The 113,196-nt window shown below is 60.5% G+C and carries 104 protein-coding genes and 4 tRNA genes (2 of these 108 running past the window's edge); 54 read left to right on the forward strand and 54 right to left on the reverse strand.

The window, feature by feature from the left end:
- The 4 genes from LCH64_RS20145 to LCH64_RS20160 form a co-directional block, all read right to left on the reverse strand.
- A protein-coding gene (locus tag LCH64_RS20145) for a shikimate dehydrogenase (protein ID WP_226501083.1) crosses the window boundary here: on the reverse strand, positions 1-196 show its 5' portion. Its footprint begins 659 nt before the window's first position; 196 of the gene's 855 nt are visible here — the first part of the coding sequence; its start codon is at positions 194-196; the stop codon falls past the left edge of the window.
- Positions 193-642: a type II 3-dehydroquinate dehydratase gene (gene aroQ, locus LCH64_RS20150; RefSeq protein ID WP_003228440.1), complete on the reverse strand. Its 450-nt coding sequence runs from the start codon at positions 640-642 to the stop codon at positions 193-195. Before aroQ ends, LCH64_RS20145 begins: the two co-directional genes overlap by 4 nt.
- A gap of 196 nt (positions 643-838) precedes the next feature.
- A complete protein-coding gene (gene trmA / locus LCH64_RS20155; RefSeq protein WP_226501084.1) occupies positions 839-1,918 on the reverse strand; it encodes a tRNA (uridine(54)-C5)-methyltransferase TrmA in 1,080 nt (359 codons plus the stop codon).
- Positions 1,915-3,210, reverse strand: a complete 1,296-nt coding sequence (locus tag LCH64_RS20160) for an NCS2 family permease (protein ID WP_003228434.1) — start codon at positions 3,208-3,210, stop codon at positions 1,915-1,917. The genes trmA and LCH64_RS20160 overlap by 4 nt, the downstream gene beginning before the upstream one ends.
- Before the next feature lie 223 nt (positions 3,211-3,433).
- Here LCH64_RS20160 and LCH64_RS20165 point away from each other — a divergent pair, with 223 nt between their 5' ends.
- The gene (locus tag LCH64_RS20165; protein ID WP_226501085.1) at positions 3,434-3,883 is read left to right on the forward strand and encodes a DUF4879 domain-containing protein; all 450 of its coding nucleotides are present in this window, start codon (positions 3,434-3,436) and stop codon (positions 3,881-3,883) included.
- A 67-nt stretch (positions 3,884-3,950) separates the two neighbouring features.
- Complete coding sequence (locus LCH64_RS20170) at positions 3,951-4,502, forward strand: DJ-1 family glyoxalase III (RefSeq protein WP_226501086.1); 552 nt, start codon at positions 3,951-3,953, stop codon at positions 4,500-4,502.
- Between the two features lie 6 nt (positions 4,503-4,508).
- Here LCH64_RS20170 and LCH64_RS20175 read toward each other — a convergent pair whose 3' ends face one another.
- A complete protein-coding gene (locus LCH64_RS20175) occupies positions 4,509-5,747 on the reverse strand; it encodes an MFS transporter (RefSeq protein WP_103521680.1) in 1,239 nt (412 codons plus the stop codon).
- A gap of 538 nt (positions 5,748-6,285) precedes the next feature.
- On the opposite strand from LCH64_RS20175, the gene LCH64_RS20180 reads away from it, so the two are divergent.
- The 3 genes from LCH64_RS20180 (at position 6,286) to LCH64_RS20190 (ending at position 8,991) form a co-directional block, all read left to right on the forward strand.
- Complete coding sequence (locus LCH64_RS20180) at positions 6,286-7,728, forward strand: cytochrome ubiquinol oxidase subunit I (protein WP_003228422.1); 1,443 nt, start codon at positions 6,286-6,288, stop codon at positions 7,726-7,728.
- Between the two features lie 3 nt (positions 7,729-7,731).
- On the forward strand, positions 7,732-8,739 hold the full coding sequence (gene cydB, locus LCH64_RS20185) for a cytochrome d ubiquinol oxidase subunit II (protein WP_007963753.1): 1,008 nt from the start codon (positions 7,732-7,734) through the stop codon (positions 8,737-8,739).
- Between the two features lie 84 nt (positions 8,740-8,823).
- A complete protein-coding gene (locus LCH64_RS20190) occupies positions 8,824-8,991 on the forward strand; it encodes a DUF2474 domain-containing protein (RefSeq protein WP_080963309.1) in 168 nt (55 codons plus the stop codon).
- Between the two features lie 73 nt (positions 8,992-9,064).
- Here LCH64_RS20190 and LCH64_RS20195 read toward each other — a convergent pair whose 3' ends face one another.
- Together LCH64_RS20195 and LCH64_RS20200 are read right to left on the reverse strand one after the other, a co-directional pair.
- Entirely contained in the window at positions 9,065-10,189 is a 1,125-nt protein-coding gene (locus LCH64_RS20195) for a class I SAM-dependent methyltransferase (RefSeq protein WP_226501087.1), read from the reverse strand.
- Between the two features lie 157 nt (positions 10,190-10,346).
- The gene (locus tag LCH64_RS20200) at positions 10,347-11,069 is read right to left on the reverse strand and encodes an autoinducer binding domain-containing protein (protein ID WP_226501088.1); all 723 of its coding nucleotides are present in this window, start codon (positions 11,067-11,069) and stop codon (positions 10,347-10,349) included.
- A 320-nt stretch (positions 11,070-11,389) separates the two neighbouring features.
- On the opposite strand from LCH64_RS20200, the gene LCH64_RS20205 reads away from it, so the two are divergent.
- A complete protein-coding gene (locus LCH64_RS20205; RefSeq protein ID WP_226501089.1) occupies positions 11,390-12,166 on the forward strand; it encodes a ferredoxin--NADP reductase in 777 nt (258 codons plus the stop codon).
- A gap of 41 nt (positions 12,167-12,207) precedes the next feature.
- On the opposite strand, the gene mscL is transcribed toward LCH64_RS20205, so the two are convergent.
- Positions 12,208-12,621, reverse strand: a complete 414-nt coding sequence (gene mscL, locus LCH64_RS20210) for a large-conductance mechanosensitive channel protein MscL (RefSeq protein ID WP_003228412.1) — start codon at positions 12,619-12,621, stop codon at positions 12,208-12,210.
- Between the two features lie 286 nt (positions 12,622-12,907).
- Between mscL and katB the strand changes: the two genes are divergently transcribed.
- From katB to radA, 3 genes are read left to right on the forward strand one after another with little or no spacing between them, the layout of a single operon-like run.
- Entirely contained in the window at positions 12,908-14,449 is a 1,542-nt protein-coding gene (gene katB, locus LCH64_RS20215; RefSeq protein WP_103521676.1) for a catalase KatB, read from the forward strand.
- Between the two features lie 59 nt (positions 14,450-14,508).
- A complete protein-coding gene (locus LCH64_RS20220) occupies positions 14,509-15,045 on the forward strand; it encodes an ankyrin repeat domain-containing protein (protein WP_226501090.1) in 537 nt (178 codons plus the stop codon).
- Between the two features lie 43 nt (positions 15,046-15,088).
- Positions 15,089-16,456, forward strand: coding sequence for a DNA repair protein RadA (gene radA / locus LCH64_RS20225; RefSeq protein ID WP_003228407.1), 1,368 nt, complete (start codon positions 15,089-15,091; stop codon positions 16,454-16,456).
- 187 nt (positions 16,457-16,643) lie between these two features.
- Here the strand turns inward: radA and LCH64_RS20230 are convergent, their stop codons facing one another.
- Positions 16,644-17,012 carry a PilZ domain-containing protein gene (locus tag LCH64_RS20230; protein ID WP_226501091.1) on the reverse strand — a complete coding sequence of 123 codons (369 nt, stop codon included), beginning with the start codon at positions 17,010-17,012 and terminating at the stop codon, positions 16,644-16,646.
- 159 nt (positions 17,013-17,171) lie between these two features.
- Between LCH64_RS20230 and LCH64_RS20235 the strand changes: the two genes are divergently transcribed.
- The 3 genes from LCH64_RS20235 (at position 17,172) to yjiA (ending at position 20,576) form a co-directional block, all read left to right on the forward strand.
- Positions 17,172-19,238 (forward strand): carbon starvation CstA family protein, encoded by a 2,067-nt coding sequence (locus tag LCH64_RS20235; RefSeq protein ID WP_003228403.1) that lies wholly within the window; start codon positions 17,172-17,174, stop codon positions 19,236-19,238.
- A gap of 15 nt (positions 19,239-19,253) precedes the next feature.
- Positions 19,254-19,451, forward strand: coding sequence for a YbdD/YjiX family protein (locus tag LCH64_RS20240; RefSeq protein WP_003228401.1), 198 nt, complete (start codon positions 19,254-19,256; stop codon positions 19,449-19,451).
- A 153-nt stretch (positions 19,452-19,604) separates the two neighbouring features.
- Complete coding sequence (gene yjiA, locus LCH64_RS20245) at positions 19,605-20,576, forward strand: GTPase (protein ID WP_226501092.1); 972 nt, start codon at positions 19,605-19,607, stop codon at positions 20,574-20,576.
- 116 nt (positions 20,577-20,692) lie between these two features.
- On the opposite strand, the gene LCH64_RS20250 is transcribed toward yjiA, so the two are convergent.
- The 5 genes from LCH64_RS20250 to morA all read right to left on the reverse strand — a co-directional run bounded on the left by LCH64_RS20250 (position 20,693) and on the right by morA (position 29,199).
- Positions 20,693-21,403, reverse strand: coding sequence for a GntR family transcriptional regulator (locus tag LCH64_RS20250; protein ID WP_226501093.1), 711 nt, complete (start codon positions 21,401-21,403; stop codon positions 20,693-20,695).
- A 24-nt stretch (positions 21,404-21,427) separates the two neighbouring features.
- On the reverse strand, positions 21,428-22,132 hold the full coding sequence (locus LCH64_RS20255; RefSeq protein WP_045122643.1) for a FadR/GntR family transcriptional regulator: 705 nt from the start codon (positions 22,130-22,132) through the stop codon (positions 21,428-21,430).
- Between the two features lie 84 nt (positions 22,133-22,216).
- Entirely contained in the window at positions 22,217-23,530 is a 1,314-nt protein-coding gene (locus LCH64_RS20260; protein ID WP_003228396.1) for a C4-dicarboxylate transporter DctA, read from the reverse strand.
- 325 nt (positions 23,531-23,855) lie between these two features.
- Positions 23,856-25,109 carry a serine hydroxymethyltransferase gene (gene glyA, locus LCH64_RS20265; protein WP_226501094.1) on the reverse strand — a complete coding sequence of 418 codons (1,254 nt, stop codon included), beginning with the start codon at positions 25,107-25,109 and terminating at the stop codon, positions 23,856-23,858.
- A 241-nt stretch (positions 25,110-25,350) separates the two neighbouring features.
- Positions 25,351-29,199: a cyclic di-GMP receptor MorA gene (gene morA, locus LCH64_RS20270; protein ID WP_103485420.1), complete on the reverse strand. Its 3,849-nt coding sequence runs from the start codon at positions 29,197-29,199 to the stop codon at positions 25,351-25,353.
- Between the two features lie 426 nt (positions 29,200-29,625).
- Between morA and ettA the strand changes: the two genes are divergently transcribed.
- Together ettA and gdhA are read left to right on the forward strand one after the other, a co-directional pair.
- Positions 29,626-31,290 (forward strand): energy-dependent translational throttle protein EttA, encoded by a 1,665-nt coding sequence (ettA, locus tag LCH64_RS20275; RefSeq protein WP_226501095.1) that lies wholly within the window; start codon positions 29,626-29,628, stop codon positions 31,288-31,290.
- Positions 31,291-31,642: 352 nt separating this feature from the next.
- Positions 31,643-32,980 carry an NADP-specific glutamate dehydrogenase gene (gene gdhA, locus LCH64_RS20280; RefSeq protein ID WP_226501096.1) on the forward strand — a complete coding sequence of 446 codons (1,338 nt, stop codon included), beginning with the start codon at positions 31,643-31,645 and terminating at the stop codon, positions 32,978-32,980.
- Here the strand turns inward: gdhA and LCH64_RS20285 are convergent.
- The 4 genes from LCH64_RS20285 to LCH64_RS20300 form a co-directional block, all read right to left on the reverse strand.
- Positions 32,977-33,471 (reverse strand): GreA/GreB family elongation factor, encoded by a 495-nt coding sequence (locus tag LCH64_RS20285; protein ID WP_226501097.1) that lies wholly within the window; start codon positions 33,469-33,471, stop codon positions 32,977-32,979. The genes gdhA and LCH64_RS20285 overlap by 4 nt on opposite strands.
- Positions 33,472-33,541: 70 nt before the next feature.
- Positions 33,542-33,898, reverse strand: a complete 357-nt coding sequence (locus LCH64_RS20290; RefSeq protein ID WP_007963787.1) for a hypothetical protein — start codon at positions 33,896-33,898, stop codon at positions 33,542-33,544.
- Positions 33,899-34,116: 218 nt separating this feature from the next.
- Positions 34,117-35,970, reverse strand: a complete 1,854-nt coding sequence (locus LCH64_RS20295) for a DUF4105 domain-containing protein (RefSeq protein ID WP_226501098.1) — start codon at positions 35,968-35,970, stop codon at positions 34,117-34,119.
- Positions 35,971-36,239: 269 nt separating this feature from the next.
- A complete protein-coding gene (locus tag LCH64_RS20300) occupies positions 36,240-36,728 on the reverse strand; it encodes a DUF3015 domain-containing protein (protein ID WP_003228382.1) in 489 nt (162 codons plus the stop codon).
- 300 nt (positions 36,729-37,028) lie between these two features.
- Between LCH64_RS20300 and LCH64_RS20305 the strand changes: the two genes are divergently transcribed.
- Together LCH64_RS20305 and LCH64_RS20310 are read left to right on the forward strand one after the other, a co-directional pair.
- The gene (locus LCH64_RS20305; RefSeq protein ID WP_003228380.1) at positions 37,029-39,467 is read left to right on the forward strand and encodes an ATP-binding protein; all 2,439 of its coding nucleotides are present in this window, start codon (positions 37,029-37,031) and stop codon (positions 39,465-39,467) included.
- Between the two features lie 324 nt (positions 39,468-39,791).
- Positions 39,792-40,121, forward strand: coding sequence for a hypothetical protein (locus LCH64_RS20310; protein WP_003228378.1), 330 nt, complete (start codon positions 39,792-39,794; stop codon positions 40,119-40,121).
- 6 nt (positions 40,122-40,127) lie between these two features.
- Here the strand turns inward: LCH64_RS20310 and LCH64_RS20315 are convergent, their stop codons facing one another.
- A complete protein-coding gene (locus tag LCH64_RS20315; protein WP_226501099.1) occupies positions 40,128-41,960 on the reverse strand; it encodes a hypothetical protein in 1,833 nt (610 codons plus the stop codon).
- Between the two features lie 177 nt (positions 41,961-42,137).
- Between LCH64_RS20315 and LCH64_RS20320 the strand changes: the two genes are divergently transcribed.
- From LCH64_RS20320 to LCH64_RS20330, 3 genes are all read left to right on the forward strand, one after another.
- On the forward strand, positions 42,138-42,626 hold the full coding sequence (locus tag LCH64_RS20320) for a TIGR00645 family protein (protein ID WP_003228371.1): 489 nt from the start codon (positions 42,138-42,140) through the stop codon (positions 42,624-42,626).
- Between the two features lie 135 nt (positions 42,627-42,761).
- Positions 42,762-43,067: a DUF6482 family protein gene (locus tag LCH64_RS20325; RefSeq protein WP_201136552.1), complete on the forward strand. Its 306-nt coding sequence runs from the start codon at positions 42,762-42,764 to the stop codon at positions 43,065-43,067.
- A 121-nt stretch (positions 43,068-43,188) separates the two neighbouring features.
- Complete coding sequence (locus LCH64_RS20330) at positions 43,189-43,806, forward strand: FKBP-type peptidyl-prolyl cis-trans isomerase (RefSeq protein ID WP_003228367.1); 618 nt, start codon at positions 43,189-43,191, stop codon at positions 43,804-43,806.
- Positions 43,807-43,937: 131 nt separating this feature from the next.
- Here LCH64_RS20330 and LCH64_RS20335 read toward each other — a convergent pair whose 3' ends face one another.
- From LCH64_RS20335 to LCH64_RS20345, 3 genes are all read right to left on the reverse strand, one after another.
- Positions 43,938-44,195 carry a hypothetical protein gene (locus tag LCH64_RS20335; RefSeq protein WP_003228365.1) on the reverse strand — a complete coding sequence of 86 codons (258 nt, stop codon included), beginning with the start codon at positions 44,193-44,195 and terminating at the stop codon, positions 43,938-43,940.
- Positions 44,196-44,402: 207 nt separating this feature from the next.
- Positions 44,403-44,744 carry a zinc ribbon domain-containing protein YjdM gene (locus tag LCH64_RS20340; RefSeq protein ID WP_003228364.1) on the reverse strand — a complete coding sequence of 114 codons (342 nt, stop codon included), beginning with the start codon at positions 44,742-44,744 and terminating at the stop codon, positions 44,403-44,405.
- Positions 44,745-44,924: 180 nt separating this feature from the next.
- On the reverse strand, positions 44,925-45,893 hold the full coding sequence (locus LCH64_RS20345; RefSeq protein ID WP_150367945.1) for a polyprenyl synthetase family protein: 969 nt from the start codon (positions 45,891-45,893) through the stop codon (positions 44,925-44,927).
- Positions 45,894-46,134: 241 nt separating this feature from the next.
- Here LCH64_RS20345 and rplU point away from each other — a divergent pair, with 241 nt between their 5' ends.
- The 5 genes from rplU (at position 46,135) to LCH64_RS20370 (ending at position 49,892) form a co-directional block, all read left to right on the forward strand.
- Positions 46,135-46,446 (forward strand): 50S ribosomal protein L21, encoded by a 312-nt coding sequence (rplU, locus tag LCH64_RS20350; protein WP_003228361.1) that lies wholly within the window; start codon positions 46,135-46,137, stop codon positions 46,444-46,446.
- A gap of 35 nt (positions 46,447-46,481) precedes the next feature.
- Positions 46,482-46,739, forward strand: coding sequence for a 50S ribosomal protein L27 (gene rpmA / locus LCH64_RS20355; RefSeq protein WP_003228360.1), 258 nt, complete (start codon positions 46,482-46,484; stop codon positions 46,737-46,739).
- A 194-nt stretch (positions 46,740-46,933) separates the two neighbouring features.
- Positions 46,934-48,157: an Obg family GTPase CgtA gene (cgtA, locus tag LCH64_RS20360; protein ID WP_226501100.1), complete on the forward strand. Its 1,224-nt coding sequence runs from the start codon at positions 46,934-46,936 to the stop codon at positions 48,155-48,157.
- A gap of 137 nt (positions 48,158-48,294) precedes the next feature.
- Positions 48,295-49,413, forward strand: a complete 1,119-nt coding sequence (proB, locus tag LCH64_RS20365) for a glutamate 5-kinase (protein ID WP_103521657.1) — start codon at positions 48,295-48,297, stop codon at positions 49,411-49,413.
- 11 nt (positions 49,414-49,424) lie between these two features.
- Complete coding sequence (locus LCH64_RS20370) at positions 49,425-49,892, forward strand: CreA family protein (RefSeq protein ID WP_003228353.1); 468 nt, start codon at positions 49,425-49,427, stop codon at positions 49,890-49,892.
- Between the two features lie 183 nt (positions 49,893-50,075).
- On the opposite strand, the gene rpsT is transcribed toward LCH64_RS20370, so the two are convergent.
- Positions 50,076-50,348, reverse strand: coding sequence for a 30S ribosomal protein S20 (gene rpsT / locus LCH64_RS20375; RefSeq protein WP_003228351.1), 273 nt, complete (start codon positions 50,346-50,348; stop codon positions 50,076-50,078).
- Between the two features lie 252 nt (positions 50,349-50,600).
- On the opposite strand from rpsT, the gene murJ reads away from it, so the two are divergent.
- The 6 genes from murJ (at position 50,601) to ispH (ending at position 58,135) form a co-directional block, all read left to right on the forward strand.
- Positions 50,601-52,139, forward strand: coding sequence for a murein biosynthesis integral membrane protein MurJ (gene murJ / locus LCH64_RS20380; RefSeq protein ID WP_003228348.1), 1,539 nt, complete (start codon positions 50,601-50,603; stop codon positions 52,137-52,139).
- Between the two features lie 129 nt (positions 52,140-52,268).
- Entirely contained in the window at positions 52,269-53,207 is a 939-nt protein-coding gene (gene ribF, locus LCH64_RS20385; protein WP_003228347.1) for a bifunctional riboflavin kinase/FAD synthetase, read from the forward strand.
- Positions 53,208-53,220: 13 nt separating this feature from the next.
- Positions 53,221-56,052, forward strand: coding sequence for an isoleucine--tRNA ligase (ileS, locus tag LCH64_RS20390; protein ID WP_226501101.1), 2,832 nt, complete (start codon positions 53,221-53,223; stop codon positions 56,050-56,052).
- Positions 56,045-56,557 carry a signal peptidase II gene (gene lspA / locus LCH64_RS20395; RefSeq protein WP_003228341.1) on the forward strand — a complete coding sequence of 171 codons (513 nt, stop codon included), beginning with the start codon at positions 56,045-56,047 and terminating at the stop codon, positions 56,555-56,557. The genes ileS and lspA overlap by 8 nt, the downstream gene beginning before the upstream one ends.
- Before the next feature lie 7 nt (positions 56,558-56,564).
- A complete protein-coding gene (gene fkpB / locus LCH64_RS20400) occupies positions 56,565-57,002 on the forward strand; it encodes an FKBP-type peptidyl-prolyl cis-trans isomerase (protein WP_198286829.1) in 438 nt (145 codons plus the stop codon).
- A 188-nt stretch (positions 57,003-57,190) separates the two neighbouring features.
- The gene (gene ispH, locus LCH64_RS20405) at positions 57,191-58,135 is read left to right on the forward strand and encodes a 4-hydroxy-3-methylbut-2-enyl diphosphate reductase (RefSeq protein WP_003228337.1); all 945 of its coding nucleotides are present in this window, start codon (positions 57,191-57,193) and stop codon (positions 58,133-58,135) included.
- Here ispH and LCH64_RS20410 read toward each other — a convergent pair.
- Positions 58,092-58,661, reverse strand: a complete 570-nt coding sequence (locus tag LCH64_RS20410; protein ID WP_226501102.1) for a GspH/FimT family protein — start codon at positions 58,659-58,661, stop codon at positions 58,092-58,094. The genes ispH and LCH64_RS20410 overlap by 44 nt on opposite strands.
- Positions 58,662-58,792: 131 nt before the next feature.
- On the opposite strand from LCH64_RS20410, the gene LCH64_RS20415 reads away from it, so the two are divergent.
- From LCH64_RS20415 to thiO, 7 genes are read left to right on the forward strand one after another with little or no spacing between them, the layout of a single operon-like run.
- A complete protein-coding gene (locus LCH64_RS20415; RefSeq protein ID WP_103485409.1) occupies positions 58,793-59,266 on the forward strand; it encodes a GspH/FimT family pseudopilin in 474 nt (157 codons plus the stop codon).
- The gene (gene pilV / locus LCH64_RS20420) at positions 59,263-59,712 is read left to right on the forward strand and encodes a type IV pilus modification protein PilV (protein ID WP_003228332.1); all 450 of its coding nucleotides are present in this window, start codon (positions 59,263-59,265) and stop codon (positions 59,710-59,712) included. The genes LCH64_RS20415 and pilV overlap by 4 nt, the downstream gene beginning before the upstream one ends.
- A complete protein-coding gene (locus LCH64_RS20425; protein ID WP_226501103.1) occupies positions 59,709-60,422 on the forward strand; it encodes a prepilin-type N-terminal cleavage/methylation domain-containing protein in 714 nt (237 codons plus the stop codon). The genes pilV and LCH64_RS20425 overlap by 4 nt, the downstream gene beginning before the upstream one ends.
- A gap of 10 nt (positions 60,423-60,432) precedes the next feature.
- The gene (locus tag LCH64_RS20430) at positions 60,433-60,912 is read left to right on the forward strand and encodes a PilX N-terminal domain-containing pilus assembly protein (RefSeq protein ID WP_226501130.1); all 480 of its coding nucleotides are present in this window, start codon (positions 60,433-60,435) and stop codon (positions 60,910-60,912) included.
- On the forward strand, positions 60,899-63,982 hold the full coding sequence (locus LCH64_RS20435) for a PilC/PilY family type IV pilus protein (protein ID WP_226501104.1): 3,084 nt from the start codon (positions 60,899-60,901) through the stop codon (positions 63,980-63,982). The genes LCH64_RS20430 and LCH64_RS20435 overlap by 14 nt, the downstream gene beginning before the upstream one ends.
- Positions 63,983-63,997: 15 nt before the next feature.
- A complete protein-coding gene (locus tag LCH64_RS20440; protein ID WP_041065326.1) occupies positions 63,998-64,399 on the forward strand; it encodes a type IV pilin protein in 402 nt (133 codons plus the stop codon).
- A 58-nt stretch (positions 64,400-64,457) separates the two neighbouring features.
- Positions 64,458-65,558 (forward strand): glycine oxidase ThiO, encoded by a 1,101-nt coding sequence (gene thiO, locus LCH64_RS20445; protein ID WP_226501105.1) that lies wholly within the window; start codon positions 64,458-64,460, stop codon positions 65,556-65,558.
- Positions 65,559-65,671: 113 nt separating this feature from the next.
- Here the strand turns inward: thiO and LCH64_RS20450 are convergent, their stop codons facing one another.
- From LCH64_RS20450 to LCH64_RS20465, 4 genes are all read right to left on the reverse strand, one after another.
- Positions 65,672-67,018, reverse strand: coding sequence for a sigma-54 dependent transcriptional regulator (locus tag LCH64_RS20450; protein WP_226501106.1), 1,347 nt, complete (start codon positions 67,016-67,018; stop codon positions 65,672-65,674).
- Positions 67,015-68,604 carry an ATP-binding protein gene (locus LCH64_RS20455; protein ID WP_226501131.1) on the reverse strand — a complete coding sequence of 530 codons (1,590 nt, stop codon included), beginning with the start codon at positions 68,602-68,604 and terminating at the stop codon, positions 67,015-67,017. Before LCH64_RS20455 ends, LCH64_RS20450 begins: the two co-directional genes overlap by 4 nt.
- Positions 68,594-68,827 (reverse strand): PP0621 family protein, encoded by a 234-nt coding sequence (locus LCH64_RS20460; RefSeq protein ID WP_045122641.1) that lies wholly within the window; start codon positions 68,825-68,827, stop codon positions 68,594-68,596. Before LCH64_RS20460 ends, LCH64_RS20455 begins: the two co-directional genes overlap by 11 nt.
- Before the next feature lie 126 nt (positions 68,828-68,953).
- Positions 68,954-69,973 carry an outer membrane protein assembly factor BamD gene (locus LCH64_RS20465; RefSeq protein WP_003228317.1) on the reverse strand — a complete coding sequence of 340 codons (1,020 nt, stop codon included), beginning with the start codon at positions 69,971-69,973 and terminating at the stop codon, positions 68,954-68,956.
- A 151-nt stretch (positions 69,974-70,124) separates the two neighbouring features.
- Here LCH64_RS20465 and rluD point away from each other — a divergent pair, with 151 nt between their 5' ends.
- From rluD to LCH64_RS20505, 8 genes are all read left to right on the forward strand, one after another.
- Entirely contained in the window at positions 70,125-71,087 is a 963-nt protein-coding gene (gene rluD / locus LCH64_RS20470) for a 23S rRNA pseudouridine(1911/1915/1917) synthase RluD (protein ID WP_226501107.1), read from the forward strand.
- On the forward strand, positions 71,084-71,806 hold the full coding sequence (gene pgeF, locus LCH64_RS20475) for a peptidoglycan editing factor PgeF (protein ID WP_226501108.1): 723 nt from the start codon (positions 71,084-71,086) through the stop codon (positions 71,804-71,806). The genes rluD and pgeF overlap by 4 nt, the downstream gene beginning before the upstream one ends.
- A gap of 130 nt (positions 71,807-71,936) precedes the next feature.
- The gene (clpB, locus tag LCH64_RS20480) at positions 71,937-74,501 is read left to right on the forward strand and encodes an ATP-dependent chaperone ClpB (RefSeq protein ID WP_027612807.1); all 2,565 of its coding nucleotides are present in this window, start codon (positions 71,937-71,939) and stop codon (positions 74,499-74,501) included.
- A 295-nt stretch (positions 74,502-74,796) separates the two neighbouring features.
- Positions 74,797-74,872 (forward strand) — tRNA-Asn (locus LCH64_RS20485).
- Between the two features lie 9 nt (positions 74,873-74,881).
- Positions 74,882-74,958, forward strand: a tRNA-Pro gene (locus tag LCH64_RS20490).
- Between the two features lie 5 nt (positions 74,959-74,963).
- Positions 74,964-75,039 (forward strand) — tRNA-Lys (locus tag LCH64_RS20495).
- A 97-nt stretch (positions 75,040-75,136) separates the two neighbouring features.
- A tRNA-Pro gene (locus LCH64_RS20500) sits at positions 75,137-75,213 on the forward strand.
- Between the two features lie 162 nt (positions 75,214-75,375).
- Positions 75,376-77,001, forward strand: a complete 1,626-nt coding sequence (locus LCH64_RS20505) for a methyl-accepting chemotaxis protein (protein ID WP_103484971.1) — start codon at positions 75,376-75,378, stop codon at positions 76,999-77,001.
- A 152-nt stretch (positions 77,002-77,153) separates the two neighbouring features.
- On the opposite strand, the gene LCH64_RS20510 is transcribed toward LCH64_RS20505, so the two are convergent.
- From LCH64_RS20510 to LCH64_RS20525, 4 genes are all read right to left on the reverse strand, one after another.
- Positions 77,154-78,452, reverse strand: a complete 1,299-nt coding sequence (locus tag LCH64_RS20510; RefSeq protein ID WP_003228306.1) for an NAD(P)/FAD-dependent oxidoreductase — start codon at positions 78,450-78,452, stop codon at positions 77,154-77,156.
- 63 nt (positions 78,453-78,515) lie between these two features.
- Positions 78,516-78,689, reverse strand: a complete 174-nt coding sequence (locus tag LCH64_RS20515) for a DUF3094 family protein (RefSeq protein WP_003228304.1) — start codon at positions 78,687-78,689, stop codon at positions 78,516-78,518.
- Between the two features lie 51 nt (positions 78,690-78,740).
- Entirely contained in the window at positions 78,741-79,268 is a 528-nt protein-coding gene (locus LCH64_RS20520; RefSeq protein WP_003228303.1) for an MOSC domain-containing protein, read from the reverse strand.
- A complete protein-coding gene (locus LCH64_RS20525) occupies positions 79,265-79,891 on the reverse strand; it encodes a DUF1780 domain-containing protein (protein WP_003228301.1) in 627 nt (208 codons plus the stop codon). The genes LCH64_RS20520 and LCH64_RS20525 overlap by 4 nt, the downstream gene beginning before the upstream one ends.
- A 118-nt stretch (positions 79,892-80,009) precedes the next feature.
- On the opposite strand from LCH64_RS20525, the gene LCH64_RS20530 reads away from it, so the two are divergent.
- Together LCH64_RS20530 and LCH64_RS20535 are read left to right on the forward strand one after the other, a co-directional pair.
- Positions 80,010-80,699 carry an energy-coupling factor ABC transporter permease gene (locus tag LCH64_RS20530; protein ID WP_103484970.1) on the forward strand — a complete coding sequence of 230 codons (690 nt, stop codon included), beginning with the start codon at positions 80,010-80,012 and terminating at the stop codon, positions 80,697-80,699.
- A 65-nt stretch (positions 80,700-80,764) separates the two neighbouring features.
- The gene (locus LCH64_RS20535; protein ID WP_226501109.1) at positions 80,765-80,980 is read left to right on the forward strand and encodes a hypothetical protein; all 216 of its coding nucleotides are present in this window, start codon (positions 80,765-80,767) and stop codon (positions 80,978-80,980) included.
- Positions 80,981-80,982: 2 nt separating this feature from the next.
- Here LCH64_RS20535 and yacG read toward each other — a convergent pair whose 3' ends face one another.
- From yacG to pilB, 5 genes are read right to left on the reverse strand one after another with little or no spacing between them, the layout of a single operon-like run.
- Positions 80,983-81,180: a DNA gyrase inhibitor YacG gene (yacG, locus tag LCH64_RS20540; protein WP_003228296.1), complete on the reverse strand. Its 198-nt coding sequence runs from the start codon at positions 81,178-81,180 to the stop codon at positions 80,983-80,985.
- On the reverse strand, positions 81,177-81,800 hold the full coding sequence (coaE, locus tag LCH64_RS20545; RefSeq protein WP_226501110.1) for a dephospho-CoA kinase: 624 nt from the start codon (positions 81,798-81,800) through the stop codon (positions 81,177-81,179). The genes yacG and coaE overlap by 4 nt, the downstream gene beginning before the upstream one ends.
- Positions 81,797-82,669: an A24 family peptidase gene (locus tag LCH64_RS20550; RefSeq protein WP_226501111.1), complete on the reverse strand. Its 873-nt coding sequence runs from the start codon at positions 82,667-82,669 to the stop codon at positions 81,797-81,799. Before LCH64_RS20550 ends, coaE begins: the two co-directional genes overlap by 4 nt.
- Position 82,670: 1 nt before the next feature.
- Positions 82,671-83,888: a type II secretion system F family protein gene (locus tag LCH64_RS20555; protein WP_003228289.1), complete on the reverse strand. Its 1,218-nt coding sequence runs from the start codon at positions 83,886-83,888 to the stop codon at positions 82,671-82,673.
- 2 nt (positions 83,889-83,890) lie between these two features.
- The gene (gene pilB / locus LCH64_RS20560; protein WP_103484969.1) at positions 83,891-85,591 is read right to left on the reverse strand and encodes a type IV-A pilus assembly ATPase PilB; all 1,701 of its coding nucleotides are present in this window, start codon (positions 85,589-85,591) and stop codon (positions 83,891-83,893) included.
- Positions 85,592-85,819: 228 nt separating this feature from the next.
- On the opposite strand from pilB, the gene LCH64_RS20565 reads away from it, so the two are divergent.
- Entirely contained in the window at positions 85,820-86,257 is a 438-nt protein-coding gene (locus tag LCH64_RS20565) for a pilin (RefSeq protein WP_097089220.1), read from the forward strand.
- Positions 86,258-86,554: 297 nt separating this feature from the next.
- Positions 86,555-86,911 carry a BON domain-containing protein gene (locus LCH64_RS20570; protein ID WP_003228284.1) on the forward strand — a complete coding sequence of 119 codons (357 nt, stop codon included), beginning with the start codon at positions 86,555-86,557 and terminating at the stop codon, positions 86,909-86,911.
- A 269-nt stretch (positions 86,912-87,180) separates the two neighbouring features.
- On the opposite strand, the gene LCH64_RS20575 is transcribed toward LCH64_RS20570, so the two are convergent.
- The 16 genes from LCH64_RS20575 to dksA all read right to left on the reverse strand — a co-directional run bounded on the left by LCH64_RS20575 (position 87,181) and on the right by dksA (position 108,233).
- Positions 87,181-87,477: a DUF2845 domain-containing protein gene (locus LCH64_RS20575; protein ID WP_226501112.1), complete on the reverse strand. Its 297-nt coding sequence runs from the start codon at positions 87,475-87,477 to the stop codon at positions 87,181-87,183.
- Entirely contained in the window at positions 87,477-90,425 is a 2,949-nt protein-coding gene (locus tag LCH64_RS20580) for a DUF748 domain-containing protein (protein ID WP_226501113.1), read from the reverse strand. Before LCH64_RS20580 ends, LCH64_RS20575 begins: the two co-directional genes overlap by 1 nt.
- A gap of 143 nt (positions 90,426-90,568) precedes the next feature.
- Complete coding sequence (locus LCH64_RS20585) at positions 90,569-91,585, reverse strand: class I SAM-dependent methyltransferase (RefSeq protein WP_226501114.1); 1,017 nt, start codon at positions 91,583-91,585, stop codon at positions 90,569-90,571.
- Positions 91,586-91,736: 151 nt separating this feature from the next.
- On the reverse strand, positions 91,737-92,609 hold the full coding sequence (locus tag LCH64_RS20590) for an oxygenase MpaB family protein (protein ID WP_226501115.1): 873 nt from the start codon (positions 92,607-92,609) through the stop codon (positions 91,737-91,739).
- 51 nt (positions 92,610-92,660) lie between these two features.
- Positions 92,661-94,598, reverse strand: a complete 1,938-nt coding sequence (gene acs / locus LCH64_RS20595) for an acetate--CoA ligase (protein WP_226501116.1) — start codon at positions 94,596-94,598, stop codon at positions 92,661-92,663.
- 264 nt (positions 94,599-94,862) lie between these two features.
- Entirely contained in the window at positions 94,863-96,527 is a 1,665-nt protein-coding gene (gene pgi / locus LCH64_RS20600; RefSeq protein WP_201136565.1) for a glucose-6-phosphate isomerase, read from the reverse strand.
- 230 nt (positions 96,528-96,757) lie between these two features.
- Positions 96,758-97,138 (reverse strand): aspartate 1-decarboxylase, encoded by a 381-nt coding sequence (gene panD, locus LCH64_RS20605; protein WP_003228271.1) that lies wholly within the window; start codon positions 97,136-97,138, stop codon positions 96,758-96,760.
- Between the two features lie 211 nt (positions 97,139-97,349).
- Positions 97,350-98,210: a pantoate--beta-alanine ligase gene (gene panC, locus LCH64_RS20610; protein ID WP_226501117.1), complete on the reverse strand. Its 861-nt coding sequence runs from the start codon at positions 98,208-98,210 to the stop codon at positions 97,350-97,352.
- Positions 98,207-99,007: a 3-methyl-2-oxobutanoate hydroxymethyltransferase gene (gene panB, locus LCH64_RS20615; protein ID WP_003228263.1), complete on the reverse strand. Its 801-nt coding sequence runs from the start codon at positions 99,005-99,007 to the stop codon at positions 98,207-98,209. Before panB ends, panC begins: the two co-directional genes overlap by 4 nt.
- Before the next feature lie 399 nt (positions 99,008-99,406).
- Positions 99,407-99,892 carry a 2-amino-4-hydroxy-6-hydroxymethyldihydropteridine diphosphokinase gene (gene folK / locus LCH64_RS20620; RefSeq protein WP_226501118.1) on the reverse strand — a complete coding sequence of 162 codons (486 nt, stop codon included), beginning with the start codon at positions 99,890-99,892 and terminating at the stop codon, positions 99,407-99,409.
- Positions 99,893-99,895: 3 nt separating this feature from the next.
- Complete coding sequence (locus tag LCH64_RS20625) at positions 99,896-101,296, reverse strand: polynucleotide adenylyltransferase PcnB (RefSeq protein ID WP_003228258.1); 1,401 nt, start codon at positions 101,294-101,296, stop codon at positions 99,896-99,898.
- A gap of 735 nt (positions 101,297-102,031) precedes the next feature.
- Positions 102,032-103,468, reverse strand: a complete 1,437-nt coding sequence (locus tag LCH64_RS20630; protein ID WP_103484960.1) for a sigma-54 dependent transcriptional regulator — start codon at positions 103,466-103,468, stop codon at positions 102,032-102,034.
- Positions 103,469-103,490: 22 nt separating this feature from the next.
- On the reverse strand, positions 103,491-106,445 hold the full coding sequence (locus tag LCH64_RS20635; RefSeq protein ID WP_003228254.1) for a sensor histidine kinase: 2,955 nt from the start codon (positions 106,443-106,445) through the stop codon (positions 103,491-103,493).
- Positions 106,429-106,605: a hypothetical protein gene (locus tag LCH64_RS20640; RefSeq protein WP_003176118.1), complete on the reverse strand. Its 177-nt coding sequence runs from the start codon at positions 106,603-106,605 to the stop codon at positions 106,429-106,431. Before LCH64_RS20640 ends, LCH64_RS20635 begins: the two co-directional genes overlap by 17 nt.
- A 77-nt stretch (positions 106,606-106,682) precedes the next feature.
- Entirely contained in the window at positions 106,683-107,579 is an 897-nt protein-coding gene (gene gluQRS / locus LCH64_RS20645; RefSeq protein WP_226501119.1) for a tRNA glutamyl-Q(34) synthetase GluQRS, read from the reverse strand.
- 210 nt (positions 107,580-107,789) lie between these two features.
- A complete protein-coding gene (gene dksA, locus LCH64_RS20650; protein WP_003228250.1) occupies positions 107,790-108,233 on the reverse strand; it encodes an RNA polymerase-binding protein DksA in 444 nt (147 codons plus the stop codon).
- Between the two features lie 334 nt (positions 108,234-108,567).
- Between dksA and LCH64_RS20655 the strand changes: the two genes are divergently transcribed.
- Positions 108,568-109,740 carry a pyridoxal phosphate-dependent aminotransferase gene (locus LCH64_RS20655; RefSeq protein ID WP_003228248.1) on the forward strand — a complete coding sequence of 391 codons (1,173 nt, stop codon included), beginning with the start codon at positions 108,568-108,570 and terminating at the stop codon, positions 109,738-109,740.
- Positions 109,740-110,453 carry a DNA/RNA nuclease SfsA gene (gene sfsA, locus LCH64_RS20660; protein WP_226501120.1) on the forward strand — a complete coding sequence of 238 codons (714 nt, stop codon included), beginning with the start codon at positions 109,740-109,742 and terminating at the stop codon, positions 110,451-110,453. Before LCH64_RS20655 ends, sfsA begins: the two co-directional genes overlap by 1 nt.
- Here sfsA and LCH64_RS20665 read toward each other — a convergent pair.
- Positions 110,450-110,767 (reverse strand): Rieske (2Fe-2S) protein, encoded by a 318-nt coding sequence (locus LCH64_RS20665; protein ID WP_027614091.1) that lies wholly within the window; start codon positions 110,765-110,767, stop codon positions 110,450-110,452. The two genes, sfsA and LCH64_RS20665, sit on opposite strands and share 4 nt — an antisense overlap.
- Positions 110,768-110,929: 162 nt before the next feature.
- Between LCH64_RS20665 and LCH64_RS20670 the strand changes: the two genes are divergently transcribed.
- The 3 genes in view from LCH64_RS20670 to LCH64_RS20680 are tightly spaced (at most 50 nt apart) and all read left to right on the forward strand, a layout consistent with a single transcriptional unit that may run on beyond the window.
- Positions 110,930-111,802, forward strand: a complete 873-nt coding sequence (locus LCH64_RS20670; RefSeq protein ID WP_226501121.1) for an ABC transporter substrate-binding protein — start codon at positions 110,930-110,932, stop codon at positions 111,800-111,802.
- A gap of 50 nt (positions 111,803-111,852) precedes the next feature.
- Positions 111,853-112,836, forward strand: coding sequence for an iron ABC transporter permease (locus LCH64_RS20675; protein WP_226501132.1), 984 nt, complete (start codon positions 111,853-111,855; stop codon positions 112,834-112,836).
- Positions 112,836-113,196, forward strand: partial view of a heme ABC transporter ATP-binding protein gene (locus LCH64_RS20680; protein ID WP_003228237.1) — the beginning only. 407 nt of this gene lie beyond the right edge of the window; 361 of the gene's 768 nt are visible here — the first part of the coding sequence; the start codon lies at positions 112,836-112,838; its stop codon lies beyond the right edge, outside the window. The genes LCH64_RS20675 and LCH64_RS20680 overlap by 1 nt, the downstream gene beginning before the upstream one ends.

Here is a 113,196-nt window from a genome sequence, read left to right on the forward strand (position 1 = left end):
TGTAGTGCATGCGCTCGGCGGCCAGCAGCAGGTCGGGCAGCGCGTTGCTGTCGAGTTGCAACTGATCGAGGTCGATCAGTCGATACAGGTAGCGCAGGCCTTGGGCATCGCCCTCGTGTTCATGCAGTGCTGGCGTGCGCGAGGCCTGAATGCCCGCGCCAATCAGCCCGGCGAGTATTACGTTCTTGCGGATCATGCTGCGCGTCCTTTCAGCCGTTGACTGAAATGCTCCAGGGCCAGGCGATAGCCATGGCTGCCGAAGCCGCACATCACCGCCGTGGCGATGGCCGAGACGAACGAGTGGTGGCGGAACGGCTCACGCGCATGCACGTTGGACAGGTGCACTTCGATCACCGGCAACTCACTGGCCACCAGCGCGTCGCGGATCGCCACCGAAGTGTGCGTCCAGGCCGCCGGGTTGATCACGATCCCGGCGCAACGCCCGCGTGCCGCGTGAATCCAGTCGAGCAATTCGCCTTCGTGATTGGTCTGGCGAAACTCCACGGTCAGGCCGAACTCTTCAGCGGCGCGCCCGCACAGTGCAGAAATATCGGCCAGGGTTTCGTGGCCGTAGGTCGCCGGTTCACGGGTGCCGAGCAGGTTCAGGTTCGGGCCGTTGAGCACCAGAACGATAGGGGGCATGGGGGCAAACTCCACTTATTGTTTTTGGCTTGGGCCGAGGGTCTCAGCCTGTGGAGGTAAAATGTACCAGATGGTTACCATGGTCAATTGAGCAACGTTGCGCTTGGCGCTTAGTGTTCGTTAATCGCACAAAACAAAACATCACCCACAAAAAAGCCGTCAATCACGACGGCTTTCTCGTATCTGGCATTCGCTATCAACGCCGGGTCAGCAGCACCCCGGACTCCATGTGGTGCGTCCACGGGAACTGGTCGAACATCGCGCAGCGGGTGATGCGGTGCGTGTCGTGCAGTTGGGCGATGTTGGCCGCCAGGGTTTCCGGGTTGCAGGAGATGTACAGGATGTTGTCGAAGCGCCGGGTCAGCTCGCAGGTGTCCGGGTCCATGCCGGCGCGCGGCGGGTCGACGAACACGCTGCCGAACTCGTAGCTTTTCAGGTCGATGCCTTGCAGGCGACGGAACGGACGCACTTCGTTCAGCGCTTCGGTCAGCTCTTCGGCGGACAGACGCACCAGCGTGACGTTATCCACAGCGTTTTCGCTGAGGTTGCTCAGTGCGGCGTTGACCGAGGTCTTGCTGATCTCGGTGGCCAGCACGTTGCGCACGCGGGTGGCGAGCGGCAGGGTGAAGTTGCCGTTGCCGCAGTACAGCTCCAGCAGATCGTCGGGACGATCGCCCAATGCTTCGTACGCCCAGTTGAGCATCTTCTGGTTCACCGTGCCGTTGGGCTGGGTGAATGCGCCTTCCGGCTGACGGTAACTGAAGGTGCGACCGCCGACTTCCAGCTTCTCGACCACGTAATCGTGGCCGATCACTTCGCGCTTGCCCTTGGAGCGGCCGATGACGCTGACGTTGAGATCAGCCGCCAACTTCGACGCGGCCGCATGCCAGTGCTCGTCCAGCGGACGGTGATAACACAGGGTGATCATCGCATCGCCGGCCAACGTGGTCAGGAACTCCACCTGGAACAGCTTGTGGCTCAGCGCCGAGCTGGCCTGCCACGCCGCCTTGAGCTGCGGCATCAACTGGTTGATGCGCAGGCTGGCAATCGGGAATTCTTCGATCAGGATCGGCGTGCGTTTGTCGTCCTGGGAGAACATCGCGTAGTGCCGCTCACCGCCCTCGCGCCACAGGCGAAATTCCGCGCGCAGGCGGAAGTTCTGCAGCGGCGAGTCGAACACGGTCGGCTCTGGCGCATCGAACGGGGCCAGCAGGTCACGCAAACGCGTGACCTTTTCTTCGAGCTGAGTGGCGTAGGCCTGGGAATCGAAAGTCATGCGTTGAACCAACCCAACTTGATCACGAACAGAATCGACAGGATCACCAGCGCCGGGTTCAGCTCACGGGCGCGGCCCGACAGCAACTTGATCACGGTCCAGGAGATGAAGCCGAAGGCGATGCCGTTGGCGATCGAGTAAGTGAATGGCATCGCCAGCGCGGTAACCACCACCGGTGCGGCCACGGTGATGTCTTCCCAGTCTATTTCCGCCAGGCCCGACGTCATCAGCACGGCGACGAACAGCAGCGCCGGTGCGGTGGCGAAGGCTGGAACGCTGGCCGCCAGTGGCGAGAAGAACAGCGCCAGCAGGAACAGGATCGCCACGACGACCGCCGTCAGGCCGGTACGCCCGCCAGCGCTTACGCCGGCAGCGGATTCGATGTAGCTGGTGGTGGTCGAAGTCCCCAGCAGCGAGCCGGCCATCGCCGCGGTGCTGTCGGCGATCAGTGCACGACCCATTTTCGGCATGTGGCCGTCCTTGCCCATCAGGCCGGCGCGCTTGGCGACGCCGATCAGGGTGCCGGAGTTGTCGAACAGGTCGACGAACAGGAAGGCGAAAATCACGCTGACCAGACCGATGTCCAAGGCGCCCTTGATGTCCAGTTGCATGAAGGTCGGGGCCAGCGAAGGTGGCATCGAGGTCACGCCGCCAAACGGAGTGAAGCCCATGGCGATGGAAATGATGGTCACCGCCAGAATGCCGATCAGTACTGCGCCGCGCACTTTCAGCGCTTCGAGGGCGACGATCAGCGCGAAGCCGAGGGTGGCGAGGATCGGCGCCGGGGCTTTCAGGTCACCGAGGCCGACCATGGTCGCCGGGTTGCTGACTACGATGCCGGCGTTATGCAGGGCAATCAGCGCCAGGAACAGGCCGATACCGGCGGCAATCGCCGAGCGCAGGGGCAGCGGGATGCTGTTGATGATCCATTCGCGGATGCGGAAGATCGACAGCAGGAAGAAGCACACTGCCGAGATGAACACCGCGCCCAGCGCCACTTGCCAGGTGTGGCCCATGTGCAGGACCACGGTGTAAGTGAAGAAGGCGTTCAGGCCCATGCCAGGCGCGAGGGCGATCGGGTAGTTGGCGATCAGGCCCATGATGGTCGAGCCGATGGCGGCTGCCAGACAGGTGGCGACGAACACCGCGCCCTTGTCCATGCCGGTCTCGCCGAGGATGCTCGGGTTGACGAACAGAATGTAGGCCATGGCCAGGAAGGTCGTGACGCCCGCCAGAATCTCGGTACGCACGTTGGTGTTGTGTGCCTTGAGTTGAAACAGCCTTTCCAGCATGTCTGCTCCCCGTGGCGCGCGCGGCGCCGTGAATGTATCGACCTCAACAGCAAAGCACAGACCGTCGCAAGCGCCTGGGAATTTGTGGTGGGCCGGAAAAAGCCGCGCATCATACCAGCAGCGTGAGGAATATGGCGGTTGTTGGTGCCGAACGTCGTCGAAGTTTTGCCGGAGGGTTATCTGCGCCATACTGCGCGCTGAATTTTTGGGGAAATACGATCACATGGGCAAGCGCTGGATAAAGGCTTTGGGGGTAATGGCCGGGTTGATGGTCGGGTCGACGGCGGCGCTGGCAGCCTCGGCGCCACCGTTGACTGAAGTGAAGGTGATCAAGGTTCAGTCGCCGGCTTGCGGCCTCGAAGACATCGGCGATAACCAGCCGCAAACCCAGTGCAATCACAGCGGCCCGAGCATCAAGGTGTATGTGCTGGAAGTCGGCTATGGCCAGAACCAGCCGCGCGCCACGCTGGACGGTTTTGAAGTCAACGGCACCCGGGCTCCAGTGTGCGCTTTTGATAACGGTAATCTGACCGAGTGCACCCCTGGCAGCAAAACTGTCGGCTCGCTGTATACCTTCGATCTGGCGGGCAAGCAGGAAGGCACCTTCAGCTTCAGCAACACCTCGCTCAACGCGCCGCGCAACACCCTGTCGACCCAGCTTTACATCAAGTAACGGCTATCACCGGACGGGGCAGGACAAAGCTGACTACGCTTGGAAGATCACCCAGCGGATGGCGCCCATGACCTTTAGAGCCCTGATTACCCTCGCCGAGGGCATCGATGATCTGCAAAGCGTGACCCTGATCGACGTGCTGCGCCGCGCCGGTATCGAAGTGGTAGCGGCCAGCATCGAAGGCCGGCGCATGCTGACCTGCGCGCGCGGTACGCGCCTGACGGCGGATGGCATGCTGGTCGATGTGCTGGCGCAGACCTTCGACCTGATCGTCCTGCCCGGCGGGGTGGTCGGTTCACAACATCTGGCAGCACATCAACCGCTGCAGCAATTGCTCAAGGATCAGGCCAGCGCCGGACGCCTGTTCGCCGCCATAGGCGAAGCCCCGGCCATCGCCCTGCAAGCCTTCGGCGTCCTGCGTCAGCGCCGCATGACCTGCCTGCCGGCTACCAGCCATCAACTGTCAGGCTGTACGTTTGTTGATCAACCGGTGGTGATCGACGGCAATTGCATCACCGCCCAAGGCTCTGGTGGCGCACTGGCGTTTGCCCTGACGCTTGTCGAGCAGCTTGGCGGCAAGGCGTTGCGGGCGAAAGTGGCGGGGGAGATGTTGGTTTGACGAGAGTCAGACCTTCGCCTCTTCCACCGGCACATGCATCCGGTCGCGTCTGGCCAGGGTCGGGAACAGTTTGATCCAGGTCCCGGTCACCACCAGCGTGCCAATCCCGCCCATCACCACGGCCGGTACGGTGCCGAACCAGTGCGCGGTGAGGCCGGATTCGAATTCGCCCAACTGGTTCGAGGCGCCGATGAACAGGCCGTTCACCGCGCTGACTCGGCCGCGCATTTCGTCCGGGGTTTCCAGTTGCACGAAGGAGGCGCGGATCACCATGCTGATCATGTCCGCCGCGCCGAGCACCACCAGCACCGCCAGCGAGAACCAGAATGAGGTCGACAGACCGAAGGCGATGGTTGCCACGCCGAACACGCCGACCGCGGTGAACATCACCCGGCCAACGTTGCGTTCGACGGAAAACCGGGCGAGGAACAGCGACATCCCCAGCGCGCCAACCGCCGGCGCCGAACGCAGCAGGCCCAGGCCCCATGGGCCGGTGAGCAGGATGTCTTTGGCGAACACCGGCAGCAACGCGGTGGCGCCACCGAGCAGCACGGCGAACAGATCCAGCGAGATCGCCCCGAGAATGTCCGGGCGGCTGCGGATGAAGCGAATCCCGGCCAGCAGCGAGTCCAGCGTGGCTTTGCCTTTGTTCAGCGGCGTCTGCCGCGCGGGCAGATTGAGCATCAAGGTGCAGGCGATAACGTAGAGCAACACCGTCGGGCCGTAGACCCAGACACTGCCAAACGCGTAGAGCAGGCCACCCATCGCCGGGGCGACGATGGTGGCCGACTGCTGTGCCGACTGCGCTGCGGCGACCGCCCGTGGAAACAGGGCGCTGGGCACGATGCTCGGCAGCAGTGCCTGGGTGGTCGGCAGCTCGAAGGAGCGTGCGCCGCCGAGCAGGAAGGCGAGGATGAAGATCATTTCCCGGGTGATGTGATCGGTGGCGCTGCCGATGGCCAGTGCCAGGGCGATCATCGCCTGCAACGACTGACAGATCGCCGCGACCCGGCGTCGGTCATAGCGGTCGGCGACGTGACCGGTGTGCAGCATGAACAACACCCGTGGCGCGAACTCGACCAGCCCGACCAGACCCAGGTCGAGCACGTTGCCGGTCAGTTGATACAGATTCCAGCCGATCGCCACCGTGAGCATCTGAAAACCGCTGGCGGTGAAGATCCGGGCGAACCAGAACGCGAGAAATGGACGATGGTGACGTAACAGCAGGGGCTCTTGGCTGGGCATCTGAAGGCAGGTCTGGCTCGGGGGGGAACCGCGAGGTTATCACCAGTCTGTAACAGGAAGTTGCTATGACAAAAAATTTAGTTAGCCAGACATCTATCGTCCAAAACTCTCAGTTCTTTGTGGCGAGGGAGCTTGCTCCCGCTGGAGGGCGAAGCACTCCCGAGCATTTGTCTGGATAGGTCAAGGTGGCAGGTTTTACGACTGCTGCGCAGCCGAGCGGGAGCAAGCTCCCTCGCCACAAGGGATTTCGCCGCTCCGGGAATGTCTTTCAGAACGTTGCTCAGGCAATGAGGCAACTTGTCACGCGGCAAACGACCACGCCGTTCTTCGTCGGAAATGGGACTACTCTTTCAACATTGCTTGATCCAGATCAAGACCCTCCCGGGCCATGGTCTGGTGGCCCGATGGCCAGACTCCCTGCGTTGCGATGGTTATTAAAAAAGAACGAATCAGAATTCGCCGCACTCGATATTCGTGGGGGCAGTAGGTGCAGGGGCCGCAAGCCCAATCGCCGGTATTACCTGACAGAGGAAGACGTATGTTCGGTTTAGAGGCGCTCGATCTCGCCCGAATTCAGTTCGCATTCACCATCTCGTTCCACATCCTGTTCCCGGCCATCACCATTGGTCTGGCGAGCTACCTGGCGGTGCTCGAAGGCTTGTGGTTGAAAACCCATAACGACACCTACCGTGACCTCTACCACTTCTGGTCGAAAATCTTTGCCGTCAACTTCGGCATGGGTGTGGTCTCCGGTCTGGTCATGGCCTACCAGTTCGGCACCAACTGGAGCCGTTTCTCGGACTTCGCCGGTTCCGTCACCGGACCGTTGCTGACCTACGAGGTGCTCACGGCATTCTTCCTCGAGGCCGGTTTCCTCGGGGTGATGCTGTTCGGCTGGAACAAGGTCGGGCGAAAACTGCACTTCTTCGCCACGGTGATGGTGGCCATCGGTACGCTGATCTCGACGTTCTGGATCCTCGCTTCCAACAGCTGGATGCAGACGCCGCAAGGCTTCGAGATCGTCAACGGTCAGGTGATCCCGACCGACTGGCTGGCGATCATCTTCAATCCGTCGTTCCCGTATCGCCTGATGCACATGGCGACCGCTGCGTTCGTGGCCACGGCGTTCTTCGTCGGCTCGTCGGCGGCCTGGCACCTGCTGCGCGGCAAGGACAACCCGGCGATCCGCACCATGCTGTCGATGGCGATGTGGATGGCGCTGATTGTCGCGCCGATCCAGGCGGTCATCGGTGACTTCCACGGCCTCAACACCCTTGAGCATCAGCCGGCAAAAATCGCCGCGATCGAAGGCCACTGGGAAAACAAAGGCAACGAAGCGACGCCGTTGATCCTGTTCGGCTGGCCGGACATGAAGGAAGAGAAAACCAAATTCGCCGTGGAGATTCCGTATCTCGGCAGCCTGATCCTGACCCACTCGCTGGACAAGCAAGTACCGGCGCTCAAGGAGTTCCCGCCTGAAGACCGGCCGAACTCGACCATCGTGTTCTGGTCGTTCCGGGTCATGGTCGGTCTCGGCTTCCTGATGATCTTCACTGGTCTGTGGAGCCTGTGGCTGCGCAAGCGCGACACCCTCTACACCTCGCGCCCGTTCCTGTATCTGGCGTTGTGGATGGGACCGTCCGGCCTGATCGCGATCCTTGCCGGCTGGTTCACCACCGAGATCGGGCGTCAGCCGTGGGTGGTCTACGGGCTGATGCGCACGGCGGATGCGTCTTCCAACCACAGCTTCATGCAGATGAGCATCACCCTGATCATGTTCGTCGTGGTGTATTTCGCGCTGTTCGGTGCCGGGCTCGGCTACATGATGCGTCTGGTGCGCAAAGGGCCGAAAACCGATGAGGGCAAGGAAACCAACGACGGTGGTCCTGGCCAGAAACGCACACCGGCGCGGCCGTTGTCCGCCGCCGATGACGAAGGCACCGACGCTGACTCGCAGCGCAGCCTGGAAAAGGAGATTTGACTCATGGGTATTGATCTTCCGCTGATCTGGGCCGTGATCATCATCTTCGGCATCATGATGTACGTGGTCATGGACGGTTTCGACCTGGGGATCGGGATTCTCTTCCCGTTCATCCCGGGCAAGACCGACCGTGACGTGATGATGAACACCGTGGCCCCGGTGTGGGACGGCAACGAAACCTGGCTGGTACTGGGCGGCGCGGCGTTGTTTGGCGCGTTCCCGCTGGCCTATTCGGTGGTGCTGTCGGCGCTGTACCTGCCGCTGATCTTCATGCTGATCGGCCTGATTTTTCGCGGTGTGGCGTTCGAGTTCCGCTTCAAGGCCAAGGACGACAAGCGCCACCTGTGGGACAAGGCGTTCATCGGCGGTTCGGTGGCGGCGACGTTCTTTCAGGGCGTGGCACTCGGGGCATTCATCGACGGCTTGCCAGTGGTCAATCGGCAATACGCCGGCGGTTCACTGGACTGGCTGACGCCATTCACCCTGTTCTGCGGCGCTGCGCTGGTGGTGGCCTATGCCTTGCTCGGTTGCACCTGGCTGATCATGAAGACCGAAGGCAAGTTGCAGGAACAGATGCACAACCTCGCGCGGCCGCTGGCGTTCGTGCTGCTGGCGGTGATCGGCATCGTCAGTCTGTGGACGCCGCTGGCTCACCCGGAAATCGCGACACGCTGGTTCAGCATGCCGAACCTGTTCTGGTTCATGCCGGTGCCGATTCTGGTGCTGGTGACGCTGTACGGCTTGATCCGCGCGGTGGCGCGCAACGCCAACTACATGCCGTTCCTGCTGACCCTGGTGCTGATTTTTCTCGGCTACAGCGGTCTGGGCATCAGCCTGTGGCCGAATATCGTGCCGCCGTCGATCTCGATCTGGGACGCCGCTGCACCGCCGCAAAGCCAGGGCTTCATGCTGGTCGGTACGCTATTCATCATCCCGTTCATCCTGGGTTACACCTTCTGGAGCTACTACGTGTTCCGCGGCAAGGTCACCCATGAAGACGGTTACCACTAGCCTGCGCTCCGCTCACCCAGTGGGAGCGAGCCTGCTCGCGATGGTGTCGTCAGTGACGCCATCGCCTGACGGAGGAACGATGCAATGAACGGCAAACATTCCCTGCACGAGATTGAAGAGGCCGAAAAAAAGCCGCTGTGGCAGCGGCTCGGCTGGTTGGCCCTGATCTGGATCGGTAGCGTCGGCGCGCTGTTCATTGCGGCCAGCCTGATGCGCCTGTTCATGAGCGCGGCGGGCCTGACCACTCACTGAACATCCCGTTCCGTTGCCTCTGGGCACGGTTTACCACCCTCCGTACCACGGAGGGTTTTTTTTGCCTGAGGTTTTACTTGCGGGCTTTGAGAATCACGAATTTCGGTGTGGCCGCTACTTGCTCGACGCCACGGAACAGCCGCGCCAGTTTGCTGTGATAACCCAGATGACGGTTGCCGACAATGTATAACGCACCGCCGACCACCAGCGCCTCGCGGGCCTGCTGGAACATGCGCCAGGCGAGGAAGTCGCCGACCACTTGCTGTTGATGGAACGGCGGATTGCACAGCACCACGTCCAGAGATTGCGGCGCTTGTCCGGCCAGACCATCGCCGGCCCGCACGATCACTTCTCGTTCGCCCAGTGCCGCCCGCCAGTTCTCGCCGGCCGATTGCACCGCCATGAACGATTCGTCGACCAGCGTGTAATGCGCGTCAGGGTTGTGCAGGGCGCTGGCGATCGCCAATACGCCGTTGCCGCAGCCCAGGTCGGCGACCCGGGCCGAACCAAGGTTTTTCGGCAAGTGCGGGAGGAACGCGCGGGTGCCGATGTCCAGCCCTTCGCGGCAGAACACGTTGGCGTGGTTGAGCAACTCGATGGCCGGATCGTCGAGCAGGTAACGTGTCGGGTAGGGCGAGACCGTCGGGGCTTTCGCTTCGGGCGTGGCGATCAGCAAGCGCGCCTTCTTCACCGCCAGCGACGCCTGTACCGGACCGATGTAGCGCTCCAGCAGGTCGCCAGCCGCCCGCGGCAAATGCTTGACCATCGCCGCAGCCACCACTTGCGCGCCCGGAGCCAGTTGACCTTGCAGGCGAATCAATTGCTCTTCAAGCAACGCCAGGGTTTTCGGCACACGGATCAGCACCCGGTCGTAGGGGCCGATCAACGGCTCGCTGGCCGGTGTGCCGCGCACGGCATCAAAGGCCAGGCCATTGCGCACCAGGTTCTTCTCAAGGCCCTGAAAAGCCAGGAACGAGTCACCACTGCTGCTGACCTGAACCTTGCCCGCCAGGCTGGCCGCGAGGGCGCCGAAGCTGTCGTTGAGCACCAGTACCCGGGTATTCGCTGCCGGTTGCTCGGCGGCCAGATGATTGAGCAGGTATTCGTCGGCCGCATCGAAGGCTTGCAGCGGTTCATTCTGCTGTTCAGGCTGGCGGATCAGATCGAGTTGGGCGAAGGGCGTATCGAGCAAGGGCATGGGACGGGGACTCTGGGTAATCAACGGGTGGCCCGCGGCCCGGTGAGCGTGCTGCGGAACCGTCCGAGTGGACCACGACGCCAAAGTTGCCGTCATCACTCAGGAAGGTCGCAAATGGTACTTTTTTTTGCGCTCGAATACTCGCAGGTTTTAGCGCTTACGGCGTATCCAGCAGGCCGATGCGCGTGGCAGCAATGACTGCGGAAATCTTGTTGCACACATTCAACTTCGAAATCACGTTCTGCACGTGATAGTTCACGGTCCGTTCGCTGAGGCAAAGGATCCGCGAAATTTCATAAGCGGTCTTGCCGACGGCCGAAAGCTTCAGCACTTCCAGTTCCCGGGGTGAAAGCTTCGGTCGGGTGACAGGGTCGCTGTGCCTGGGCAAGGTTCTGGCGAACAACTCGCTCAGATGGCTGGTTACGTAGAACATGTAACCGAAATGCTCGTACAGCTCGAGCGGGCTCAAAGGACCCTTTTTTCTGGCGAGACTCAGCGTGGTGCAGAGCCCGGATGCTTCATGATGGAACGACTGTGACCAGCCGTGGCGCAAGCCATGTTCTTGCAAGGCCTGCCAGAGTTCTGGCGTTTGCGAGTACAGGTTTTCGCTCCACATCACCGGCAACATACAGCGATTGCAGTGTGCTATTACCGGATCAATCTTGCCGTAGCGTTCAAGTTCATACAGTTCGTTCCACTCTTGAGGGTAATTGTTGATTTGCAAGGGATTTAAGTTGTCGTTCCGATTATTCGAAGTCAGCGAGATCGCGCAGAAATTAAAACCGATGTTCTCAGCGAATCTCAGCAGGATCGGATAGGCAGTCTCTATCTCCTTTGCGAAAGTCAGTTGCTTCAGTTGCGACTCCTTCCACATTTCCATTACAAACTCCGTGAGGCTTTTCCTGGGAGTGCGGTTTGGATCCAAAAGATCCGGCACGAATCCGAGTGTAGGATGTTTCTTACGTTGTGTTCTGATCTTTTCGCTCTTGGCTGCTTTGAAAATTAAATAAAGGGTTATTAGTGGGGTTATTTATAAAATGTCATTCTTAATTCAAAAGCTGAGCTGTTCCAGTTAGTTAACATTCACAATGTGAAAATAAATTCAATTCTGAAATGCCGAGCGTACAACAGCACAAACTGTCGGTGTTTAAGTTGTTGATTTTGCGCGACACTGGGGGCATTCGTTGAATGGAGTGCCCCATGACCGCCAGCGCAGATAAGTTCACGGCCCAGACGTTGCTCGACGTGCAGCGCTTGACCCCCAGCCTGTTCACCCTGCGTACCACACGCGACGCCGGGTTTCGATTCCGCGCCGGACAATTCGCCCGTCTCGGCGTGACCAAGGCCGACGGCAGTACCGTGTGGCGCGCCTACTCGATGGTCTCGTCGCCATTCGACGAGTTTCTCGAGTTCTTTTCCATCGTGGTGCCGGGGGGCGAGTTCACCAGCGAGCTGAGCCGCTTGCAGGTGGGGGATACCTTGCTGGTGGAGCGCCAGGCCTTTGGCTACCTGACACTGGACCGGTTTGTCGATGGTCGGGATCTGTGGCTGTTATCCACAGGCACCGGGGTCGCGCCGTTTCTGTCGATCCTGCAGGACTTCGAGGTCTGGGAGCGATTCGAGCGGATCATCCTGGTGTACAGCGTGCGTGAGGCACGGGAGCTGGCCTATCAGCCTTTGATTGTGGGGTTGGCCGAGCGTGATTACCTGGCAGAACATGCCCATAAACTGCGATTCATTCCCACGGTTACCCGCGAACAAGTGCCTGGCGCCTTGCACGGTCGCATTACCAGCCTGATTGAAAACGGCGAGCTGGAACGGGCAGCCGGTGTTGAACTGACCCCTGAGCACTCGCGCGTCATGCTCTGCGGCAATCCACAGATGATCGATGACACCCGGGCATTGCTGAAAAAACGCCACATGAGCCTGAGCCTGTCGCGGCGGCCGGGGCAGGTGGCGGTGGAAAACTACTGGTAGAAAAACGGCGCCATCAGGCGCCGTTTTCATTCATGAAGCGGTCAAGGCCGGTTGTTCTGGGCCTTGAGCAGATCGCGAATCTCGCCGAGCAACTCTTCTTCCTTGGTCGGAACCGGAGGCAGGGAAGGGGCCACGGCTTCTTCGCGTTTCAGGCGGTTGATGGCTTTGACGCCCATGAAAATCGCGAAGGCGACGATCACGAAGTCCAGAATGCTCTGGATGAATTTACCGTAGGCCAATACCACGGCCGGGGCGCTGCCCTCGGCGGCTTTTAGCGTAACGGCCAGATCACTGAAGTCCACCCCACCGATCAGCAGGCCGATTGGCGGCATGATCACGTCGCCGACAAACGACGAAACGATTTTGCCGAAGGCGGCACCGATGATGATACCGACGGCCATGTCGACCACATTGCCTTTGACCGCGAAGGCCTTGAACTCACTTAGCACGCCCATAGGTTATTTCCTTGTTACAGATGAGGTTGGTGTACGCAGTGTAAATCAGCAAAACGCGTCCTGCGCGAAACACCTTCTTACAATGCCCGTTTTTATCGACACATGAATCCACGATTAGTTTGCAAAGTGCCACTAATCACGCGCGAAATACGCCGTAAACCGCTGATCAGGAAGCCATTTTTTTCAATCGTCGAGTTGCGAACTTTCTATTTATGTTCACCGGCATAGCCCTCTAGCCTCTGGTTGGCGCACCTGGATGCGCCCAAAAAAACCAGAGGAACCTGATATGAATTCCACTCTTGGACTGGGGGCTTTTCCCCATCGCCGTACGCTCGGCGTACTGACCGCCAGCCTGCTGACTTTTTCCGTGAACGCCGCACCCCTGACCCGAGATAACGGCGCAGCGGTTGGCGACAATCAGAACTCGCAGACCGCCGGCGCCAACGGCCCGGTGTTGCTGCAGGATGTGCAACTGATCCAGAAGCTCCAGCGTTTCGACCGCGAGCGCATTCCCGAGCGCGTGGTGCATGCCCGCGGTACTGGTGCCCATGGCACCTTCACGGTGACCAATGATCTCAGCGACCTGAGCAAGGCCAAGGTGTTCGCTGCCGGCCAGGTCACTCCGGTATTTGTGCGTTTCTCTGCGGTGGTGCACGGCAACCATTCCCCGGAAACCCTGCGCGATCCACGGGGTTTTGCCACCAAGTTCTACACCGCCGATGGCAACTGGGATCTGGTGGGCAACAACTTTCCGACCTTCTTCATCCGCGACGCAATCAAGTTTCCGGACATGGTTCACGCGTTCAAACCCGATCCGCGTACCAACCTGGACGATGACTCGCGTCGTTTCGACTTCTTCTCCCACGTACCGGAAGCCACGCGCACGCTGACCGAGTTGTATTCCAATTCTGGAACTCCAGCCAGTTATCGGGAAATGGACGGTAATGGTGTGCATGCCTACAAGTTGGTCAATGCCAAGGGCGAAGTGCACTACGTGAAGTTTCACTGGAAAAGTTTGCAAGGCATAAAAAATCTGACGCCCGAGCAAGTTACAAAAGTTCAGGGGAAAGATTACAGTCATATGACTAATGATCTGGTCAGTCATATCAACAAGGGTGATTTCCCGAAGTGGGACTTGTACATCCAAGTGCTAAATCCGCAAGATTTGTCCAAGTTTGATTTCGATCCATTGGACGCTACCAAGATCTGGCCGAATGTTCCTGAGCGAAAAGTTGGACAAATGGTGTTGAACCGTAACCCAGCCAATGTGTTCCAGGAAACCGAACAAGTTGCGATGGCCCCGGCCAATGTTGTTCCGGGTATCGAACCTTCCGAAGATCGTCTGCTGCAAGGCCGAGTGTTCTCTTATGCCGATACGCAGATGTATCGTCTGGGTGCCAATGCCCTGCAGTTGCCGATCAACGCGCCCAAAGTTGCCGTCAACAACGGCAATCAGGACGGTGCGATGAACTTCGCTGCCACGCAGTCCGGGGTGAATTATCAGCCGAGCCGTCTGCAACCGCGTGATGAGCCACAAAATGCGCGCTACAGCCAAATGGCGCTGTCGGGCAGCACCCAGCAGGCGAAGATTCAGCGTGAACAGAACTTCAAGCAGGCCGGTGATCTGTATCGCTCGTTCAGCCAGCAGGAGCGTCAGGACCTGATCGCCAGCTTCGGCGGCTCGCTGGCCACCACCGATGACGAGAGCAAGCACATCATTCTGTCCTTCCTTTATAAGGCCGATCCGGAATACGGCAGCGGTGTGACCAAAGTCGCCAACGGTGACCTGAGCCGGGTCAAGGCGCTGGCGGCGAAACTGGTCGACTGATCTCGACGCCATGTCATGCGGGGCCTGACTCAGGCCCCGTTCTGCTCAAGGAGACGGCTATGCGATTTTGTCTGTTATTGCTGCTCGGTTGCCTGTCATTTACAGCGCTGGCCGAACAAAACCCCGAGGCGATCAAGGCCCAGTTGCAGGATTACTATTTCGATGCCGCCCGGCGTGGTGATGTGCCGATGCTCGAAACCTTTATCGAGTCCGGCTATTCCCTCGATACCCGCGACAGCAAGGGGTACACCGCTTTGATTCTGGCGGCTTATCACGGCCAGAGCGCGGCGGTGGAGCGTTTGCTGGCGGCGGGCGCTGATGCCTGCGCGCAGGATCAACGTGGCAACACGGCGCTGATGGGCGCGATTTTCAAGGGCGAGATGCAGATTGCCCGACGGTTGATGGCCACTGATTGCAGCCCCGATCAGCGCAATGGCGCCGGACAAACCGCTGCGATGTACGCCGGGTTGTTCAAGCGTGTCGAACTGCTCGACGCACTCAAGGCCAAGGGTGCCGACCTCAATGCCGAAGACCCGCTGGGCAACAGTGCCGCGCGTCTGGCCAACGGCGAAATCCGCACCGCCGCGCCGCGCTGAGCGGTGGCTGCGTTATCATCGCGGTTTTTGCCGGGGGATCCAGATGGCCAAGGCCAAGCGCATGTACGGCTGCACCGAGTGCGGCGCAACCTTTCCCAAGTGGGCGGGCCAGTGCGGCGAGTGCGGCGCCTGGAACACCCTGACCGAAACCATGATCGAAAGCGGCGGGGCCACGGCGCCCACCGGGCGTACCGGTTGGGCCGGGCAGCAGGCGCAGATCAAGACCCTGGCCGAAGTCAGCATCGAGGAGATTCCGCGCTTCTCCACCGCGTCCGGAGAGCTGGATAGGGTCTTGGGTGGCGGTCTGGTCGACGGTTCAGTGGTGCTGATCGGTGGTGATCCGGGCATCGGCAAGTCGACGATTCTGTTGCAGACCCTGTGCAACCTCGCCAAGAGCATGCCGGCGCTGTACGTCACCGGCGAAGAGTCCCAGCAGCAAGTGGCCATGCGCGCGCGACGTTTAGGGCTGCCTCAGGATCAATTGCGGGTGATGACCGAAACCTGCATCGAAACCATCATCGCCACGGCCCGCCAGGAAAAACCCAAGGTGATGGTGATCGACTCGATCCAGACCATTTTCACCGAACAGCTGCAATCGGCGCCGGGTGGTGTATCACAAGTGCGCGAGAGTGCGGCGCTGCTGGTGCGTTATGCCAAGCAAAGCGGTACGGCGATTTTCCTCGTCGGTCACGTCACCAAGGAAGGCGCATTGGCAGGCCCAAGGGTTCTCGAACACATGGTCGACACCGTGCTGTATTTCGAAGGCGAATCCGATGGGCGTTTGCGTCTGCTGCGGGCGGTGAAGAACCGTTTCGGTGCGGTCAACGAACTCGGCGTGTTCGGCATGACCGACAAGGGCCTGAAAGAAGTCTCCAACCCTTCGGCGATTTTTCTGACCCGTGCCCAGGAAGAAGTCCCGGGCAGTGTGGTCATGGCCACGTGGGAAGGCACCCGGCCGATGCTGGTGGAAGTGCAGGCACTGGTCGATGACAGCCATCTGGCGAACCCACGGCGGGTAACTCTGGGGCTGGATCAGAATCGTCTGGCGATGTTGCTCGCCGTACTGCACCGCCACGGCGGCATTCCGACTCACGATCAGGACGTGTTCCTCAACGTGGTCGGCGGGGTAAAGGTGCTGGAAACCGCGTCCGACCTGGCGTTGATGGCGGCGGTGATGTCGAGCCTGCGCAACCGGCCGTTGCCGCATGATCTGCTGGTGTTTGGCGAAGTCGGTTTGTCCGGTGAAGTGCGTCCGGTGCCGAGCGGTCAGGAGCGCTTGAAGGAAGCGGCCAAGCATGGCTTCAAACGCGCGATCGTGCCCAAGGGCAACGCGCCGAAGGAAGCGCCGGCGGGGTTGCAGATCATTGCCGTGACCCGGTTGGAGCAGGCGCTCGACGCATTGTTCGAGTAACCGCTTACGCTCTCTCCAGCCGCAATTTCTGCCCATTCCGCGAAAATAATCTGTGGCGAGGGAGCTTGCTCCCGCTGGACTGCGCAGCAGTCCCTTGCTTTTTTAGTGAAGAGCAGGGGCCGCTTCGCGACCCAGCGGGAGCAAGCTCCCTCGCCACGGTGGCAGCGTCCACCTGAGCAGCATTATTTTATATTTCGATCAAGGCACCCAATTCGCGCTCAAGCTCGGTTTCATCCGCCAGATTCAGCTCGATCAACCGCCGCAAGCGCTGGATCGATTCCAGGCTGATATGCCGGCATTCAAACCCCAGTTGCCCGTGATCCTCGTGGGCCAGATGCACATCCATCTGAATATTCACGTCATCGCTCAGATGAATGTCGACGAAGAAATCCTGCTCCTTGTCCCCCAGCCACGGCTGCGGCTTCTCGATCAGCAAGCCCTTGAGCGACAGGTCGATCAACTTCACCGGCCAGATGAAGTGGTCCTGACTCAGCTCGGTTCTGGCATCGAACGCAATACGTTTGAAGCGACGGCGATTGGCTGGGTGTTCGCTCATGGCGCAATCCTCGGAAGAGTTCGCTGACTATAGACCCGACCGGCGGGTGGCGGCCAATCGACAAGGCGTCTAGACCAACGTCGGGGTATGGCCTTTGGCGCCAGTAGCGCTAAACTCGGGGTGGCTGTCTTTCTTGTCCACCCTGGCTGGAATAATAAAATGAAAAATAATAATAGCCTGCTACGCCACTTACCCTGGCTAGTGCTGGCAATCGTAGGAGCGTGCGCCCTGGGCGTAGTGGCATTGCGCCGAGGAGAGGCGATCAACGCCTTGTGGATCGTGGTCGCGGCAGTGGCCATTTATCTGGTTGCGTACCGTTACTACAGCCTGTTCATCGCAAACAATGTGATGCAACTCGATCCGCGTCGGGCCACCCCCGCCGTGCTCAATAACGATGGTCTGGACTACGTGCCGACCAACAAACACATTCTGTTCGGTCACCACTTCGCGGCCATTGCCGGCGCAGGCCCGCTGGTCGGCCCGGTATTGGCGGCGCAGATGGGCTACCTGCCCGGCACGCTGTGGCTGATTGCCGGGGTGGTGCTGGCGGGCGCGGTGCAGGACTTCATGGTTCTGTTCATGTCGACCCGGCGCAACGGCCGTTCCCTGGGCGACATGGTGCGTGAAGAAATGGGCCGCATCCCCGGCACCATCGCCCTGTTCGGCTGCTTCCTGATCATGATCATCATCCTCGCGGTGCTGGCGCTGATCGTGGTCAAGGCACTGGCGGAGAGCCCATGGGGCATCTTCACCGTGATGGCGACCATCCCGATCGCGATGTTCATGGGCATTTACATGCGCTACATCCGTCCGGGGCGCATCGGCGAGATCTCGGTCATCGGTGTGTTGCTGCTGCTCGGTTCGATCTGGCTCGGTGGGCAGATTGCCGCTGATCCGGTGTGGGCCAAGGCCTTCAGCTTCACCGGTGTGCAAATCACCTGGATGCTGATCGGTTACGGCTTCGTTGCCGCCGTGCTGCCGGTGTGGCTGATTCTGGCGCCACGTGACTACCTGTCGACGTTCCTCAAGATCGGTACCATCATCGCCCTGGCGATCGGCATTCTGGTAACCATGCCCGAGCTGAAAATGCCGGCGCTGACCCAGTTCGTCGACGGCACCGGGCCGGTGTGGAAGGGCGGTCTGTTCCCGTTTCTGTTCATCACCATCGCCTGCGGTGCGGTGTCCGGTTTCCACGCGTTGATCGCGTCGGGTACCACGCCGAAGCTGCTGGATAACGAAACCAACGCGCGTTACATCGGTTACGGCGGCATGCTCATGGAGTCGTTCGTCGCGATCATGGCGATGGTTGCCGCTTCGGTGATCGAGCCGGGCGTGTACTTCGCCATGAACAGCCCGGCCGCCGTGGTCGGTGGTGACGTGGCTTCGGTGGCGCAAATGGTCAGCAGCTGGGGCTTCGCGATCACGCCGGAGGCGCTGCAAGCGGTGGCGCATGACATCGGTGAAACCACCATTCTCGCCCGTGCCGGCGGCGCGCCGACCCTTGCGGTCGGCATCGCGCAGATCCTGCACAGTGTCCTGCCGGGTGAAAACACCATGGCGTTCTGGTACCACTTTGCGATCCTGTTCGAAGCGCTGTTCATCCTGACCGCTGTGGACGCCGGCACCCGTGCTGGGCGTTTCATGCTGCAGGATCTGCTCGGCTCCTTCGTGCCGGCGCTGAAACGTACCGAATCGTGGACCGCCAACCTGATCGCCACCGCCGGTTGTGTGGCGATGTGGGGCTGGTTGCTGTATCAGGGCGTGATCGACCCGTTGGGCGGCATCAATACCCTGTGGCCGCTGTTCGGTATCTCCAACCAGATGCTGGCCGGTATCGCGCTGATGCTCGGCACCGTGGTCCTGATCAAAATGAAGCGTCAGCGCTACATCTGGGTGACCCTGCTGCCAGCCGCCTGGCTGCTGATCTGCACCACCACTGCAGGCTTCATCAAGCTGTTCGACGCCAACCCGGCGATCGGCTTCCTGTCGCTGGCCAAGAAGTACAGCGATGCCCTCGCCGCCGGACAAATCATCGCGCCGGCCAAGAGCATCGATCAGATGCAGCACGTGATCTTCAACGCCTACACCAACGCAACGCTGACGGCGCTGTTCCTGTTCGTGGTGTTCAGCATCCTGTTCTATGCGCTCAAGGTCGGCATCGCCGCCTGGGGCAAAAAAGAGCGTACGGATAAAGAATCGCCATTCCAGGCCCTGCCGGACGCGTAACCAGAGGATTGCACCATGTTCAATGACCTGAGTCGCCTCGGTAAATACCTCGGTCAGGCCGCACGCCTGATGGTCGGCATGCCCGACTACGACACCTACGTCGAGCATATGCAAACCAAACACCCGGACAAACCGGTGATGAGCTACGAGATGTTCTTCCGCGAACGTCAGGAAGCGCGTTACGGTGGCAAGGGTGGGCCGAAGTGCTGTTGAGCTGACAGCCTGCGGTTGATGCAGTCCCCCCTGTGGGAGCGAGCCTGCCCGCGAATACGGAGTGTCAGTTGATGAATGATTTGACTGACACACCGCTTTCGCGAGCAAGCCCGCTCCCACATTTGTTTTGTGTTTCTTTCAGGAGATCGTGTTTTGTCTTCTCCCATACCTGTCACGGTACTCAGCGGTTTCCTCGGTGCCGGCAAGACCACCTTGCTGCGCCATCTGCTTAAAGCCGAGCACGGCCTGAAAATCGCCGTGATCGAAAACGAATTCAGCGACGCCGGCATCGACACCCAGTTGCTTGGCGACGAACCGGTGCAAGTCATGACGTTGGCCAACGGCTGCGTCTGCTGCACCATCCACACCGACCTGACCAAGGCCCTGTACCTGTTGCTCGAACGCCTGGACGCAGGTGAAATTGCCTTCGACCGGCTGGTGATCGAGTGCACCGGTCTGGCCGACCCGGCCCCTGTGGCGCAGACCTTTTTTATCGACGAAGAACTGCGCGAACGCTATCTGCTCGACGGCATCATCACCCTGGTGGATGCGGCTCACGCCGACCAGCACCTGACCCAGACCATCGCCCAGGCGCAGATCGGTTTCGCCGACCGCCTGCTGGTGAGCAAGACCGATCTGGTGGATGAGGCCACGTTCACCGCGTTGAGCGAACGCCTGACGCGGATCAATCGTCGCGCGCCGATCCGCGTGGTCGAGCATGGCAACATCGATCTGGCCGAACTGCTCGACGTGCGGGGCTTCAATCTCAATGCCGACCTCGGCGGCGGGGTGAGCCTGCGTCCGGTGAGCAAGGCGCCTTCCATCGACCGCATCTCCAGTCTGGTGCTGCGCACTGACCAGCCACTGGATATCGATCAGCTCAGCGAATTCATGAATGAGCTGCTGGAAGAACACGGCAAGCAGTTGTTGCGCTACAAGGGCGTGCTGAACATCGCTGGCGAGGATCGGCGGCTGGTGTTTCAGGGCGTACTGAAACTTTACGGTTTCGACTGGGACACCGAGTGGGCCGAGGGTGAGGCGCGGGAAAGTGTGCTTGTGTTTATTGCTGATGATTTGCCGGAAGAGAAGATTCGGGCGGGGTTTGCCAAAGTGACTTCTGCCTGATGGGTCTTCGGCGCCAGGGCTGACGCCTTCGCGAGCAAGCCCGCTCCCACAGTAGGCCGCATTCTGTCAGGAGGAATGCAATTCACTGTGGGAGCGGGCTTGCTCGCGAAGGCGATCTAACCGGCGACACGATGCTCAAGGGCTGTACCCAGCAAAGTCTGCTCAAGATGATCCAGGTGTTGATTCATCAGTCGCTCAGCCATGGACACATCCCCAGAGGCGACCGCCTCGACAATCGCCAGATGCTCCTGCCACGCGCAGCAACCCGGCGTCGATCCATCACACCGCGCAATCGCCAGCGACGTCAACGGCACCAGGCTGCCAAGGAAATGCGCCAACGGTGCATTGCCCGCCATTTGCGCCAACTGCAGATGAAACTCCCCGGACAATCGGATTGCCGCCGCACGCCGTTCCTGAACCACGGCCAGGCGTTCGCGTTCGACCAGCGTGCGTAAGCGTTTCAAACCCTCGGGTGATGCATTCTGACAAGCCAGGCGCACCAGTGTCGCTTCGGTCAGGCGCCGCGCATGCAGGGTCTGTCGGGTCTGCTCGGCATCCGGTGCGGCCACCCGTGGCCGATGATTGGCGCGCAGCACAATCACCTGCTCGTGGGACAACTGCGTCAGTACCCGGCGCACATCGGCGCGGCTGACCCCGAACATCTGCTTGAGACTGTCTTCGGTGAAGCGGCTGGCCGGATCGATTCTCTGGTCCAGAATCGCGTCGAACAGCCGCGGGTACAGATCATCTGCCGGCGTCCGCAGGCGGGAGAAGGGCAGGGGCGCCGACATCTGACGAGTGTGCGGCGACGTGGCAAGGCTGTTCATGGCCGGTCTCCAGTGTGAAGAAAGTCAGTTGCTGAGGTGGTCATCCGGAATGTTCAACTCAATGCCCATGCGCTGACCTTCGCGCAGAATGTGCCGGCGCATTTCGGCGCTGGCCTGGGCGCTGTTCTTGCTGCGGATCGCGCGCACCACCGCTTCGTTTTCTTCCAGGCGCTCGGCCAGATGCTCAGGTGAATTGCGCAGCACTTCGGCGCTTTGCTTGAGCGCGTTGCTGGTCTGCTGCACCACGCTCTGAAAGATCGGGTTCGAGGTCAGGGTGAACAGCTCTTCGTGGAAGGCGATGTAGGCGCTGACCCCGGCTTCGCTGTCGCCCGCTTCAAGGGCTTCGCGCATGTCCATCAAAGTCAGGCGCAATTGCCCGACTTCCTTGCTGCTGATCGACTGCGCAACCAGCCCGACGATGAACGGCTCAAGGGTGTAACGCAGTTGCAGCACGTCTTCGAGGCTGGCGCCGGCCACCGCGCTGTCGTGGCTCTGGCTGTCGCTGAGTTGGGCGTCGAGCACCACCACGCCTTTGCCCGGCATCGAGCGCACCAGACCAAGGGTTTCCAGAACGATCACCGCTTCGCGCAGGCTCGGACGGCTGATGCCCAGTTGTTCGGCCAGTTCACGCTGACCCGGCAGCATGTCGCCGGAGCGCCACTGACCGCGGGCGAGGGCGGCGCGCAGTTTTTCTACGACTGAGTTGACGACGGTTGATGTGGTTATCACTTGTCTAGCTCCGTAAGCCCATAGGGGATGCCGCAAACAAGATCAAAAGATCGCAGCCTGCGGCAGCTCCTACAGGGTTGAAAATCAGAACTCTTGCTGGTGCGCCGGAGTTCCGGTTTTACGCGGTTGAAAGGTGTAGCCCTGCTGACCGCTGAGTACTTTGTTTGCGCGTTGCACATCGATGTCCTTTTCCCAGCGGGCGATGGCCACGGTGGCGACGCAGTTGCCGATCAGGTTGGTCAGCGCCCGGCCAATGCCCATGAACCAGTCCACCGCCAGCACCAGCACCAGCCCGACCACCGGAATCGCCGGGATCGCCGTCAGCGTCGCCGCGAGAATCACCAGCGCCGAGCCGGGAATACCGTGGGCGCCTTTCGAAGTGATCAGCGACACCAGCAGAATCGTCAGCAGGTCGGTCATCGCCAACGGCGTACCGGTGGCATTGGCGATGAACACGATGGCCAGGGTCAGGTAGATCGAAAAGCCGTCGAGGTTGAACGAGTAACCGGTGGGAATCACCAGCCCGACGGTCGAGCTGCCGATGCCCAGGTGTTCCAGTTTGCGCATGATCTGTGGCAGCACGGCGTCGGAAGAAGCGGTGCCCATGACGATCAGCAATTCTTCACGCAGGTACTTGAGCAGTGGCCACAGACGCAGGCCGGACGCACGCATCACCAGCCCTAGAATCACGCTGACGAATGCCATGCAGGTCAGGTAGAACAAGCCCACCAGACTGCCCAGGTGTTGCAGTGAATCGAGGCCGTATTTGCTGGTGGTGAAGGCGATGGCGCCGAAAACGCCGATCGGTGCCAGACGCACGATCATGCCCATGATCCGGAAGATCACATGGCTCAGTTCGTTGATCAGCCGCGAGATCCCGGAAGCCGCTTCGCCCACCAGATTCAGCGCACTGCCGAACAGCACCGAGAACAGCAGCACCTGGAGGATGTTGTTGTCGGCGAAGGCACCGATCACCGAGGTCGGGATCAGGTCCATCAGGAACTGGGTGGTGGTGTGCATGTGCTGGCCGCGTTCGGCGATATCGCCCATGTCGGCGGCGGACAACTGCTCCAGATGGATATTCGCGCCGCTGCCGATCCCGGTGCTGAAAGCGAACACCAGACCGATCACCAGCGCGATGGTGGTCAGCACTTCAAAGTAGATCACCGACTTGAGGCCGATGCGCCCGACCTTCTTCAGATCGCCCGCGCCGCTGATGCCGCTGACCACCACGCAGAACACAATCAGGCCGATGAGCATCTTGATCAGTTTGATGAAGCCGTCGCCCAACGGTTTGAGCTGAGCGGAATATTCGGGAAGAGTCAGCCCGCAGATGATGCCGAGCACCAGTCCGAGAACCACTTGGAGGAAGATTGAACGCGAGCACCATCTGAGCATGGGAGGAATCCTGGTCGGTGTCCTGGCTGCCGTGTGCGGGGCACATCAGATTCAGGACTTAATTATTGTGGTCTTACCGGTATGTCCAGTGCAGGCGCAGTCTACGCTCGGTTTTTTCGGGATGACAAGTGAAAATCGCTAAATTGGCATGACCGGTCTGACCAGTGGCCAGAGATCAAAAGATCGCAGCCTTCGGCAGCTCCTACAGGTGAGCGCATTCCAAATGTAGGAGCTGCCGAAGGCTGCGATCTTTTGATCTTTCCGACGGGCGAAAAAAAACCGGCCATCGCTGGCCGGTTTTTCATGCTGCGGATTTAACGTCGCATTAAGCGCCGTACACCGGCAGTTTCTTGCAGATGGCTTTGACTTTCTCACGAACGGCGTCGATCACCGCTTCGTTGTTCAGGTCAGCCAGGATGTCGCAGATCCAGCCGGCCAGTTCTTTGCACTCGGCTTCCTTGAAGCCGCGAGTGGTCACAGCCGGTGTGCCGAAGCGCAGGCCGGAAGTGACGAACGGCGAGCGTGGGTCGTTAGGCACGGAGTTCTTGTTCACGGTGATGAACGCTTTGCCCAGAGCGGCGTCGGCGTCTTTACCGGAGATGTCCTGCTTGATCAGCGACAGCAGGAACAGGTGGTTCTTGGTGCCACCGGAAACTACGTCGAAACCGCGCTCGATGAACACTTCGGCCATGGCCTGGGCGTTCTTCACCACTTGTTCCTGGTAAGCCTTGAACTCAGGCTGCAGCGCTTCCTTGAAGCAGATCGCTTTAGCGGCGATCACGTGCTCCAGCGGGCCACCCTGGGCGCCCGGGAATACTGCGGAGTTCAGCTTCTTCTCGATCTCGGCGTTGGCGCGCGCCAGGATCAGACCGCCACGAGGACCGCGCAGGGTCTTGTGCGTGGTGGTGGTGACCACGTCAGCGAATGGCACCGGGTTCGGGTAGACGCCAGCGGCGACCAGACCGGCCACGTGCGCCATGTCGACGAACAGGTAGGCTCCGACTTTGTCAGCGATGGCGCGGAAGCGCAGGAAGTCGAGAATCTGCGAGTAGGCAGAGAAACCGGCCACGATCATTTTCGGCTTGTGCTCAACCGCCAGGCGCTCGACTTCGTCGTAGTCGATCAGGCCGTTGGCGTCGATGCCGTACTGCACGGCGTTGTACAGCTTGCCGGAGGAGGAAACGCTGGCACCGTGAGTCAGGTGACCACCGTGGGCCAGGCTCATGCCCAGAATGGTGTCGCCACCTTGCAGCAGGGCCAGGTAGACAGCGGCGTTGGCTTGCGAACCGGCGTGCGGCTGAACGTTGGCGTAATCGGCGCCGAACAGCTCTTTGGCGCGGTCGATGGCCAGTTGTTCAACAACGTCGACGTACTCGCAACCACCGTAGTAGCGCTTGCCCGGGTAGCCTTCGGCGTACTTGTTGGTCAGTACCGAGCCTTGAGCTTCCATCACCGCAGGGCTGGTGTAGTTTTCCGAAGCGATCAGCTCAATGTGCTCTTCCTGGCGCTGAGCTTCTTGCTCCATGGCGGCAAAGAGATCGGCGTCGTACTTGGCAATAGTCAAATCACGGCTGAACATGGCGGTCCTCAAGGATCGGGGGCAGAAAAGGGGGGCATTCTAACCCAATGGGTTTTGGATGGCATATGAAACGACATCATGTCGCAGACAAGTGGCGTTCATGCGCAGATCAGTGGTGTTTCTGCCGGCCGCTATCGCGAGCAGGCTCACTCCTACAGTATCCGAGGTGAGCTTAAAACTTGTGATCGACATCAATTCCTTGTAGGAGTGAGCCTGCTCGCGATAGCGGCACCGCAAAAATTCAGTCGAACATGAAGAGGGCATCATTGCTGAACTGCGCCTCGAAGCGGCTCGCCGGCATCGGTCGTCCGAACAGGTAGCCCTGCACTTCATCGCAGCCGTGCTCGCGCAGGAAGTCCAGTTGCTCATGGGTTTCCACGCCTTCGGCGATCACCGCCAGATTGAGGCTGTGGGCCATGGCGATGATCGCGCGGGCGATCTGTGCATCCTGCTCGCCGGACGGCAGGCCGTCGACGAAGGTGCGGTCGATCTTCAGCACGTCGATCGGGAATTGCTTGAGGTAGTTCAGCGATGAATAACCGGTGCCGAAGTCATCGACCGCGATGCTCAGGCCAAGGTTTTTCAGCCCGGCGAGGATCTGCATCGCCTCGCTGACTTCGCGCATCAGGATACTTTCGGTCAGTTCCAGCTCCAGGCACGCCGGTGGCAGCCCGGTTTCGCGCAGGATGGTGGCGATGCGCGTACCGAGCTGGCCGTCGGAGAACTGCCGCGCCGAGATGTTCACCGAGACCTTCGGCACGCGCACGCGGTTCTGGTGCCAGGTCTTGAGCTGACGGCAGGCTTCGCTGATCACCCAGTCGCCAACGTCCACCACCAGACCCAGCTCTTCCAGCACCGGAATGAAATCCCCCGGCGGCACCAGTCCACGACGCGGATGACGCCAGCGCAGCAGCGCTTCGGCGCCGGTCAGGCGTTTGCCGTCGCCGCTGAATTGCGGCTGGTAATACAGGACGAATTCGTTCTGCTCCAGCGCATGACGCAGGTCGCTTTCCAGCTCCAGACGTTCCAGCGCACTGGCGTTCATGTCGGCCTGATAGAACTGGAAGTTGTTCTTGCCGCGTTCCTTGGCGTGGTACATCGCGGTGTCGGCGTTCTTCATCAACTGGCTGAGTTCGTTACCGTCCTGCGGACTCAGGGCGATACCGATACTGGCGGTGACGAAGAACTCGCGGCCTTCCAGCACAAACGGTCGAACCAGACTGGCGAGGATCTGCTCGGCCACGTGAATCGCCCGATTCAGCGCCATTTCGCGGCTGGAGCGGTGTTGCAGGAGCAAGGTGAACTCGTCGCCGCCCATGCGCGCCACGGTGTCGTCATCGTCGACGCAGGCCAGCAGCCGCGTGGCCATGTCTTTCAACATGCGGTCGCCAGCCGCGTGGCCGAGGGAGTCGTTGATCGGCTTGAAGCGGTCGAGGTCGAGGAACATCAGCACCACCCACGACTTCTGCCGCTCGGCCGATTGCAGCGCAGTGTGCAGGCGATCCTGGAACAGTGTGCGGTTCGGCAGGTGGGTCAGGGCGTCGTAGTAGGCGAGGCGGTGGATGCGTTGCTCGCTGGCCTTGCGCTCGCTGATGTCGCTGAAGAAGCACACGTAGCTGGCGAGGTCGCCTTCATCGTCGAGTACCGCCGTGATGCCGACCCATGCCGGGTAATGCTCGCCGTTGCGGCGCTTGAGCCAGACTTCACCTTCCCAGGTGCTGTGCTGGTGCAATTGCTTGAGCACATAGCGCAGGTGCGCGTCCTGTTGCTCGTCGACGGTGAGCATGTTCGGTAATTGGTCGAGGACTTCGGAGACCGCGTAACCGCTGACCCGGCTGAACGCTTCGTTGGCCTGCACGATGTAACCGGCGGGGTCGGTGATCAGGATCGCCGAAGTCGAGTGCTCGAATACCGTGGCCGCCATGCGCAGGTCTTTCTCGGCGCGGCGTTGCTGGCTGATGTCGCGGCCGACACCGAGCACGCCTTCGAACGCGCCGTGTTCGTCCCACACCAGCACCAGACGCAGCTCGATCGGGATCTTGCGGCCGTCGGCGCGCAGGCAGTCGAACAGGAACATCTGGGTCTGCACCTGGTTGCGCAACACTGCCAGTTGTTCAGGTTTGTCGAGCGCTTTGCTGACTCGATCCATCAAGGAGTAGATGCCGCTCAGTTGCTGCGGGTTGGCGATGGTCGATTGCCAGCCGTTCTGGAAAATCCACTCGGCGTCGTAACCCAGTACCGCTTGCACTGACGGGCTGACGTAGTTCAGCGACAGCTTGCTGTCGGTGGAGAAGATCACGTCGCTGATGCTTTCGGCGAGCATGCGGTAGCGTTGTTCGCTGTCGCGCAGGGATTCACTGGCCTCGATCTGCTCGGTGATGTCCTTGGCCACGCCGATGATCCGCGTGACCTGATCGTGCTTGTCGCGGGCCAGCGCCTGTTCGCGGATGTCGAAGCGCCGCCACTCGCCATCGCGATGTCGGAAACGCAGTTGGCATTGCAACAACTGGCTGTAACCGGCGTGACGCTGCATCTGCCGCGAGCGATGGTAGTAGTCGGCGTCCTCCGGGTGCAGGAGGATTTCCCAGAAATACTCGCCCATCTGGTGCAGTTCGGTGCGGTTGTACCCGAGGGTCTGGCCGAGGTGGTGGTTGCTGAAAATCATCCGCTGGCTGATCACGTCCTGCACATACAGATGATCCGGCACGGTGCGCACCACGTCCGACCAGAAGCCTTCGCGTTCCAGCAGCGACAGTTCGATCAGCTTGCGGCTGGTGATGTCGTTGATGCTCAGGATCACCGCTTTATAGTCGTGCTGTTCTTCAGGCAGGCGCAGGACCATCCACAGGTGCTGATCGCGACCATTGATGTCCGGCAATTTGATTTCCAGTTCCAGCTGTTTTTGTTGCTGCAGAACGGCGTCGAGCACCTGGTTGCCGATGGCGCACTGGCTGTGCGGATGACCGTCGATCAGCAACTGCCAGGCGTGCTCGCAGGAATTGACATTGAGCAGTTGCAGCGCCACCTGATTGACCTCGGTGACGCGCAGCTCTTGCAGCAGTTGCTGGCGCTGGGCCGGTTGGTCGAGCCAGGCCTTGAGCTGGTCGCTGGTCTGGATCTGCGCCTTGTCGAACACCTGCTTGAGGCCGGACAGGTCGAGCACGCACAACGCCACGCCAGTGCCTTCGAAAATGTCCTGATAGCGCCGGCGACCTTCATGCAACTGGCGCTGACGGCGACGCATGTTCAGCAGCGCGATCACCGGCAGCATCGAGAACGCCAGACCCAGCAGGCATTTGCCGATGAACGCCGGCAGCAGTTCTTCGAGCACGCGCTGGCGATCGAACAGCCCGCGCAACTGCCAATCGCTGCTGCTCAGCGGCACGGTCAGCACGGTGTTGGCCATGTCGTCCGGACTCAGCACGCCGGGCCGGGCTGAGGACAGCGCTTCGTCGCGGCTGATGATCTGATGATTGAGACGGTTTTCCACCAGCCACAACGGGCGGATGCCGGTTTCGCCCTGCTTGGTCAGCGAGTCGAAGAAGGTCGGGGTCAGGCGCAAAACCCAGTAGCCGCGGGTGCTGCCGCTGGCCTGATGCAATAACAGATGCACCACCGAACCGTCGTCGGCGTTGCTGAAGTAATGCGCCTGGGCGCGGCTGCGGCGCACCAGTTCACCGAGGTAATCGGCGTCGTGGCTGTCGCTGGCGCTGTCGTTGATGATTTTCCCGGACGGGCTGAGCAGGGCCAGGCTGCGCAGGTCGGGCAGCGATTGCTGGAGCTTGCGCAGCAGTGCCTGCTGTTCGTCGGACGACTGCGGTTGTTCGACGATCGGTAACAGGTTGAGGGCGATCTGCGCATTCAGCGACATGTTCAGACTGACCTGCGAGGCGAGGTCGGCGGTGTAGTCGATGGTGTACTGGCGCTGGTTTTTCTGGGTCTCGCGCAGTTGATCGAGCAGCTGCCAGAACAGCAATGCCAGCAGCAAAAGTACCAGCGTCGCCAACGCACCCTTCAGTGTTCCGCGCAGGGGCGAGCCGGTCCCCGGATTGGACGCGCTCACAGAAGCTGGCGGGGTAACGTTGGACAAGCTGTAATCCTGCGGTTTGGCTGGACTGGCGCGACGTGCACTATAAGCCGGATGCCCGAAGGGCGGCTAGCATGCCTTGAGTTGTGGCGAAGTGCCAGCCCCACTCGGCTGGACTGCCTTCCGTCATTAAGGTAGCTTTGCCGGTTACGCGGGAGCCCAGACACTGTTAAAACTACTGCGCTCGGAAATACTGCGTTGAAAACAGGCTCGGACTGCTCATTTACAACCCGTAAACTCCGCGTCCTCGCCTGTTTCCGCCTTGTCTTTCCTTCGCTCGTTACGTTTTAACAGCGTCTGGCCCAGCTCCTAGACTCAGACTTTTTCAGCGCGCACGCATTGATGACCATCAAGTGAACGACGCGCATCGGTCTGGCCGGGCATCGCCTGCGCTCCAATCATTCATCTGTCACTGACCCAAGGTTCTCCATGGCTCAATACGTCTTCACCATGCATCGGCTGGGCAAAGTTGTTCCGCCGAAGCGGGAAATCCTGAAAAACATTTCGCTGTCGTTCTTCCCCGGCGCCAAGATCGGCGTACTCGGCCTCAACGGTTCGGGTAAGTCCACGCTGCTGAAAATCATGGCCGGCGTCGACACCGAGTTCGAGGGCGAAGCCCGTCCGATGCCGGACCTGAACATCGGTTATCTGCCGCAAGAGCCACAACTTGATCCGACCAAGACTGTGCGTGAAGTGGTCGAGGAAGCGGTCAGCGTGATCAAGGACGCGCAAGCGCGTCTGGACGAGGTCTACGCCGCTTACGCCGACCCGGATGCCGACTTTGACAAGCTGGCTGCCGAACAGGCCAAGCTCGAAGCGATCCTGCAGGCCAGCGATGGTCACAACCTGGAGCGTCAACTGGAAGTCGCGGCCGACGCCCTGCGTCTGCCGGCCTGGGACGCCAAGGTCGAACACCTGTCTGGTGGTGAGAAGCGTCGTGTGGCCCTGTGCCGTCTGCTGCTGTCCGCCCCGGACATGCTGCTGCTCGACGAACCGACCAACCACTTGGACGCTGATTCGGTGGCGTGGCTGGAGCACTTCCTGCACGACTTCCCGGGCACCGTGGTCGCGATCACGCACGACCGGTACTTCCTCGACAACGTCGCTGGCTGGATTCTGGAACTCGACCGCGGCGCGGGCATTCCGTACGAAGGCAACTATTCGGGTTGGCTCGAAGCCAAGTCCGATCGTCTGGCGGCCGAATCCAAGCAGCAGTCGGCTCACGAAAAAGCCATGAAGGAAGAACTGGAGTGGGTGCGCAAAGGCGCCAAGGCCCGCCAGTCGAAATCCAAGGCTCGTCTGCAACGCTTCGAAGAAATGCAGTCACAGGAATTCCAGAAGCGTTCGGAAACCAACGAGATCTACATCCCGGCCGGTCCGCGTCTGGGCGACAAGGTCATCGAGTTCAAGAACGTCACCAAGGGCTACGGCGATCGCGTGCTGATCGACAACCTGTCGTTCTCCATGCCGAAGGGCGCGATTGTCGGCGTGATCGGCGGTAACGGTGCCGGTAAATCGACCCTGTTCCGCATGCTGATGGGCAAGGAAACTCCGGATTCCGGCACCATCGAAATCGGCGAAACCGTGCAACTGGCCTGCGTTGACCAGAGCCGCGAAGACCTCGACGGCAGCAAGACCGTGTTCCAGCAGATCTCCGACGGTTCCGATCAGATCCGCATCGGCAACTACGAGATCCCGTCGCGCACTTACGTCGGTCGCTTCAACTTCAAGGGCGGCGACCAGCAGAAGTTCGTCAAGGACCTGTCCGGTGGTGAGCGCGGTCGTCTGCACCTGGCGCTGACCCTGAAGGAGGGCGGCAACGTCCTGCTGCTCGACGAACCGTCCAACGACCTCGACGTTGAAACCCTGCGTTCCCTGGAAGAAGCCCTGCTGGACTTCCCGGGCGCCGCCATTGTGATCTCTCACGATCGCTGGTTCCTGGACCGTGTCGCGACGCACATCCTGGCGTACGAAGACGACTCGCAAGCAGTGTTCTTCGAAGGTAACTACACCGAGTACGAAGCCGACCGCAAAAAGCGCCTCGGCGAAGCGGCCGCCCAGCCACATCGGGTACGCCACAAGAAACTGGCCTGATATCAGGTTGGTTGCATGAAAAAGAGCGGAGCCTTCGGGCTCCGTTTTTTTTGCCTGGGTTTTTTCAGCAATACCGCAGCGCGACCATCGCGAGCAGGCTCACTCCTACAATTGAAATGCGTACCCTTGTAGGAGTGAGCCTGCTCGCGATAGCGGTGTAACTGTTGGTGCATCACTTCAATTTGATCTCCCTATTCCGGTGCAAAACCAGCCCAAAAAACCACCTGATTTATATCCTGTGCACCATTTAATTTCATAACTGCGACATTTTGCGCTGTTGCTGTGCGCAAATCGTTTGCTACAGTCCGGCTCAATCGCTTCCAACGACAATAAATTTGCCGAGACTTTTCCCATGATCGAATCCGTCGAATCCTTCCTTGCCCGACTGAAAAAACGCGACCCGGATCAACCCGAATTCCACCAGGCTGTCGAAGAAGTCCTGCGCAGTCTGTGGCCGTTTCTCGAAGCCAATCCGCGTTACCTGACCTCAGGCATTCTGGAGCGCATCTGCGAGCCGGAGCGGGCGGTGGTGTTCCGCGTGTCGTGGGTCGACGATCAGGGCAAGGTTCAGGTCAATCGCGGTTTCCGCATCCAGATGAACAGCGCCATCGGCCCGTACAAGGGCGGCTTGCGCTTCCATCCTTCGGTGAACCTGGGCGTGCTGAAGTTTCTGGCCTTCGAACAGACCTTCAAGAATTCCCTGACTTCGTTGCCCATGGGCGGCGGCAAGGGCGGTTCGGACTTCGATCCGAAGGGTAAGAGCGACGCCGAAGTCATGCGCTTCTGCCAGGCGTTCATGAGCGAGTTGTACCGCCACATCGGCGCCGACGTTGACGTACCGGCCGGTGACATCGGTGTCGGGGCGCGGGAGATCGGTTTCCTGTTCGGCCAGTACAAACGCTTGAGCAACCAGTTCACCAGCGTGTTGACCGGCAAAGGCATGACCTACGGCGGTAGCCTGATTCGCCCGGAAGCCACCGGTTTCGGTTGCGTGTACTTCGCCGAGGAAATGCTCAAGCGCCGCGGGCAGACTGTCGAAGGCAAGCGTGTGGCGATCTCCGGTTCCGGCAACGTCGCCCAGTACGCGGCGCGCAAGGTCATGGACCTCGGCGGCAAGGTGATTTCGCTGTCCGACTCCGAAGGCACGCTGTACTGCGAATCGGGACTGAGCGAAGAACAGTGGCAGGCACTGCTGGAACTGAAAAACGTCAAACGCGGACGCATCAGCGAACTGGCCACGACGTTCGGTCTGGAGTTCCGCGTCGGGCAGTTGCCGTGGTCGCTGCCGTGCGACATCGCGCTGCCCTGTGCCACGCAGAACGAGCTCGATGCCGAGGCTGCGCGTACGCTGCTGCGCAACGGCTGCGTGTGTGTGGCCGAGGGCGCAAACATGCCGACCACCCTGGAGGCTGTGGATATCTTCATCGAGGCCGGCATTCTGTTCGCCCCGGGCAAGGCGTCGAACGCTGGCGGCGTGGCGGTCAGCGGGCTGGAGATGTCGCAGAACGCCATGCGCCTGCTGTGGACGGCGGGTGAGGTGGACAGCAAGCTGCACGCGATCATGCAGTCGATCCACCACGCCTGCGTGCATTACGGCGAAGAGAACGGGCGGATCAACTACGTCAAAGGCGCGAACATCGCCGGCTTCGTCAAAGTCGCGGATGCGATGCTCGCGCAGGGTGTGGTTTAAGCCGGTTCGATGCGAATCACTTCAATCACCTGATCGCCGGCGGGGCGCTGCCACAGCACTTCGTCATTGAGCCGGGCACCAAGCAATGCCCGGCCCAACGGCGAGGCCCAGTTGATCAAACCCTGACTGGCGTCGGCCTGATCTTCGCCGACCAATTGCACCCGACTTTCGGTGTTGTGTTCGTCGGCGTAGGTCACCCAGCTGCCGATCTGCACCTTGTCGGTGGAGGTCGCGGGGGCGGCGACCTGTGCGCTGGCGAGGCGTTGATTGAAGTAGCGCAGATCCCGTTCCAGATCGGCCAGCCGCTGCTTGTCGGCCTGTTCGCCTTGGGCCGATTGCTCGGCGTGCAGGCTTTGCAGCTCGGCGACTTTGGCCTGCAACTGTGCCAATCCCTGCGGTGTGACGTAGTTGGGCTGCGCACTGACCTGCCGTTCGACGGGTTGATCGGCTTGCGCGGCGGCGTTGTCCTCGTTGACGAAAGCGCGGCTCATGGTGTCCTCCTGTTATAGGAATTGGGCCATGGTCGCCGGCATTTGGTTTCACTGGATGTCTGGAAACGACCTATTGCGAGCGATAAGCCCGCCCGGCGTCCTGATCTTTCTGCTGCTGCCAGGCGCGCTCACGTTCGTCCCAGTGCTCGTTGCGATACTCTTCGCGATCCTTGTTTTCCAGCATCGCCTGACATTGGCGAAAGCCGTCGGTCCAGCCTTCGGCGTATTGCTTGTCCTTGAGATAGCGCGGCACGTTCTTGCGAAACTCGCCACTGATCGAACCGGCGGCTTGCCGGCCACTGACGCAGCCATCATCGAATCCGTCGGCGAAGGCCGGTGGATAACCTTTGGCGATCAAATCTTCGTGGGTGGTCTGGCAACCCCCGAGCAACAGCAAAACCCCCAACAGCCCCGCACACCGCCACATCGCACTCTCCCGCGCCGATTTTCGGCTTATGGGGAAAGTCTAGAAGCGGATTCGTCGGACGTAGGTGAAAGGCATGTGAGTAATTCGTTAAACACCGGAGGGCCCTGTGGGAGCGGGCTTGCTCGCGAAAGCGCTGGGTCAGTCGAGATTTGAATCGCCTGACACGACGCCTTCGCGAGCAAGCCCGCTCCCACAGGGGTTATGGATTAGGCTTTAGATCAGTAGTGATACCACTTCACCTCAAGCATGACTTCGGTCTCCGGTGTGGCAACGTGGCTGAACTCACGCTGTGCCGTCAGGCGCAAACCGAGGTTGCGCGACAGTTCCCACTGCTGGTTCAGGCTCAGGCTGCGGCGTACCTCGCCGTTGGTGAAGTAATCGCCCTTGGCCTCGACGCTCAGATTGCCCAACGGGTTTTTCCACAGCACGCCGCTGTTGAAGCCAGCGGCCGGCGTGACGAACCCGGCGAAGTCATTGTTGTGTTCGATCCGCACCGTACCGAGGGCAAAGCCGAGCGTGTCTTCGCCCAGTTGCCAGGTGCCGCCACCCCCGCCGTTGACGTGGCTGACCAGGTTTTCGTCATCATGCTTGCCGGGTACGCGCTCGAGGCCGCCGGTCACCTGCCACGACAATGGTTGCAGCAACTCATTGCGCGGGGTCAGCGAGCGGATGGTTGCGAGATCCAGTTGCTGGAACTGCCACTGATTACCTTCGTACTGGCGTAATTTCATCTGCAGGATTTCGATCTGCGCGCCGAGGGGGAAGCTTTCGGCGTTGTCGTTGAGATCGTGATAGGCCATGCGCAAGCCGTACTCGCCGAAGGCACGATCGCCCCGGGTGCCGATGCCGGCCTGCCAGGTGCGCGATTCATGGCCGTCTTCGGGCAGGCCCGGTTGTGGAATCTGCAAGTCCGGCGCCGGGTTCTTGTTGATCGCCCGCAGCAGTTCGAAGCTGCGCTGCGCCCGTTGCGGATCACGTTCCTGACCGTTGGCGCGGTAGCGTTCCAGACGATACGCGGCGTCGATGATCAGCGCCTGGCGATCCCGAGGCAGGGCCTTGAAGGTCGGCTCCTGCAACACCTGTTGATCGGCGCTGACCTTCAGCACCCATTGCTGTTCTTCCTTGTTCAACGGTTCAGCACGGCTGAGCAGTTCACGCTCGCGTGACGGGCGATATTCGATACTTTCCACCAGCCCGGCCTCCTTCACCGCTTTGACCGTGTCGGTAGGGATGGCGGTCAGCGGGAATTGCTCGGTCAGGCGCAGGCTTGGGCGCGCCACCTGCAGCAGTTCGAGCAGGCGATAGGAGCAGTTTTCGTCGAAGAAGAAATAGTCGAACTGGATCTGCTTCAGCTCCCACACGTGCTCGACCATGCGTGCGGTTTCTTCTTGTGTCAGGTTCAGCCGGTATTCCCACAGGTCGCGGTTTTCCAGGCTGCGGTACTCGGAGAGTTTTTCCTGATACGGCACCAGCGCGAACAGCCCCGGGTAGCCACCCATCAAGCCTTTCCAGGCGTAGAGGATGCTGTTGTCCGAGCCTTCGATGTAGGCGCCGAAGTTGATCGCGTAACTCAGCAGTGAAGTCTTGTCAGCCTGCACGTCGGCCTGGTCGATGCGCAACAGGGTATGGCCGAACATCGACGACGGGCTGTTGAGGTAGGCCGCTGGAAAAATCATCACCGCGCTGTGCGGCGAGACGTCCTTGAACCACTTCTTGAATTCGGCGCAATCGGGGGCGGGCAGGTCGGTCAGATTGAGTTGTGCTTTCAGCCAGCGCGTACGCGCCGGGTAGACGCATTGGGCATGTTGCTCGCCGAGACTGGCCGGGGCGTATAGCGCTTGCACGGTAGCGGCCAGTTCATGGTCGGGGTGTTCGTTGCCATCGGGCGCGAGAAAGAACTTCTTGTCGCTGACATAGCTGCGCCAGCCGCCGAGCTTGGCGGTTTCGTAGTGACCGAGGGAAATCCAGAAGCGGTCGTTGGCCAGTTGCTGCAAACGTTGAGGGTCGACGTGAGGCGCGGCGGACAGCGGGGCGCAGACACAGAGCGCCAGCCAGGCAAGGCGTTTGAGCATAGGTGGCAACTTAAGTCGAAAGAAAAACAAAGACCCCGGGCGTTAATACAGACAGTTGAAACTGCACCAAACCTGTGGCGAGGGAGCTTGCTCCCGCTGGAGTGCGCAGCGCTCCCTCTTCTTGAAGATTGGGGCCGCTTCGCGCCCCAGCGGGAGCAAGCTCCCTCGCCACAGGGTTCAGCGCATGTCACAACTGACCCGCATCGCTCAAAAAGGGCGGGCCATAAAAAACAAAACCCGCTTCCCGAAAGAAGCGGGTGGGGTCGAGCTTAAGCTTGAGTCGCGTACTTGGCCAGACGAGGGTCGTTTTTCAGTACGGCCAGAGTGTTGGTATGCACGTCTTCTGCGGTCACGTCAGCTTTGCTGAAGATCTGCTGGAAGTGCTCGTGAGTGACAGCCGCGAAGTGCGCACGGTCTTCCGGCGCCACGCCCAGTACCACGGCGTAGGTCGTCAGCGCTTCGCCGTTGCCCTTGGCCATGTCTTCGGACAGCTCGTTCATCATGCCATTCATGGCGAACCAGGATTTACCGCCGTAGGTCAGCGACGCGTTGGTCGAGCAACCGTTGGTGCCGGACGTCATACCGAACGTAGCGTTACCGGAGGTGCCGTTGGTGGTGGATGCCAGGAAGTGTGCCGGGGTGCCACGCTGACCTTCGAACAGCATGTTGCCCCAACCGCAATCCGGACCGCCTGGCGCCTGAGCCATGGCGTTGAGGGAAACAACGGTGAAGAGAGTACCGAGAAGAATCCGTTTCATAGCTTTGTTCTCTTTGTGTGCATACCAATGGACAGGGTTCTGGCCCCCCAAGCGCTGTCTAGACAGACTCTTTTGAAGCCAGTGGGCCGGTTATTGTTCCAGCCGCGCAGTTTGGAGTTTAGGCACGTTCCTGTGGTTCCGTGATTTTTTGCTGATTATTCGTTGATGTCCCCGGTTTCACGGGGCCGCCTGCGGAGCAGGGCGCTTGTCTATGCTTTGTCGTGTGGCGCGCCTTGCCAGTGGGGTACGGGCAGCGCCAGAATGCCGCTATCTGCCCCGCCTGATTGTTAAGGAAGCCCGATGCCTGATCCTGTTGCTGCCAGCTTGCGTCTAGCGCCCGAAGCGCTGACCCGTCCGTTTTCCGCTGAACAGTTCAGCTTCACTACCACCAATGATCTGGAGCCCTTTCGCGGTGTGCTTGGCCAGGAACGTGCGGTCGAAGCCTTGCAGTTCGGTGTGGCCATGCCACGCCCCGGTTACAACGTCTTTGTCATGGGCGAACCCGGCACCGGCCGTTTCTCGTTCGTCAAACGCTACCTGAAGGCCGAAGGCAAACGCCTGCAGACCCCGGCGGACTGGGTCTACGTCAACAATTTCGATGAACCGCGTGAACCTCGCGCACTGGAATTGCCTTCGGGCACCGCCAGCGCATTCATCGGCGACATCAACGGTCTGATCGACAACCTGCTGGCGACTTTCCCGGCGGTGTTCGAACACCCGTCCTACCAGCAAAAGAAAAGCGCCATCGACCGCGCCTTCAACCAGCGCTATGACAAGGCATTGGACGTCATCGAGCGTCTGGCCCTGGAAAAAGACGTCGCCCTGTATCGCGACAGCAGCAACATCGCATTCACCCCGATGCTTGAAGGCAAGGCGCTGGACGAGGCCGAGTTTTCGCAACTGCCGGAAGCCGAGCGCGAGCGCTTTCACGAGGACATTTCCGGTCTCGAAGAACGCCTGAACGAAGAACTCGCGAGCCTGCCGCAATGGAAGCGCGAGTCGAACAATCAGCTGCGTCAGCTCAATGAAGAAACCATCACCCTGGCCTTGCAGCCGTTGCTCTCGCCGTTGTCCGAGAAGTACGCGGAGAACGCCGCGGTCTGCGGTTACCTGCAAGCGATGCAGGTGTATCTGTTGAAAACCGTGGTCGAGCAACTGGTCGACGACAGCAAGACCGACGCGGTGGCGCGCAAGCTGCTGGAGGAGCAGTACGCGCCGAGCCTGGTGGTGGGCCATCCGCACAGTGGCGGTGCGCCGGTGGTGTTCGAGCCGCACCCGACCTACGAAAACCTGTTCGGCCGTATCGAATACACCACCGATCAGGGCGCGCTTTACACCACTTATCGTCAGTTACGCCCGGGTGCGCTGCATCGCGCCAACGGCGGCTTCCTGATCCTGGAAGCGGAAAAAATGCTCAGCGAGCCGTTCGTGTGGGATGCGCTGAAACGCGCCCTGCAATCGCGCAAGTTGAAAATGGAATCGCCGCTGGGCGAGATGGGCCGTTTCGCCACTGTGACCCTCAATCCGCAGCACATTCCGTTGCAGGTCAAAGTGGTGATCATCGGTGCGCGCCAGTTGTATTACACGCTGCAGGATCTGGATCCGGACTTCCAGGAGATGTTCCGCGTGCTGGTCGACTTCGACGAAGACATCCCGATGGTCGACGAAAGCCTGGAGCAATTCGCCCAGTTGCTGAAAACCCGTACTTCGGAAGAAGGCATGGCGCCGCTGACTGCCGATGCGGTCGCGCGTCTGGCGACCTATAGCGCACGGCTGGCCGAGCATCAGGGGCGGTTGTCGGCACGGATCGGCGACCTGTTCCAGTTGGTCAGCGAAGCGGACTTCATCCGCCATCTGGCGGGCGATGAAATGACCGACGCCGGGCACATCGAGCGTGCGCTGAAAGCCAAGGCAACCCGCACCGGTCGGGTCTCGGCGCGGATTCTCGACGACATGCTCGCCGGAATCATCCTGATTGACACCGATGGTGCGGCGGTCGGCAAGTGCAACGGGCTGACCGTGCTGGAAGTCGGTGATTCGGCGTTCGGTGTGCCAGCGCGGATTTCCGCCACGGTGTATCCGGGCGGCAGCGGCATCGTCGACATCGAGCGTGAGGTCAATCTCGGCCAGCCGATTCACTCCAAGGGCGTGATGATCCTCACCGGGTATCTGGGCAGTCGTTACGCCCAGGAATTCCCGTTGGCGATTTCCGCAAGCATCGCGCTGGAACAATCCTACGGTTACGTCGACGGCGACAGCGCGTCGCTGGGCGAGGCTTGCACGCTGATTTCAGCGTTGTCGAAAACTCCGCTCAAGCAGTGTTTTGCGATCACCGGTTCGATCAACCAGTTCGGCGAAGTGCAGGCGGTCGGCGGGGTCAACGAGAAGATCGAAGGCTTCTTCCGTCTCTGCGAAGCACGCGGGCTGACCGGCGAGCAGGGCGCGATCATTCCGCAGGCCAACGTCGCCACCCTGATGCTCGACGAGAAGGTGCTGGCGGCGGTGCGCGCCGGGCAGTTCCACGTGTACGCGGTGCGTCAGGCCGACGAGGCGTTGAGCCTGTTGGTCGGCGAGCCGGCCGGTGAGCCGGATGCCGAAGGCCAGTTCCCGGAGGGCAGCGTCAACGCCCGCGTGGTCGAGCGTCTGCGGGTGATTGCCGAGATGATCAGCGAAGATGACCTGAAAGAGGCCGAGAAGGAACTGGCGCAGGAGGCGTTGGCAGAGGCCAAACCAGCCTGAACGCTGACCTGGTAAACATTGTGGGAGGGGGCTTGCTCCCGAAGGCGGTGTATCAATCAACTAATGTGTCGATTGATACACCGCCTTCGGGAGCAAGCCCCCTCCCACAGTTGTTTTCAAATTGGATTTTGCGGTGATCATCGGGAAAAGTGCCACTACTCTGACGTCAGAATTCACACAATGACCATTCGGCGCCTTCTGGTTCTATCCGGCTTGCTGGGCGGACTTTTCTTCTATTCTCAGCTCAAGGACATCGACAGTATCACTGGATCGAAACAGCCTTCGCGTGAAGGCTGAATACAGGCTTTACCGAGGGTCGCCGCCATGTCGCGCAACCTCTGCCTCACCCGTCAATGCCTGGGTCTTGTGACCCGCATCGAATGCGTCATCAAGCCGTTGGCCGGCGATACCGGCATGTGGACGCTGCTCTTCGCTGCCGGCATGGCCGGCGAACAACCTTCCGCCATCAAGGCCCAAGGTCCGTTTCACGGGCCGGTCGCCGCCGAGTCGATTCTCGACACCATTGTTGAAAGCCTGACTATGCACGGCTACGAACTGGCCGACGATCCGCAGATCTGGAGCCTGCACCTGCAAGCACAGCTGCGCCAGATCAACGGTGGGCGTGGGCGTACGGTCGGGGTGTTCGACCATTAGGCGCCATCATGGCGCAGTGTCGGGCAACTGCGCCTTGTCGAGCTTGACCTCAAAGCCGTATTGCACGGTATTGAGTTCGGTTCGCTGGTAGGTCTCCACGTGCGTTGGACGGCCATAGAAGTAATGCACGCCGAACAGCGCCGGACCTTGTGCGCTCGCGTCGTGACTGACCGACAGAATCTGTTTCAGGTAGTTGCCACTGTCATCTTTGACGAAGAATCGCCAGGCGTTGGCCGGGAACAGTTTCAGGTCTACCACCAGCATGTTGTTCTTGATCTCCAGGCCTTTGGGCAAGGACTTGGCGTCGTAGGTTTTTTTGTCCACGCTGGCGAGAAACAATGGCATCGAGCCCACGGCAATCGCCGGGGTTTCCGGAAACAGATTCAAATCGTAAGTGATGGTCGCTTGCAGCGGATCGACCTGGTACGCCTCGGGCGGCAGTTCGATCGGTTCATCGAGTTTGCCGCTGCGTTTCTCGGTGAAGAACGTCACGGGGCTGTCGCCCGGGCTGAAGTCATCGCCGAGCAATTCATCGTTGAAGGTGCGTCGGTGGGAGAACTCGATGCGTGCAGCGCTCGGGTCTTCCGTGGACTGATGGATGCGGATGCCGGCCTTCAGCGCTTCCTCGGTGAGGCTCGCGCCCTTGAGCCAGTTCGGCGCCAGATCGTCATACACCACCACCCCTGGGTCCAGCGGCTGGATGGCCTTTTCCGTGGTGTGCTGACTGAAGGTGCGCACCGGTAGATCCAGGGCTTTGCGAGTCACGGTCGCCGATGAGAAATCGAGCACGCTGATTTCCAGAGTGTCGATAGGGCCGTTGAAGTAGATCTTGTTGTAACGCCGTGGGTGTTGCTGCTCGAAGGCATGCTGTTCGTTCTCGAGCTGTTTTTCCAGACCTTCGCTCCAGGTTTTCTGTTGTTGCAGGTACGCCAGTTGTTTTTCGTAGAAGGCTACCTGTGCCGGACTTTCATTGATTGAGCCGGCGCGCTCCAGGTATTGCCCGCTGGTGTCGCGAGCCTGAACGATCACTGGATTGAGCTGTGCCCCCTCAACCTCGGGAGCCAGTGGCAGGCTGTTGCTGACTTCGATTTCGGCGTAGTTCTTTTCCAGCTTCAGCAGGGTGACGCTGAGGTTGTCGTCGGTGCGGGTCTGGCCGACATCCTTCTGGTTCAGGTTGAAGCTGAACAAGCGTCGCGGCGCAATCACTTCCACTTTGCCTTGCAGGCTCACCGGCTGCGGCTGGCTCTTCCTGTCCACGTCCAGACCCTCGATGAACGGGTAGGTCACGGTCAGGTCTTCGGGGTTGGTGACGTTGGAGCTGGACGGGCTCAGCTGAATGCCGGGATCGGTTTCCGACCACTCCTGCTGATAGGCAATCACGCGTTTGTTGCTCAGCGTGACTGACTGCCATTCCACACCATGCGGGAACAGGAAGCCGCCGGGAATGTTCAGGTTGAAGGGGAACACCGGTTGCAGGTCGGTGAGGTAGTCGGAGCTGGCATCCTTGTGCAGCACGAACAGGCCATTGATGAAGGTATCGACCAGCGCCTGCGGTGAAGGGTAATGCTTGAGGACGCCGAGAATGTCTTCGCCGTAGACGGTTTTCAGCGGTGCGCCGTCAAGTTTGAGCTGCGCGCGTTCGAGCAACAGCAACGATCCGCCGAGCTCGGTCACGGCCTCCTTGAGCTTCGGGTCGGCGATGGCGTCCAGTGAATGTTCGAACGTTGCCGTCTTTGCTTCGAGGCTGACCGATGGTTTTTTCTCATCACCCGGAGAGCAGCCTCCCAGCAGCAGAGCGAGGCAAATCCCGGCAGTCTTAAACGGCAATCGCACATCCATTTCCAGTCGTCCTGTCCACTTTTGCTAGGTGTTCAATGGTTTGGACAGTAGCAGAAAAAAAATCACATACACACGCAGGTGGCGGTGATTGGAGGTGCGAGCCGGGCGGTTTCTGGCTGTCACAGGGGGCTGGTATACTCGCCTCCGATTACAACCCCCCCCCTTGTGTGAGATTCAATGGAACGCTTTTTCGAAAACGCAATGTACGCCTCGCGCTGGCTGCTGGCGCCGATCTATTTCGGCCTGTCCCTCGGGCTGCTGGCGCTGGCACTGAAATTTTTCCAGGAAGTCTTCCACGTCATCCCCAACGTGTTCTCGATGGCCGAATCGGATCTGATCCTGGTGCTGCTGTCGCTGATCGACATGGCGCTGGTTGGCGGCCTGCTGGTGATGGTGATGATTTCCGGCTATGAAAACTTCGTCTCGCAGCTGGACATCGACGACAACAAGGAAAAGCTCAACTGGCTGGGCACCATGGACTCTTCGTCGCTGAAGATGAAAGTGGCGGCATCGATCGTGGCGATTTCTTCGATCCATCTGCTGCGCATCTTCATGGACGCCAAGAACGTCGATCCCGAGCATCTGATGTGGTACGTGATCATCCACATGACCTTCGTGATCTCGGCGTTCGCCATGGGTTACCTGGACAAGGTCACCAAGCACTGATCATTGGTTGATCGCTGCAAAAACACCGCCCGTCTGTTGCGAAACAGACGGGCGGTGTCGTTTGTGGCTTGTGCTTTGGTGCGTCCGGGCATATCCCTGTAGAGGTCTTGGCTCGCCACCGTGTGAGGTGCGTTCATGAACCTGCAAGAGTTGAATGCGTTTGCCATCGCCAGGAAGGTCGATGAGCTGAACCTGATCTCCATGGAGGGCGGGCTTTATCTGCTCGAGGCGCGGATGCATGGGGCGGCGTATCCGCTGAGTGATCCCAAGGGCAACATGCTGATGCTGCGTTCGGTGGAGCATGCGCGGGATGTGTTGCATAACTTTCCGGTGCTGCCGTTCAACCTCGTACACACCTCGGTGCACGATGAAATGTGCGGACTGGTCGCCAGTGCCGATGAAAGCCTGAAAGTACCGCTGGCCTGGCGCTCGGCCCTGTAGGCCTTGCGCGCCATCGCTGGGCATCTGTGCTAGTCTGCTCGCCCTTTTGGTTCCGGGCGCGCCGGGACGCGCTGTGCACGCACGGCAAGTCTGATGGCCGTCCGCACAGCGGAGCAGTGTCATGTCCGAAGTAAATCTGTCCACCGACGAAACTCGCGTCAGCTACGGCATCGGCCGTCAACTGGGTGACCAGCTGCGCGACAACCCGCCACCGGGTGTCAGCCTGGACGCCATCCTGGCCGGTCTGACCGACGCATTCGCCGGCAAGCCAAGCCGTGTCGATCAGGAAGCCATGTCCGCCAGCTTCAAGGTGATCCGCGAGATCATGCAAGCCGAAGCCGCCGCCAAAGCTGAAGCCGCTGCCGGCGAAGGGCGTGCTTTCCTGGCTGAAAACGCCAAGAAAGAAGGCATCACCACGCTGGCTTCCGGTCTGCAATTCGAAGTGCTGACCCAAGGTGAAGGCGCCAAGCCATCCCGTGAAGACACCGTGCGTACTCACTACCACGGCATGCTGATCGACGGCACCGTGTTCGACAGCTCCTACGATCGTGGTCAGCCAGCAGAATTCCCGGTTGGCGGCGTGATCGCTGGCTGGACCGAAGCTCTGCAACTGATGAATGCCGGCAGCAAATGGCGCCTGTACGTGCCGAGCGAACTGGCTTACGGCGCTCAAGGCGTTGGCAGCATCCCGCCGCACAGCGTTCTGGTATTCGACGTCGAGCTGCTGGACGTTCTGTAAGACCTGGCCTGCCTACAAGGCGGGCTAATGTAGGAGTGAGCCTGCTCGCGATGGCGTCTGTTCAGTCGACTACTCAGTTGCCTGATATCCCGCTATCGCGAGCAGGCTCACTCCTACAGTTTTTTGGGGCTTCATATTTCGATCTTGTGATGCAGCTCATTGGTCGGGCGCAACGCCCGGGCATAGCAGAACAGGAACAGATTGCGCACCAGCTCCTTGAGCACCAACGGTTCGCTGGAATTCAGGCTGCTGACGTCCAGATCACCCTGATCCTGCAGCTCATGCAGGGCTTCTTCTTCCAGTACCGCACAGACTTCTCCGGTTTCCCGATGCAGGATCCTGAGGTATGGGTGTGGGCGATCCAGCCAGGCGTCGATCAAATAAGTCATGGGTCTCATCTCCTTGAAAGGCTTCAATGAGAATAATTCTTATTCGTCAAATAGCAAGTGCCTATTGGCGGAATGCGATTTTTTCCGGGTAAAGATTGCGTAAGGTCAAAACGGCTGGCGTCTGGCTATCACGCGAGAATGCATGAGGGGAAAGCGGGGAGGGCGATTCACCATCCCGCGGCGGGCGCGGGATGGCTGACAGAAGGATCAGACCTTTCTGACGAACTCGGACTTGAGCTTCATCGGGCCGATGCCGTCGATCTTGCAGTCGATGTCATGGTCGCCATCGCACAGGCGGATGTTCTTGACCTTGGTGCCGACCTTGACCACCAGCGAAGTGCCCTTGACCTTGAGGTCCTTGATCACGGTGATGGTGTCGCCGTCCTGCAGCACGTTGCCCACCGAATCTTTCTTCACGGCATCATCGGACGCCACTTCGGCTTCGCCATTGGCCGACCACTCGTGGGCGCACTCGGGGCAGATCAGTTGGGCACCGTCTTCGTAGGTGTATTCGGAATTGCATTTCGGGCAGGGTGGCAACGTGCTCACTAAGGCTCCTTGATAGGGGATCGCTAAAAGTCGCACATTGTATAGGGTTTTACGCGCAGGAGGGCATAGCGCAGAAACAACTGTGGGAGCGGGCTTGCTCGCGAATGCGGTGTGTCATTAAACATGAATGTTGAATGACAGGTTGCTTTCGCGAGCGAGCCCGCTCCCACAGAAGGCAGATCAGTGCGTGCGGGCGACCGCAAACTCGCTCAGCTCTACCAGTGCATCGCGGTATTCGCTGGCTGGCAGCGCGTCGAGGCATTTGATCGCACGGGCCACGTAGTCGCGGGCCAGTTGCGCGGTGTATTCCAGCGAACCCGAGGCTTCCACGGCGATGCGGATGCTTTCGAGGTCTTCGATCCCGCCTTTCTGGATTGCCTGGCGGACCAGTGCAGCCTGCTCAGGTGTGCCTTCACGCATGGTGTAGATCAGCGGCAGGGTCGGCTTGCCTTCGGCCAGATCGTCACCGACGTTCTTGCCCAGGGTCTCGGCGTCGCCCTTGTAGTCCAGCAGGTCGTCGACCAGTTGGAACGCCACGCCCAGGTGATCACCGAAGGTGCGCAGGGCTTCGCTCTGCTCGGTGGTGGCACCGGCCAGTGCGGCAGCGCTGTGGGTCGAGGCTTCGAAGAGCATCGCGGTCTTGCCGCGGATGACTTCCATGTAGGTTTCTTCGGTGGTGCTGGCGTCGCGTACCTTGGACAGCTGCAACACTTCGCCTTCGGCGATGATGCGCGTGGCCTGGGACAGGATCTTCATCACCGGCATCGAACCCAGCTCGACCATCATTTCGAACGAGCGCGAGTACAGGAAGTCGCCGACCAGCACGCTCGGGGCGTTGCCCCACATGGCGTTGGCGGTGGAGCGGCCACGGCGCATGCCGGACATGTCGACCACGTCGTCATGCAGCAGGGTCGCGGTGTGCAGAAATTCGATGGTGGCGGCCAGCAGACGCATGTCGTCGCCTTCGCGACCCAGGGCCTTGCCACACAGCAGCACCAATAAAGGACGCAGGCGTTTGCCGCCGGCCGAGGTGATGTAATCGCCGATTTTCGATACCAGCGGCACTCGGGAAGTCAGCTGCTTCTTGATGATGCCGTCGACGGCGTTAAAATCGTCCGCCACCGCGCGGTAGAAAGCTTGGGGTTGCATCAGCGACAGTTGCTCCAGAAGGGTTGCGCGGCATGCTAGGACCCACACCGGGGCCTGTCAAGGCGCGATGGACGGCCACTTGCGTGACTCTCGCGGCTTGCGTACAATCGCGCACCCTGAACTTCCTGGGCAGCACCTGCCTTACGCAATTGCACTTGGGCCGTTCCAGCCCCATGCAGCCATGCCAGCCAATACCTCTTCTTATAAAGAGCTGGGTGAGCAGGATTATCGGAGAAATACCATGTACGCAGTAATCGTTACCGGCGGTAAGCAATACAAGGTCGCTGAAGGTGAATACCTGAAGATCGAAAAACTGGAAGTCGCTACTGGCGAATCCGTGACTTTTGACCGCGTTCTGCTGGTCGCCAATGGCGACGACGTGAACATCGGCGCACCTGTTGTTGCTGGCGCAACCGTCAAGGCTGAAGTGATCTCCCAAGGTCGTCACGATAAAGTCCGTATCATCAAGTTCCGTCGCCGTAAGCACCACATGAAGCGTATGGGCCACCGCCAGTGGTTCACCGAGATCAAAATCACCGGTATTCAGGCTTAATTACAGCCTAATTCCTCACTAGGAGAATTGAACTCATGGCACACAAAAAAGCTGGTGGTAGTACCCGTAACGGTCGCGACTCAGAAGCCAAACGCCTTGGCGTGAAGATGTATGGCGGCCAGGTCATCAAGGCCGGCAACATCATCGTGCGTCAGCGCGGCACCCAATTCCACGCTGGCTACGGCGTTGGCATGGGTAAAGATCACACTCTCTTCGCGAAAATCGAAGGCGTGATCAAGTTTGAAGTAAAAGGCGCCTTCGGTCGTCGTTACGTGAGCGTTGTCGCGGCTTAATCGCGAGATCGCTGGAAGAGCCCTGTCTTGCGACGGGGCTTTTTCGTTTGTGGGGTGAGTCTCTTGCAAAACTGTTTGTATGGGCTGTCGGCGTGCGATGCAGGTCGTGGTTTGGGGTCGCTGCGCTCATTTTTGCAAGAGTCTTATGTCTTGATTGTTTTTCGGCTCGTCCGTATGGCGAGAGGCGTTGAGTTATGAAGTTTGTAGACGAAGTATCGATCCGCGTAAAAGCTGGTGACGGCGGCAATGGCTGCATGAGTTTCCGTCGGGAAAAATTCATTGAAAACGGCGGCCCGAACGGCGGTGATGGCGGTGACGGCGGTTCCATCTACATGATGGCCGACGAAAACCTCAACACCCTGGTCGACTACCGTTACACCCGGCACTTCGATGCCGAGCGTGGCTCCAACGGCGGCAGTACCGATTGCACTGGCAAGAAAGGTGAAGACCTGATCCTGCGCGTGCCGGTCGGTACTACCGTGATCGACTCGGCCACCCAGGAAGTGATTGGCGACCTGACCAAGGCCGGCCAGAAACTGATGGTGGTGCAGGGTGGTTGGCACGGTCTGGGCAACACCCGTTTCAAATCCAGTACCAACCGTGCGCCGCGCCAGACCACTCCGGGTAAGCCGGGTGAGCAGCGCGACCTGAAACTGGAAATGAAAGTGCTGGCTGACGTCGGTCTGCTGGGCTTGCCGAACGCCGGTAAAAGTACCTTTATCCGTTCGGTGTCGGCGGCCAAGCCGAAAGTCGCCGACTACCCGTTCACCACGCTGGTGCCGAACCTGGGTGTGGTCAGCGTTGATCGCTGGAAAAGCTTCGTCATCGCCGACATTCCGGGGCTGATCGAAGGTGCTTCCGACGGTGCCGGTCTGGGCATTCGCTTCCTCAAGCACTTGGCGCGTACGCGTCTGTTGCTGCACCTCGTCGACATGGCGCCGCTGGATGACACCAGTGCACCGGATGCGGCTGAAGTGATCGTCAACGAGCTGGTCAAATTCAGTCCGTCGCTGGCCGAGCGTGATCGCTGGCTGGTGCTGAACAAGTGTGACCAGATCCTCGAGGAAGAGCACGAAGAGCGCGTCAAGGAAATCGTTGATCGCCTGCAGTGGGAAGGTCCGGTCTACGTGATCTCGGCCATCGCCAAAGAAGGCACCGAGCGCCTGACGCGCGACATCATGCGTTATCTGGAAGATCGTGCCGATCGTTTGGCCAGCGACCCGGCGTACAAGGAAGAGCTGGCTGATCTCGATCAGCGCATCGAAGACGAAGCCCGTGCGCAGTTGCAGGCGCTGGATGACAAGCGTGCCCTGCGTCGCAGCGGCGTGAAGTCGGTCCATGACATCGGTGACGATGACTGGGACGAAGAAGATGTGGATGATGAAGACGGTCCGGAAATCATTTACGTGCGCGACTGATTCGTTGCAGTAAACTTAAGCGCCGCTCAATCGAGCGGCGTTTTAGTATCCGGAAATCGATCGTTGGTCACCAATAGCCACGATTAACGTCACGGGCAGCGCTGGGTCGCGCGGCCCTCAAGCTAAGGTTGAAGATGATGCGGAGCAAAGTGACAGGTGCGCAGCGTTGGGTCGTGAAGATCGGCAGCGCTTTGCTGACGGCGGACGGCAAGGGGCTGGATCGCAAGGCAATGGGTGTCTGGGTCGAGCAGATGGTCGCCCTGCATGAGGCGGGTGTCGAGCTGGTGCTGGTGTCCTCCGGCGCAGTGGCTGCCGGCATGAGCCGCCTGGGCTGGACCTCGCGACCCAGTGCGATGCACGAGCTCCAGGCCGCTGCTGCAATCGGCCAGATGGGCTTGGTGCAGGCCTGGGAGTCGAGCTTTGCCGAGCATGGCCGGCACACCGCGCAGATTCTCCTGACTCACGACGACCTGTCCGACCGCAAGCGCTACCTGAACGCCCGCAGCACCTTGCGCGCACTGGTCGAGCTGAAAGTCATCCCGGTGATCAACGAAAACGACACGGTGGTCACCGACGAAATCCGCTTCGGCGACAACGATACGCTGGCGGCGCTGGTGGCCAATCTGGTCGAGGCCGATCTGCTGGTGATCCTCACCGATCGCGATGGCATGTTCGACGCCGATCCGCGCAACAACCCCGATGCGCAACTGATTTACGAAGCGCGCGCCGATGATCCGACGCTTGATGCGGTGGCGGGCGGTACCGGCGGCGCGCTGGGGCGTGGCGGCATGCAGACCAAGCTGCGTGCGGCACGGCTGGCGGCGCGCTCCGGAGCGCATACGATCATCGTCGGTGGGCGTCTGGAGCGAGTGCTCGATCGCCTGAAGGCTGGCGAGCGCATCGGTACGCTGCTGTCGCCTGAGCGTGGCATGCTGGCGGCGCGCAAGCAGTGGCTGGCCGGGCATTTGCAGACTCGCGGCACGCTGGTGCTCGACGAAGGTGCGGTGTCGGCCTTGTCGCAGGGCAACAAGAGTCTGCTGCCGGTCGGCGTGAAACTGGTTCAGGGCAGTTTCCGTCGCGGCGAGATGGTGGTTTGCGTGGCGCCGGACGGTCGTGAAATTGCCCGTGGTTTGGCCAACTATAGTGCTCTAGAGGCGCAAAAAATCATTGGTCAGTCGTCGGACGCGATTGTCGGCGTGCTGGGCTACATGGCTGAGCCGGAACTGGTTCACCGTGACAACCTGATTCTGGTCTGAGGAAAAGCGCGATGCGTATGGCAAAAGGATTGTTGGGTCTGCTGATGGCGTTGCCGCTGCTGGCCTCGGCCGAGGAAATCGGTCAGGTGTCGACGGTATTCAAGTTTGTCGGTCCGAATGACCGGATTGTGGTCGAGGCTTTCGATGATCCGAAAGTCGATGGCGTGACCTGCTACCTGTCCCGCGCCAAGACGGGTGGGGTAAAGGGTGGTTTGGGCCTGGCCGAGGATCGTGCCGAGGCGTCGATTGCCTGTCGTCAGGTTGGCCCGATCAAGTTCAAGGGTGAGTTGAAGGATGGCGACGAGGTGTTCAAGGAGCGCACGTCGCTGGTATTCAAAACCATGCAGGTGGTGCGTTTCCTCGACAAGAAGCGCAATACGCTGGTGTACCTGGTCTACAGCGATCGCGTGATCGAAGGTAGTCCGCAAAATGCGGTGACGGCGATTCCGATCGTGCCGTGGGTTCCTGTTCAGCAATAACACCGCAAATCCACAATGTGGGAGCGGGCTTGCTCGCGAAGAGGTCGTGTCAGTCGCTAGAGAGGTCGGCTGACAGATTGCATTCGTGAGCAAGCCCGCTCCCACTTTTTTATGTGCGGGATTCACCAAATCGCAGGCAATAAAAAACCGACCCTAAGGTCGGTTTTTTAATGACTACGTCGATTAAGCAGCTTCTTTCAGTGCCTTGACGTGGCCATTCAGACGGCTCTTATGACGAGCAGCCTTGTTCTTGTGGATGATGCCTTTATCGGCCATACGGTCGATAACTGGCACAGCCAGAACGTATGCAGCTTGAGCTTTTTCAGCGTCTTTTGCGTCGATGGCTTTAACTACATTCTTGATGTAGGTACGAACCATGGAACGCAGGCTGGCGTTGTGGCTGCGACGCTTCTCAGCCTGTTTTGCACGTTTTTTGGCGGAAGGTGAGTTGGCCACCGTCGAGCTCCTCGAAAGACTTTTTAGGAAATAGCAAACAAAATAGGCCGCGAATCATGCCGATGAGTTGAAGTCTTGTCAAGGGCGCTTGAAACGTTCCGCTAAGTGGTAGGTGTAAAGAGGCGGGATATTTATTTCCGGCGCTTGACCTGTAAACTCGCGAGCTTTGGCTCTGTGCTGTTGCGGCGCGGAGTATCGCACAAGTGGGCGCATTGTTCGCCTGCTGTTTATCGACAGGCACTAATTCCCTCAATGAATCTGCTCAAATCGTTGGCCGCTGTCAGCTCTATCACGATGCTTTCCCGGATTCTGGGGTTCGTCCGTGACACGCTCATCGCTCGCACATTCGGCGCCGGAATGGCGACGGACGCCTTCTTCATCGCCTTCAAATTGCCCAACCTGCTGCGGCGAATCTTCGCCGAGGGGGCGTTCTCGCAGGCTTTCGTGCCGATTCTGGCGGAATACAAGAGTCAGAAAGGCGAAGAGGCGACCCGCACCTTCATTGCTTATGTCTCGGGCCTGCTGACCCTGGTGCTGGCGCTGGTCACAGCGCTGGGCATGATTGCCGCGCCGTGGGTGATCTGGGCCACCGCGCCAGGGTTTGCCGATACGCCAGAAAAATTCCAGCTCACCTCCGATCTGCTGCGGGTGACGTTCCCTTATATATTGCTGATCTCCCTGTCCTCGCTGGCCGGGGCAATCCTCAATACCTGGAACCGCTTTTCGGTGCCGGCCTTCGTGCCGACCCTGCTCAACGTCAGCATGATCGTGTTTTCGCTGTTCCTGACGCCGTATTTCGATCCGCCGGTCATGGCTCTGGGCTGGGCGGTGCTGGTCGGTGGTCTCGCGCAGTTGCTCTATCAACTGCCGCACCTGAAGAAGATCGGCATGCTGGTGCTGCCGCGCCTGAATCTGCGTGATACCGGCGTCTGGCGGGTGATGAAGCAGATGCTGCCGGCGATCATCGGTGTCTCGGTCAGCCAGATTTCGCTGATCATCAACACCATTTTCGCCTCGTTCCTGGTGGCCGGTTCGGTGTCGTGGATGTACTACGCCGACCGTTTGATGGAATTGCCGTCCGGCGTGCTCGGCGTGGCATTGGGCACCATTCTGTTGCCGACGCTGGCCAAGACCTATGCGAGTAAGGATCGCCACGAGTACTCGCGGATCCTCGATTGGGGCCTGCGCCTGTGCTTTGTGCTGGTGCTGCCGTGTGCGCTGGCGCTGGGGATTCTTGCCGAGCCACTGACCGTGTCGCTGTTCCAGTACGGCCAGTTCAGTGCGTTTGATGCGTCCATGACCCAGCGTGCGCTGATTGCCTATTCTGTCGGCCTGCTCGGGATTATCGTGATCAAAGTGCTGGCGCCGGGCTTTTACGCGCAACAGAACATCCGCACGCCGGTAAAAATCGCAATCTTCACCCTGATCGTCACTCAACTGTTCAACCTGGTGTTGATCGGCCCGCTGGCTCACGCCGGTCTGGCGCTGGCGATCAGTGCCGGTGCCTGCCTCAATGCCGGGCTGCTGTTCTATCAACTGCGCAAGCAAAAGATGTATCAACCGCAACCGGGCTGGTACCTGTTCGGCTTCAAACTGGTGGTGGCGGTGGCGGTGATGTCGGCGGTGCTGCTACTGGGCATGCATTTCATGCCGGCCTGGGATCAGGGGCACATGCTGGAGCGCTTCCTGCGACTGGGTGCGCTGGTGATTGCCGGTGTGGTGGCGTATTTCGGTATGTTGCTGCTGCTCGGTTTCCGCCTGCGTGACTTCAATCGCAAGGCTTTGAGCTGAGGTTTTAGCCTTTATAAACGGGCGCGGGCCGGCAGTTTTGTCGGCTCGATCACTTTGCGTTACGGTGTTGCCTGTCGTCGACCGTCGGGTGTGGTTATAATCGACCACTTTATGAGCAAGAAGCGCGTTATGCAGCTGGTTCGAGGCCTCCACAACTTGCGCCCCCAGCATCGGGGCTGCGTCGCCACTATTGGCAACTTTGACGGTGTTCACCGTGGTCACCAGGCTATCCTGGCCCGTCTGCGTGAGCGTGCGCTGGAGTTGGGCGTACCCAGCTGCGTGGTGATTTTCGAGCCGCAGCCACGGGAATTCTTTGCCCCGGAGACCGCGCCGGCCCGTCTGGCCCGCTTGCGTGACAAGCTGCAACTGCTGGCCGCCGAAGGCGTCGACCGGGTGCTGTGTCTGGCGTTCAACCAGCGCCTGAGCAAGCTCAGCGCCAGTGAATTCGTCGATACCATCCTGGTGGACGGTCTCGGCGTGCAGCATCTGGAGGTCGGTGACGATTTCCGCTTCGGCTGCGACCGCCTCGGCGATTTTGATTTCCTGCTGCAGGCCGGGCAGGTTCACGGTTTTACCGTGGAAGCCGCGCAGACCGTCGAGCTGGACGGCATTCGCGTCAGCAGCACCCAGGTGCGCAACGCGTTGGCCGCCGCCGATTTTGCCTTGGCCGAACGCCTGCTTGGCCGCCCGTACCGGATCGCCGGTCGCGTGCTGCACGGTCAGAAACTGGCCCGGCAACTGGGTACGCCCACTGCCAATATTCAACTCAAGCGTCGTCGCGTGCCATTCACCGGGGTTTATCTGGTGGATGTGGATATCGACGGCAAGACCTGGCCCGGCGTCGCCAATATCGGCGTGCGGCCTACGGTCCAAGGTGATGGCAAAGCCCACCTTGAAGTTCATCTACTGGATTTTGCCGGCGATCTGTATGACCGGCGTCTGACGGTGGTTTTCCACCAAAAGCTGCGTGAAGAGCAGCGTTTTGCCTCTCTGGAGGCACTGAAAACGGCGATCAACGCGGATGTCGCCGCCGCCCGTGCACTAGCCGCACCTAGCGCCCATCGCTAATGAAGAGCCTTAAATGACCGACTATAAAGCCACGCTAAACCTTCCGGACACCGCCTTCCCAATGAAGGCCGGCCTGCCACAGCGCGAACCGCAGATCCTGCAGCGCTGGGACAGTATTGGCCTGTACGGAAAGTTGCGCGAGATTGGCAAGGATCGTCCGAAGTTCGTCCTGCACGACGGCCCTCCGTACGCCAACGGCACGATCCACATCGGTCATGCGCTGAACAAGATTCTCAAGGACATGATCATCCGCTCGAAAACCCTGTCGGGCTTCGACGCGCCGTATGTTCCGGGTTGGGACTGCCACGGCCTGCCGATCGAGCACAAGGTTGAAGTGACCCACGGCAAGAACCTGGGCGCGGACAAGACCCGCGAGCTGTGCCGTGCCTACGCCACCGAGCAGATCGAAGGGCAGAAGACCGAGTTCATCCGCCTCGGCGTGCTGGGCGACTTCGCCAACCCGTACAAGACCATGGACTTCAAGAACGAGGCCGGTGAAATCCGCGCCCTCGCCGAAATCGTCAAGGGCGGTTTCGTGTTCAAGGGCCTCAAGCCGGTGAACTGGTGCTTCGATTGCGGTTCGGCGCTGGCCGAAGCGGAAGTCGAGTACGAGAACAAGAAGTCCTCGACCATCGACGTGGCCTTCCCGATCGCCGACGAAGCCAAACTGGCTGCCGCGTTCGGTCTGCCGTCGCTGAGCAAGCCTGCCTCGATCGTGATCTGGACCACCACCCCGTGGACCATCCCGGCCAACCAGGCACTGAACGTGCACCCGGAATTCAACTACGCCCTGGTCGATATCGGCGACAAGCTGCTGGTCCTGGCTGAAGAGCTGGTTGAATCCTGCCTGTCGCGTTACGGCGTTGAAGGCACCGTACTGGCCACCGCGCCGGGTTCGGCGCTGGAACTGATCAACTTCCGTCACCCGTTTTACGACCGTCTGTCGCCGGTGTACCTGGCCGACTACGTTGAACTGGGCGCCGGCACCGGTGTGGTTCACTCCGCCCCGGCCTACGGCGTGGACGACTTCGTGACCTGCAAGAAATACGGCATGGTCAACGACGAGATCCTCAACCCGGTGCAAAGCAACGGCGTGTACGTGCCGTCGCTGGAGTTCTTTGGCGGCCAGTTCATCTGGAAGGCCAACCCGGCCATCGTCGAAAAACTGACCGAAGTCGGTGCGCTGATGCACACCACCGTCATCGAACACAGCTACATGCACTGCTGGCGCCACAAGACCCCGCTGATCTACCGCGCCACCGCGCAGTGGTTCATCGGCATGGACAAAGAGCCGGTCAGCGGCGACACCCTGCGCGTGCGCTCGCTCAAAGCCATTGAAGAGACCAAGTTCGTTCCTGCCTGGGGCCAGGCGCGCCTGCACTCGATGATCGCCAACCGTCCGGACTGGTGCATCTCCCGTCAGCGTAACTGGGGCGTGCCGATCCCGTTCTTCCTCAACAAGGAAAGCGGCGAGCTGCACCCACGCACCGTCGAACTGATGGAAGAAGTCGCCAAGCGCGTTGAAGTCGAAGGCATCGAAGCCTGGTTCAAACTCGACGCCGCCGAACTGCTGGGCGATGAAGCGCCGCTGTACGACAAGATCAGCGACACCCTCGACGTCTGGTTCGACTCGGGCACCACCCACTGGCACGTATTGCGTGGTTCGCACCCGATGGGCCACGAGACCGGTCCACGCGCCGACCTGTACCTGGAAGGTTCCGACCAGCACCGCGGCTGGTTCCATTCGTCGCTGTTGACCGGTTGCGCCATCGACAACCACGCGCCGTACCGCGAACTGCTGACCCACGGCTTCACCGTCGACGAGTCCGGCCGCAAGATGTCCAAGTCGCTGGGCAACGTGATCGCGCCGCAGAAAGTCAACGACACCCTGGGCGCCGACATCATGCGTCTGTGGGTCGCGTCGACCGACTACTCCGGCGAAATGGCCGTGTCCGAGCAGATCCTGCAACGCAGCGCGGACGCCTATCGTCGCATCCGTAACACCGCGCGTTTCCTGCTTTCCAACCTGACCGGTTTCAACCCGGCCACCGACCTGCTACCGGCTGAAGACATGCTCGCACTGGATCGCTGGGCGGTGGACCGTACTTTGCTGCTGCAACGCGAACTGCAAGAGCACTACGGCGAATACCGTTTCTGGAACGTTTACTCGAAGATCCACAACTTCTGCGTGCAGGAGCTGGGTGGTTTCTACCTCGACATCATCAAGGACCGCCAGTACACCACCGGCGCCGACAGCAAGGCACGTCGCTCGTGCCAGACCGCGCTGTTCCACATCTCCGAAGCGCTGGTGCGCTGGATCGCACCGATCCTCGCGTTCACCGCCGACGAGCTGTGGCAGTACCTGCCGGGCGAGCGCAACGAATCGGTGATGCTCAACACCTGGTACGAAGGTCTGACCGAGCTGCCGGAAGGCTTCGAGCTGGGTCGCGCCTACTGGGATCGCATCATGGAAGTGAAGGTGGCGGTCAACAAAGAGATGGAAATCCAGCGCGCGGCCAAAGCCGTCGGTGGCAACCTGCAAGCCGAAGTGACGCTGTTCGCCGAAGACGCGCTGAGCGCCGACCTGGCCAAGCTGAGCAACGAGCTGCGCTTTGTCCTGATCACCTCGACTGCCAGCGTGGCGCCTTTCGTTCAGGCACCTGCGGACGCGGTAGCCACCGAAGTCAGCGGCCTGAAACTGAAGATCGTCAAATCGGCCTTCCCGAAGTGCGCCCGTTGCTGGCACTGCCGTGAAGACGTCGGCGTGAACCCGGAGCATCCGGAAATCTGCGGTCGTTGCGTCGACAACATCAGCGGCGCCGGCGAGGTTCGTCACTATGCCTAATGCCGTTGGCCGTTTCGGACGGTTGAGCTGGCTCTGGTTGAGTTTGCTGGTTCTGGTCATCGACCAGGCCAGCAAGTTCTACTTCGAAAACAAGCTCGAAATGTTCCAGCAGATCGTGATCATTCCCGATTACTTCAGCTGGACGCTGGCCTACAACACCGGCGCTGCCTTCAGCTTCCTGGCTGACAGCTCCGGCTGGCAGCGCTGGCTGTTCGCCCTGATCGCGATTGTGGTCAGTGCGGTGCTGGTGGTCTGGCTCAAACGCCTGGGCCGCAACGAAACCTGGCTGGCCGTCGCTTTGGCGCTGGTGCTGGGCGGCGCGCTGGGCAATCTGTATGACCGCATCGCCCTGGGCCATGTGATCGACTTCATTCTGGTGCACTGGCAGAACCGCTGGTACTTCCCGGCGTTCAACTTCGCCGACAGCGCCATCACCGTCGGTGCGGTGATGCTGGCACTGGACATGTTCAAAAGTAAGAAAACCGGAGAAGCCGTTCATGACTGAACAGGTATTGGCTGAGCAACGCATCGGCCAGAACACGGAAGTCACTTTGCACTTTGCATTGCGCCTGGAGAACGGCGATACGGTCGACAGCACGTTCGACAAGGCCCCGGCGACCTTCAAGGTCGGCGACGGCAACCTGCTGCCGGGTTTCGAAGCGGCATTGTTCGGCTTCAAGGCCGGCGACAAGCGTACGCTGACCGTCGAGCCGGAAAACGCTTTCGGCCAGCCGAACCCGCAAAACGTACAGATCATCCCGCGCTCGCAGTTTGCCGACATGGAACTGTCACCGGGTCTGCTGGTGATCTTCAACGATGCGGCCAATACTGAGCTGCCGGGTGTGGTGAAAGAATTCGACGACGCGCAAGTGACCGTCGACTTCAACCACCCGCTGGCGGGCAAAACGCTGACCTTTGACGTAGAGATCATCTCCGTCAAAGCGATCTGAGTTACACCTCAGAACATTGTGGGAGCGGGCTTGCTCGCGAATGCTGACTGACATTCAACATAGAAGTTGTCTGACACACTGCTTTCGCGAGCAAGCCCGCTCCCACATTGGATTTTTGCTGGATTTGAGCAATTGTGCTCGATCAGCAGGACGTAAATTTATTTCGCGCGCAAGACACGAGGCACAGCATGCAAATCAAACTCGCCAACCCCCGTGGCTTCTGCGCCGGCGTGGACCGGGCGATCGAAATCGTCAACCGCGCCCTGGAAGTCTTCGGGCCGCCGATCTACGTGCGTCATGAAGTGGTGCACAACAAGTTCGTGGTCGAAGACCTGCGCAGTCGTGGCGCGATCTTCGTCGAGGAGCTGGATCAGGTGCCGGACGACGTCATCGTGATCTTCAGTGCTCACGGGGTTTCTCAAGCCGTACGCAGCGAAGCCGCCGGTCGTGGCCTGAAAGTATTCGACGCCACCTGTCCGCTGGTTACCAAGGTACACATCGAAGTCGCCAAATACAGCCGCGACGGCCGTGAGTGCATCCTGATCGGCCACGCCGGTCACCCTGAAGTCGAAGGCACCATGGGCCAGTACGACGGCAGCAATGGCGGCGCGATCTACCTCGTCGAAGACGAAAAAGACGTGGCCGAGCTGCAGGTGCGTAATCCGGAAAAACTGGCGTTCGTGACCCAGACCACCCTGTCGATGGACGATACCAGCCGCGTGATCGATGCCCTGCGCACACGTTTCCCGGCCATCGGTGGCCCGCGCAAGGACGACATCTGCTACGCCACGCAAAACCGTCAGGATGCGGTCAAGCAACTGGCCGACGAGTGCGACGTAGTGTTGGTGGTGGGCAGCCCGAACAGCTCCAACTCCAACCGCCTGCGTGAACTGGCCGAACGCATGGCCACGCCGGCCTACCTGATCGACGGCGCCGAAGACCTGCAGAAGAGCTGGTTCGAGGGTGTCGAGCGCATCGGCATCACCGCTGGTGCCTCCGCACCGGAAGTGCTGGTTCGCGGCGTCATCCAGCAGTTGCAAGCCTGGGGCGCGACCGGTGCCGATGAACTGGCCGGTCGCGAAGAGAACATCACCTTCTCGATGCCGAAAGAGCTGCGCGTCCGTTCGATCTGACGCTCTTCGCCTTCAGGCACAGCGCCTGCTCAGCCTTTGCGCTGGTCAGGCGCACCCGACCGGTTGCCGCCAGCACCACCTGGAGCTGGCTGACCGGCTCCTGTGCCGAGCAGAGATGTAACGTCCCTGCCTGAAATGCCCGCGCGGGCATCAGCGGTTGTCCCAGACTGCTGAAGCGCACATAACGACTGACCAGCCAATTGCCGACGATCGGTATTCGCCCGTCACTCGCGTGCTCCAGCAGCAGTGGATTGCTGCTGTCCAGCGGCCCCTTGCCGCTGATATCCAGAATGATCCGCCAGCCCTGACTCCAGTCGCCATTGATGCCATGGATCACTACGCTCTGATTGCGGGTGATGGCCTGTGTGCGTGCGTTGCGAATGCCCTCGAGCAGCGACCGGGCCGCCAGGTCGCGATGAGTCGATTCAGTGAAGGCCGCGAAAGCCGGACTGACCAGCGACAGAACAATTGCGCCAATCGCCAGTCCCATAAGCAATTCAATCAGACTGAAACCCTGTTGCGGCATGACGACTCCCTCCGTGGAGCATGAAGCCCGACGTGATCCATTTCGCCGGGCAGGGCAAATCAACCGACGCGGGCCGGTTGAATGTTCTAGCTTGTAGAAGCAGGTATAGCCGACGGCAACGGAGGGCATCGATGGATCATCGTACAAAAGGTTTCACGCTGCCCGAACTGTTGGCCGCGGTCGCCGTGCTGGTGATCCTCATCACCCTGGCGGTGCCAGGCTTCACTCGCTCGATCCAGAGCAGCAAGGCCGACACCGAAATGGGTGACCTGCAGCGCGCCATCAACTACGCGCGGCTGGAGGCGATTGATCGCGGCGTGACCACACGCTTGCGCCCGAGCGCCGGCGGCAGCGTGTGGACCGGCGAATTGTCGGTCTACGACAGTACTGGCACTCCGGCCAATGTATTACGGGTTGTTCCAGCGATGAGCAGCGGCGCGACTCTGACGCTACCCTCAGGAGTGACCGCACTGGATTTCAATAATCTGGGCGGCCTGGCGGCGCCGTCGACGGCGGTGGCCATCAGTTATGTGCTGGGAACACAAAGCAGGACGCTGAACGTGTGTCTGAACGGACGAATTCAACTGGGTGGAAGTTGCGGATGAGGGCAGGGAGCACACAGGCACAGGAGGGCATGTCGCTGATCGAGGTACTGGTCGCGTTGCTGATTCTGACCGTCGGCATATTGGGCGCGGCCGCCGTTCAAGTGAATGCGCTGAAGTACACCGACAGTTCCCGGATGACCAGTCAGGCGAGCTTCATCGCCTACGACATGATGGACCGCATCCGCGCCAATTCCGCTGCCGATTACACGGTCACGCCGCCGACCGCAGGCAACCTCAGTGTCGCCCGCGATCAGGATCTCTACGATTTCACCACCAACATCGTCAATTTCGGCGGGCCGACCGCCACCGGTACGATCACCCTCAATCAGCGGGTGTACACCATCACCATCAACTGGAATGACTCACGGGCGGCGAATGCCACCGGTACCACCCGCAGCTTCGTCCTGACCAGCCGTGCCACCGTCGATCCGGTGGCCGGCCCATGAAGCACGCCAACCGGGGGTTCGGCCTGATCGAAATGCTCATCGCCCTGGCGCTCGGGCTGATCATCGTGCTGGGCGTGGTGCAGACGTTTCTCGCGGCCAAGAACACTTACGTCAGCCAGAACACCGCTGCCGCCATGCAGGAAGACGCACGTTTTGTATTGAGCAAGATGATTCAGGAACTGCGCATGGTCGGCATGTTCGGCTGCCTGGGCACGATTACTGACGCGAGCTCGGCGGGGGACTTCAACGCGGCGCAGATCACCCCGATCAGTTGGGACAACAGCAACCTCAAGCTGACCCTGGTCACTGCCGATGTCGGTGGCAATGGTGGTACGCCAACCTGGACGGTGGTCTCCGATTGCCGCAACAGCGCCACGGCCTATACCGGGTTGCGGGCGGCAGCGAGCGGGCAGATCGCCTTTCCGATCCGCCGCTTGATCTACAGCTTCAGCAACAACCAGATTCTCATGGGCACCGGCAGCGGCACTCCGACCCAGCAGGTGCTGGTGAACAATGTCAGTGCGTTCAGCGTCATGTTCGGTCTGGCGACGTCCGCCACCGATGTCGCGGCGTCCTCCTACAGCGCCAACCCCAGTGACCCGGCGCGCATCCGCAGTGTGCGCCTGAGCCTGACCCTCACCGACCCGAACAACCGGGTGGCCAATCAAACCTTCAATGTGGTTGCCGCTTTGCGCAACCGCTTGCAGTGAGGCCGGAATGATGAGGATCACGTTCAACCAGAGGCAAACCCAGCGCGGCATGGTGTTGCTGGTCAGTCTGGTGTTTCTGTTGCTGCTGACCTTGATCGGGCTGTCCTCGATGCAGAGCGCCAACCTGCAGGAGAAAATGGCCGGCAGTGTCAGCCTGCGCAATCAGTCGTTCCAGACCGCCGAGGCGGCGTTGCGCATCGGCGAGAGTGCGGTGCAACTCGACAGTTATTCGTTGGCGGTGTGCGCGAGCACCACCCAGTGCGCGCCGCCGGCGGAGTCTTCGGTGGTCAGCGCGGCGGGGCTCAACTCGACCTCGGGGGTGACGTGGATCGCCGCCGGCAACGGTTTTTATGGGGTGCAGAACATCGGCACCACCCTGACCGCAGTCAACGTGCCGAGCAACACGTCGGCGACCCTGTATCGAGTGACCGCAGTCGGCATCGCCGGCACTTCGCGCAGTGTGGTGGAGAGTGTCTATGCGAAGTATTGAGCGCTGCCGGACGTTGTTGGCCGGCATGCTGCTGAGCTTTTATCTGGCAGCGCCGGCTTATGCGTTCACGCCATCCGACTCGCCGCTGCTGAGTGCCGCTGCGGTACCGCCCAACGTGATGTTGCTGATCGACGATTCCGGCAGCATGAACAGCATCATTTACGCGGCGGGATTCGATCCGACCGTCACGCGTACACCGGCGCGGCAATGTAATGCGTTGCTCGGGCTGTGCCTGAGTTCAACGGCGATCACTGGCGATCCGGTGTTTCTCTCGAACCTGCCGACCTCCGGTTGCTCCGGCGGCGCCTTCGCCTTCTACAACAACAGCGTCGCGCCGTTGTGCCTGAAACTGCCTGATCCGGTGGGCGGCGGCAATACTCGCTACACGGGGGACTACATCGCCTATGTGGTCGGGCTGGCGATCAACAACGGCACGCGCGACTTCACCACCGGGGCGATTCCCAACGACTATCGGATCAACGTCGCGCGCAACGTGTCCACCGCACTGGTCACCAGCAACCGTAACTTGCGCATGGGCCTGTCGACCTTCAACCCGGTGACCAGCAACAACCCCGGGAACGGTGGATACATCGCTCGTTCCATCAGTGATCTGTCGCCGGTCTCCGGCAGCGTGACCCAGGCGCAGGCCGACGCCAACTACAATGCGTTGATTTCGGCGATCGGTGGTTTGGGGGCCGTGGCCAACACGCCATTGGCGGAAACCTATTACGAAATCACCCGGTACATGCGCGGCATGACGCCGTACTACAACAGCACACCCACCACTTACACCAGTCCGATCCAGTACCGCTGCCAGAAGAACTATGGCGTGGTGATCACCGACGGTTTGCCGACCTACGACCGCACCTTTCCGAGCAACGATCCGTTGGGTGGCAGTCGTCTGCCGAACTGGGACGGCATCAACAATGACGGCAACAACCTCAATGGCGACAATGAAGGCGACACGCTGTATCTGGATGACATCGCCAAGTTCGCCTACGACATCGACATGCGTTCGACCGGCGTCGATGCGGCGGGCAAGAGCTGGAGTTCGGCGGATTTTCCCAAGCAGAACATGAACACCTACACCGTCGGCTTTACCGCCGACAACGACATGCTTTCCGACGCCGCTGCCTATGGGCAGGGCAAGTATTACCAGGCGAGCGACAGCACCGGTCTCAACAGTGCGCTGTCCTCGGCGTTGAGCGACATCACTTCCAAGGCCGGCTCCGGCGGCAGCGGTGTCACCAGCGGCACCACGCTGGCCAGTGGCACCAGTTATTTCCAGACCAGTTACGACCCCAAGGACTGGCGCGGCACGATCAAATCCTTTGGCTTCACTTCGGCTGGCGCGGTGAACACCTCGGCAGCGTTGTGGACCACCGATACCACCATCGTGCCGGGCGCGACCGCACCGACCTATCAATCGTGGAACACCAGCAGCAATGCCGCCGTGACTCTGGCCTATGGCAACTTTTCCGCGACCCAACAGACGACGCTCAGCCAGAGCCTGCCCACCGGCATCAGCGGCAGTGATCTGGTGGAGTGGAGCAAGGGCACCAACAAGAGCGGGCTCAAGGTGCGCAGCGTGTTGCTTGGCGACATCATCAACTCGCCGCTGGTGCTGGCCTCGCCCAGCGACAAAACCGCCTCCGACCTGTCGGGCGACACCACCTACACCACTTACCTGACCACCAAAGCGGCGAACATGAATGCCAATCTGGTGGTGAACGCCAATGACGGTTTCGTCAACGTGATCAACTCGGCCAACGGCACTCGACGCTATGCCTACATGCCGTCCAGCGTGTTGCCGTCGCTGCGGCTGATTGCCGATCCGGCGTACATCAATGGCGTCAGCCACAAGTTTCTGGTGGACGGTCAGGTCGGGGTCTACGATCTTCAGTTCAACAGTGCCTGGAAAACCGTGGCCATCGGCGGCACCGGTGCCGGCGGCAAGACTTTCTATGCACTGCAGTTGTTCGACGCGTCCGCTGGCAATGTGCTCAATGCCCTGTGGGAAGTCAGTGCACCTGCCACGGTGAACACTGCCAACGTATTCAATGATCTGGGTTATGCCTATGCCCGGCCGGAAGTGGCACGCTTGGCCGATGGTCGCTGGGCGGCGTTCATTGCCAATGGTTATGGCAGCAACTCCGGAGTGGCGGCTTTGTATGTGCTGGATGTGCGTGACGGTTCGTTGATCAAGAAGATCGTGATCGACAGCACTGAAACCACCAATGGTTTGTCGTCGGTGAAGCTCAAGGTCAATTCGTCGAACGTGGTGCAGGCCGCTTATGGCGGTGATCTGAAAGGGCGTCTGTGGAAATTCGATCTGAGCGCGACGTCGACCGACAGTTGGGGCGTGGCGTTTTCCGGCAAACCGCTGTTCACCACGGCGGGCGGGGCGACTCAGCCGATCACCGCGCAGCCGCTGCTGGCGGACAATTCGCTGGGGGGCAAACAGATCTTCGTCGGCACCGGCAAATTCAACGAGACCGCCGACAAGACCAACAAGGATTTGCAGGCGTTCTACTCGGTGTGGGACGCCGATGGTGGTTCCGGTCAGTTGACCGTCAGCAGTTTGCAGGCGCAAGCAGTGACGGGGGTGTTCTCCGGCAGCGCCGGACAGTTCATCACCACCAGCCAGAACGACACGACCTATCCGGCGGAGAAGGGCTGGTATCTGCCGCTGGTGTACAACAACGTGCTGACCGGCGAGCGGGTGATCAATCAGGCCAGTCTGGTGCTCGGACGCATCGTGTTTACCACCGCCAGTGTCGATACCACTGACCCGTGTGCCAGTTTCGGCACCGGCAAACTGGTCGAACTGGATGCGTTCAGCGGTAAGATGCTCAACTACGCGGTGCTCGACACCAACGCCGATGGCGTGGTCGACAGCAACGACACGATTTCCAGCGGTGTGGTGTTCACCGGCGGAATTCCGACCCTGAACGCCATCGTCAACGGCGCGACGCGCAAGATCGTCAACGATTCCAGTGGCACCGTCACCACTCTGGTGGAAAAATCCGGCGGCGGCAGCCGTCGTATCATGTGGCGACAAATACAGTAAGTGAGAGTTTGAGGCATGCGCAGATTCAACCGGGGCTTCACCCTGATCGAAATCATGATCGTGATTGCGATCATCGGGATCATCATCACCATCGCCGCACCGAGCTACACCGAATACCTGAAAAAAGGCCGCCGCGCCGAAGTGGTGTCGCTGCTCTCGGAACAGGCGCAGATCCTCGAGCGCTTCTACACCAAGAACAATGTTTATACCGGCATCACCGGTCTGAGCACGGGCAATGATTTCTACACCATCACCCCGACCATCGCTGATCAGACCTTCCTGCTGACGGCCACCCGCAAGGCCGGCACGACCATGGCCACCGACAAGTGCGGGGATTTCACCCTGACCAACACCGGCGTCAGAAGTATGAACAACGCAACCACCGGGCTGACCACCAAGGATTGCTGGGGCCGCTGAGGTACCTTCTCAAGGGCGCCTTTTTGCGCCCACTGTCTTTTTTACGGTTGGATCAAACATGACCAGGCAACAGCAAGTGGTGATTGTCGGTGGCGGGGTGATTGGCCTGCTGACCGCCTACAACCTCGCCTCAGAAGTGCGCAGCGTGGTGCTGCTGGATCGTTCGAATGTCGGTCAGGAGTCGTCCTGGGCCGGCGGCGGTATCGTTTCGCCGCTGTACCCGTGGCGCTATAGCCCGGCAGTCACCGCGCTGGCGCATTGGTCGCAGGATTTTTATCCACAGCTGGGCGAGCGGCTGTTTGCCGATACCGGGGTTGATCCCGAAGTGCACACCACCGGCCTGTACTGGCTGGATCTGGATGATGAAGCCGAGGCACTGGCCTGGGCCGAGCGGGAAAACCGTCCGCTGCGGGCTGTGGATATTTCGGCGGCGCACGACGCGGTGCCGGTGCTGGGTGGCGGATTCTCCCGGGCGATCTACATGGCCGATGTGGCCAATGTGCGTAACCCGCGTCTGGTCAAATCGTTGAAAGCCGCTTTGCTGGCGCTGCCGAACGTGACCATCCACGAGCAATGCGAAGTCAGCGGGTTTGTTCGCGAAGGGGAGCGAGTGGTAGGCGTCGAGACGTCCAAAGGCCTGATCCGCGGTGAGCAGATCGTGCTGACGGCCGGAGCATGGAGCGGTGATCTGCTCAAAACATTGGATCTGACGCTGCCGGTCGAGCCGGTCAAGGGCCAGATGATTCTCTACAAGTGTGCAGCGGATTTCCTGCCGAGCATGGTGCTGGCCAAGGGGCGTTATGCGATTCCGCGTCGCGACGGGCACATTCTGATCGGCAGTACGCTGGAGCACGAAGGCTACGACAAGACGCCGACCGATGTCGCGCTGGAGAGCCTCAAGGCTTCGGCGGTCGAGCTGCTGCCGGCGCTGGCGGAGGCCGAAGTGGTGGGACATTGGGCGGGTTTGCGTCCGGGCTCGCCTGAGGGGATTCCGTATATTGGCCGGGTGCCGGGGTTTGAGGGTTTGTGGCTGAACTGCGGGCATTACCGCAACGGGCTGGTGCTGGCGCCGGCGTCATGTCAGTTGTTTGCCGATGTGATGCTGGGGCGTGCGCCGATTATTGATCCGGCGCCGTATGCGCCTGAAGGTCGCATTTAGTCTGATATTTTCTGTAGCCTGGCAGATCGCTTTCGCGAGCAGGCTCGCTCCCACAGTTGATTTTTGTCGTTCACAAAACCCAATGTGGGAGCGGGCTTGCTCGCGAAGGGGCCTCAATCCAGACCGAGTTTCTTCAGCCTGTAGCGCATCGAGCGAAACGACAGACTTAACCGCTGCGCCGCCGCCGTACGATTCCAGCGCGTTTCCTCCAGCGCCTGCAGGATCAGCTTGCGCTCGACGTTCTCCAGATAATCCTCAAGGTTATCGATCTGCGTCAGGTCGGCAATACCGCCCTCGACCGTGCAATTACCTTCGCTGAGACGCAGATCTGCGGCCTCGATCAACTGGTTTTCACACAGCGTGTGCGCCCGTTCAAGGACGTTTTCCAGCTCCCGCACATTCCCCGGAAAGCGGTAACTCTTCAGCGCCTCAAGCGCCTGCGGGTGCAAACGAGCCGCCGCGCGGCCGCTGCCTGCCGCCAGACGCTGGAGCATGTGCGCCGCCAGCACTTCGATGTCATCGCGCCGTTCGCGCAGGGATGGCACGCGCAGTTCGATCACGTTCAAGCGGTAATACAGGTCCTGGCGAAAGCGCCCGGCGGCGACCTCGGCGTCGAGATCCTTGTGGGTGGCGCAAAGAATGCGCACATCGACCACCGTTTCCTGCTGGCCGCCGACGCTGCGCACGGCTTTCTCCTGAATCGCCCGCAGCAATTTCACCTGCATCGACAGCGGCAGGTCCGCCACTTCGTCGAGAAACAGGGTGCCGCCGTGTGCGGCCTGGAACAGCCCAGGTTTGTCCTCCACTGCGCCGGTGAAGCTGCCTTTGCGATGGCCGAAAAATTCGCTTTCCATCAATTCGGACGGAATCGCCCCGCAGTTGACCGGCACAAACGGCTTGCTGGCGCGTGGTCCCTGTTCGTGGATCAGCCGCGCGACCAGTTCTTTGCCGCTGCCCGATTCTCCACTGATGTAGACCGGTGCCTGACTGCGCGCCAGTTTGTCGATCTGTTTGCGCAGATTGCGCATCGGTGGTGAGTCACCGAGCAGGCGCCGGTCGATCGAGGTGACGCTGCCTCCGGCTGCCGGCATGCGCAACGCAGTGCTGACCAGTTCGCGCAGGCGCGTCAGATCAACCGGCTTGGTCAGGAAGTCGAAGGCCCCGGCCTTCAAGGCGTTGATCGCTGTTTCCAGACTGCCGTACGCGGTGATCATCGCCACCGGCAGTTGGGGATAACGTTGCTGGATGTGCTGCACCAGGTCCAGCCCCGTGCCGTCGGGCAGGCGCATGTCGGTCAGGCACAGGTCGAAGGTGTTGTTGTGCAACAGCGCCTGGGCTTCGCCGAGGTTGCGTGCGCTTAGAGTGTCGAGTTTCATCCGACCCAGGGTGATTTCCAGGAGTTCGCGGATATCCGGCTCGTCATCGACGATAAGGATTTTTTGCCGTGGGCTCGTGTTCAACTTTGTTTCCGTCCGTGAGCAAAGGTGATGCGAAAGCAGCCGCCGCCTTGGCGTGGTTTGAAGTCTAGGCGCGCCTGGTTGCTTTCGCACAGCTCACGGGACAGATAAAGCCCAAGGCCGGTGCCCTGGCTACTGGTGGTGAAGAACGGCTCGAACAGATCGGCCTGCTGATCGGGTGGTACACCGGGGCCGTTGTCCTGCACTTCGAGCACCGCCAGTTGGCTGTCGGGGTCGATGAACAGTGCCAGCCAGACCTCGGCCTGCTCGTGCAGCAGGGCGCTGTGCCGCCAGCCGTTGCGTAACAGATTGTCGAGAATTTGCGTGAGCTGGTCGGGGTCCATCAATGTGATGAAGTCCCCGGAGTTGATCCGCAAATGAATCGACTGGCGCTCAGTCGCCTGTTCGCGGCTCTCGCAGACGAAGCGTTCCAGCCACGGTTTGAGATCCAGGCGTTGCGGAGCGCTCTGCTGGCGGCGCGACAGTTGCAGGACGTTTTCGATGACTCGGTTCATGCGCTGGGAGTGGTCTTGAATGATCTGCGTCAGACGCCGATCCGCGCTATCGAGTTCCTCTGACTCACCCAATAGCTGCGCGGCGTGACTGATGGCGCCCAGCGGGTTACGGATTTCATGGGCGATGCCGGCGGTCAGGCGCCCGAGCGCGGCGAGCTTGAGTTGCTGGGCTTGCTGGGCGACTTGTGCAAGGTCTTCGAGAAACACCAGGGTTTGCTGGTTCGGACTCTGTGCGAGGGCGATGAAGTTCGGTTGCAGTTCCAGGCCGTTGCCGGGAATCTTCAGGCTCTGCGGGCGCAGGGTCGGGTTGCTCAGCCACAGTTGCAGACGCTCGACCAATGCCGGCGAGTAGTCATCGATCAAATGCCCCTCAAGGTGCGACTGCGCCAGCAGGCTTTTCGCGCTGTGATTGGCCAGTTGCACCCGGCGCTGGTCATCGAGCACCAGGATGCCGGTGCGCATGCGCTGCAGAATCAGGGCGTTGAGGGCTTCGAGGCCGACCACTTCGCTGGCGCGCTGTTCGGCGAGGTTTTCGCTGACTTCCAGGCGCCGGACCAGACCCTGTACCAGCAGTGAAGCGGCAAAACACAAGGCGCCCAGGGTTCCGGCTTGCAGGTAATTGTTGGCGCTCAGGGGGTGGTTGAAACTCAGCAGGAAACTTGAACCAATGATACCGAGAGCGCTGATGGCGGCTATCAGCAAGCCGATGCGTCGGCGCAGCAGCGTGTTGGCGATCGCCACCGAGACAATCAGCAAGTTACCGATGGCGCTGGCCACGCCACCCGCCGCGTAGAACAGGCCGCACAGCAAGAGCACATCGACCAGCGCCAGGGTGAACAGCTGCGCCGGGCGGCGGGTGTTCTCCAGGAACACCACCAGCAGAATGTTCAGCACCAGATACAACCAGCTGCCGCTGCGCAGCAGTTCGTCGTCGGCCGACGTCAGCAGGCGGTTGTCCATGTTGCTGGAGATCAGCAGCACCAGGGTGATGCCGACGCTTAAACGGTAGAGATGATAGAGACGCAGCAGGCGCTGCGCCTGTTTACTGTCGGCGTTGGCGGCCTCAGCGATCACTGGTGCCTGGGCCTTGCTCAAGGTGAGCCTGGCTGCAATACCACTGTTGCTGAAGGTTCAGCGCGCGATCGCGCGGCAGGTGTACGCCGCAATGAGCGCAACGCACCATCGGCGCGGCGTCTTGCTCGCGGGGCGATTGGGCAGATGCGGAGGGCGCCTTGAATTTTCGCCACAGCCATACCGCAGCGAAAATCAGGACAATCCAGAACAGTAAACGAAGCATGATGGGCGGCTTTTCGGCTAATGATTCGGCAGTTTAGCCAAGGAGTCGCCAGGCGCACAGACTATTAACGCCCGGCAATGAAAAAGGGAGATCCGCAGATCTCCCTTTTTTGTGTACCCGGTGTGATCAGTCGAAGATGCCGAAAGTCATGTAGCTGAACCACGAGCGGTCGTCGTTGTTGCCGGCGGCTTCGTGAGTTTCTTCGATCACTTCGCCGTTTTCGTCTTTTGGCTTGAGCTCGTTCGGGATCGCGTCTTTTGCATCCTGGAACTGCTTCTGCACGTCCTGGTTGGCGCGGGTTTCTCCCGGCGGCAGCGGCGGACGTGACTCGATCAGGCCCAAAGTCGCCTTGCTCAGGAACGAACGGTTGTCGGCTTCGGCGACCGATGGCACGAACTGACCGTCCTTCAGGCTCGGGTGGTTCGGGTAGTTGAGCTTCAGGGTTTCCAGACTGGTGGCGGCCAGCTCGTCCAGGTGCAGACGCTGGTAAGCCTCGGTCATCACCGCCAGGCCGTCGCCGACCGATGGGGTTTCCTGGAAGTTTTCCACTACATAGCGGCCACGGTTGGCGGCGGCGACGTAGGCCTGACGGGTCAGGTAGTAGTCGGCTACGTGGATTTCGTAGGCCGCCAGCAGGTTGCGCAGGTAGATCATGCGCTGCTTGGCGTCCGGCGCGTAGCGGCTGTTCGGGTAGCGGCTGGTCAGCTGGGCGAACTCGTTGTACGAGTCGCGGGCAGCGCCCGGGTCACGCTTGGTCATGTCCAGCGGCAGGAAGCGCGCCAGCAGGCCGACGTCCTGGTCGAAAGAGGTCAGACCCTTGAGGTAATACGCGTAATCCACGTTCGGATGCTGCGGATGCAAACGAATGAAACGCTCGGCGGCGGACTTTGCAGCTTCCGGCTCGGCGTTCTTGTAGTTGGCGTAGATGAGCTCCAGTTGCGCCTGATCGGCGTAGCGACCGAACGGATAACGCGACTCCAGGGCCTTCAGCTTGGCTGTGGCGCTGGTGTAGCTGTTGTTGTCCAGGTCGGTCTGAGCCTGCTGGTACAGCTCGGCTTCGCTCAGGTTTTCGTCTACGACTTCCTTCGATGAGCAAGCAGCGGTCAATGCGAGGATGGCGATCAGCAGCAGGTGTTTCACTTGCATGGCGGCTTGCGTCCCTATGACGGCCGCTGTCTTGGGCGGGGCCGTCCTGTTATGATGAGCGCCCCGTTGAAAAGCCTCGGGGCAAAAGACGCCGTATTTAACCACAAGCGCGCAGCCGAAACCAAAGGCTGTGCCGACGCCCAGTCAGAGCATGTCCGATAAAATTGAACTTCGCGCAGAGGTGCCGTCCGATTTGGGCGGCCAACGCCTCGATCAAGTCGCCGCCCAACTCTTCGCTGAGCACTCACGCTCGCGCCTTTCCGCCTGGATCAAAGAAGGTCGCCTGACTGTGGACGGGGCGGTCATCCGCCCGCGCGACATCGTTCATGGCGGTGCCATCCTTGAGCTGACTGCCGAGCAGGAAGCCCAGGGCGAGTGGATCGCCCAGGACATCGAACTCGACATCGTCTATGAAGACGACGACATCCTGGTGATCAACAAGCCTGCGGGCCTGGTGGTGCACCCGGCTGCCGGCCACACCGATGGCACCTTGCTCAACGCCTTGCTGCACCACGTGCCGGACATCATCAATGTCCCGCGCGCCGGTATCGTGCATCGCCTGGACAAGGACACCACCGGTCTGATGGTAGTGGCCAAGACCATTCAGGCGCAGACCAAGCTCGTTGCCCAGCTGCAAAGCCGCAGCGTCAGCCGGATCTACGAGTGCATCGTGATCGGTGTCGTGACCGCCGGGGGCAAGATCAACGCCCCGATCGGCCGTCACGGCCAGCAGCGCCAACGCATGGCAGTGATGGAAGGCGGCAAGCCGGCCGTCAGTCACTACCGCGTGCTGGAGCGTTTCCGTTCGCACACGCACGTGCGGGTCAAGCTGGAAACCGGCCGGACTCACCAGATCCGTGTGCACATGTCGCACATCAACTTCCCGTTGGTCGGCGACCCGGCGTACGGCGGGCGTTTCCGTATTCCGCCTGCCGCGAACCCGACCATGGTCGAATCGCTCAAGCACTTCCCGCGTCAGGCATTGCACGCGCGCTTCCTTGAACTGGATCATCCGACCAGCGGTGAGCGCATGAGCTGGGAATCGCCGCTGCCGGAAGATTTCGTCTGGCTGCTGACCCTGCTCAAGCAGGATCGCGAGGCATTCGTCGGATGAACTGGCTGACGCCGGACTGGCCTGCGCCGGCCAGCGTCAGGGCCTGTGTCACCACCCGCGAGGGGGGTGTCAGCGAGGCACCGTTCGACAGCCTCAATCTGGGCGATCACGTCGATGATCGCCCGGAAGCAGTGGCCGAGAATCGTCGGCGTCTGACCGAACACTTCACGATCAAGCCTGCCTGGTTGCAGCAAGTGCACGGAATTGACGTGGCTCATGCTGATCCGGGCGTGGTTGCCACCGCCGACGCCAGTTGGACGGCAACTCCCGGGGTTGCCTGCACGGCGATGACCGCGGATTGCCTGCCAGCATTGTTCTGTGATCGTGCCGGCACGCGTGTGGCGGCGGCTCATGCCGGTTGGCGCGGGTTGGCGGCGGGTGTGCTTGAAGCTACCCTCGATCATCTCGACACCGCTCCGGCGGACGTGCTGGTCTGGCTCGGCCCGGCCATCGGGCCGAAAGCCTTCGAAGTCGGCCCGGAAGTACGCGAAGTCTTCGTCAGTCAATTGCCGGAAGCGGCAGCCGCCTTCGTGCCCAGCCACAATGCTGGCAAGTTCATGGCTGACATTTATCTGCTGGCGCGCCTGCGTCTGGCTGAACGCGGTGTCACCGCGGTTTATGGCGGCGGTTTCTGCACCGTGACCGACCCGCGCTTCTTTTCTTACCGCCGTGCGTCGCGCACAGGTCGGTTCGCCTCCTTAATCTGGCTCACCCGCTAGACTGACTGATCTGCATCAACTGTCCGCCGCTTGAATCTCCCAGAATCGACCACATCTACAGTGGTATCTGGCAGGTTTCTTTATTCAGGATGGTTTTTAGGTCCGGCCTGCTCAAAAGGAAGGTGACCCCATGCGTATAGACCGTTTAACCAGCAAATTACAGTTGGCGTTGTCCGACGCCCAATCCCTGGCCGTTGGCCACGATCATCCGGCCATCGAGCCGGCGCATTTGATGCAAGCCATGCTTGAACAGCAGGGTGGTTCGATCAAACCCCTGTTGATGCAAGTCGGCTTCGACGTCAACAGCCTGCGCAAAGAGCTGACCAAAGAGCTCGATCAATTACCGAAAATCCAGAACCCGACCGGCGACGTCAACATGTCGCAGGATCTGGCGCGTCTGCTCAATCAGGCTGATCGCCTGGCTCAGCAGAAGGGCGACCAGTTCATTTCCAGCGAGCTGGTGCTGCTCGCCGCGATGGACGAGAACAGCAAGCTCGGCAAACTGCTGCTCGGCCAGGGCGTGAGCAAGAAAGCCCTGGAAAACGCGATCAACAACCTGCGCGGTGGTGAGGCGGTAAATGACGCCAACCACGAAGAGTCGCGTCAGGCGCTGGATAAATACACCGTCGACCTGACCAAGCGTGCCGAAGAAGGCAAGCTCGATCCGGTGATCGGCCGTGACGACGAAATTCGCCGCACCATTCAGGTTCTGCAGCGCCGCACCAAGAACAACCCGGTGCTGATTGGCGAGCCTGGCGTGGGTAAAACCGCGATTGCCGAAGGTCTGGCCCAGCGCATCATCAACGGCGAAGTGCCGGACGGCCTCAAGGGCAAACGTCTACTGTCGCTGGACATGGGCGCGCTGATTGCCGGTGCCAAGTATCGCGGTGAGTTCGAAGAACGCCTGAAAGCCCTGCTCAATGAGCTGTCGAAGCAGGAAGGGCAGATCATTCTGTTCATCGACGAATTGCACACCATGGTCGGCGCCGGTAAGGGTGAAGGCTCGATGGATGCCGGCAACATGCTCAAACCGGCATTGGCGCGCGGTGAGCTGCACTGCGTCGGCGCAACCACGCTCAACGAGTACCGCCAATATATAGAGAAGGATGCGGCGCTTGAGCGGCGTTTCCAGAAAGTGCTGGTGGACGAGCCGAGCGAAGAAGACACCATCGCCATCCTGCGTGGCCTCAAGGAGCGTTATGAGGTTCACCATAAAGTGGCGATCACCGACGGCGCGATTATCGCCGCGGCCAAGCTCAGCCATCGTTACATCACTGACCGGCAACTGCCGGACAAGGCCATCGACCTGATCGACGAGGCCGCCAGCCGTATCCGCATGGAGATCGACTCCAAGCCGGAAGTGCTCGATCGTCTGGAGCGTCGCTTGATTCAGTTGAAGGTTGAGTCTCAGGCACTGAAGAAAGAAAGCGATGAAGCGGCGATGAAACGCCTGGAAAAACTCCAGGAAGAAATCGTCCGCCTCGAGCGTGAGTACTCGGATCTGGAAGAAATCTGGAACTCGGAAAAAGCCGAGGTACAGGGTTCGGCGCAGATTCAGCAAAAGATCGAGCAGTCGCGTCAGGAGCTGGAAGCGGCGCGCCGCAAAGGCGACCTCAACCGCATGGCCGAATTGCAGTACGGGGTGATCCCGGATCTGGAACGCAGCCTGCAAATGGTCGACCAGCACGGCAAGAGCGAAAACCAGTTGCTGCGCAGCAAGGTGACCGAAGAGGAAATCGCCGAAGTCGTTTCGAAGTGGACCGGTATTCCGGTGTCGAAAATGCTCGAAGGCGAGCGCGACAAGCTGATGAAGATGGAAAGCCTGTTGCACCAGCGTGTGATCGGTCAAGACGAAGCGGTGGTTGCGGTCGCCAACGCGGTACGCCGTTCGCGTGCCGGGCTGGCGGATCCGAATCGTCCAAGCGGCTCGTTCATGTTCCTCGGCCCGACCGGTGTCGGTAAAACCGAGCTGTGCAAGGCGCTGGCCGAATTCCTCTTTGATACTGAAGAGGCGATGGTGCGGATCGATATGTCCGAGTTCATGGAGAAACATTCCGTGGCACGGCTGATCGGCGCACCACCAGGCTATGTTGGCTACGAGGAGGGTGGTTACCTGACCGAAGCGGTGCGTCGCAAGCCTTACTCGGTGATCCTGCTGGATGAGGTCGAGAAGGCGCACCCGGATGTGTTCAACATCCTGCTGCAAGTGCTGGAGGACGGCCGTCTGACCGACAGTCACGGGCGCACGGTGGATTTCCGCAATACCGTGATCGTCATGACGTCGAACCTCGGTTCGTCGCAGATTCAGGAACTGGTCGGTGACCGTGAGGCCCAGCGTGCAGCGGTGATGGACGCGCTGACGTCGCACTTCCGTCCCGAGTTCATCAACCGGGTCGACGAAGTGGTGATTTTCGAACCGCTGGCGCGGGATCAGATCGCGGGCATTACCGAGATCCAGCTGGGCCGTCTGCGCAGTCGTCTGGCCGAGCGCGAGCTGAAGCTGGAACTGAGTCCGGAAGCGATGGACAAGTTGATTGCCGTGGGTTACGACCCGGTGTATGGCGCACGTCCGCTCAAACGTGCGATCCAGCGCTGGATCGAAAACCCGTTGGCGCAGTTGATCCTGTCAGGGCATTTCCTGCCGGGCGATACGGCGACCGGCAAGGTCGTGAACGACGAAATCGTTTTCGACTGAGCGGCAAAGCCAATGAAATAAGGAAGGCCTCGCTTTGCGAGGCCTTTTTTTCGTTAGGCTGTTGAACTCTAAGGAAAAGGCTTGTAAAGTGCGCCCCGCAGTCAGTCACCCGCAGCATCTCAGCTCACTGAGCTGAAATCTGAAATAAGTTGCAAATCATTAACTTGAAAGCGATTTAGGGGGTTGACAGAGGTGTTCTAGGTTGTAGAATAGCGCGCCTCAGACACACGAACGCAGCGATGCGAACGACGTCTAAGAGCTGTAAGATTCACCGTTGTAAATTGAAATATGTAGTTCCGTGATAGCTCAGTCGGTAGAGCAAATGACTGTTAATCATTGGGTCCCAGGTTCGAGTCCTGGTCACGGAGCCAATTTCAAACCGGGGTATAGCGCAGTCCGGTAGCGCGCCTGCTTTGGGAGCAGGATGTCAGGAGTTCGAATCCCCTTACCCCGACCATTTTTGGGTCGTTAGCTCAGTTGGTAGAGCAGTTGGCTTTTAACCAATTGGTCGTAGGTTCGAATCCCACACGACCCACCATTTTTGAAACCAGGTAACACTGGGATCGAATCTTAAGATCAGAGGCCAAAAGCGCTGATCGAAGAAGGCGATCTTTGAAAGGTCGCCTTTTTTTTACCGGGGTATAGCGCAGTCCGGTAGCGCGCCTGCTTTGGGAGCAGGATGTCAGGAGTTCGAATCCCCTTACCCCGACCATATTGAAAATCCTCGTATCGAAAGATACGGGGATTTTTTTTGTCCTCACGAAAGACAATTCCCTTCAAGTCATCGTACAACTTGCCGATAGCCCGCTAACGAGAGGGGACTGCCGCTGTTCGCCCCTTCAATCTGGCCAATACAAGAATAAGGGCGTTCCTCATGTTGCTTCGTCAATTGAATATTGCTCCACGTGCCGCACTGGGTTTTGCCCTGATCGCGGTACTGGTGGCGTTGCTTGGTGTCTTTGCCTTGGGGCAGATGTCGAGCATCCGTGACAGTGAGGTCGCAGTAGAGAGCCAGTGGCTGCCGAGCATTCGCGGCGGCGACGAGATTCGTGAGTTGATGCTGCGGATTCGCACGATTTCCCTGCGCATGGCACTTGATCAGGATCCGAAGAACATCGCGACTTACCGCAGCCAGATGGACACCCGCGACAAAGAGCTGAGCGAGAAGATCGCCGCCTACGACAAACTGGTCACCACGCCGGAAGGCCAGCAGCTCTATGACCAGTTCAAAAAAACCTTTGCCGCGTATCGCACCGGTATCGCGCAATCCTTCACCCTGGCCGATCAAGGCCAGCGTGACGCACTGACCAAACTGCTGCTGATTGATATGAAAACCGTGGTCGACGGCTCCGGCAAGCAGCTCAATGACCTGGCGGATCTGTTCGCCAGACAGGTGGCCGCTGAAAGCCAGAAATCCGCTGACCACTATCAGACCTCGCGCACCATCGTCAGTCTGTTCATCGCGCTGGCGGCGCTGGCCACGGTGGCCCTGGCCATGTTGCTCACCCGCAGCATCGTCCGTCCGCTGAGCAGCGCTGTCAGCGCTGCCGAAAGCGTGGCCCGTGGCGATCTGACCCGACCGATCGAAACCCACGGCAACGATGAGGTCAGCCGTTTGCTCAAGGCGCTGGCGACCATGCAGCAGAACCTGCGGGAAACGCTGCAAGGCATCAGCGGTTCGGCCACGCAACTGGCGACCGCTGCCGATGAACTCAACGCCGTGACGCTCGATAGCACACAAGGCCTGCAACAGCAGAACAACGAAATCGAACAGGCCGCCACGGCGGTCAATGAAATGACCACGGCCGTTGAAGAAGTCGCGCGCAATGCCGTGTCGACGTCCGATGCCACCCGTCAATCCAGTGAGTCGGCGCAACTGGGACAGGCGCGGGTCAGCGACACCGCGTCGGCCATCAATGCGCTGGCCAGCGACGTGCAGCACACCGGCGAGTTGGTGCAATCGCTGGCCAACCAGTCACAGGACATCGGCAAAGTGCTGGATGTGATCCGTGCCATTGCCGAGCAGACCAACCTGCTTGCGCTCAACGCCGCCATCGAGGCGGCCCGCGCAGGGGAGAGCGGACGAGGTTTTGCGGTGGTCGCCGATGAAGTGCGGGCGCTGGCCTATCGCACCCAGCAATCGACGCAGGAGATCGAGCAGATGGTGCAGGGCATGCGCAGTGGTTCAAGCCTGGCGCTGGATTCGATGCAGGCCAGCGCTGCACGGGCCACGACCACGCTGGCGTTGGCCGAGCGTGCCGGGGAGGCGCTGGAAACCATCACCGCGTCAGTGCATGAGATTCATGAGCGCAATCTGGTGATCGCCAGTGCCGCCGAAGAGCAGGCGCAAGTTGCGCGGGAAGTGGATCGTAACCTGGTGAACATTCGCGACCTGTCGGTCCGTTCGGCAGCAGGCGCCGATCAGACCAGCGCGTCGAGTCACGAACTGTCGCAACTGGCCAACGCGCTGCAAGGCATGGTGCGGCGCTTCCAGCTCTGATGAACAGAGATCGATTGTAGGAGTGAGCTGGATTTGTGAGCTGCGCAAAACAATGTGGGAGCGGGCTTGCTCGCGAAAGCGGTGTATCAGTCGACATGAATGTTGAATGACACGACCTCTTCGCGAGCAAGCCCGCTCCCACCGTTTTTAAATCAATGCAGCTTCAGGCGTGGCTCGGTGCCGCGACCGATCTTGCTGCCCAGCATCAGCATCGCCGTGCGAAACGGCCCGTACAGCGCCATCTGGTGCATGCGGTACAGCGAGACATAGAACATCCGCGCCAGCCAGCCCTCGAGCATCACGCTGCCGGTCAGGTTGCCCATCAAGTTACCCACAGCCGAGAAGCGCGACAGCGAAATCAGCGAGCCGTAGTCGGTGTATTTGTACTCCGGCAGGGTCTTGCCTTCGATGCGCAGCTTGAGCGACTTGGCCAGCAACGAAGCTTGTTGGTGCGCGGCTTGCGCACGCGGTGGCACGTTGCGATCCGAACCCGGTTGCGGGCACGCGGCGCAGTCACCGAAGGCGAAAATGTTTTCGTCGCGGGTGGTCTGCAACGTCGGCAGCACTTGCAGCTGATTGATACGGTTGGTTTCCAGACCGTCGATGTCCTTGAGGAAACCCGGCGCGCGAATCCCGGCAGCCCAGACTTTCAGGCTGGCCTTGATCACGTTGCCATCGGCGGTAATCAGGCTGTCGGCGGTCACTTCGCTGACCGAAGCGTTGGTCATCACATTGACCCCGAGTTTCTCCAGGGTCTTGTGCACCGGGCCGCTGATGCGCTCCGGCAGGGCTGGCAACACCCGAGGGCCGGCTTCGATCAGGGTGATGTGCATGTTTTCCGGTTTGATCCGGTCCAGGCCGTATGCAGCCAGCTCATGCGCCGCGTTGTGCAGTTCTGCCGCCAGCTCGACGCCCGTGGCGCCGGCCCCGACGATCGCTACGCTGATCTGCTCGATCACATCGGTCTGCCCGGCATGCGCGCGCAGATAGTGGTTGAGCAGTTGCTGGTGAAAGCGCTCGGCCTGTTTACGAGTGTCGAGGAACAGACAGTGCTGCGCCGCGCCCTGGGTACCGAAGTCGTTGGTGGTGCTGCCGACACTGATCACCAGCGAGTCGTAGGCCACTTCACGAGCCGGTACCAGTTCCACGCCGTTCTCGTCGTAGGTGGCGGCCAGCTGGATTTTCTTCTGCGCGCGATCAAGCCCGCTCATGCGCCCCAGCTGGAACTCGAAGTGGTTCCATTTCGCCTGGGCAACATAGTTGAGTTCGTCTTCGGAAGAGTTCAGCGATCCAGCGGCCACTTCGTGCAGCAGTGGTTTCCAGATGTGCGTGAGGTTCGCGTCGACCAGCATCACACTGGCCGTGCCGCGCTTGCCCAGAGTCTTACCCAGACGGGTAGCCAGCTCCAGACCGCCGGCGCCGCCGCCGACAATAACAATACGATGGGACATAGGGATAACTCGCAAGGTTTTTAAAGGAAATCGGTGCGGTTACCCGAGCGAGCGCGAGGCAGCTCATAGCGTCAGGTAACTGATTAATCGGCTCAGCAAGCCCAGACCAATGGTCACTGCCAGTACCAGCACCAGGAGCATCCACGGCCGGAAAGGCCGGCGCTCGACACGGTGTTGGGACAACTGCAGGTACTCTTCGACATGCTTCTGGTCTTCGGGGTTCAGGCGGCTGGTCATAAAGGCCTCGTCAGGTAGACGTTGCTGAAGGTGGGGAAGCTACAGCGGTTTTTAACCCGGGTTGAATGCAGCATAGCCACTGGCCGGAACCGGTTCGACAGAAACACCGTCGTCGAGGCGAATGATCCCGCTTTGTAACACCCGCGCGGTAATTCCGCCATGCCCGCGCACCGCTTGAAAGGTGCCGGGGCCAAGGTTGTTTTGCAGGCGCGCGCAGGGCTGACACCAGCCGGTGGTCTCGAATATTGCCTGGCCGATGCGAAAGCGCCGACCCTTGAGACTAAACAGATTGATACCGCTGATGACCAGATTGCGCCGCAGGTCTTCAGGCCTCACGGGTTGATCTTCAGGCCGGCCCATCAACGCGCTGATGACCGCCAGGTGTTCGAACTGAATCAACGTCACTTGCCGCGCATTGCGCACGCCGGGGCGGGCGTGGTCACCGGTCAATCCGGCTTCGAGCCGTGCCTCGACGGCGTCGAGCTCGATCATCGGGCCGCGAGACTCGGGGCGCACGCCGATCCAGCGTACGCGGCCAGTCTGCGGGACGTCGGCAATCAACTGCTGCAGCGGCGTCACAGGCTGATCCCGACATCGAAGACGATGCTGCGACCGAGGTTGCTGCGCAGAAAGTCCGGCGCGTCGGGATGGGCGAACAGCACCCGGGCGAAGGTCGGGCCGACCAGCGACAGCGAGCGCCAACCCTGGCGCAGATACTCGGTCGGCGGTGGAAAATGGCTGTTCAGGTCCAGCACCTCGCGCTTGAGGCTGGCGAAGGCAATGATGTCCAGTTCACCCAGATCCATACCGCGTTCTTTGTAGTTGTGCGCTTTTTTACGCAAGGTCGGCGCCAGTCGCAGCAAGAACTCATTGGCCGGGATCCGCCGTGGCTTGGCTTCACGGCGCACCAGTTGGCTGAGGGAGAACGCACTGCGTCGACGTTGCAATTCGTCGCGCCATTCGTCGTTGAGTCGGCGGCCTTCATCGAGAACGAAGAACACTTCGAAATTGGCATCGCGAAACAGCACGTCCGGCGGCTCGCCGGCGGGGGCGAACTCATCGGCGCGGTAAGGGATGTTCAAGCCTTGCAGCAGGCGCTGGCAGACCCAACGCTCACGCTCCCATTTGCGGGCATTGGACAGGAACGCGTTGGCTTGCTCGGCCGCAATGGTCAGCAGGCGTAAGTAATCTGAGTCATCCATAGGCCCAAGCTTAGCGTTCAAATGCGACAAGCAGAAAGCTTTGCATCGGCTGATGCCTGGAAGAGGGCGGTGTAGACTCCGATGAGGGAATCAAACCCATGGAGAAGGTAAGGGATTCATGATCGGTGCAGAACTGCTGTCTTCGACAAGCCTGACACTTGGCTGGCTGATTTACCTGCCGGTGCTGGTCTGGGCGATCTGTCGTGCGCCGTGGGTCGAGTTGTTCACTGACAGTCGCCGCCAGCATCTGCTGTTCGGCACGGTGTTCGCCTTGTTTCTGCTGTGGATGGTGCGCAGGGATTTCGACACCGGGGTTTCTTATCACTTTATCGGCATGACCGCCGTGACGTTGCTGCTCGACTGGCCGCTGGCGATCATCGGCGGGCTGGTGGCGCAGCTCGGGCTGGTGTTGCTCGGGCGTCAGGATCTGGCGGCGGTCGGGGTCAACGGTACGTTGCTGATCCTGTTGCCGGTGTTGATCACCGAGTGCGTGGCGATCATCGTCGAGCGTGCCCAGCCGCGTAATCCGTTTGTGTACATCTTCTGTTCCGGGTTCTTTGCGGCGGCGTTGTCGGCGTTGCTGTGCCTGACATTGAGCCTGGGCCTGCTCTGGTACGACGGTCTGTTCGCCATGCCGGAATGGCTGGAAGACTTCATCGGCTACCTGTGGCTGCTGATTTTCCCCGAAGCCTTTATCAACGGCATGGTGATCAGCGCGCTGGTGGTGTTCAGTCCCGAGTGGCTGGAAACCTTCAACCGCACCCGCTACCTTTCGGCGCCCTGGAAGGACGACGATCCCAAGTCTTGATCCACATCAAACCCGCCACCCGCACGGCATTTCATGCTCGGCCAAATTCCTTCAGGAGCAGCGGCATGAGTGTTTACGAGTGGGCGAGGCAGGAGACACGGCAGAGTCTGGACATGGCGCTGGAGGTGGGCTTCGATCCGGGTCTGAGTTTGCGCGCCTTGCTCAGCGCGGTGGTGCAACAGAGCAAGACGGTGCGCAACGCCGAAGACCTGGCCGACGAGTTGCGCTTTCTCGCGGAAAACCTCTACGACGATCAGGACTACGGCTTCATGCGGCCCTGATCTCAGTGACGCGGGTCGAAATCGCCGGAGAACATTTCGTCTTCGGCATCCGGGGCGACCGGAATCTTGTGCTCTTCGGACGCCCAGGCGCCGAGGTCGATCAGCTTGCAGCGATCGGAGCAGAACGGGCGGAATTTGTTCTCGGGGGTGAATTCCACGGGGGCGCCGCAGGTTGGGCATTCGACGGTTGTAGGGCTCATGACTGGCCTCCGGATAAAGTCAGGTAAAAGTGATGCAGACGCTCGACTTCGCTGTGCAGCCAGGCGAGGTCGCGGTCGTTGACCACGACATCGTCGGCGTGGCTCACGCGATCTTCGCGGCTCGACTGGGCCTTGAGGATCGCCTGGACCTGCTGTTCGCTGGTCTGGTCGCGCTGCAAGGTGCGTTCGATCTGCAGTTGTTGCGGGGCGTCGATCACCAGAATCCGCTGGGTCATCGCGTGTTGCCCGGATTCGATCAACAGCGGCGACACCAGAATCGCGTACGGCGATTTTGCCAGCGCCAGATGATGGGCGATTTCCTCGGCGATCAACGGATGCAGCAAGGCTTCGAGCCAGCGGCGTTCCTCCGGCACTTCAAAGATCAGCTGGCGCAGGGCGGCGCGGTTCAGCGTGCCGTCAGCCTGCAACACATCCGCGCCAAAGTGCTCGGCAATCTTTGCCAGTGCCGGACGTCCCGGCTCGACCACCCAGCGCGCCGCATGGTCGGCGTCGACCACATGGATTCCGAGATCGATGAAGTGCCGGGCCGCGGCGCTTTTACCGCTGCCGATGCCGCCGGTCAGGCCGAGAATCCAGGGTTTTTCCACAGGGGTATTCATTTCAAACCGACAAACTGCCAATAGAAGTCGGTTATTTGACCACCCCAGAGCAAGGCAATCCAGCCGGCAATTGCCAGATACGGGCCGAAGGGGATCGGCGTCGAGGTTTTCTGCTCACGCAGACGCAGTAGAACCACCCCGACAATCGCCCCCACCAGCGATGACAGCAAGATCGTCAGCGGCAGAATCTGCCAGCCGCCCCAGGCCCCGAGCAGCGCCAGCAGCTTGAAATCGCCGTGGCCGATGCCGTCCTTGCCGGTCAGCAGCTTGAACAGCCAGAACACCGACCACAGCGCCATGTAACCGGCCACCGCACCCCACAACGCCGCGTGCAGCGAGACGAACAGCCCGAAACTGTTGACGATCAGCCCCAGCCACAACAACGGCAACACCAGCACATCGGGCAGCAGTTGATGTTCGGTGTCGATCAGGCTCATCGCCAGCAGCCCCCAGGTGAGGACGATCAACAGACCGGCCGGCCAGCCGAACCCCAGATGCCAGGCGACGAATGCCGAGAGCAGGCCGCAGGCCAGTTCGGTCAGGGGATAACGTTTGCTGATGGGGGCGGCACACGCCGAACAGCGTCCGCGCAACAGCAGGTAGCTGAGCAGTGGAATGTTCTCCCACGCCCGAATCCGGTGGCCGCAGTGCGGGCACTGGGAGTGCGGCAGCATCAGGTTGTAGGTTGGCAGCGGTGTTTCGCTCGGCAGGCCAAGGACATCCTGCGCCTGCTGGCGCCAATCGCGCTCGAGCATTTTCGGCAGACGCCAGACCAGCACGTTGAGAAAACTGCCGACCACCAGCCCCAGCAGCAGGGCGGCGAGTACGAAGGCCAGCGGATACAGACTGAAGAGTTCGTCGATAGGCATGTCAGATCGCTGAGCCGAGTTGGAAAATCGGCAGGTACATGGCCACGACCAGCCCGCCGACGATGACCCCGAGCACCACCATGATGAACGGCTCCATCAGGCTGGTGAGGTTGTCGACCATGTTATCCACTTCGTCCTCATAAAAACCGGCGACCTTGTCGAGCATGTCATCCAGTGCGCCCGACTCCTCACCGATGGCGGTCATCTGCACCGCCATGTTGGGGAAGACCCCGGTGCTGCGCATGGAAAAATTCAGCTGCATGCCAGTGGCGACGTCCTGGCGGATGCGCAGCACGGCACGTTTGAACACCACGTTGCCGGTGGCACCGGCCACCGAATCCAGTGCTTCCACCAGCGGTACGCCAGCGGCGAAGGTGGTCGAAAGGGTGCGGGCGAATCGCGCCACCGCCGATTTGTACATCAGCGTGCCCACCAGCGGCAGCTTCAGCAGCCAGGTGTCTTTGCGGTCGCGCAAGGCCTGGGATTTCTTCAGCGCATGACGGATGCCGAACACCGCCGCAATCAGGGCGCCGAGCACTATCCACCACCATTGCTGCATGAACTCCGAAATGCTGATCACCATCAGGGTAAAGGCCGGCAGTTCAGCACCGAAACCGGAGAATACCGCCTGGAATTGCGGCACCACTTTCACCAGCAAAATCCCCGTGACCACCATCGCCACCAGTACCACGGCGGCGGGATAGGTCATGGCTTTCTTGATCTTGGCCTTGAGCGCTTCGCTTTTTTCCTTATAGGTCGCGACCCGTTCCAGCAACGTATCGAGGGCGCCGGATTGCTCGCCGGCATCCACCAGGTTGCAATACAACTCATCGAAATACTGCGGCTTCTTGCGCAGTGCGGCGGCGAAGCTGTTGCCGGCGGCCACTTCCTGCTTCACCTCGTCTACCAGTTTGCGCATTGCCGGGTTGTCGAAGCCTTCGCCAATGATGTCGAACGACTGCAGCAGCGGTACGCCGGCTTTCATCATGGTTGCCATCTGCCGGGTGAACAGGGCGATGTCCTGGGCCTTGATGCGTTTGCCGAGGCTGAGCAGGGAGGTGGATTTCTTCCGTACCTTGCCCGGATTGATTCCTTGCTTGCGCAGTTGGGCCTTGATCAGCGCGGGGTTCTGCCCGCTCAACTCGCCCGTGACTTTGCTGCCTTTGCGATCCGTGCCTTCCCAGGCGTAGATGCTGATTTTCGCTGCCTTGACCGCCATGTTCAGTCCTTGGTGACCCGGTTGATTTCTTCCAGGCTGGTGATGCCTTGCATGGCCTTGTGCAGGCCGGAGGTGCGCAGATCGTCGAAGCCGTCGCGACGCATCTGGCTGTCGATTTCCAGCGAATTGCCTTCGGCCATGATCAGCCGTTGCAGGTCAGGAGTGTTTTTCACCACTTCGTAAATCCCCACGCGTCCCTTGTAGCCGCCGTTGCAGAGGTCGCAACCGACCGGCTCATAGATCGTGAAACTGCCGATCTGTTCCGGCGGGAAACCTTCCTTGATCAGTGTTTCGCGGGGGATCTCGATCGGTTTCTTGCAGTGGCTGCACAGCTTGCGCGCCAGGCGCTGGGCGATGATCAGGCTGACCGAGGTGGCGATGTTGAACCCGGGAATGCCCATGTTGTGCAGGCGGGTCAGGGTTTCGGCGGCGCTGTTGGTGTGCAGCGTGGACAGCACCAGGTGGCCGGTCTGCGCGGCCTTGATCGCGATTTCGGCGGTTTCCAGGTCGCGGATCTCGCCGACCATGATCACGTCCGGGTCCTGCCGCAGAAACGAACGCAGGGCCTGGGCAAAATCCAGCCCTTGTTTGGGATTGACGTTGACCTGGTTGATGCCTTCCATGTTGATTTCCACCGGGTCTTCGGCGGTGGAAATGTTGATGTCGACGGTGTTGAGAATATTCAGGCCGGTGTACAGCGATACGGTTTTCCCCGACCCGGTAGGCCCGGTCACCAGAATCATGCCCTGCGGCTGCTTCAGCGCTGCCATGTACAGGTCTTTCTGCGCCGGTTCGTAACCCAGCGCATCGATGCCGATCTGCGCGCTGGACGGGTCGAGAATCCGGATCACCACTTTTTCGCCCCACAGGGTCGGCAGGGTGTTGACCCGGAAGTCGATGGACTTGGTCTTCGACAGGCGCATCTTGATCCGCCCGTCCTGGGGTTTGCGTCGCTCCGAGATATCCAGGCTGGCCATGACTTTCAGGCGTGCGGCGATTCGCCCGGCCAACTGGATCGGCGGTTTGGCCACCTCGCGCAGGATGCCGTCGGTACGCACGCGCACCCGGAAGTTTTTTTCGTAGGGTTCGAAGTGCAGGTCCGACGAGCCACTTTTGATCGCGTCGAGCAGCATCTTGTGCACGAAACGCACGACCGGCGCGTCATCGGCATCGAGTCCGCCGATGGCGTCCTGGCGGCTGTCGTCGACGGACTCGACATCCACGCCGTCGAGATCAACGTCGGCCATTTCTTCGAGGCCGCTGGTATGGGTGTCGAAGAATTTCTCGATGGCCTCGGTGAGCTTGTCGTCCTCCACCAGAATGGCTTCGGTGCTCAGTCCGGTGCTGAACTGAATGTCATTGATCGCCTGATGATTGCTCGGGTCGGAAATGCCCACGAACAGTTTGTTGCCACGGCGCCACAAGGGCAGGGCGTGATGCTGGCGCACCAGTTTTTCACTGACCAGGCCCTTGGGCTGGGTTTCCTTGTCGAGGCAATTGAGGTCCATGAAGGCCATGCCGAAATGCTCGGAAGCGATCTCGGCGACCTGTGAGCTCTTTACCAGTTTGTTCTGCACCAGGTAGCTGACCAGCGACAGCCGATTGCGCTGCGCCTGTTGCCAGGCCTGCTGGGCGCTTTTTTCCGTAAGCAGTTCGGCCTGTACCAATTGCTTGGCCAGTCCGCTCAGAGCGATGTCATTCATGGGGATTCCGGATGCTGACAGTTCATGACTTATAGCCTAGTCAAGTGACAGCGCCAAACACGCCCGGTACAGGTGACAAAAAGTGTCAGATAGTGCGGTTACGGGTTGTAGGAAAGCGCGACACGGCCCCTTTATGCCGAGCGCACGGGGTCTGCAAGCGGTTGGCACGGCCTATGCTGAGCCCTTTGCAGATCATGAGATTCCGACTCATGCATGGAGAGCCTGTCTATGAACAACCAAAAAGGTTTCACTCTGATCGAGCTGCTGATCGTGGTGGCGATCATCGGGATTCTGGCGACGATTGCCCTGCCGCAGTATTCGAAGTATCAGGCGCGGTCAAAAGTGACTGCGGGGCTGGCGGAGATCAGTGCGATGAAGGTGCCGTTCGAGGACACCATCAATCAAGGTACCGCTCCGGATATAACCGCTGTGAATGGCGGTACAACCACCACCTCCAACTGTACGGTGGCGGTTACAGGCACAGCGGCGACGGGGGCGGGTAGCATCAGCTGCACGCTGCTCAACGCTCCGGGTCCGGTACTGGGCAAAACAATCACGCTCACCCGCTCGGGGGCCGCAACGGGCAACACCTCTGGTGTGTGGACCTGCGCCACGACAGTCAATCCTGATTACTCGCCAAAAGGTTGCACTGCCAGCGGCACTTGATGCGATGGCCTGATTGGCAAATGCCCCGCTTTGCGGGGCATTTTTTTGTTTTTTGACGCTGGAAAAAAGCTTCAAGAATTTCAGCGTGTTAGGAACTTTCCGAAAAGCCGCAACTTGCATGTCGATAATGCATGCGTCATGCAAATTGCATGATTCCGAAAATTTGCCTAATTCATAACTAATTGATTTATAACGATTTATTGTCTTTCGAAAAGTTGGCACAGCCTTCGCAATATACCCAGTAACCCTGCTGACAAGACAACCAGCAGACTTTCCAGAAAAACAGGAGTTACTCGTATGAAGAAGTTCGCTATCACTGCCGCTGCTGCTACCGCGCTGACCCTGACCATGGCTTCCGGTGCTTTCGCACAATCCACCCAGGCTACTCAGGCTCCAATGACTCTGGCTGCTGGTGAAATGACCAAGGCTAAAGAAGCTACTTCCGATACCTGGATCACTACCAAAGTCAAAAGCGACCTGGTAACCGAAAAAGGCATTCCAGGCACTGACATCAAAGTTGAAACCAACAAAGGTGTTGTATCGCTGTCGTCGACTGTAGCCATCACCGAGGCTCAGAAAACCACCGCAGTGGCTATCGCCAAGAAAATCAAAGGCGTCAAAGCGGTCTCCGCTGACGGCCTGAAAGCCGAGTAAGGCATGACTTCTCGCCTGGACCGGGAGAAGGCGCGACAGACGGGCCGAGCAATACGTCTGCCGCAACTTTAGAGTTCATGCGAACGGTCACACGGACGTGACCATTACGGGCCCCGGCACTTGTGTCGGGGCCTGTTCTATTTCAGGTCAGCAAAAGCTAAATGTGGGAGCGGGCTTGCTCGCGAATGCGGTGTGTCAGCAGGCATATTCATCAGCTGACACACCGCATTCGCGAGCAAGCCCGCTCCCACAGGGATATAGGTTGTGGTTCAGTTACCGCGCTTGCTGTTGATCTGCCGCAGGCGATTGCCTTCAAAGCGCAGGTATTGATACATGCCGTTGCTCGGGCCGTAGGTCCATTCCTCGACCTGAAACTCTTCGCGGCGATTGGCGCTGCGCTTGTAACCGAGGACATCGCGGCTGACCGGTTCGCCACACTTTTGCAGCACTTCGCTGGTGCGGTCGCCGAGGCTGACTAGCTGACTGCCACAACGCAGCGTGTCGGAAGCCAGGGCCGGGCTGGCGGCGAGCATCAGCGCTATTGCGACCAGCCAGTTGTGGTTCATCACTCGGCGTCCAGGTGCATTTGCGTCACGACCCGACCATCGCTTTCGGCTTCACCAAGGTTGGCGTCGATGAAGTACACCCGGTCATCCGCCAGTTGGCCCTTGTCGACCAGGTAGTCCTTGATGCTGCTGGCGCGTTCCTGCCCCAATTGGCGCAGCAGCACATCGCTTGAACTCCAGAACTTGATTACGCCGTCACGCATTTTCGCCGTGCGTTCTTCCTTGCCCAGATCCTTCCATTCGGCCGGTGGCTGGGTTTTCAGTCGGGTACGGTAGATGCCTTCGAGCAGCGGGCCTTTTTCGCTGTCCGGTACCTGCAGCAGGGAAGCCTGAGCCGGGACCTTGTCGCCACGACGCTGGAGCATTTTGTAGTAGTTGTACTGGTATTCACGTTCCAGACGCTGCTCGGCGATCAACGGACCGTCGCTGCTCTGAGCGGCGGTGCCTTCGATTTCCAGGCGCAGGGCCGGACGTTCCTTGAGGGCTTGGGAAAGTTTGTCCAGCGCCGACTGGGCGTCCTTGCTCAGGTCGCTGGATCCCGGAGCAAAGGACACGGTGCCGAGGTCTTCGGAACCGCCGCCGTTGATCAGCCCGCCAATCAGCTTGAACGGTGCCGCGGCAGCTTTGACGATGAGATTACGCAGGGTCTGCCAGACAATTGGCATCACGCTGAACTGTGGGTTATTCAGATCGCCAGTCACCGGCAGCTCGATGGAAATCTTGCCATCGACGTCCTTGAGCAGGGCAATCGCCAGCTTCAGTGGCAGGCTCACGGCATCCGGGCTGTCGACTTTCTCGCCGAGTTGCAGTTGCTCGACCACCACTTTGTTTTCAGCCTTCAACTGGCCCTTGGTGATCAGGTAGTGCAGGTCGAGGTTGAGCCGGCCCTTGCGGATGCGGTAACCGGCGAACTTGCCGGAGTACGGCGTCAGTGTCGTCAGTTCGACACGTTTGAAGCTGGTGGCGATGTCGAGACTGGCCATCGGATCGAACGGGTTGACCGCACCTTTTATGGTCACCGGTGCATAGCGATCGACCTTGCCCTTGACGTCGACGCTGGCCGGTTTCGCCTGACGGCTGTCGATGGTACCGATCTGGCCGTTGAGCTGTTGCACCGCCGTAGCGAAATTCGGCGTCAGGCTGAAGTCGGCGAAGTTGGCCGAGCCGTCGTTGATCGCAATCGCGCCGATGTGAATGCCCAGCGGCTTGTCCTTGTTGGCCGGCTTCGCCGCTGCAGTTTTCGCACCATTGCCGGCGGGCTGCGGGATCAGCAGATCGTCGATGTTGGTGGTGCGGTCATCGTTGATCATGAACCGCACATACGGCTGAAACAGGTTGACCTTGTCGATCGACAGGCTGTCACCGTGTTGATAGTTGATGCCTTCAACCACCACTTGCTGCCACTTGAGGAAGTCGCGGGTTTTCAGGGTGTCGAGGGTGTGCAGTTGATCGATCTGCGCCCGCCCGGTCACGCCGAGTGCCAGGGGGGCGGTGCTCTTGAGGTTGACCTTGAGGTCACTGCCGAGCATGCCGCTGCGCAGCTCCAGGCGAATGAACGGATTGATGTAGGACTGCGCGACACGCAGGTCGATGTCCTGGGTTTTCACGTTGAGCTGGGCGGTGACCGGCGCGAGGTTGACCACCCCGTCAGCGTTGATCTTGCCTTGTTTGCCCAAGCCGCTGTCGAGCCTGACCTTGAAGGGCGAACCGTTGAGGCTGTCGAAATCCTGCAGGTCGATGTTCAACGGGGTAATGTCCAGCGCCACCGGCGGGTTGGCCGAACGGTCGGCGAGATGCACGGTGTAGTTGCGTAGCTGTACGTCTTTGAGCAGCACTTGCCAAGGCTTGCTCGGCGCGGCCGGCGCTTTCGGCGAATCGGCGGCGGCCGGAGTGGACTTGGGTTCGGCGGCGGCCTGGGCGGCCGGTTTCGATGGCTGGCTGGCGAACAGTTTCTGCCAGTCGAGCTGGCCGTCGGCTTCGAGCGCGGCCCAGGTTTCCAGTTTGTTGCTGCGGATCTTGCCGACCACCACTTGCTGTTTGGCCAGGTCGACCGAGGTCTCGCTGACATCGAGGCGTTCGAGATTCGCCAGCGGGCGGCCGTCCGGCGCCTTGATCGCGAACGGCGCAATGCTCACCGCGACGTTGTTCAACAGCAGTTCGGTTTCTTTCGACAGATTCAGTTTGTATTCGGTGCTGAGGTTGATCACGCCGTCTTCGAGCACCAAGGGCAGCGCATCGCGTACGTAGGGCCAGAAGGATTTCATCTTGCCGTCGGTGACTTTCAAAGTGCCTTCGGAGGTGAACGGGATCAGGCTGAAGTTGCCTTTCCAGTCGATCTGCCCACCGGCCGGGCCGGCAGCCACCAGGGTCATGTCGGCATTGTCTTCGGGCAGGGTGCTGAGGTTTTTCAGTTCGAAGTCGAGTTTGTCGTAGAGGAACTCGATCGGCTCGCTCGGCCGGGCGTCCTGGAAATGCACGTTGCCCCCGGCCAGTTGAATGCGGTCGATGCGCAGCGGGAACGGCTTGGCATTCGGGTCGGCCGGGGTCGGCTCGCTGGCGGGAATTTTGAACAGGCCCAGCAGATTGAGCTGGCCGTCCTTGGCGAAGAGGACTTCGGTCTTGGGCTTGTCCAGCTCGATATCGGCCAGATGCAGCGCCTTGGTCCACAGGCTGTCGAGTTGCAGGTTGGCGTACAGCCGCTCGAAACCGACCTGCTCCTTGCCCGGCTCACCGATGACCAGCCCCCACAGGGTGACTTCAAGGCTGAACGGATTGAGTTCGATGCGCTGGATATGCGCCGGCACCGTGGCGTAGTTGGCCAACTGCTGGTTGGCAATGCGCAGGGCGATGCCCGGCAAAATCAGAAACCCCAGCAGGCTGTAGAGGGCCAGAGCAGTCAACAAGGCGCCAATCGCGCGAATCAATCCTTTGGGCATGTGCGGCTTCATCTGTCTGAATCGGAGTGCCTTGGAGTATGGCACGCGATTCTGGTTCCGAAGTACATCGTGGGGTGCAGGATTGTTCAGATTGTTCTGTAGGACCAAGACACTGTGGGAGCGAGCTTGGATGGTTGCCAGTCCCGCAGGGGGGGTTACAGCTGCAGGATCAGGGTTTTCAGCGGTGGCTGTTGATCCCGCGACGGGAAGTCCGCGCCCGGGGTCATCACGCTCCATTCGCGCACCGGGCGCCCGGCCTTCTCGGCGCAGCGCAGGACCTGTTCACGCCAGTCATCCATGCTGACTTTTGCCAGGTTGTTGCAGCAGATCAGTACGCCGTTGTCGGCGGTGGTCAGCAGCGCCGGTTTGAGCAGGCTCTGATAGTCGCGCAGCAGATCGACGGTGCCGAACGCGCTCTTGGCCCAGGCCGGTGGATCAAGCAGCACCAGATCGTATTGACGCTGGTCGAGACGCTGATAGCTCGGCAGTTTCTGCCCGCGCCGCTGGCTGATCGGCAGCCCGGCAAGTTGACGGATCGCCGGAAAGTAATCGGACTGGATAAATTGCATCTCGGGCAACTGCGGATTGAGCCGACCGTTTTCGCGGCCGACTGCCAGATTGCCTTCGGCGAAGTCGAGGTTGCACACCTCGCGCGCGCCACCGGCAGCGGCACTGAGGCCGACGCCGCAGGTGTAGGCGAACAGGTTGAGCACGCTTTTGCCTTTGGCGTGATCCTTGACCCAGCCGCGGGTGTTGCGCAGGTCGAGGAACAGCAGCGGGTCCTGCCCGGCATGGCGCCCACGCACGCGATAGTTCAGGCCCCATTCGTGCCCGACCAGATCCGCCAGGGCGGCCTCATCGGCGCGGTAGACGCTGTCTTCGCGATCGATCCGCGAGTTGCCGCGGGAGCGGTCGTTGTAGACCAGTAGCGTTTCAAAGCCCAGGGTCTGGTTGACCATGGCGTGCAGTTGCAACAGGTCGTCACGCTCAAGGGTTTGGTGAAAACTTTGCACCAGCAATTGCGGGCCGTAGCGGTCGACGGTCAGGCCTCCGGCGCCTTCCTGGCTGCCGTGGAACAGGCGATAGCAATCGGTGCCCTGGCTGTGCAGCTCAGCGAGCAGATCCTGGCGTTGATCGAGGGCGGCGCGCAGCGCCTGATTCAAGGAAGACATGCGTGCGCCTTGCTGGTGAGAATTGAGGCGCGGGAGTTTAGCAGTTTGGCGGGCAATCGAGTTGCGCCCTTCGCGAGCAGGCTCGCTCCCACACAGGATCTATGCTGCAGATCAAATCTCCTGTGGGAGCGAGCCTGCTCGCGAAGCTTTTTTAGGTCAGCAAACCCATTCGGCGTTTGGCCCGCTGTACCGAACCATTGCGCATCGCCCAGCGCAGCATCGGCGCACTGCGCTTGACGCTGGCGCGGATCAATTGGCGTTGCAGCGGGTTCTGCCGTATGCCGAACAGATCACTGGCCCAGTCCGGCAGCAGATCGATGCCGGCCTTCATCATCAGGTCGCCAAACGGTCGGGCCAGCACGCTCGGGGCTGGCGCGTCGAGCAGCAGGCGCAGGACTTCGCGACTGCGCTCATCACAAAGCAGTTGCGGGCGCATGCGTTGCAGATAGTCGGCCACGGCTTGCCGCGATTTCGGCACATCCCGCGCACCCAGGCGCTCGGCGACCACGGCGATTTCCGCGTAGTAGCGATCCTGATTCGCCCCCGACAATTGCGGATTGCGGTAACGCAAATGCGCCGCAAGAAAATGGCTGACCTCGGCCACATGCACCCAGGTCAACAGGTCCGGATCGCTGGCCGCATACGGCCGGCCATCCGGCGCAGTGCCGACCACTTGCAGGTGTATGGTGCGCACCTTGTCGATCAGCCATTCGGCGTCGCGGCGTGAGCCGAACGTGGTGCCGGAGACAAACTGACTGGTGCGGCGCAGACGTCCGAGCATGTCCTGACGAAAGTTCGAATGATCCCAGACCCCGGCCAGCGCCAGCGGATGCAGGGCTTGCAGCAACAACGCGCTGATGCCGCCGATCAGCATGCTGCTGAAATCTCCGTGGACTTGCCAACTGACCGAGTCCGGCCCGAACAGCCCGGGATCGCCCTTGGGATTTTCCAGATCGAGCTGACCGAGGGACAGACCGGTCAGGCTCATGAGTTGGTTTTCGATACGGCTGCGGATGAATTCCATGACAACTCATTGGTGGTGGAGGGCGCGGACGGTTGGCCCGCGCCGGAGATGTTACTGATTCAGGCGCTTGTCGATCAGGCCCTGGACCACGCTCGGATCGGCCAGGGTCGACGTGTCGCCGAGGCTGTCGAGTTCGTTGCAGGCGATCTTGCGCAGGATCCGCCGCATGATCTTGCCTGAGCGGGTTTTCGGCAAGGCCGGCGCCCACTGGATCAGGTCCGGTTTGGCGAAGCTGCCGATTTCCTTGCTGACGTGGGCCAGCAGTTCTTTCTTCAGCTCATCGCTCGGCTCGAAGCCGTTCATGGGCGTGACGAAGGCGTAGATGCCCTGGCCTTTGACGTCGTGCGGGTAACCGACCACGGCGGCCTCGGCGATGCTGTCGTGCAGCACCAGCGCGCTTTCCACTTCGGCGGTGCCGATGCGGTGGCCGGAGACGTTGATCACGTCATCGATGCGCCCGGTGATCCAGTAATCGCCGTCTTCGTCGCGGCGTGCGCCATCACCGGTGAAGTAGTAGCCGGGGTAGGGCTTGAAGTAGGTGTCGACCATGCGTTGCGGATCGCCGTAGACGCTGCGGATCTGCGCCGGCCAGCTGGACTTGATCGCCAGCACGCCACTGCCGGCGCCTTTGATTTCCTTGCCGTGCTCGTCGAGCAGCACCGGTTGCACGCCGAACATTGGCTGCGTGGCGCAACCCGGCTTGATGCGTTGCGCACTGACCAGCGGGCTGAGCATGATCCCGCCGGTTTCGGTCTGCCACCAGGTATCGACAATCGGGCAGCGCTGTTCGCCGACCACGTTGAAATACCATTCCCACGCTTCCGGGTTGATTGGCTCACCGACACTGCCGAGTAATCTGAGGCTTTGGCGCGACGTTTCCTGCAACGGCCCGGCACCTTCGCGCATCAACGCGCGCAGGGCGGTCGGCGCGGTGTAGAAGATGTTGACGTGGTGTTTGTCGATCACCTGCCAGAAGCGCGAAGTGCTCGGATAACTTGGCACGCCTTCGAAGATCAGCGTGGTCGCACCGTTGGCCAGCGGGCCGTAGACGATGTAACTGTGGCCGGTCACCCAGCCGACGTCGGCGGTGCACCAGAACACTTCGCCATCGCGGTAATCGAGCACGTACTTGAAGGTCATCGCCGCTTGCAGCAGGTAGCCGCCGGTGGTGTGCAGCACACCTTTGGGTTTGCCGGTGCTGCCGGAGGTGTAGAGGATGAACAGCGGATCTTCGGCGTCCATCGGTTCTGGCGGGCAATCGTCGCTGACGTCACGCACGGCCTGGTGATACCAGAGATCACGGCCCTCGACCCAATCGACCTGGCCTTGGCTGCGTTCGACTACGACGACGGTGCTGACGTCCGGGCAACTTTGCAGGGCCTTGTCGACGTTGTGCTTGAGTGGCACGAACTTGCCGCCGCGCACGCCTTCATCGGCGGTGATCACGGTGCGGCAGTCTGCGTCGAGGATTCGGTCACGTAATGAGTCCGGGGAGAAGCCGCCGAACACCACCGAGTGAATCGCGCCGATCCGCGCGCAGGCGAGCATGGCGTAGGCCGCCTCGGGGATCATCGGCATGTAGATGCACACCCGATCGCCTTTTTTCACCCCACGGCTTTTCAGCACATTGGCCAGGCGGCAGACGTGATGGTGGAGTTTTCTGTAGGTGATCTGCGCCGATTCGGCAGGGTCGTCGCCTTCCCAGAGAATCGCGGTCTGCTCGCCGCGCTGGGCGAGGTGACGGTCGATGCAGTTGTAGCTGACGTTCAGTTGGCCGCCGGCAAACCAGGACGCTTCACCGGTTTTCAGGTCGTAGCGCTGCACGGTCTGCCACGGTGTGCTCCAGTCGAGGAAACGGGTGGCCTGTTCGGCCCAGAAGGCGCTGGGGTGTTCAATGGATTCGCGGTACAGACGCTTATAGTCGTCCTGACTCAACTGCGCAGCCCGGCGGACGGCATCGGCTTTGGGGAACGTGCTGATATCGAACATGACGGTTCCTTATTCTTGTTGTGCGACAGGAATAAAGATGCGCCGAGAGGGCCAAGGGTTCAAGCCGCATCAGGAATCTGATGTTTGAGCCTGATTTTGAATACCCCCTAAAACAACTGTAGGAGTGAGCCTGCTCGCGATCACGGTGTGTCATTCAACATCAATGCTGATTGATACCCCGCGATCGCGAGCAGGCTCACTCCTACAAGGGATTTTTTTCCCACAGGATCCGGCGAACCAAAACCTGTGGGCCGCGCCATCAAATCACCCGCGGTGACGACCGCGGAAGTAGTTGATCAGGCCCTGGGTAGAAGCATCGTCAGCGGTGGTTTCATCGCTGCCGACCAGACGGTTGTAAACGCCTTTGCCCAGTTCCTTGCCCAGTTCCACGCCCCACTGGTCGAAGGCGTTGATGCCCCAGACCACGCTCTGCACGAACACTTTGTGTTCATACATGGCGACCAGCGCACCCAGACGACGCGGGCTGATGCGCTCGACCACGATGGTGTTGCTCGGACGGTTGCCCGGGATCACCTTGTGCGGTGCGAGTTTGTGCACCTGTTCTTCGCTCATGCCTTTGTCGCGCAGTTCGGCCTCGGCTTCCGGCAGGGTCTTGCCGAGCATCAGCGCCTGGCTTTGCGACAAGCAGTTGGCGTACAGCCACTGATGGTGATCGGAGACCGGGTTGAAGCTGACGATCGGCACGATGAAATCGGCCGGGATCAGTTGGGTGCCCTGGTGCAGCAACTGGTGATAGGCGTGCTGACCGTTGCAGCCGACGCCACCCCAGATCACCGGGCCGGTATCGGTCGACACCGGGGTGCCGTCCTGACGCACGCTCTTGCCGTTGGATTCCATGTCCAGCTGTTGCAAGTGCTTGGTGATGTTACGCAGGTAGTGGTCGTACGGCAGAATCGCGTGGCTTTGCGCGCCCCAGAAGTTGCCATACCACACGCCGAGCAGGGCCAGCAGCACCGGCATGTTCTGTTCGAACGGGGCGCTCTGGAAATGCTGGTCCATGGTGTAGGCACCGGACAGCAGTTCCTTGAAGTTGGACATGCCGATGGCCAGGGCAATCGGCAGACCGATGGCCGACCACAGCGAGTAACGACCGCCGACCCAGTCCCACATCGGGAAGATGTTTTCTTCACGGATACCGAACGCGACTGCAGCAGCGTTGTTGCTCGACACCGCGATGAAGTGGCGATACAGCTCGGCTTCCGAACCACCCTGAGCCAGATACCAGGCGCGGGCGGCCTGAGCGTTCTTCAGGGTTTCGAGGGTGTTGAAGGACTTCGACGAAACGATGAACAGCGTGGTTTCGGCGCGCAGTTTTTGCGTCAGCTCGTGGAACTCACTGCCGTCGATGTTCGCCAGATAGTGGCAACGCACGCCTTTCTGCGCGTAGGACAGCAGCGCTTCGGAGACCAGCTCCGGGCCGAGGAACGAACCACCGATGCCGATGTTGACCACGTCAGTGATCGGCTTCTCGGTGTAACCACGCCACAGGCCGTCGTGGATGCGGCCGACCAGATCCGTGATCTGGTTCAGCACCTTGTGCACTTCCGGCATCACGTTGACGCCGTTGACCGACAGCTTGTCGCCGACCGGACGGCGCAGGGCGGTGTGCAGCGCCGGGCGGCCTTCGGAGGCGTTGACGATTTCGCCGTCGAACAGCGCTTTGATCGCGCCTTTCAGATCGACTTCATTGGCCAGACCCACCAGCAGATTGCGGGTCTCGGCGTTGATCAGGTTCTTCGAATAATCGAGAAACAGTCCGCAGCTGCTGAGAGTGAACTGATTGAAGCGCTGCGGATCGGCGTTGAAGGCTTCGCGCATGCTGAAATCCTGCATGGCTTGGCGGTGATCTTTCAACGCCTGCCAGGCAGGCAGAGCGGTAACGTCATGAGGAGTGCGGTAGTACGCCATCGCTGCGGTTTTCCTTTTTACTTGAACGGCCTTTTGAACACAGAACAGACCGATACGCCATGTTTGGGCGAGGGTCAAATGCGTCGACACGATTTTTCAACGCAGGGCGAATACAGTAAACCTCACGCTGCGATCTGTCTTGACTTCTTCTGACCTGTTCCCTGTACTTTTTTAACATCAATACCGGGAACAAGCCGACCAACGGAAGGGGAGTGGCGCGTCGAAGCGGCTCAGGCCACCTGAACCGGAATGGCGTTGCTGGTGTGGCTGAGCTCATTGCCCGGCGCCATGTACAGCATGCGCGGCTTGAAATTCAGCAGTTCCGCTTCGCTGTAATGGGCGTAGGCGCAAATGATCACGCGGTCGCCGACCTTGGCTTTATGCGCGGCTGCGCCATTGACCGAAATCATCCGCGAACCTTCTTCGCCACGAATCGCGTAGGTGGTGAAGCGCTCGCCATTGTCGACGTTATAGATCTGGATCTGCTCGTACTCACGGATGCCGGACAAGTCCAGCCACTCGCCATCAATGGCGCAGGAACCTTCGTAATCGAGTACCGCATGAGTGACTTCGGCGCGGTGCAACTTGGCCTTGAGCATGATGGCGTGCATGAGGGATTTCCCGGGTTGGAAGCAAACGGCGGGCAGTGTGCCCGAAGGCTTTGGGGGCGGCAATATGGCTTGAAATGCAAATTTCAGAACACTGAAAAACACTGTAGGAGTGAGCCTGCTCGCGATAGCGGACTGGCATTCAACAATGGTGTCGAAAGTCAGGCCCTCATCGCGAGCAGGCTCACTCCTACAGGGGGTATTGCGCTGTTTTTTAAGTCGGGCTATCGAGGTTCAGGTGCAGGTTGTCGATCAACCGCGTGGTGCCGAGGAACGCGGCCACCAGAATCACCAGATCGCGGTCCTCTGCCGTAGCCGGACGCAAGGTCAGGGCGTGGCGGATTTCCAGGTAATCCGGACGCAGGCCTGCGGCTTCCAGCTGTTGCACCTGCGTAGCGATCAGCGCCGGGTAGTCACGCTCACCCTTCTTGATCGACTCGGCAATCGCGCTCAGGGTGCGATAGACCACCGGGGCCACGGCACGTTGATCTTCGCTGAGGAAACCGTTGCGCGACGACAGCGCCAGGCCATCGGCCGCACGCACGGTCGGTTCACCGATGATCTGGATTGGCATGTTCAGGTCATGCACCAGCGCGCGGATCACCGCCAGCTGCTGGAAGTCCTTCTGGCCGAAGATCGCCAGATCCGGTTGAACCATGTTGAACAGCTTGCTGACCACCGTCGCCACGCCCTCGAAGTGCCCCGGACGGCTGGCGCCGCACAGGCCTTCAGACAGTTGCGGCACGCTGACCCGGGTCTGCCCGGCCATGCCGTCGGGGTACATCTCTTCGACGGTCGGGGCGAACAGCAAATGGCAGCCGGCTTGCAGCAGCTTTTCCTGATCCGCCGCCAGGGTGCGCGGGTACTTGTCGAGGTCTTCGCCGGCGCCGAACTGCAGCGGGTTGACGAAAATGCTCGCGACCACGAAGTCCACGCGCTGGGTGGCTTTGGTGATCAGCGCGACATGGCCGCTGTGCAGGTTGCCCATGGTCGGCACGAAGCCGATGCGCTTGCCTTCACTGCGGGCGCGGGCCACGGCGGCGCGCAGTTCGCGTACGGTTTTAACGGTGTTCATGCAGAGAATCCGTGTTCGATGCCAGGGAACGTGACGGCTTTGACTTCATTAACATAAGCCTTCAATGCTGACTGGATGCTGTCTTGGCCGTTCATGAAGTTCTTCACGAATTTCGGCACGCGACCGGTGATCGACAGGCCGAGCATGTCGTGCAGCACCAGTACCTGGCCGTCGGTATCGCTACCGGCGCCGATGCCGATGACCGGAATCTTCACGGCCTGGCTGATTTCCGCAGCCAGTTCGCTCGGCACGCATTCGAGCAGCAGCATGGCTGCGCCAGCCTGCTCCAGCGAGATCGCGTCGGCACGCATCTGCCGCGCCTGGTTCTCGTTGCGGCCCTGCACTTTATAGCCGCCAAGAATGTTCACGGCCTGTGGGGTCAGGCCCATGTGTGCGCAGACCGGCACACCGCGTTCGGCCAGCAAGCGGATCGACTCCGCCAGCCACAGCGCACCTTCGACCTTGATCATGTGCGCGCCGGCCTGCATCAGCATGGCGCTGTTGGTCAGGGTTTGCTCAATAGTGGCGTTGGCCATGAACGGCAGGTCGGCCAGGATCAGGGCGTCGGTGTTGCCGCGTTTGACGCAGGCGGTGTGGTAGGCCATTTCTGCGATGGTCACCGGCAGGGTGCTGTCGTGACCTTGCAGAACCATGCCGAGGGAGTCGCCCACCAGCAGCACTTCGACACCGGCCTCGTTGCAGGCGTGGGCGAAGGTCGCGTCATAGCAGGTCAGCATGGTGATCTTTTCACCTTTCTGCTTGAGGCTCTGGAGCGTGGTCAGGGTGATGGCTGGCATGTAAAAAATCCTCGTTCAGGCGCTCTGGAAACTACTGCGAGTAACGCGCGTGATTCTTCGTCTACTCAGGCGCACGGTCTTTTGTCGTGCTTATAAGGCCTGGATTGCGCCCGTATGTGCCGGGTTGGCGGCAGCGGGACGCCTATAGTCGTGAGGAGCCAAGCGGAAGTCAATTGCGTGTGTTACCGCATTGTTACGAGGGGAGTGTTACCGGCGTTACTGATGCGATTCAGCGGTGCGGCAGGGCTGATTGACGGGTTTTTTGTCCGACAAAAAATCAGATTTGGAATACTCAATGTGGGAGCGGGCTTGCTCGCGAAAGCGCTGTGTCAGTTGACTGATTGAGTGACTGACTCGACGCTTTCGCGAGCAAGCCCGCTCCCACAGGGGGGACTATTTTCAGGCGTGGGAGAGGCGTTCAAGGCCGACGAACGGGCAGGCGGCGAGCAGATCGGCGAGGGTGCGGCCATCGGCCAGGCGCAGATCTGCGGGCGCAAGTTCGGCCAGGGGATACAGAACGAACGCTCGTTCCTGAATCTGATAGTGCGGGACTTTCAGCCGTGGCTGGTCGATCAGGCGATCGCCGAACAACAGGATATCCAGATCCAGCGTGCGCGGCCCCCAGCGTTCCAGTCGCTCGCGGCCCTGATCGTTCTCGATGGCTTGCAGCGCATCGAGCAGGTCCAGCGGCGCGAGGTCACTGTCGAGGGCAGCGACCGCGTTGGTGTAACGCGGTTGCCCTGGCAGCAGTGAATCGCTCTGATAGAACGCCGAGACGCCAGCGAGGGCTGTCTGTGGCAACTGCCCCAGCGCGTTTAGCGCGCTGCGCAATTGTTCGGCCGGGTCAGCGAGGTTGCTGCCCAGGCCGATATAGATGCGTTCCATGCCTTATTCGCCCGATGCGCTCGGAGCCCCGGCGCGCTTGCGCTTGGAGCCGCTGCTGCGGCGACGTTTGCGCGGCGCGCCGCTGGCGTCATCACCTTTGCCGCTGAGGTCGCGGATCATGTCGCGACGTTCGCTGTCGTTGGCGTCCTGATAATCCGTCCACCATTCGCCGAGACCGTCAGTCTGCTCGCCAGCGCTTTCACGCAGCAGCAGAAAGTCGTAACCGGCGCGGAAGCGTGGATTGTCCAGCAGCAGGTCGGCGCGTTTGCCGCTGCGGCGTGGCAGGCGTTCCTGCATGTCCCAGATCTCGCGGATCGGCATGGTGAAGCGCTTCGGAATGGCGATGCGCTGGCACTGTTCCGCAATCAACTCGTGCGCACCTTCCTGCATCGCCGGAATCGGCGGCATGCCACGTTCCTGCAGACGCAACACGCGGGCCGGCAGGGCAGGCCAAAGCAGGGCGGCAAACAGGAACGCCGGGGTCACCGGTTTGTTCTGCTTGATGCGCAGGTCGGTGTTGGTCAACGCTTCGCTGATCAGCGTGTGCGTGTATTCCGGGTTGTGCTCGAGTGCGTCGGCGCTGGCCGGGAACAGCGGGGCGAACAGTTGCAGATCGACCAGCATCTCGAAGGTGATCGCGCCGTGGCCGGAGAGGAACAGCTTGAGCACTTCCTCGAACAGACGAGCGGACGGAATCTCGCGCAGCATCGGCGCCAGCTCGCGGATCGGCTGCACGGTGTGCTTCTCGATACCGAAATTGAGCTTGGCGGCGAAACGCACGGCCCGCAGCATGCGCACCGGGTCTTCCTGGTAACGCTGCTTCGGATCGCCGATCAGACGGATCAGGTGATTGCGGATGTCGTGTACGCCGTTGGCGTAATCGAGAATGCGCTCGCTGACCGGATCGTAATACAGGGCGTTGATGGTGAAGTCGCGGCGTTGCGCGTCTTCTTCCAGGGTGCCGTAGACGTTGTCGCGCAGAATCCGCCCGCTCTCGTTGCGCGAAGACTGGTTGCTGTCTTCGTCATCTTCATTGACCGGGTGATTGGCGCGGAAGGTCGCGACTTCGATGATTTCGCGACCGAAATGGATATGCACCAGTTTGAAGCGGCGACCGATGATCCGCGCATTGCGGAATTCGGCACGGACTTGCTCGGGGGTGGCACTGGTGGCGACGTCGAAGTCCTTGGGCGTGATGCCCAACAGCATGTCACGCACGCAACCACCGACCAGATAGGCCTGGTAGCCGGCGCCCTGCAGGCGTTCGACGATATTGACCGCATAGCGGCTGAATTGCCCTTTTTGCAGCGAGTGTTGGCCGCTGTTGAGCACTTCAGGGGTGCTGCGGATGTGTTGCGTACGACGCACGGGAGACCGGAATGACTGGAACAGCTTCTTCAGCATGGGATGCACTGTTTGAAGGAATGTTCGGCCATACCAAAGAATGACCGCATGATGGGCGCAGATTCTAGCATTTAGTCGGGGGATGGTGTAGGACGCAGAAGATTTGCGCTGCAAGCCGCAGGCTACAGGCATCGAGCAGGGTAGAAACGGGGGGAATTTGCCGGAAGACAGAAACTACAAGGGGAGCCGAAGCTCCCCCAGAAGTAGTTGCGTGCTCTTTTTATTATTGATTCGGGCTTCTTGTTTTTGTTGAGTGCCCTCGCCATGAAGCTGTTCCTTCATGACCCTCCCAATCGGGAGCCAAGAGCAAACGGATTGCTTTGGTCGCTGTGTTGCAGTGATCTTGCGATCCAACCAGTACAGGCTCTGTCTTAGGACAGTTTTTGTTGTTCTCGGCCTGGTCGTGGGGCTAGCCCCAAATACAACGCCTCTCCAAAAGAATCAGTTAGCTGCGCCTCTCGCCGTCTTGTTTTTATTGTGCGTGAGTCGATTCGTCTTATTTTTATTGTCTTGTGCATTGCTTGTTATTGTTCTTGTACCAAACATATAGCAGGTGCCGTGCCAACTTTTGCGAAACCCAATAAAACAAGGGGTTAGGTCGATATAACGGTATTCTCGGGGCGAAAAAAAGCCGGGGTTTCGTTACCGATAACCCCGGCTTCTGTTACGTGAAAGGACTGAGGTAACAGTTTTTTCACATCCTCAAGCGTTACCCGCACACTCGACAGGTAACGTTCAGCTCTCGCTGGTGACCCCGGTCTTGCGCCGTGGAATACCCAGGCGCTGGCGGCGTTCCCACAGGCACTTGCGGCTGACGCCCAGTTTGCGCGCCAGTTCGGTCTCGGTCATGTGGTCCTGATGCTCGAGAACGAAGTGCTGGAAGTAGTCTTCCAGCGACAGGTCTTCCGTCGGCTCATGGCTGCTGTTGCTGGTGTTACCCGCGGTTTGTGCGGGCAAGCCGATGAATTCGTCGTCTTCCAGGTCGCTCAGCTCGATGTCGATGCCCAGCAGGTCGGCAGAGATTTCCGGGCTTTCGCTCAGGATCACCGCGCGCTCGACCGCGTTTTCCAGCTCGCGCACGTTACCTGGCCAGGAATAATGCCGGATGGCCTGTTCGGCATCGGCGGCAAATTTCAGGTCGGTACGGTTGATGCGCGCACTCTGGCGAGCGAGGAACGCGGTGGCGATTTCGTTGACGTCGGCGCCACGTTCGCGCAGGGCCGGCAATTTCAGAGCAATCACGTGCAGGCGGTAATACAGGTCTTCACGGAACTGGCCGATTTTCGCCAGGCTCTTGAGGTCGCGGTGGGTCGCGGCGATCAAACGCACATCGACTTTTTGCGACTGCACCGAACCCACACGGCGAATTTCGCCTTCCTGCAGCACGCGCAGCAGGCGGGCCTGGGCTTCCAGAGGCAGTTCGCCGATCTCGTCGAGGAACAGCGTGCCGCCGTCCGCCGCTTCCACCAGACCGGCGCGACCGGCGCTGGCGCCAGTGAACGCGCCTTTTTCGTGGCCGAACAGTTCCGACTCGATCAGGCTTTCCGGGATGGCTGCGCAGTTCACCGAAATCATCGGTGCCTTGGCACGCTTGGACAGGTTGTGCAGGGCGCGGGCCACCAGTTCCTTACCGGTACCGGACTCGCCCTGAATCAATACATTGGAATCAGTTGGCGCAACCTTGCGGATCTTGCTGTACAGATCCTGCATCGGCGGGCACGAACCGATGATGCCGATTTCACCGTTGCTGTTGTCGACGGCGGACTTGCTGCTGCCATTGGCCGGTTTGCCGACAACGGCTTCGCCAGCGGCAGGCGCCGACTGGTGATCACGCAGGATCCGCGCGACGGCCTGGAGCATTTCATCGTGATCGAAAGGCTTGGCGATGTAGTCCACCGCGCCCATCTTCATCGAGTCGACCGCCGAGCGCAGGCTGGCGTAGCTGGTCATGATCAGCACCGGTTTGCCCTGGCCAAGCTTGATCAGCTCGGTACCGGGGGCGCCAGGCAGGCGCAGGTCGCTGACGATCAGATCGAATGTGGGAATACTGAAGCGTTCTTGTGCTTCCTGCACAGAACCGGCTTCGCTGACCTGATACTGGTTACGTTCCAGCAGGCGGCGCAAGGCGGAGCGGATAATGGTTTCGTCTTCGACGATCAAAATGTGCGGCATTGATTCGATACTCTCGACGGTCTCAGTTCACAGCGGACGTCGCTTCGACATGACGCGGTAAGGTCACCCGGATACGGGTGCCGCGCTGGCTTTGTACATCAGCCGGGCTGTCGATGGTGATTTGTCCATAATGCTCTTCAACGATGGAATAGACCAGTGCAAGGCCCAGACCGGTGCCTTCGCCAGGATCCTTGGTGGTGAAGAAAGGTTCGAACAATCGATCCATGATGTTCTGCGGAATACCACTGCCTTCGTCCTCGACGATCAGATCGACCGTGTGTTCGCCGGCTTCACTCTTGACCCGCACCGCGCTGCCTGCAGGCGAAGCGTCACGGGCGTTGGAGAGCAGATTGATCAGCACCTGGGCGAGCCGCTGCGGATCGCCTTCGACCCAGTGATCGGGGTCGCACAGGTTGTAGAACTGCACTTCGAAGTTGCGCCGGTTCAGCGCCAGCAGGCCAATCGCATCCTGCGCGACTTCGGCCAGACAAACCGGTTCGTCGCTGTGCTGGTGGCTACCAGCGTGGGCGAAGCTCATCAGCGACTGCACGATGCGCGACACACGCTTGGTCTGTTCGAGGATCTGCCCGCTGATTTCCGTCAGCTCGCCGTCTTCTTCACGCTCTTCGCGCAGGTTCTGCGCCAGACAGGCGATGCCGGTGATCGGGTTGCCGATTTCATGGGCCACACCCGCCGCCAGTCGGCCAATGCTCGCCAGGCGTTCGGAGTGCACCAGTTTGTCTTCGAGCATCTGCGTTTCGGTCAGGTCTTCCACCAACAGCACCAGGCCGCTGTTGCCCGGGGCCAACGGTTCATCGATCGCGGCTTTGTGCAGATTGAGCCAGCGGGTCTGGCCGTCGAGGGCCAGGTGCTGTTTGTGCAAGTGTTCGTCGGGCAGGTTGATGAAGCCTTGCAGCAGTTGCTTCCACGGATCGGCGATGGTGCTCAGGCGCGAGCCGACCACCCGTTGCGCGGCGATGCCGGTGAGTTCTTCCATGGCCTTGTTCCACATCAGGATCTCTTGATCCTTGGCCAGCGAGCAGACGCCCATCGGCAGCTCCTGCAGGGTCTGGCGGTGGTAGCGGCGCAGGGCGTCGAGTTCGGCGGCCAGCCCGGTGAGGCGCGAGTGGTAGTCCTCGAGGCGGCTTTCGATGAAGTGGATGTCTTCGGTTACATAGTTCTCGCCGCCAGCCTTGTACGGCAGGAAGGTTTCGACCATGTCCTGCGCCACGCTCGGCCCCATCAGGCCGGAGAGGTTGGCTTCGATACGGTCGCGCAAGCGGCGTAAGGCATAAGGACGGCGTTCGTCGAACGGCAGATAGAGGTCGCGCAGGGCTTGCTCGACTTCTTTCTGCGCCGCCTTGGCGCCCAGCGGTTTCGCCAGTTGCGTAGCGAACTCCTGGGGCGAGGCGGCGTGCAGTTCGCGACGCTGCGGACGACGCACGTTATCCACCGCGCAGGCTTCGGCGGCGCTGGCTTCTTCCGGGCTGGCGTTGGTGAACAGCGAAATCAGGGTGAACATCAGCACGTTGGCCGCCAGCGAGGCGATGGCCGCCATGTGCCAACTGGTGTCGTCCAGCACGTAGATCATGTTCAGCAGCGGAATGTAGAAACCCTGCAGATTGCCGACCAGCGGCAACAGCATGGTCACCACCCACACCAGAATCCCCGCCATCAGACCGGCGATAAAGCCGCGCCGGTTGGCGGTCGGCCAGTACAGCACCGAGAGCACGCCGGGCAGGAATTGCAGGGTCGCGACGAAGGCGACGATGCCGAGGTTGGCCAGGTCCTGCCCGGCGCCGAGCATCAGATAAAAGCAGAAACCGGCCATGATGATCGCCACGATCAGCGCCCGGCGGGTCCACTTCAGCCAGCGATAGATATTGCCTTCGGCCGGCGGCTGGTACAGCGGCAGCACCAGGTGGTTCAGCGCCATACCCGACAGCGCCAGCGTGGTGACGATGATCAGGCCACTGGCGGCCGACAATCCGCCGACGTACGCCAGCAGGGCCAGTGGTTTGCTGTTGGCGGCAATGCCGATGCCGAGGGTGAAATATTCCGGATCGGTGGTGGCGCCGAGTTTCAGGCCGGCCCAGAGAATCAACGGCACCGCCAGACTCATCAGCAACAGGAACAGCGGCAGGCCCCAGCTGGCACTGACCAGCGAGCGCGGATTGAGGTTTTCCGTGAAGGTCATGTGATACATGTGTGGCATCACGATCGCCGAGGCGAAGAACACCAGCAACAGCGTGCGCCACGGTCCTTCCTGCAGCGGCGTGTGCAACGCGGCGAGGGCGGTCTGGTTTTGCAGCAGCCACAGCTCAAGCTGTTGCGGGCCGTCGAACACGCCGTACAACGCATACAGGCCGACGCCGCCGAGGGCGATCAGTTTGATCACCGATTCGAAGGCAATCGCGAACACCAGTCCTTCGTGTTTCTCGCGGGTGGCGATATGCCGGGAGCCGAAGAAAATCGTGAACAGAATGATCAGCGCACAGAACGCCAGCGCGACGCGGCTCTGGATCGGCTCGCCGGTGAGGATGCCGATGGAATCGGCCACCGCCTGAATCTGCAGCGCCAGCAACGGCAGTACGCCGATCAGCATGAAGATCGTGGTCAGCGCGCCGGCCCAGGTGCTGCGAAAGCGGAAAGCGAACAGGTCCGCCAGCGACGACAGTTGATAGGTGCGGGTGATTTTCAGGATCGGATACAGCAGCACCGGTGCCAGCAGAAACGCGCCGGAGACCCCGAGATAACTGGAGAGAAAGCCATAGCCGTACTGATAGGCCAGCCCCACCGTGCCATAAAACGCCCAGGCACTGGCATAGACCCCCAGCGACAGGGTGTAGGTCAGCGGGTGGCGAATGATCGCCCGCGGGATCATGCCCCGTTCACTGATCCAGGCAACGCCGAACAGCACCGCCAGGTACGCGGCACTGATCAGGATCATCTGGGTCAGGCTAAAGCTCATCGGCATCTTTTTGGCTCTGCAGGATGAAGGTCACGACAATCAGGATCAACCAGAGCAGATACGGCCGATACCAGGCGCCCGTGGCGTCGATCCACCAATCCATGATGGCTGGCGAAAACAGATAGATTCCCACGACCAGAAGCAGGACCAAGCGATAGATGTACATCCCGGCCTCTCTTTTTTATGCGCGTGCCCGAAAACGTGCGGCGATGGTAACGGATGGCGGCGCGACTGCAAGTGTCGTCATTGCAGTTGCGCTTCGGGCAGGGTCAGTGTGCGCGGGATCTTCGATGCATCCCAGTGGGCTGCGCCCCAGTTGAGCAATTCCTGCGGTGAGGCGTGTTCAAGCTCGGCGCCTGGTTTTTGCCCCAGTGCACGCAGGGCCCGCAGCAACAGCGGGGTGGCTTGATCGGCCTCAAGCGGCGGCGAACGGTAGGATTTGCCGAGCTTGTTGCCGTCCGGCTGCGTGATCAATGGCAGGTGCAGATAGCGCGGCTGGCGCAGGCCCAGCAGTTCTTGCAGGTAGAGCTGGCGCGGCGTGGAGTCGAGCAGGTCGGCGCCGCGCACGATGTCGGTGATGCCTTGCCAGGCGTCATCCAGCACCACGGCCAGTTGATAGGCGTAGAGGCCATCGCGGCGGCGAATCACGAAATCGCCGACTTCGCGCCCCAGATGCTGGCGAAACTCGCCCTGCACGCGGTCGATGAAGTGGTATTCCAGCTCCGGCACGCGCAGGCGGATCGCCGCCTCTTGCTGCTCATGGCCGGCGTTGCGGCACAAGCCCGGGTAAATGCCGTGGTACGGCTCCAGCTGTTTGCGCGAACAGGTGCAGGCGTAGGCCAGGCCGTGGTTGAACAGACTGTTGAGAACTTCGGCGTAGGCGTCGTGCCGATCACTCTGGCGCACCATCTCGCCGTCCCATTCGAAACCGTAGCTTTCCAGCGCCTTGAGAATCGCCGCCTGCGCGCCGGGTTCCTCCCGGGGCGGATCGAGATCTTCCATGCGCACCAGCCAGCGCCCGCCGACCGCGCGCGCGTCGAGATAAGAAGCGAGGGCAGCGACCAGCGAGCCGAAGTGCAGGTGGCCACTGGGGGTCGGGGCGAAGCGGCCGATGTAGGCGGGGGCGGTTTTGGCAGTCATGTGGACAATATAACTTTTCAGGATTCGCGCAGATTACCCCTGTGGGAGCGGGCTTGCTCGCGAAAGCGTCAGTTCAGACAACCTGGATGTTGAATGGCCGGCCGCATTCGGGAGCAAGCCCCTCCCACAAAAGCAAGGCAAAAAGGCAAAGGCAAAAGGCAGAAACAAAAACGGAGCGTTCGCACGCTCCGTTTTTCGTTCAGGTCGAGATTACTTGCCGACCTGCTTTTCCTTGATTTCCGCCAGGGTCTTGCAGTCGATGCACAGATCGGCGGTAGGACGGGCTTCGAGGCGCTTGACGCCGATCTCGATGCCGCAGGATTCACACCAGCCGTACTCTTCGTCCTGGATCAGTTCGAGGGTCTTGTCGATCTTCTTGATCAACTTGCGCTCGCGGTCGCGGGCGCGCAGCTCGAGGGCGAATTCTTCTTCCTGGCTGGCACGGTCGGCCGGGTCAGGGAAGTTGGCCGCTTCGTCTTTCATGTGATCAACAGTACGGTCGACTTCCTGCATCAAGTCCTGTTTCCACTTGTTCAGGATCTTGGTGAAGTGCGCGCGCATGGGGGCGCCCATGTACTCTTCGCCGGCCTTCGGAACGTAAGGTTCGAAGCCGCTGATCGTCGCTTGCTGCTGTTGCTTTGCTTGGGTGGGCATGAAATGGACCGCCTCTACTCTTGTAATCCATTGCGCAGGATTGCTCCATCACCGACACCTGCCGGCCCTGCGGCTGCAAGCGGGCGAACTTACCAGATCAATTCGGCCCGCGCTACTCCCGGATGTCGAGGCCCCGGCGGGTGGCGCTTGCAGATGTTTGGCAAGCCGTGTCTGGCGCTGTTGAAAGCCTGTTCAATCACTGATTTTAGTCAATCCTGGAGCGTACGCTCATATCGTTACAGTCCAGCGTTCTTGAGGCTGTGACCGCGATGGGTTCTCGCTCGTTCCGGCAGATGGTTAGAATCGTTTCTTTTTCCCCGTCGAAGGAAGGCCAATGGCTCAGCCCTACAGTGCGCGCAGTCGTGCGATCGAACCGTTCCATGTGATGGCGCTGCTGGCGCGGGCCAACGAACTGCAGGCCGAAGGTCACGACGTGATCCACCTGGAAATCGGCGAGCCGGACTTCACCACGGCCGAGCCGATCATCCGTGCCGGGCAAGCGGCGCTGACGGCGGGCAAGACGCGCTACACCGCCGCACGCGGCATTCCCGAGCTGCGCGAGGCAATTTCCGGGTTCTATCAATCGCGTTACGGCCTGAACATTGATCCGCGGCGGATCCTGATCACCCCGGGTGGCTCCGGTGCGCTGTTGCTGGCCAGTGCCTTGCTGGTCGATCCGGGCAAACACTGGCTGCTGGCGGATCCGGGCTACCCGTGCAACCGGCACTTCCTGCGTCTGGTCGAAGGCGCGGCGCAACTGGTTCCGGTCGGGCCGGAGGTGCGTTACCAACTGACCCCGGATCTGGTGGCGCGGCATTGGGATCACGATAGCGTCGGTGCGTTGGTGGCGTCGCCGGCCAACCCGACCGGCACCATTCTGACCCGCGATGAACTGGCCGGGTTATCCACAGCGATCAAGGCGCGCCACGGGCATCTGGTGGTGGACGAGATCTACCACGGTCTGACTTACGGCACCGATGCCGCCAGCGTGCTGGAAGTCGATGACAGCGCCTTTGTCCTCAACAGTTTTTCCAAGTATTTCGGCATGACCGGCTGGCGTCTCGGCTGGCTGGTGGCGCCGGACGCGGCGGTCAGTGAGCTGGAAAAGCTCGCACAGAACCTCTACATCAGCGCCCCGAGCATGGCGCAGTACGCCGCACTGGCCTGTTTCGAGCCGGACACTATCGCCATCCTCGAAGAGCGCCGCGCCGAATTTGGCCGCCGCCGCGACTTCCTGCTGCCGGCGTTGCGCGAGTTGGGGTTCAACATCGCCGTCGAGCCTGAAGGTGCGTTCTACTTGTACGCCGATATCAGCCAGTTCGGCGGTGATGCCTTCGCGTTCTGCCGACATTTCCTCGAAACCGAGCACGTTGCCTTCACCCCGGGGCTGGATTTCGGCCGTTATCAGGCCAGCCACCATGTGCGTTTTGCTTACACGCAAAACCTCCCTCGCTTACAGGAAGCGGTGGAGCGCATCGCTCGCGGCCTGAAGAGCTGGCAAGGCTGATGCGCTTTTATCCGGCTCTGGAAGAGGCGCGGTTGATTCGCCGCTACAAACGTTTTCTGGCGGATGTTGAAACGGTCAATGGCAAGTTGTTGACCCTGCACTGCCCGAACACCGGTTCGATGCTGAATTGTCAGGTCGAGGGCGGGCAGGTGTGGTTCAGTCGCTCAAACGACCCGAAACGCAAGCTGCCCGGCACATGGGAAATCGGCGAAACCCCGCAAGGGCGGCTGTTCTGTGTGAACACCGGGCGCGCCAATGCGCTGGTCGAAGAGGCGCTGCAAGCCGGAGTCATCAGCGAGTTGAACGGCTTTACGGCACTTAAACGCGAAGTGCCGTACGGCCAGGAAAAGAGCCGCATCGACTTTCGCCTCGAATACCCGAGCGGCCCGGCTTATGTGGAGGTGAAGAGTGTCACGTTAGGCTTCGATGGAACCAATGTGGCGGCGTTTCCCGACGCGGTCACCCAGCGCGGCGCCAAGCATCTGCGTGAACTGGCGCATCTGGCTCGTGACGGTATTCGTGCGGTGCAGTTGTATTGCGTCAATCTCAGCGGGATTGAAGCGGTGCGGCCGGCCGAGGAAATCGATTCGGCTTATGCGGATGCCCTGCGTGAAGCGGTGACGTGCGGGGTCGAGGTGTTGGCCTACGGCGTGCGTTTGAACCACGAAGAGATGGTGATCGACCGGCGGCTGGACGTTTTGCTCAACGGTTAAACATCTATCCACAACCCTTGGGCATCTTCGCGGCAGGGGATGGCGGTCAGGGATTGTCCGGCGCAGGGCCCGGCGACGCATTCACCGTCCTCGATCAGAAACAGTGCGCCGTGGGTGGCGCACTGGATCAGGCTGTTGCTCGGGTCGAGAAACTGGTCGGGATGCCATTCCAGGCCCACACCACGATGCGGGCAACGGTTGAGATAAACATAGGCCTGACCATTGCGGCGTACGGCAAACAGTTTGTTGCCGTCGATGTCGAAACCGCGGCTGCCGGCCTCAGCGAGATCGGCGCCTGCGCACAAGAACTTCATGGCTATCCTCAAGTGTCGGCTCGTTTCAGGAAATGTCCGAGCTTGACGTTTAAATGCAAACAATTATCAAATGGCCGCCTTCGCCCACTGTGCGCAGCCGCCGCCAAGGATACTTGGCCTGCCGGTTCGCTGCGCGGGAAAACTGTTCAAGGAAAGCTGCGTATGCGCCTGATTACCCGCGTTGTTGTGCTGTGTGTCGGACTGCTCGCCAGCCTTCAGGCGACAGCTGCCGATTTGCCACAGCGTTGGGTCAGCGCCGGTGGGGCGCTTTCGGAGTGGGTGAGTGCATTGGGTGGCGAATCCAAACTGGTCGGGGTCGACACCACCAGCCAGCATCCGCAGTCGCTGAAGCAGCTGCCAAGCATCGGTTATCAACGCAGCCTCTCGGCTGAAGGCATTCTCAGCCTGCGCCCGGACATTCTCATCGGTACCGAAGAAATGGGCCCGCCGCCGGTTATTGCTCAGGTGAAGAGCGCCAAGGTTCAGGTCGAACTGTTCTCGGCGCAGCCGGATCTGCCGACCCTGGAAAAAAACGTTACGCATCTCGGACAGTTGCTGGGCGCGCAAGCGCAGGCGGCGCAGTTGCTGGAAAACTATCAACAGCAGCTCACCGCGCAGAAAGCGCGAGTCGCCGATTTGCAGGCCAGGCATAAGGCGCCCGGTGTGCTGGTATTGATCGGGCATGCCGGCGGCAAACCGTTGATTGCCGGCAAGGACACTGCCGCCGACTGGCTGCTGCAACGGGCCGGCGGACATAACCTGGCGACGCATACCGGTTACAAGCCGTTCTCCGTGGAATCGCTGGCCGGACTCGATCCTGAGGTGCTGGTGTTTGCTGATCGCGCGTTGAGCGGCGAGGCGGCAAAAGCGGCGTTGTTCAAGGAAAACCCCATTCTCAATTCAAGCCGTGCGGCCAAGGCCGGACGGGTGCTGGAGCTGGATCCGACGCTGCTGGTCGGCGGGCTTGGACCACGTTTGCCAGCGGCACTGAAGACTTTGTCTGACGGTTTCTACCCGACCGCGAGCGGCCAATGACCACGCTGGTCAAACCTCGAAGCCTGTTTATCGGCCTGACGCTCCTGTGTTTGCTGGCCATCTGGCTGTCATTGGCGCTGGGGCCGGTGAGCCTGCCGCTGTTCGATACGTTGCGCGCAGCCTTGCGCATGCTCGGCGTACCTGTGGCGCCAGACGGGCTGGAGCAGGCTGAGCTGATTCTCGGGCAGATCCGTCTGCCGCGTACCTTGCTCGGCCTGGCCGTCGGCGGTGTGCTGGCACTGTCGGGTGTGGCGATGCAGGGCTTGTTTCGCAATCCGCTGGCCGATCCCGGGTTGGTCGGGGTTTCCAGTGGGGCAGCGCTGGGTGCGGCGGTGGCGATTGTCGGCGGGTCATTTTTTGGCGGTTTGCCGGAGTGGTTCGGGCCGTACCTGTTGTCGGCGTGCGCGTTTCTCGGTGGCCTGGGCGTGACGGCGCTGGTCTATCGGCTCGGACGGCGCAACGGCCAGACCAACGTCGCTACCATGCTGCTGGCCGGGATCGCGCTGACGGCGTTGGCAAGCTCGGCGGTGGGTCTGTTCACCTATCTGGCGGATGACGCGACCTTGCGCACGCTGACTTTCTGGAATCTGGGCAGCCTCAATGGCGCCAGTTATGCGCGGCTGTGGCCATTGCTGATCATCAGCACCGGCGTTGCGTTGTGGCTGCCGCGTCGTGCCAAAGCGCTGAATGCGCTGTTGCTCGGGGAGTCAGAAGCCGGGCATCTGGGGATTGATGTCGAACGGCTCAAGCGTGAACTGGTGTTCTGCACGGCGTTGGGTGTTGGCGCAGCGGTGGCAGCAGCGGGGATGATTGGCTTCGTCGGGCTGGTGGTGCCGCATCTGGTGCGTTTATTGGCCGGGCCCGATCACCGGGTGCTGTTGCCAGCATCAGTGTTGGCGGGGGCGAGCCTGTTGTTGCTAGCGGATCTAGTGGCGCGGCTGGCGCTGGCGCCGGCGGAGTTGCCGATCGGTATTGTCACCGCGTTTATCGGTGCGCCGTTCTTCCTCTATTTGCTGCTGCGAGGACGTGCCTGATGCTGCGTGCGCACAATCTGCATATCCGTCGCGGGCGCAAGACAGTCCTCAGCGACGTCACCCTGCAACTTGAACCCGGTGAGGTGCTGGGTGTGCTCGGGCCGAACGGTGCCGGCAAAAGTACCTTGCTCGGTGCGTTGTGCGGTGAACTGGCTGCGGGTGAGGGCGAGGTGTTGCTCGATGACAAGGCGCTGAGTCACTGGACAGGTACGCAGCGCGCCCAGCGTCTGGCGGTGTTGCCGCAGGTGTCGACGCTGGATTTTGCCTTCCGCGTGGAAGAAGTGGTCGGTATGGGCCGCCTGCCATATCAAAGCGGTCGGGCGCGCGACGACGAGATCGTTGCGGCAGCGCTGGCCGCTG

The organism is Pseudomonas sp. MWU16-30322, assembly GCF_020515535.1.
Classification (GTDB): Bacteria; Pseudomonadota; Gammaproteobacteria; order Pseudomonadales; family Pseudomonadaceae; genus Aquipseudomonas; species Aquipseudomonas fluorescens_H.

Excerpts from the sequence above, each read along its gene's own strand:
- aroQ (WP_003228440.1), bottom strand. The coding sequence starts at position 642 with ATGCCCCCTATCGTTCTGGTGCTCAACGGCCCGAACCTGAACCTGCTC.
- trmA (WP_226501084.1), bottom strand. The coding sequence starts at position 1,918 with ATGACTTTCGATTCCCAGGCCTACGCCACTCAGCTCGAAGAAAAGGTC.
- LCH64_RS20160 (WP_003228434.1), bottom strand. The coding sequence starts at position 3,210 with ATGCTGGAAAGGCTGTTTCAACTCAAGGCACACAACACCAACGTGCGT.
- LCH64_RS20165 (WP_226501085.1), top strand. The coding sequence starts at position 3,434 with ATGGGCAAGCGCTGGATAAAGGCTTTGGGGGTAATGGCCGGGTTGATG.
- LCH64_RS20170 (WP_226501086.1), top strand. The coding sequence starts at position 3,951 with ATGACCTTTAGAGCCCTGATTACCCTCGCCGAGGGCATCGATGATCTG.
- LCH64_RS20175 (WP_103521680.1), bottom strand. The coding sequence starts at position 5,747 with ATGCCCAGCCAAGAGCCCCTGCTGTTACGTCACCATCGTCCATTTCTC.
- LCH64_RS20180 (WP_003228422.1), top strand. The coding sequence starts at position 6,286 with ATGTTCGGTTTAGAGGCGCTCGATCTCGCCCGAATTCAGTTCGCATTC.
- cydB (WP_007963753.1), top strand. The coding sequence starts at position 7,732 with ATGGGTATTGATCTTCCGCTGATCTGGGCCGTGATCATCATCTTCGGC.
- LCH64_RS20190 (WP_080963309.1), top strand. The coding sequence starts at position 8,824 with ATGAACGGCAAACATTCCCTGCACGAGATTGAAGAGGCCGAAAAAAAG.
- LCH64_RS20195 (WP_226501087.1), bottom strand. The coding sequence starts at position 10,189 with ATGCCCTTGCTCGATACGCCCTTCGCCCAACTCGATCTGATCCGCCAG.
- LCH64_RS20200 (WP_226501088.1), bottom strand. The coding sequence starts at position 11,069 with ATGGAAATGTGGAAGGAGTCGCAACTGAAGCAACTGACTTTCGCAAAG.
- LCH64_RS20205 (WP_226501089.1), top strand. The coding sequence starts at position 11,390 with ATGACCGCCAGCGCAGATAAGTTCACGGCCCAGACGTTGCTCGACGTG.
- mscL (WP_003228412.1), bottom strand. The coding sequence starts at position 12,621 with ATGGGCGTGCTAAGTGAGTTCAAGGCCTTCGCGGTCAAAGGCAATGTG.
- katB (WP_103521676.1), top strand. The coding sequence starts at position 12,908 with ATGAATTCCACTCTTGGACTGGGGGCTTTTCCCCATCGCCGTACGCTC.
- LCH64_RS20220 (WP_226501090.1), top strand. The coding sequence starts at position 14,509 with ATGCGATTTTGTCTGTTATTGCTGCTCGGTTGCCTGTCATTTACAGCG.
- radA (WP_003228407.1), top strand. The coding sequence starts at position 15,089 with ATGGCCAAGGCCAAGCGCATGTACGGCTGCACCGAGTGCGGCGCAACC.
- LCH64_RS20230 (WP_226501091.1), bottom strand. The coding sequence starts at position 17,012 with ATGAGCGAACACCCAGCCAATCGCCGTCGCTTCAAACGTATTGCGTTC.
- LCH64_RS20235 (WP_003228403.1), top strand. The coding sequence starts at position 17,172 with ATGAAAAATAATAATAGCCTGCTACGCCACTTACCCTGGCTAGTGCTG.
- LCH64_RS20240 (WP_003228401.1), top strand. The coding sequence starts at position 19,254 with ATGTTCAATGACCTGAGTCGCCTCGGTAAATACCTCGGTCAGGCCGCA.
- LCH64_RS20250 (WP_226501093.1), bottom strand. The coding sequence starts at position 21,403 with ATGAACAGCCTTGCCACGTCGCCGCACACTCGTCAGATGTCGGCGCCC.
- LCH64_RS20260 (WP_003228396.1), bottom strand. The coding sequence starts at position 23,530 with ATGCTCAGATGGTGCTCGCGTTCAATCTTCCTCCAAGTGGTTCTCGGA.
- glyA (WP_226501094.1), bottom strand. The coding sequence starts at position 25,109 with ATGTTCAGCCGTGATTTGACTATTGCCAAGTACGACGCCGATCTCTTT.
- ettA (WP_226501095.1), top strand. The coding sequence starts at position 29,626 with ATGGCTCAATACGTCTTCACCATGCATCGGCTGGGCAAAGTTGTTCCG.
- gdhA (WP_226501096.1), top strand. The coding sequence starts at position 31,643 with ATGATCGAATCCGTCGAATCCTTCCTTGCCCGACTGAAAAAACGCGAC.
- LCH64_RS20285 (WP_226501097.1), bottom strand. The coding sequence starts at position 33,471 with ATGAGCCGCGCTTTCGTCAACGAGGACAACGCCGCCGCGCAAGCCGAT.
- LCH64_RS20290 (WP_007963787.1), bottom strand. The coding sequence starts at position 33,898 with ATGTGGCGGTGTGCGGGGCTGTTGGGGGTTTTGCTGTTGCTCGGGGGT.
- LCH64_RS20295 (WP_226501098.1), bottom strand. The coding sequence starts at position 35,970 with ATGCTCAAACGCCTTGCCTGGCTGGCGCTCTGTGTCTGCGCCCCGCTG.
- LCH64_RS20300 (WP_003228382.1), bottom strand. The coding sequence starts at position 36,728 with ATGAAACGGATTCTTCTCGGTACTCTCTTCACCGTTGTTTCCCTCAAC.
- LCH64_RS20305 (WP_003228380.1), top strand. The coding sequence starts at position 37,029 with ATGCCTGATCCTGTTGCTGCCAGCTTGCGTCTAGCGCCCGAAGCGCTG.
- LCH64_RS20310 (WP_003228378.1), top strand. The coding sequence starts at position 39,792 with ATGTCGCGCAACCTCTGCCTCACCCGTCAATGCCTGGGTCTTGTGACC.
- LCH64_RS20315 (WP_226501099.1), bottom strand. The coding sequence starts at position 41,960 with ATGGATGTGCGATTGCCGTTTAAGACTGCCGGGATTTGCCTCGCTCTG.
- LCH64_RS20320 (WP_003228371.1), top strand. The coding sequence starts at position 42,138 with ATGGAACGCTTTTTCGAAAACGCAATGTACGCCTCGCGCTGGCTGCTG.
- LCH64_RS20325 (WP_201136552.1), top strand. The coding sequence starts at position 42,762 with ATGAACCTGCAAGAGTTGAATGCGTTTGCCATCGCCAGGAAGGTCGAT.
- LCH64_RS20330 (WP_003228367.1), top strand. The coding sequence starts at position 43,189 with ATGTCCGAAGTAAATCTGTCCACCGACGAAACTCGCGTCAGCTACGGC.
- LCH64_RS20335 (WP_003228365.1), bottom strand. The coding sequence starts at position 44,195 with ATGACTTATTTGATCGACGCCTGGCTGGATCGCCCACACCCATACCTC.
- LCH64_RS20345 (WP_150367945.1), bottom strand. The coding sequence starts at position 45,893 with ATGCAACCCCAAGCTTTCTACCGCGCGGTGGCGGACGATTTTAACGCC.
- rplU (WP_003228361.1), top strand. The coding sequence starts at position 46,135 with ATGTACGCAGTAATCGTTACCGGCGGTAAGCAATACAAGGTCGCTGAA.
- rpmA (WP_003228360.1), top strand. The coding sequence starts at position 46,482 with ATGGCACACAAAAAAGCTGGTGGTAGTACCCGTAACGGTCGCGACTCA.
- cgtA (WP_226501100.1), top strand. The coding sequence starts at position 46,934 with ATGAAGTTTGTAGACGAAGTATCGATCCGCGTAAAAGCTGGTGACGGC.
- proB (WP_103521657.1), top strand. The coding sequence starts at position 48,295 with ATGCGGAGCAAAGTGACAGGTGCGCAGCGTTGGGTCGTGAAGATCGGC.
- LCH64_RS20370 (WP_003228353.1), top strand. The coding sequence starts at position 49,425 with ATGCGTATGGCAAAAGGATTGTTGGGTCTGCTGATGGCGTTGCCGCTG.
- murJ (WP_003228348.1), top strand. The coding sequence starts at position 50,601 with ATGAATCTGCTCAAATCGTTGGCCGCTGTCAGCTCTATCACGATGCTT.
- ribF (WP_003228347.1), top strand. The coding sequence starts at position 52,269 with ATGCAGCTGGTTCGAGGCCTCCACAACTTGCGCCCCCAGCATCGGGGC.
- ileS (WP_226501101.1), top strand. The coding sequence starts at position 53,221 with ATGACCGACTATAAAGCCACGCTAAACCTTCCGGACACCGCCTTCCCA.
- lspA (WP_003228341.1), top strand. The coding sequence starts at position 56,045 with ATGCCTAATGCCGTTGGCCGTTTCGGACGGTTGAGCTGGCTCTGGTTG.
- ispH (WP_003228337.1), top strand. The coding sequence starts at position 57,191 with ATGCAAATCAAACTCGCCAACCCCCGTGGCTTCTGCGCCGGCGTGGAC.
- LCH64_RS20410 (WP_226501102.1), bottom strand. The coding sequence starts at position 58,661 with ATGCCGCAACAGGGTTTCAGTCTGATTGAATTGCTTATGGGACTGGCG.
- LCH64_RS20415 (WP_103485409.1), top strand. The coding sequence starts at position 58,793 with ATGGATCATCGTACAAAAGGTTTCACGCTGCCCGAACTGTTGGCCGCG.
- pilV (WP_003228332.1), top strand. The coding sequence starts at position 59,263 with ATGAGGGCAGGGAGCACACAGGCACAGGAGGGCATGTCGCTGATCGAG.
- LCH64_RS20425 (WP_226501103.1), top strand. The coding sequence starts at position 59,709 with ATGAAGCACGCCAACCGGGGGTTCGGCCTGATCGAAATGCTCATCGCC.
- LCH64_RS20430 (WP_226501130.1), top strand. The coding sequence starts at position 60,433 with ATGAGGATCACGTTCAACCAGAGGCAAACCCAGCGCGGCATGGTGTTG.
- LCH64_RS20435 (WP_226501104.1), top strand. The coding sequence starts at position 60,899 with ATGCGAAGTATTGAGCGCTGCCGGACGTTGTTGGCCGGCATGCTGCTG.
- LCH64_RS20440 (WP_041065326.1), top strand. The coding sequence starts at position 63,998 with ATGCGCAGATTCAACCGGGGCTTCACCCTGATCGAAATCATGATCGTG.
- thiO (WP_226501105.1), top strand. The coding sequence starts at position 64,458 with ATGACCAGGCAACAGCAAGTGGTGATTGTCGGTGGCGGGGTGATTGGC.
- LCH64_RS20460 (WP_045122641.1), bottom strand. The coding sequence starts at position 68,827 with ATGCTTCGTTTACTGTTCTGGATTGTCCTGATTTTCGCTGCGGTATGG.
- LCH64_RS20465 (WP_003228317.1), bottom strand. The coding sequence starts at position 69,973 with ATGCAAGTGAAACACCTGCTGCTGATCGCCATCCTCGCATTGACCGCT.
- rluD (WP_226501107.1), top strand. The coding sequence starts at position 70,125 with ATGTCCGATAAAATTGAACTTCGCGCAGAGGTGCCGTCCGATTTGGGC.
- pgeF (WP_226501108.1), top strand. The coding sequence starts at position 71,084 with ATGAACTGGCTGACGCCGGACTGGCCTGCGCCGGCCAGCGTCAGGGCC.
- clpB (WP_027612807.1), top strand. The coding sequence starts at position 71,937 with ATGCGTATAGACCGTTTAACCAGCAAATTACAGTTGGCGTTGTCCGAC.
- LCH64_RS20505 (WP_103484971.1), top strand. The coding sequence starts at position 75,376 with ATGTTGCTTCGTCAATTGAATATTGCTCCACGTGCCGCACTGGGTTTT.
- LCH64_RS20510 (WP_003228306.1), bottom strand. The coding sequence starts at position 78,452 with ATGTCCCATCGTATTGTTATTGTCGGCGGCGGCGCCGGCGGTCTGGAG.
- LCH64_RS20515 (WP_003228304.1), bottom strand. The coding sequence starts at position 78,689 with ATGACCAGCCGCCTGAACCCCGAAGACCAGAAGCATGTCGAAGAGTAC.
- LCH64_RS20525 (WP_003228301.1), bottom strand. The coding sequence starts at position 79,891 with ATGGATGACTCAGATTACTTACGCCTGCTGACCATTGCGGCCGAGCAA.
- LCH64_RS20530 (WP_103484970.1), top strand. The coding sequence starts at position 80,010 with ATGATCGGTGCAGAACTGCTGTCTTCGACAAGCCTGACACTTGGCTGG.
- LCH64_RS20535 (WP_226501109.1), top strand. The coding sequence starts at position 80,765 with ATGAGTGTTTACGAGTGGGCGAGGCAGGAGACACGGCAGAGTCTGGAC.
- yacG (WP_003228296.1), bottom strand. The coding sequence starts at position 81,180 with ATGAGCCCTACAACCGTCGAATGCCCAACCTGCGGCGCCCCCGTGGAA.
- coaE (WP_226501110.1), bottom strand. The coding sequence starts at position 81,800 with ATGAATACCCCTGTGGAAAAACCCTGGATTCTCGGCCTGACCGGCGGC.
- LCH64_RS20550 (WP_226501111.1), bottom strand. The coding sequence starts at position 82,669 with ATGCCTATCGACGAACTCTTCAGTCTGTATCCGCTGGCCTTCGTACTC.
- LCH64_RS20555 (WP_003228289.1), bottom strand. The coding sequence starts at position 83,888 with ATGGCGGTCAAGGCAGCGAAAATCAGCATCTACGCCTGGGAAGGCACG.
- pilB (WP_103484969.1), bottom strand. The coding sequence starts at position 85,591 with ATGAATGACATCGCTCTGAGCGGACTGGCCAAGCAATTGGTACAGGCC.
- LCH64_RS20565 (WP_097089220.1), top strand. The coding sequence starts at position 85,820 with ATGAACAACCAAAAAGGTTTCACTCTGATCGAGCTGCTGATCGTGGTG.
- LCH64_RS20570 (WP_003228284.1), top strand. The coding sequence starts at position 86,555 with ATGAAGAAGTTCGCTATCACTGCCGCTGCTGCTACCGCGCTGACCCTG.
- LCH64_RS20575 (WP_226501112.1), bottom strand. The coding sequence starts at position 87,477 with ATGAACCACAACTGGCTGGTCGCAATAGCGCTGATGCTCGCCGCCAGC.
- LCH64_RS20580 (WP_226501113.1), bottom strand. The coding sequence starts at position 90,425 with ATGAAGCCGCACATGCCCAAAGGATTGATTCGCGCGATTGGCGCCTTG.
- LCH64_RS20585 (WP_226501114.1), bottom strand. The coding sequence starts at position 91,585 with ATGTCTTCCTTGAATCAGGCGCTGCGCGCCGCCCTCGATCAACGCCAG.
- LCH64_RS20590 (WP_226501115.1), bottom strand. The coding sequence starts at position 92,609 with ATGGAATTCATCCGCAGCCGTATCGAAAACCAACTCATGAGCCTGACC.
- acs (WP_226501116.1), bottom strand. The coding sequence starts at position 94,598 with ATGTTCGATATCAGCACGTTCCCCAAAGCCGATGCCGTCCGCCGGGCT.
- pgi (WP_201136565.1), bottom strand. The coding sequence starts at position 96,527 with ATGGCGTACTACCGCACTCCTCATGACGTTACCGCTCTGCCTGCCTGG.
- panD (WP_003228271.1), bottom strand. The coding sequence starts at position 97,138 with ATGCACGCCATCATGCTCAAGGCCAAGTTGCACCGCGCCGAAGTCACT.
- panC (WP_226501117.1), bottom strand. The coding sequence starts at position 98,210 with ATGAACACCGTTAAAACCGTACGCGAACTGCGCGCCGCCGTGGCCCGC.
- panB (WP_003228263.1), bottom strand. The coding sequence starts at position 99,007 with ATGCCAGCCATCACCCTGACCACGCTCCAGAGCCTCAAGCAGAAAGGT.
- folK (WP_226501118.1), bottom strand. The coding sequence starts at position 99,892 with ATGGAACGCATCTATATCGGCCTGGGCAGCAACCTCGCTGACCCGGCC.
- LCH64_RS20625 (WP_003228258.1), bottom strand. The coding sequence starts at position 101,296 with ATGCTGAAGAAGCTGTTCCAGTCATTCCGGTCTCCCGTGCGTCGTACG.
- LCH64_RS20630 (WP_103484960.1), bottom strand. The coding sequence starts at position 103,468 with ATGCCGCACATTTTGATCGTCGAAGACGAAACCATTATCCGCTCCGCC.
- LCH64_RS20635 (WP_003228254.1), bottom strand. The coding sequence starts at position 106,445 with ATGCCGATGAGCTTTAGCCTGACCCAGATGATCCTGATCAGTGCCGCG.
- LCH64_RS20640 (WP_003176118.1), bottom strand. The coding sequence starts at position 106,605 with ATGTACATCTATCGCTTGGTCCTGCTTCTGGTCGTGGGAATCTATCTG.
- gluQRS (WP_226501119.1), bottom strand. The coding sequence starts at position 107,579 with ATGACTGCCAAAACCGCCCCCGCCTACATCGGCCGCTTCGCCCCGACC.
- dksA (WP_003228250.1), bottom strand. The coding sequence starts at position 108,233 with ATGCCCACCCAAGCAAAGCAACAGCAGCAAGCGACGATCAGCGGCTTC.
- LCH64_RS20655 (WP_003228248.1), top strand. The coding sequence starts at position 108,568 with ATGGCTCAGCCCTACAGTGCGCGCAGTCGTGCGATCGAACCGTTCCAT.
- sfsA (WP_226501120.1), top strand. The coding sequence starts at position 109,740 with ATGCGCTTTTATCCGGCTCTGGAAGAGGCGCGGTTGATTCGCCGCTAC.
- LCH64_RS20665 (WP_027614091.1), bottom strand. The coding sequence starts at position 110,767 with ATGAAGTTCTTGTGCGCAGGCGCCGATCTCGCTGAGGCCGGCAGCCGC.
- LCH64_RS20670 (WP_226501121.1), top strand. The coding sequence starts at position 110,930 with ATGCGCCTGATTACCCGCGTTGTTGTGCTGTGTGTCGGACTGCTCGCC.